The following is a 109,577-nucleotide window of genomic DNA, read 5'->3' as shown; positions in this document are numbered from 1 at the left end:
ACAGGATGGCGCCCGAGGAGCCGACCAGCGCGCCGGTGATGATCAGCGCCATGTTGCCGAGCGTGAAGCCGATCCCGGCCGCGGCCCAGCCCGAATAGGAGTTCAGCATCGAGACGACGACGGGCATGTCGGCGCCGCCGATCGGGATGATCAGCAGGACACCGAGCGCAAAGGAGACCGCGACGATCAGCCAGAAGACGACATGGCTCTCGGTCTTCAGGAAGATCAGCAGCAGCACGACCAGCGCGATGCCGAGGCCGATGTTGATGCCGTGGCGCTGCGGCAGCATGATCGGCTTGCCGCTCATGCGCCCGTCGAGCTTGAGGAAGGCGATGATCGAGCCGGTGAAGGTGATCGCGCCGATGGCGACGCCGAGCCCCATCTCGAACAGGCTGGCGCCGCTGATCTTGCCGACATTGCCGATGCCGAAGGCGCTCGGCGCATACAGCGCAGCCGCCGCCACCAGCACCGCGGCGAGGCCGACCAGCGAGTGGAAGAAGGCGACGAGCTGCGGCATCTGCGTCATCTGGACGCGCTTGGCCATGAACGCGCCGATGCCGCCGCCGATGGCGATGCCGCCGACGACCAGAAGCCAGCCCGAGAACCCGCTCGGCGGGAAGAAGACGATGGTCGTCGCAATCGCGATGCCCATGCCGACCATGCCGTAGAGATTGCCCTGGCGGGAGGTCGTGGGATGCGACAGGCCCCGCAGGGCCATGATGAAGAGGACGCCAGAGACGACGTAGAGCAGGGCGGAGAAATTCGCGGCCATCGGCGCTCAGCCCTTCTTCTTGTACATGGACAGCATCCGCTCGGTGACGAGGAAGCCGCCGAAGATGTTGACCGAGGCCAGGACCAGCGCGAGGAAGCCGAAGATCTTGGCCCAGACCGGCCCATCGCCGAGCGCCGGAACCGCCTCCACGCCCACCGCCAGCAGCGCGCCGACGACGATGACCGAGGAGATCGCGTTGGTGACCGACATCAGCGGGGTGTGCAGCGCCGGGGTCACCGACCAGACGACGTAATAGCCGACGAAGACGGCGAGCACGAAGATCGCGAGGCGAAACACCGTCGGATCGACGACACCGCCGGTCGCGGCGCTGGCGCCGGCCGCGAGGGTCTCGGCATGCTGCGCGGCCAGATCGGCCGCCTGCCGGGCCGCGGTGGCGACGGAGCGGGCCTGTTCGAGCGCCTGTTCGGGTGTCGGATTAGCCATTGGTGACGCTCCCCTCTGCGGCAGGCACGGGCTCGACCGGCGCAGGCGCGGCCTTCGGTGCGAAATTCGGGTGGATCACGGCGCCGTCGCGGGTCAGGGCGGTGGCCTTGACCAGTTCGTCGTCCCAATTCACCGCGAGCGACTTCGTCGTCTTGTCGATCAGCGTCTCGACGAAGGCGAAGAGGTTCTTGGCGTAGAGTTGCGATGCGGTCGCCGCGAGGCGGCCGGGCACGTTGAGATGGCCGACGATCCGGACGCCGTTGGAGGTCACGAAGACCTCGCCCGGCTTGGCCAGTTCGCAATTGCCGCCGCGCTCGACCGCGAGATCGACGATGACGGAGCCGGCCTTCATGCTCTCGACCATGGCGGCCGAGATCAGCTTGGGCGCCGGGCGGCCGGGAATCAGCGCGGTGGTGATGACGATGTCCTGCTTGGCGATGTGGCTCGCCGTCAGCTCGGCCTGCTTGGCCTGGTATTCCTTCGACATTTCCTTGGCGTAGCCGCCGGCCGTCTGCGCCTGCTTGAACTCCTCGTCCTCGACGGCGAGGAACTTGGCGCCGAGCGATTCCACCTGCTCCTTGGTCGCGGGGCGGACGTCGGTGGCGGTCACGATCGCGCCCATGCGGCGCGCGGTTGCGATCGCCTGCAGGCCGGCGACGCCGACGCCCATGATGAAGATGCGCGCGGCCGGCACGGTGCCCGCCGCCGTCATCATCATCGGCAGGGCGCGGCCATATTCGCCGGCGCCATCGACCACGGCGCGGTAGCCGGCGAGGTTGGCCTGGGAGGAGAGCACGTCCATGACCTGCGCGCGGGTGATGCGCGGCATGAACTCCATGGCAAACGCGGAGACACCGGCCTTCGACAGCGCCGCGAGCGCCTTCTCGTTGCCATAGGGATCCATGATGCCGACGACGAGCGCGCCCTTGGGCAGGGCGGCGATCTCCGAATCGGCCGGACGACGCACCTTCAGAACGATCGCGGCGCCCGCGAGCGCCTCGGCCGCGCTGGCGGCGATCGTCGCGCCGGCGGCTTGGTAATCGGCGTCGCTGATGCCCGAAGCCAGGCCGGCGCCGGTCTCGACGACGATCTCGGCCCCCAATCCTGCGAATTTGCGGGCGGTTTCCGGCGTCATGGCGACGCGGGTTTCCGCTCCTTGCGTTTCGGCTGGCACGGCGATGCGCATGACGGCGTAACCTCTCGGGCGCTTGGAAGCGGACTTAGTGGGCTGCGGGCAGGAGCAGCAGTGCGAGCATCAGGAGCACGAAGGGCACCATGGGCGCGCGCCAGCCGATCGACTTCGAGGCGAGGCCGACGCCGGTGCCGACCAGCGTCAGCAGCGTGCCGATGATCGCGATGCCCCAGGCATGCTTGGTGCCGCCGACGGCCAGCGCCGCCACGATGGCGAGGCAGGCGACCGTGCCGACCTCGGAGAAATGCACGAAGCCCTGATAGGTGCGCTCATGCTCGCGATAATCCATCTGCGGGATGTCGGAGGCGGGGTGTCCGTGGTCGGCCATGGTCTGATCCCAAGAAAACACTCGTCGCATGCCTGTAGCGCACCTGTTCGAGGTCGGCAACGGAGGGGCCGCGAGGCGCTTCCGCAACGACAACGGGTCAGCGCCGCGGCCGCGGCTCTACAGGGCGATGCGGGCGATGTAAATCGTTTTAAATCGTCAAAACAGATGCCGGGCGGGCAGGGTGGCGACCAGGACTTCAGGCGATGATGTCAGGCGTCAGGGCGTCTTCGATCTGCGAGATGCGATCCTTGAGGTAGAGCTTGCGCTTCTTGAGGCGCTGCACCTGAATCTGGTTGATCGCGCCGACGCGCTCGAGGGCATCGATCGCGCTGTCGAGGTCGCGGTGCTCTTCGCGCAGACGCGCCAGCTCGGTGGTGAAGGCCTCGACCTCCTCCTGGCTCAACTCGAATGCCATCGTCGTCCCATCATCGCCGCGATTGGGGCCGACTATGATCAGACGCCGGACGCCCCGCAAGAGCGGGAGCGGCCGGCGCCTTCGCAGCCCGTCGCATTCATGACGTTACGGAAAGAAGTTGGTGACGATCACAGAATGTCATGCGGTCCTGCGCGAAACCGTCGCAGACGCGAAGCCGGCTCTATGTCACACTGATTCTGTCAACCGCTCATCAGGAGGATCCAGATGTCGCTGCAGACCCATCTCGTCGAACTCGAACGCAAGCATCGTCAACTCGAGGAAGCCATCGCCAAGGCCGTGGCCCGACCGTCGTCCGACGATCTCACCGTGGTCGAGATGAAGCGAAAGAAGCTGCTGCTGAAGGAAGAGATCGAGCGCGTGCGGCAGACGATGCCGGACCGAACGCTGCATTGAGCGCTGGCGGGCCCTTGGCCCTGCCCGAGGTTGTGTCGTGAGAGTTCAGCCGGCCCCGCAAGGGGCCGGCTTTTTCGTGGGTTCTGCCTGGAAAGGGCGCGCTCGCCGTTGCGCATGCGGAACTTCCGACCGTCGCCCCTGTTGGGCGTGGACAAGCAGGGGCGACACAGCATGCATGATCTCGACGGCGGACGGATGATCGATGGAGAGTCGGGCGGGACGGCGGCCTGGCGGCCATCGCGTCGCGGCGCATTGGCGCTGCTGTTGTCGTCTTCTGCACTCGGCCTGCACCCGGCGCTCGGGCAGGGCCAGCCGACCTCCGCGCGGGCACCGAGCTTCGGCTATGAGGACGTCGTGCGCCAGGCGCAGGCGCTGGGCGAGCGGCCCTTCGACGCGGATGCGGCCACGATCCCGGCCGAACTGTCGAAGCTGAGCTATGACAGCTATCGCGAGATCCGCCTGCGGCGCGACAAGGCGTTCTGGAGCGAGGGCGACTCGGATTACCGCCTGCTGCCGTTCCATCTCGGGTTCCTGCACGACAAGCCGGTGCAGCTGCATGTCATCCGTCACGGTGCCGCCATGCCGATTCCCTTCACCACCGCGTTGTTCGAATACGGCAAGGTGCCGGTGCCGAAGGGCCTCTCGCCGTCGCTGGGCTTTGCCGGCTTCGCCGTCACGACGACGCTCAACGATCCCCGCGTGCAGGACGAGGTCATCTCCTTCCTCGGCGCGAGCTATTTCCGGCTGATCGGGCGCGGCCATCATTACGGGTTGTCAGCCCGCTCGCTGGCGCTCGACATCGGCGGCGCGCAGCCTGAGGAGTTCCCGTTCATGCGGGCGCTGTGGCTGGAGGAGCCCGCGCGGGACGCCACGGAGCTGGTGATTTACGCGCTGCTCGATTCGCCCTCGGTGGCCGGGGCCTACCGTTATGTCGTGCGGCCGGGGCAGGAGACCCATGTCGACGTCACCGCGACGATCATTCCGCGCCAGACGATCGCGCGGCTCGGCATCGCCCCGCTCACCTCGATGTTCCAGGCCGGCGAGGGCGATCTGGCCCAGCGCAGCGACTTTCGACCCGAAATCCATGATTCGGACGGTCTGATGATGCAGGCCGGCAGCGGGGAGTGGATCTGGCGGCCGCTGCGCAATCCCAAGACGCTGCGGATTTCGAGCTTTGGCGATACCAATCCGCGCGGCTTCGGCCTGATGCAGCGCGACCGCGACTACGCCAACTACCATGATCTCGAGGCGCATTATCACGCGCGGCCGGGATACTGGATCGCGCCCCAGGGCGAATGGGGCGAGGGCCGGATCGAGCTGATCGAGATTCCCACCGACAACGAGGCCTTCGACAATATCGGCGCCTGCTGGACGCCTAAGACGCCCCTGCCCGTCGGGGAATCGTCCGAGTTCCGCTACCGCCTGACCGCGCTGTCGGCGACGGACCACCTGCATGCCTATGCCCAGACGCAGCACAGCTTCAACGGCTCCGATCTCGAGGACGCGCATGTCGAGGGCCATGGCACCAAGCGTTTCATCGTCGATTTCGCCGGCGGCGATTTGCGCTACCACCTCGCGGCGCCCGAAGAGGTCGAGATCGAGGCCTCGGCCACGGCGGGCACGATCATGGCCACGATCGTCCAGCCCAATGCAGCGGCCGGCGGCTTCCGCGCGATCGTCGATGCGCGTCTGGCCGACGGCGAGACGGCCGATCTTCGCCTGTTCCTGAAGGCGCGTGGGCGGACGCTGTCCGAAACCTGGACCAGCGCCTGGTCGGTGCCGGCGAAGCCAGTGGCGCCGGCGATGCCGGTCGAAAACTGAGGCGCGGGCCGCCGGCCGCATCGACCGGGCGGCAGCAGCATCCGGCTGGGTGACGGAACCTCGGAGCCCCGGCGGCATTTCCCTCCGACACGGGCGCTGACAACGAGGACAGCATGGGCATCATCGGCACGATCATCATCGGGTTTCTGGCGGGCGTCGTCGCGAAATTCATCACGCCGGGTTCGAACGAGCCGTCGGGCTTCATCCTGACGACGATCCTCGGCATCGTCGGCGCCTTCGTCGCGACCTATCTCGGGCAGGCGATGGGCTGGTACGGCCCCGGTGAAGGCGCCGGCCTGATCGGTGCCGTCGTCGGCGCGGTCATCGTGCTCGTCGTCTGGGCCATGCTGTTCAACCGCCGCAGCGCGGCTTGAACGGATCCCTCTTCCCGATCCAGGAGCGACGGTGATGAACGACAATTCAAACAGCGGGTTTCCGTCGATGACGGCGCTGCTCGGGCTCCTGGCGGTCGCGGGCTATCAGAACCGCGACAAGATCGGCGAGTGGCTGCGCGGCGTGGCGCAGGCCGACGACGCTCCCGGCCAGTCCGCGCCGGGCCAGACAAGGCCGGCCGAGACGGACCGGAGCCAGGGCGGGCTTCTCGGCAATCTCGGCGGCATGGTCGGCGCCGGCGGCATCGGCGGGCTTCTGAGCGGCGGACTGGGCGACCTGATCGACCGGTTCAAGCAGGCCGGACAGGGCGAGAAGGCCGAATCCTGGGTCCGGCAGGGCCCCAATCAGGAGATCGCTGCGCCCGATCTGGCGCAGGCGCTGGGCCCGGAGATGATCGAGACGCTGACGCGCCAGACCGGCCTGTCGCGCGACGATCTGCTCGCGCGGCTGTCGAACGTTCTCCCGCAGGCCGTCGACAGCTCGACGCCGGACGGGACGTTCACGCGGGCGGCGATCTGACGTTCCGGATTGCGGGAGATCGCAGGCTTACAGCGCCTTCGCCATCTCCCGCAGCCTGAACTTTTGGATCTTGCCGGTCGAGGTCTTCGGGACTTCGGTGAAGACCACCGTGCGTGGGCATTTGAAGGCCGCCAGATGCTGCCGGCACCAGGCGACGATCTCGGCCTCGGTCGCCGTCTTGCCGGGCTTGAGTTCGACGAAGGCGCAGGGCGTCTCGCCCCATTTCTCGTCGGGCCGCGCGACCACGGCCGCCGCCTGGATCGCCGGATGCTTGTAGAGCGCGTCCTCGACCTCGATCGAGGAGATGTTCTCGCCGCCGGAGATGATGATGTCCTTCGAGCGATCCTTCAGCTGGATGTAGCCGTCCGGATAGCGCACGCCGAGATCGCCGGTGTGGAACCAGCCGCCCGAAAAGGCGGCTTCGGTCGATTTGGCGTTCTTGAGATAGCCCTTCATCACGACATTGCCGCGCATCATCACCTCGCCCATCGTCGCGCCGTCGCGAGGGACGGGCGCCATCGTCTCGGGGTCGAGCACGTCGAGGGCTTCCAGCGCCGGATAGCGCACGCCCTGGCGCGCCTTCAGCGCCGCCTGCTCAGGGGCGGGGAGGGCGTCCCAGGCGCCGTTCCAGTCATTGACGACGGCCGGGCCATAGCACTCGGTCAGCCCGTAGAGATGCGTCACCTCGAAGCCGGCCTGCTTCATGCCGGCCAGCACGGCCTCCGGCGGCGGGGCGGCGGCGGTGAAGAAGGAGACCGTCTGCGGGAAGTCGCGGCGCTCCTCGGCCGGCGCGTTGAGCAGGGCCGACATCACGATCGGCGCGCCGCAGAGATGGGTCACGCCATGGTCGGCCAGCGCGTCATACATCGCCTTGGCGCGGACCTGGCGCAGGCAGACATGGGTGCCGGCGACGAGCGAGATCGACCAGGGGAAGCACCAGCCGTTGCAATGGAACATCGGCAGCGTCCAGAGATAGACCGGGTGCCGGCCCATCTGCCCTGTGAGGATGTTTGAGGTCGCCAGCAGATTGGCGCCGCGGTGGTGATAGACCACGCCCTTGGGGTCGCCGGTGGTGCCGGAGGTGTAGTTCAGCGCGATCGCGTCCCACTCGTCGGCGGGCATCGCCCAAGCGAAATCGGGATCGCCGCCGGCGATGAATTCCTCGTACTCGACGCTGCCGAGCCGCTCGCCGGGACCGTCATAGACCGGGTCGTCATAGTCGATGACCAGGGGCTTCGCCTTGCACAGCGCCAGCGCCTCCTTCATCGTCTTTGAAAATTCGCGGTCGGTGATCACGACCTTGGCCTCGCCATGATCCAGCGAAAACGCGATGATCGCCGCGTCCAGGCGGGTGTTGAGCGTGTTGAGCACGGCCCCGCACATCGGCACGCCGTAATGGCATTCGAGCATGGCGGGCGTATTGGGCAGCATGGCGGCTACGGTGTCGTTCTTGCCGATGCCGTGGCGGGCGAGCGCCGAGGCGAGCCGGCGCGAGCGGGCATAGAATTCGGCGTAAGAGCGCCGCAGCGGGCCATGGATGATTGCGATGTGGTCGGGGAAGACCGAGGCCGCGCGCTCGAGGAAGGGCAGGGGCGTCAGCGGCTGGTGGTTGGCCGGGTTGCGGTCGAGATCGGTGTCGTAGGCGGATGTCGTCATGCGGTGTCCCCTCCCGTTCGGCTTAGCCTCTGCGGGCCTTCACCGTAATCCATCCCTTTGTCCGATAGGGCGCAAGGGGGCACGGGCGCATCAGGTCAGAGCCAGTGCAGTCCCTTCAGCCCGTCATAGGTCAGCTTCAGCCCGACCAGCAGGAGCAAGCTGTAGATGATCTTGTAGAAGCGCTTCACCGGCACCTTCCGGACCAGCCAGACGCCCGCCATCGTCGAGACGATGGCGACCGGCAGCAGCGCCAGCGAGGCGGTGAGGTTGGCGGTCGTGAACTGGCCGAGCGCGATGTAGGGGAAGACCTTGATGACGTTGATCAGCGCGAAGAACAGCGCCCCCGTCCCGACGAAGACGGCCGGCGGCAGCCGCAACGGCATGGTGTAGATCTGGTAGGGCGGCCCGCCGGCATGGGCGATCATGCTGGTGAAGCCCGAGAGCGCGCCCCAGAACGTGCCCTGCGGATAGTTCGACCGCGTCGGCGGCCGCTCGGCTCCGCCGCCGGCGAGCAGGTTGCGCAGCGCGAAGACGACCGAGATCAGGCCGATCGCCAGCACGACGGCGCCGTCCGCCACCCGCGCGGCCAGGAGATAGCCCGCGAAAATGCCGAGGGCGGCGCCGGGCAGCAGCGTCGCCAGCGCGCGGCGGTCGAAATCGCGACGGTAGGACCAGACGGTCACGACATCCTGCGACATCAGCACGGGCAGCATGATCGCGGCCGCCGTCACCGGCGAGACGACCTGCGCCATCAGCGGCAGCGAAAGCAGGCCCAGCCCCGAGAAGCCGCCCTTCGACAGCCCCATGAGAATGACCGCCGGCACCATGGCGGCGAAGAAGGCGGGGTCGAGCAGCATGTCGGGAGGGGTCCGAAAGGCGAAGGCGGGCAATTGCGCCAGATCAACCGTGGCATTTCCCGAAGCGCGGTAGAAGATCAAGGGTGCAGGGGCGTCATGTGCGAAAGTCGCTCTCGACGGCGGTCGGCGCCTCTGTGAAGGGATGGCGACAACAAAAAAGCGAGGGGAGGGTGCCATGACGGAGCAGGGCCGCTACGGCGAGGTCTATGGGCGCTGGCAGGCTGATCCGGAGGGGTTCTGGGCGGAGGCCGCCCGGACGATCGACTGGATCTCGCCGCCGCAGCGCATCTTCGATGCCGCCCAGGGCGCCTATGGCCGCTGGTTCCCGGACGCGACCTGCAACACCTGCTTCAACGCCCTCGACCGGCATGTGCGCGACGGGCGCGGCGAGCAGCCGGCGCTGATCCATGACAGCCCGGTCACGGGCAGCAAGAGCGTCTTCACCTATGCGCAGATGCTGGACGAGGTCGGGGCGCTCGCGGCGGTGCTGCAGGATCTCGGCGTCGGCAAGGGCGACCGCGTCGTCCTCTACATGCCGATGGTGCCGGAAGCGGCCTTCGCCATGCTCGCCTGCGCCCGCATCGGCGCGGTGCATTCGGTCGTGTTCGGCGGATTTGCGGCCAAGGAACTGGCGACGCGCATCGAGGATGCGACGCCCAAGGTCATCCTGGCCGCGACCTGCGGCATCGAGCCCAGCCGCGTCGTCGAATACAAGCCGCTGCTCGACCAGGCCATCGAGCTCTCCGCGCACAAGCCGCAGACCTGCCTGATCCTGCAGCGGCCTCAGGTCGAGGCGTCGATGCACGCCACCCGCGACAAGAACTGGCGCATGCTGGTCGCGGCCGCCAAGGCGCAGGGGCGACGGGCCGAATGCGTCCCCGTCGCGGCGACCGACCCGCTCTACATCCTCTACACCTCCGGCACGACGGGTAAGCCCAAGGGCGTGGTGCGCGACAATGGCGGCCACATGGTCGCGCTGAAGTGGACGATGGACAATCTCTACGGCGTGAAGCCGGGCGAGGTGATGATCACGGCGTCGGATGTCGGCTGGGTCGTCGGCCACAGCTACATCGTCTACGCGCCGCTGATCCAGGGCGCGACCTCGGTGCTCTACGAGGGCAAGCCGGTCGGCACGCCCGATGCCGGCGCCTTCTGGCGGCTGATCGCCGAGCACAAGGCGGTCGTGCTGTTCACGGCGCCCACCGCCTTCCGCGCCATCCGCAAGGAGGATCCGCAGGCGACGCTGCTGCCGGCCTATGACCTTTCGCGGTTCCGGGCGCTGTTCCTGGCGGGCGAGCGGGCCGACCCCGACACGCTGGTCTGGGCGCAGGACATCCTGAAGGTGCCGGTGATCGACCATTGGTGGCAGACCGAGACCGGCTCGCCAATCGTCGGAAATCCGATCGGGCTGGAACTGCTGCCGGTGAAGCCGGGCTCCCCGACGGTGCCGATGCCGGGCTACGACGTGCAATGCGTCGACGAGGGCGGGCGGCCGGTGCCGGCCGGCACGATGGGCGCGATCGTCATCAAGCTGCCGCTGCCGCCCTGCGCCTTGCCGACGCTGTGGCAGGCCGACGAGCGCTTCGTCGAATCCTACCTCGCGGCCTTCCCGGGCTTCTACAACACCTCGGATGCCGGCTTCATCGACGCCGACGGCTACGTCTTCATCATGGGGCGCACCGACGACATCATCAATGTCGCCGGCCATCGCCTCTCGACGGGCGGCATGGAGGAGGTGCTGGCCTCGCATCCGGCGGTGGCGGAATGCGCCGTCGTCGGCATCCGCGACACGATCAAGGGCGAGCAGCCCTGCGGCTTCGTCGTGCTGAAATCCGGCATCACCCAGAGCCCGGATGCGGTCGAGCGCGAACTGGTGGCGCTGGTGCGCGAGAAGATCGGCCCGGTCGCCGCCTTCCGGCTGGCGCTGACGGTCGGGCGGCTGCCCAAGACGCGCTCCGGCAAGATCCTGCGCGCGACGATGAAGAAGATCGCCGATGGCGAGGATTACGCCATGCCGGCGACGATCGAGGACCCCGCCGTGCTGGACGAGATCGGGCTGGCGCTGAAGGCGAAGGGGCTGGGGTAGGGCGCGGGAGCGGATCGCCGGGCTAGAAGCCGATGGTCGCGCCGTTCCACCGGAGCAGGCGCTGCGGCAACTCCAGCCGCATCAGATCCTCGCCGATGATCAGCGGCCCGGCATAGCCGCTCGCGCGAATTTCCTCGGCAAGCAGTGCGGTATCGGCGCCGGGCGGCACGATGTGCGTGATCGCCAGGGCCCTGGCGGCGCGCGAGCGCGCCAGGTCGCCCACCACCTGCGGCGTCATATGGTAGCTCTTCACGGCTGCGACGGTGGCGGCCGTGCGGATGCCGGCGACGACGGGCATCTGGCTCTCGACATAGACTTCGCTGACGAGCAGATCGCAATTCTCGGCGGCCTGCTCGAGGGTCGGGGTGAGGCGGGTGTCCCCGGAGAAAACGATCCGGCTCGTGCCGTCGCTCAGCGTCAGCCCGAAGGCCGGTTCCACCGGTTTGTGGTCCACCAGGAATGCCGTCACGGAGAGGCCCTCGAGTCCGGCGACCGGCCCCTCCTGCAACCCTTCGAAGACGACATCGAGGCCGCTGGCATCGGGACGCTGCTCGAAGGCGATGCGCAAAGCGCGCTCGCGCGCGAAAGCCTCGTACTGGCCCCGCAGATTGGCGAGCGCGGGGGCCGGCGCCAGCACGCGCCAGGGGCGGTTCCGGCCCTGGTGCCAGGACGAGATGACGAGCTGATAGAAGTCGACCAGATGGTCGGAATGCTCATGGGTGACGATGAGCAGATCGATGTCCGCGCCGCGATGCCCGGCCGCGACAAGCCGCTGGCTGACACCCGAACCGCAATCGATCAGCAGCTTGCAGCCGCCGGCCTCGACGAGATGCGAGGGACCGGCGCGCCGCAGGCTGACGGGCGGTGCGCCGGTTCCCAGAAAGGTGAAGGCGAGGCCGGCGCTCATGCCCGAAGCGTGCCAGAGCGAGATCTCATCGGCAAGAAGCGGCCGCTCAGGCGTCGTCGTCCTCGTCGACCGGACGCTTCATCTGCTTGAGCTTGGCGAAGACCGAATTGACGTCGATCGCGGCCTCTTCCTCGCGCTTGGGCTTGCCCATGTCGGCGAAGGTCTGGTTGAGCGGCGCGGGCTCGGGCGCCGTGGTCTCCTCCGTCGGCAGCAGGGTCGAGCCGATTTCGGCGATGACCGCCGGGCGGTCCTTGGCGGCGCGGCCGACCTCGAAGTCGAGATCGATCTGCGAGCACAGGCCGAGGCTGACCGGGTCGATCGGCGACAGGGTCTGGGCGTTCCAGTGCGTGCGGTCGCGGATCTGCGCGATCGTCGACTTGGTCGTGCCGATCAGGCGGATGACCTGCGCGTCCTTGAGCTCGGGGTGGTTGCGCAGCAGCCAGAGAATGGCGTTGGGGCGGTCCTGGCGCTTGGAGACGGGGGTGTAGCGCGGGCCCTTGGCCTTCTTCATCTCCGGCACCTTCACCTTGCGCTCGGCGAGCTTGAGGTGGTGGGCCGGGTTGGCGGCGGCGCGCTCGAGTTCCTCGCGGGTCAGCTGCCCGGAGTTGATCGGGTCCAGCCCCTTGATGCCGGCGGCGACTTCGCCATCGGCGATGCCGCGCACTTCGAGCGGGTGAAGTTTGCAGAACTCGGCGATCTGCTCGAAGGTCAGGGACGTGTTCTCGACCAGCCAGACCGCGGTGGCCTTCGGCATCAGCGGGGGTAACGACACGGGGATGTCTCCTGAATTTCGAAAGCCGGCGCTCGGCCGGGGCAACGTCGCGGACAATAGCTCTCGGGCGCCGACCGGCCTCTTCGGCCGGCCATCCACATCATCGACGATGAACAGGATGGCGCGGCTTATAGGCGAGGCGGGGCCGGCTGTCCAAGAAAAAGCACAACCGGAGCGCGGCTGGCGGCGCTGGAAGCGGCGGTGGCGCCGGCGCGGCATCGCCTCTAATCTGCGCCGTTTCCGCGCAACCGGAGTTCGCCATGTCGCTGTTTCCCGACGACGACCGCCCGAAGCCGAAGTCGGTCCACGAGATCGGGCAGGATCTGTCGATGCTGTCGCTCGAGGAGATCGACCTGCGGGTGGCGGCGCTGCAGCACGAGATCGAACGGCTCGCCGAGGCGCGGGCGAAAAAAGCCGCCTCGCGCAGCGCGGCGGACGCGTTCTTCCGAAAATCCGACTGAAAAAGCGGCAGCTTCGGCCGTCGTTAACGGCTGCTTAACGATTCCAAAGTATGAATCGTCACATCCAGATTGTCTGGATGTGAGTGGCTCCTGCCCGCTCTGTTTGACGCCTCCCTGTTGACCTTCGAGCCGCCTTCGGGCGGCTCTTTTTTTGATCTGTAGCGGCGTTAAGGTTAACGATACCCTACCGTCGCAGGTCCGGAGCATCGGCGCTATCCTTGCGACAACCACGGCATGAGCCGTGACGCGTGCCAAGCGAGTACGGTGTTGTGCCGATGGGAGACAATGCCATGACCGACCTGTTGATTCGTGAAACCGATGCCGATGATGGCGCGATCTCCTTCGCCCGGGGCTTCGTGAAATCCGACGCCTTCATGGTGCTGTTTCGCGAGGGGATGGGCCTCGTCGAGCAGACCGCCGCCTATCTCGACGGGCCGGGCCGGGCTGAATCGGCGGCTTTGCCGCGCGAGGTGGCGCTGAGCTACGCCACCGAGAGCATGCGCCTGACGACGCGGCTGATGCAGATCGCCTCCTGGCTGCTGGTGCAGCGGGCCGTGGCCGAGGGCGAGATGACGGCCGAGCAGGCGCGCGCCGAAAACGACAAGGTCCGCATTCCCGAGCACATGGTCTCGGCAGTCCAGCTCGAGACCGAGGGGCTGCCGCAGGGCCTTCGCGACCTGATGGAGCACTCCTTCCGGCTGCAGGCACGCATCCGCCATCTCGAAGGCCAGATGTCGGCGCAGGCGCCTATCGAGAAGGCCAATCCGGTTCAGGACCAGCTCGCCAACCTCCACGCCCGTCTCGGCATGGCGCGCTGAGCGCCGCCCGCTTGCGACACGGCGTCACGCCGTCAGCAAAGGTTCAAGCGAAAACGGCCCGGTCGAAAGACCGGGCCGTTTTGATTCAGATCAGGACAGGCGAGGCTGCCCGCTGTCAGGTCACGGCCTGACGTTCACTTCTTGCCGAGCGCGCCGATCGCGGAGAAGCGCGAGTTGAAGCGCGAAACGCGGCCGCCGCGGTCCAGCATGTGCTGGGTGCCGCCGGTCCAGGCCGGGTGCGTCGTCGGGTCGATGTCGAGGTTGAGGGTGTCGCCCTCCTTGCCGAGCGTCGAACGCGTGAAGTATTCCGTGCCATTGGTCATGACGACCTTGATGGTGTGGTAGTCGGGATGGATGCCGGTCTTGGCCATGGCTAAATCCTCAAACGTCGATAAACGGGCGTGGTCGACAAGCAGGCAAGCCTGCCCGGCCCGTCGAATAATTCGTATGAGCCTGTCGTGGAGTGGCTTGCCCATATCGCAGCCGGGCCGACAGTGCAAGCAGGACAGGACAAAGACGCGTGCCCGAGCACCAAAAAGACGACAAGAAGGCCCGGCCCGATTTCCGCTCGCTGGCTTCGTTCTGGCCTTATGCGTTGAAGAACAAGGGGCGGATCGGCCTGGCTCTGCTGGCGCTGGTCATCGCCTCGGCGGCCACGCTGGCCTTGCCGATGGCAGTGCGCCGGGTGATCGATGTCGGGTTCTCGGCCGGTGAGCAGCAACTGGCCAACAGCTATTTCATCCTGCTGATCGTCGTCGTGGCGGTGCTGGCGCTGGCGAGTTCGGCGCGGTTCTATCTGGTGATGACGGTTGGCGAGCGCATCGTTGCCGATCTGCGCGCCGACGTGTTCTCGCATCTGACGCGGCTGGAGCCGGCCTTCTTCGATTCGAGCCGGGCCGGCGATCTGGTGTCGCGGCTGACGGCCGACACAACGCAGATCAAGTCGACCTTCGGCTCGACGGCCTCGATCGCGCTGCGCAATGCGATCATGACGATCGGCGCCCTTTCGCTGATGGTGGCCACCAGCCCGCAGCTCTCGGCGATCGTGATCGGGGCGATCCCGCTGATCGTGCTGCCGCTGGTCTTCTCCGGGCGCTCGGTGCGCAAGCGCGCCCGGGCGGCGCAGGACCGGCTGGCCGACGCTTCGGCGTTCGCTTCGGAGGCGGTCGGCGCGATCCGCACGATGCAGTCCTTCGGCGCCTCGCGGCAGACGGCGGCGCGCTTTGCATCGGCGTCCGATGAGGCCTATGGCGCCTCGCGGGCGGCGACCGCCTCGCGCGCGCTGTTGTCGGGCGTGGCGATCTTCCTGGTCAGCGCGAGCGTCGTCTGGGTGCTCTGGACCGGGGCGACCGAGGTGTTCGAGGGCCGCATGACCGGCGGGCGGCTGTCGCAGTTCCTGCTCTATGCGGTGCTGGCGGCGAGCTCGCTCGGGCAGCTCTCCGAGGTCTATGGCGAGATTTCCGCTGCCGCTGGCGCAGCGGGGCGGCTCGGCGAGATCCTGGCGATGAAGCCCGCCATCGCGGCGCCGCCCAACCCGGTGGCGATGCCGCAGCCGCCGCGCGGCGAACTCGCCTTCGAGAACGTCGCCTTCAGCTATCCCGGCCGCAGCGTCTCGGCGCTGTCGCAGCTCAGCTTCACGGTGCGGCCCGGCGAGCGCGTCGCGCTGGTCGGCCCGTCGGGAGCGGGCAAGAGCACGGTGCTGCAATTGGCGCTGCGCTTCTTCGATCCGGCCTCAGGCCGGGTCGTCGTCGACGGCGTCGCCGCGCCCCAGGCCGACCCCGAGGCCTGGCGCGAGCGCTTCGCGCTGGTGCCGCAGGAGCCGACCGTGTTCGGCGTCTCGGTGCGCGACAACATCGCCTATGGCCGCCCCGAGGCCACGCTGGCGCAGGTCGAGGAGGCGGCGCGGCTTGCGGCTGCCGACGTCTTCATCCGGGCGTTGCCTGATGGCTACGACACCGTCGTCGGCGAGCGCGGCGTGACATTGTCGGGCGGGCAGCGACAGCGGCTGGCGATCGCGCGCGCGGTGCTGAAGGACGCACCGATCCTGCTGCTCGACGAGGCGACGAGCGCGCTCGATTCCGAAAGCGAGCGCGCGGTGCAGGATGCGCTGGACGCGCTGATGAAGGGCCGCACCACGCTGGTCGTGGCGCACCGCCTCGCCACCATCCTCTCGGCCGACCGCATTCTGGTGATGGAGGACGGCCGCGTCGTCGAGGAGGGGACGCACGCCGAGCTCAAGGCGCGCGGCGGGCTCTATGCGCGGCTGGCGGCGCTGCAGTTCGGGCTGGAGGCGGCCTGAGCGCCGCCTCGGGGGCCCGCGCTCAGGAGTTCAGGTTGATGGTGTACTTGCCTGCGTTCGGCACGGTGCCCTTGAAGCCGACATTGCGTTCGCCCGAGGCGCAGGTGCCGCCGACGATCTCGCGGGTGATGGCGCGCGAGGGCACGCAGAAGGTCTTGTCGACGCCGGCCTTGGCCGGCCAGTGGACGGTCCGGCCTTCCTTCTCGGCATAGTAGTAGAACAGCGCGGTGTTCCAGCGGGCGACGCTCTTGCAGCCTCCGGCAGGAATCGTCTGCCAGGCGGTCAGCGTCCATTTCTTGGTCGTCTGAGGGACATGGGCCAGCGCGGTGAAGATCTTGGATCCGGTCTTGTTGCAGAAGACGATCTCGGTCTGCTGTTGCTGGGCTAGGGCCGGCGTACCGACCGACATCACGGCGGCGAAGGCCACCAAGGCTGCTATCCTCATCAAAATCCCCCCGCGGAACCCACTCCGTCCCGACCGATCTGACTTCCGCAAGGGCAGCTTTGTCAAACGCGACGTTTGGGCGTCCGCCGAGGGGCTGCGCGTCGGGTTCTGGCGCCTCAGAGCCCGTGCGTGCGTGGATAGGCGCTGGGCTCCGGCGAGGCCCAGCCCGCCAGCAGCTCCGGCTCGGTGCGGAAGATCTCGACCTTGAGGGGGTAGCAGGCGGCGACGTCGCTGGAATGGGTCGTGCTGCAATCGCCGCCGGGGCAGGCCGAGAGCGCGCCGAGCAGGTCGATCTCGGCGAAGAACTCGATGTAGTCGCCCGGGCGGACCGGGCTCGCCTTCATGAAATACTGGTGCGTGTCGCGGGTGAAGCCGGTGCACATGAAGACGTTGAGCACGTCGTGGACATGCCTCTCGGCCTCCTTCACCGGCAGCCCCTTCGCCTTCGCCAGAGCCCGCGTCAGGTTGGAATGGCAGCAATGATGGTAGTCGCCGCCCGAGAGCAGGCGGTTGGTGTAGGGGTCGCAGCGCGTGCCGATGACGTCGTGGATGCCGCCGCCATCCTCGTCCCAGCCATACCAGGCCAGCGTGTCGTGGGTGATCGTCGCCAGGGGCCGCAAGGACGGCATGCTGCTCCAGAGCCGGTCGCCCGTCGAGACATGGGTGGCGTGGAGCTGGCGCGTCTTGCCGCTGAAGAACCGCTCCGTGAGGTCATGCGCATTCCAGAGGTTGAGATCGCCGACCTGCGGGCCGTTCACGCCGACGATGCGGAAGAAGTGGCCGGCAGGGACGTGGAAGGCCTCTGCGTCGCGGGGCGCGACCAGAACCTCGTCGATCTTCGTCAGCTGCTGCCGGGCCTGCGTCAGCAGCGCCATGTCGGGCTTCGGCAGGCTCTCGACGGGGTAGCAGACCGTCGGGGGCGTTGCGCGGCGTTGCGCGGCGTCGGCGGGCTCGGCTGTGGTCATGTCCTTGTCCCCCGATCGGCCGGTCAGCGCGGCGGCAGCGCCGCGTAATAGGCGGCGAGCGCCGCGATCTCCTCGACGCTCATGTTGCGCGCCATGTAGCGCATCTCCTTATGGGCGCGCTTGCCCGTCCGGAACGCCATCATCTGGTTGAAGAGATAGCGCTCGTTCTGCCCGGCGAGATGGGGCACCTCGGTGTCGCGCGCGATGCCGTCCAGGCCATGGCAGGCGGCGCAGTTCTCGACGGCCGACTGGCGGGGCTCGGCCCGGGCCGAGCCAGCGGCCAGTGTCAGAACACAGGCCAGCGCTAGTCCCGTCGCAAATCGCAGGCGGCGCGCGCGCTGGGCGATGGGCCGCCTCATCGCTCGGTGATCTTGAATTCGATGCGGCGGTTGCGGCGCCAGGCGTCGTCGGTGTTGGCGACGTCGAGCGGCTGGTTGTCGCCGAAGCCGGTGGCGGCGATGCGATCGGCCGGGATGCCCTTGGTCACCAGATATTCGACGACCGCGATGGCGCGGCCGGCCGACAGGTGCCAGTTCGACGGGAACTGGGCCGAGCGGATGGGCCGGTTGTCGGTGTGGCCGTCGACGCGCAGGATCCACGGGATGTCCGGCGGCATTTCGCGGCCGAGATCGGCGATGATGGCGCCGAGCTTGTCGAGCTCGCCGCGTCCTTCCGGCTTCAGGACGGCCTGGCCGGCGTCGAAGAAGACCTCGGACTGGAAGACGAAACGGTCGCCGACGACGCGGATGTCGGGCCTGGTGCCGAGCACCTGGCGCAGGCGGCCGAAGAAGTCCGAGCGGTAGCGCGCCAGTTCCTGGACACGCTGGGCCAGCGCGACGTTGAGGCGCGAGCCGAGCTCGGAGATGCGGGCCTGCGATTCCTTGTCCTTCGCCTCGGAGGCGCCGAGCGCCTCCTCCAGCGCGGCGAGCTGGCGGCGCATCGCGACGATCTGCTGGTTGACCATGTCGACTGTGGCCTGGGCGCGGGCCGAGAGCTGCCTTTCGGACTCCAGCGCCTTCTGCGCCTCGCCGAGCTGGGCGGCCTGGTTGCCGGGCTGGGCGTTCAGCATGTCCTGGATGCGGCCGCGCTCGCTCTGCTCGCGGGTCAGCGACGATTGCAGCAATTGCAGGTTTTCCTGCGCCTGCCGGTTGGAGGAGCGCTCCAGTGCCAGCAGGTCGGTCAGTTCCGAAATCTGGCGGTTGAGCCGGTCGAGCGCCGTGTCCTTGCCGGTGAGCTCCTGCGACAGGAAGAATTGCCCGAGCACGAAGACCGAGAGCAGGAAGACGATACCGATCAGCATCGTCGAGAGCGCATCGACGAAGCCCGGCCAGAAATTGACCTCGTCGCGGCGGTGGGAGCGGGAGAGGGCCATGGTGTTTCCGTGTCCCTTAGATCGACGGCTTGCTTAAACGCGTCGTCATCCCGGGCGACCGAAGGGAGACCCGGGATCCATTCCTGACCCGTTCCGGAATGGATCCCGGGTCTGCGCTACGCTCCGCCCGGGACGACGGGGCGCTTTTGGACAGCGCGCTGATCGCGGTCATGGGGCGAGCACGCCGCATCACGGCTCCATCACATTGTCGGCGGTGAGGCGTTCCAGCAGGCGCTTGAGGTCCTTCTCGCGCGAGGCCTGCGCCTCGACCCAGTCGCGGATGAGCTGCTGCTCGGAGCGCATATGCTGGACGAGGCCCTGGATGCCCTCGGCGAGGCTGGCCAGCGCCTGGGTGGCGGCGCGGTTGTTGGCCCCGCTCTCTGTCATCGCGGCGCCGAGCTTGTCGAGCCTGTCGGCGAGCGGGTCTCCGGTCAGGGGCCGCAGCCCCGCGATGGGCGAGGTCCCGGCCGCGGCGGTGCGGGTGCCGAGCCAGCTCTCGACCTCGTTGCGGAAGCGGCGCTGCGCCTGCGCGACCTGCAGTTCGAGGAAACCGAGGATCAGCGAGCCGGCGATGCCGAAGAGCGAGGACGAGAAGGACAGGCCCATGCCGGCGAGCGGGGCGGCGAGGCCGGCCTTGAGCTCGTCGAACAGCACGCCGGCTTCCGCGCCGGTGCGCAGCGACTTGATGACGTTGCCGACCGAGGAGACGGTGTCGAGCAGGCCCCAGAAGGTGCCGAGCAGGCCGAGGAACACCAGAAGCCCGCCGAGATAGCGCAGCACCTCGCGGCCGTCGTCGAGCCGCACAGCGATCGATTCGAGGACGCTGGCGGCCTGGGACGGGGCGAGGCTGCGGCTTTCCAGCGCCGAGAGAACGGGGCCGAGCGGCGCGATGACCTCGCCGCGCCTGATCTGCGCCTGGGCGGGGGCGGCGGCGAGCCGCGTCGCGGCGCGGGCTTCGCTGTGGATGCGCCAGAGCTCGCGCAGCGCGATCAGCACGCCGACGAAGAGCGCGCCAAGGATCAGGCCGTTCAGGCCCGGATTGGTCATGAAGGCGGTGACCAGCCCGGCCTGCAGGATGAAGCCGAGGAAGCCGATCAGCGCCAGGAACACGACCGCGCGGATGACGTAGCGCAGGGGGCGCGAGAAGCGGCTCTCCTCCCGCGCCGGCGCGGCCGTCTCTGTCCCGGCCGCCAAATCCTCGTTCGCCATGCTTAATCTTCCGTTCGCCATCTTGCGGGGGGACTGTCGCTTCCCCTGCCGCGATGATCAAGCGCGAAAGATCAAAGAGATATGACGGGATGGCGAGCTGCTGCCGCGCCGCGGCGCAATTCAGGCCGCCTTCAGCGCAGCGCGCAGGGCCTGCTCGCCGACCTCGTTGCCGCAGATGATGTCGCGCGCCATCGTCGGCTGCTTGCCGTCGAGCGTGCCGAAGGTGCCGCCAGCCTCGCGGATCATCACGGCGCCCGCCGCGAAGTCCCAGGTGTTGAGGTCGCGCTCCCAATAGCCGTCGAAACGCCCGGCCGCGACATAGGCGATGTCGAGCGCGGCGCAGCCCATGCGGCGGACATTGGAGAAGCGCGTCATCACCGCGCCGAGTTCGCGCAGGAAGAGCGGATGGCCGCCCTTGCCGATATGGGGCACGCCCATGCCGATCAGCATCTCGGTCGGCTCGCGGCGGCCCGAGACGCGCATGCGGCGGTTGTTGACATAGGCGCCCTTGCCCTTCTCGGCGATGAAGAGCTCGTCCTTGGCGGCGTCGTAGATGACGCCGGCGATGAACTGGTTGTCGCGCTCCAGCGCCACCGAGATGTTCCAGTGCGGGACGCCGCGCAGGAAGTTGTGGGTGCCGTCGAGCGGGTCGATGTGCCAGCGGTTGCTCTCGTCGGTGCCGGGGACGGCGCCGGCCTCCTCCATCACGAAGCCATAACCCGGGCGCGCCTTCTCCAGCGCGGCGCGGATGATTTCCTCGGCCTTGGTGTCGGCCTTGGAGACGAAGTCGCCCGGCCCCTTGGCCAGGACCTGCAGGTTCTCGACCTCGCCGAAATCGCGCTTCAGGGAGCGGGACGCCTTCATCACGGCGTCGGTCATCACGGTCATCAAGGGGGAGCGGATCATCGGTAACCTCGTTCGCGCCGCTTCGGCGCAGCAGGCGGATGTCGGCAGGCGAGCATCCGGTTCAGACAGCGAGCCCATGGTCCGAGGCGCGGAGGCACGCTCGGGCGGAGGGCTTGAGAAAACTCGCCCGTCCCTTGCTCGCCTGTCAGGGCGACGTCAAGGCCGCGCCCTCGATCCGGTCGGCGGCGAGGCGGGCGGCGCGGCCCTGCTGCTCGGGGTTGAGGCGGTCGAAGAGCTGGGCCAGCGCGGGGTCGTCGAGGCCGCGTGCGCGGGCGGCCAGGTGCCAGGCCGCCGCCTCGATCGAGTCCGGGGGAATGCCGCGGCCGCTCTGGTAGAGCCGGGCGATGCGGTTTTGGGCGATCGGGTTGCCCTTGCCGGCGGCGCGCAGGAAAAGCTTGGCGGCGGCGGTTTCGTCGGCGGCGACGCCGGTGCCGTTGAACAGCATGATCGCATATTCGATCTCGGCAGGCAGGTAGCCGGCGGTGGCCGCCTGGGCCATCCACTGCGCCGCCTGGATGTCGCTCCTGGGCATGCCACGGCCCTGTTTCGCCAGGGTGGCGAGCGCATGCAGCGCGTCGGGAATGCCGCCCTTGGCGGCGATCTCGAGATTCTTGACGGCGCGGCCGTCATCCTCCGGCTGGCCGGTGGCGAGCAGGGCGAGGGCGAGGTTATAATTGGCGGCGGCGTGGCCGGCCGCCGCGGCCTGGCGCAGGAGGACGCCGGCGCGGGCGGGGTCGCGTCGGCCGCTGGCCTCGTCGAGCAACGCGATCGCCAGCGCATAGGTCGCGTTGACGTCGCCGCGCGCGGCGGCCCGCTCATACCATTCGGTGGCGATCTTCTGGTCGGGGCGCACGCCGAGCCCCTGCCGGTAGAGCTCGCCGAGCAGCGTCATCGCGGCTGCGTCCGTGCTGTCGGCCTCGATTCGCTTCAGCGCCTCGCTCAGGGCGCGGCGGTAATGCCCGGTCTGGTAGGCGGCATAGGCGACATCGCGCTCGGCGGCGGCGGCGGGCGGCGCGAAGGCCGGGGCAGTCAGCAGCAGGCCGCTCATCAGAACGAGGCTGGCGAGGCCGCGGCCAGGCCGCTTCATTTGCCCGCCTTCCGGCTGGCGCAGGCGGAGATGGCCTCGTTGGCCTGCGCGACCAGGGCGCGGATGTCCTGCCCCTCCGCGAAGGCCCAGTCTCCGAGCGCGATGAACTCCGCCCCGGTCTCGACCAGCGCCGGCACCGATTCGGCATCCGGCGCATAGGCGACGCAGGGCGTCTCGAAGATCTCGGCCCACCAGCCGGCCCGCTCGATCACGGCCGCCAGCGGCGGCAGGCTGCCATCGGGACGGGGGTCGCCGAACATCACGTAGTCGACGCCGGCCTCGCCGATATCCATGGCATCGTGCCGGGCGCGCAGCCCGCCGGCGCCGATGATGCGCTCGCCCTTCAGGCTGGAGCGCGCCTCGGCCACGGCTTCAGGGCCACCGGTGAGATGGACGCCGTCGGCGCCGCCGCGCGCGGCGACCAGGGCCGAGCCCTCGACGACCAGCGCGACATTGGCCGCCTGCACGGGACCGGCGAGGCGCTTGACGCGTTCGATGCGGCTGCGCTCGTCGCCATCCGTGAGACGCAGCAGGATGGCGGCGATATCGCCGCCGGCCTGGGCCTGCATCAGCTTGAAGGCCATCGCATCGGCATCCGCGACAGGCGGGGTGACGAGCATCAGGCGGGTGGGGGGAGATTGTCTGGTCATGATCGTGCGCGCAAACGGCCCGCGATGGCGTCCAATGTCAAGACTCCGAGGCCCGCCACCAGGCTCCAGAAGGCCGAACCGACGCCAAACAGCGTCAGGCTGGAGGCGGCGACGGCAAAGGCGACGACCGCGGCGAAGCGATGGCTGTCGGAGGAGGTCGCCTGGGCCAGTGCGCCGGTCAGCGAGCCGACCAGGCCCAACCCCGCCACCGCGACGATCACCGCCTTGGGCATGGCGACGATGAGGGCGAGCAGCAGCCCGGCCGTGGCGGCGATGGCGAGCCAGGCGAGGCCATAGACGATGCCGGCCTTCCAGCGCTGGGCGGGATCGGGATGGGTGTCGGGACCGGTGCAGATCGAGGCTGATATCGCGGCCATGTTGACCATATGGGCGCCGAAGGGCGCGGTCAGGAACGAGGCGAGCCCCGTGGCGAACAGGCAGGACGCGACCGGGGGGCGATAGCCCGCCGCCCGCAGCACGGCGAAGCCCGGCAGGTTCTGCGCCGCCATGGTGACGAGATAGAGGGGTATGCCGATGCCGAGCATCGCCGCGATATCGAGGCGCGGTGTGACGAATTCGAGGCCGGTCAGCGACAGACCGCCTGCCGGCCAGGTCGCGAGCCCGCCGGCGAAGGACAAAGCGAGGCCGGCGCCGAGGGCGGCGATGACGCCGAGCAGAGGGTTGATCAGCCGGGCCACCAGAAACACCGCCAGCAGCGGCAGGACGAGGCCGGGCGAGACCCGCATCTCGTCGAAGACGGCGACGACGAAGCGGAAGATCACCCCGGCCAGCATCGCGGCGGCGATCGGCATCGGGATGCGCTCGACCAGCGCGCCGAGCGGCCGCAGCGCGGCGGTCAGCATCATCAGCACTGCGGCGACCAGGAAGGCACCGACGGCGGCGCCCATGTCCAGCCCGCTGGTTGCGGCGATCAGGGCGGCGCCGGGCGTCGACCAGGCACAGATGATCGGCAGGCGGTGGCGCCAGGACAACCAGAGGCTGGCCGCGCCCTTGGCCAGCGCGAGCCCCGCGACCCAGGACACCGTCTGGCCGGGCGTCGCACCCAGCGCCTGCGCGGCCGCCAGCACGACCGCGACCGAGGCGGCGAAGCCGACGAAGGTCGCGACGAAGGCTGAAAAGACGATCGACATGCAGGACCTGTCGGCGGCCGGGGGCGGCGGGGCGGGGGCCTGTTCAATCAGAAAGCACCGCGAGCCGGAAGGGCTTGCGCGAGCAGCCGTCATGCCCGGTGCGAATTGCGGCTGCAGCCCTCGTCACGTCGGCGTCACCGCAACCGCCTATCGTTCGCATTCCTCCAATGCCAATCTGATCCCTCGCCAGGAATGATCCCATGACCGACGAGACCCCCTACGAATCGACCTTCGGCGCCAGCCTGCTCGAACATGAGGATGCGACGCCGCAGAACCTCAGCGACAATGCGACGATGGGCGAGCTGATCTCGGCCCGGTTCTCCCGCCGCGGGCTGCTGAAGGGGGCGCTGGCGGTGTCCGCGATCTCCGCGACCGTCGGCACGGTGGCGCTGGCGACTGCCGATGCGGCGAGGGCCCAGGCCGGCGGCTCGGCCTTTTCCTTCAAGGAGGTCGAGGCGGGCGTCGATGCCGACCATCACGTCGCCGAGGGCTATGACGCGCAGGTCCTGCTGCGCTGGGGCGACCCGATCACCCCCAGCGCGCCCGCCTTCGACCCGGCGAAACAGACGCCGGAGGCGCAAGGACAGCAGTTCGGCTACAACAACGACTTCGTCGGCTATCTGCCGATGCCGGGCGCGGCCGATCCCTCCGCCCATGGCGTGCTCTTCGTCAATCACGAATACACCAACCCGCATCTGATGTTCCCGGGCGTCGTCGAGATGAAGGACGGCAAGCCGGTCCTGAAGAGCGCGACGCCGGAGCGCTTCAGGATCGAGGCGATGGCGCATGGCGCCACCGTCGCCGAGATCCGCCGCGCCGACGGCAAATGGGCGCTGGTGAAGGACTCGAAGCTCAACCGCCGGATCACGGTCGCCACCGAGATGCAGCTCTCGGGGCCCGTCGCGGGAACGGACCGGGTCAAGACCGGCGTCGATGCCAGCGGCCGCAAGGTTCTCGGCACGCTCAACAACTGCGCCGGCGCGATGACACCCTGGGGCACCTTCGTCTCGGGCGAGGAGAACTTCCACGGCTATTTCTCCGGCAAGCTGCCGGAGGGCCATCGCGAGGAAGTCAACTACAAGCGCCTGGCGATCCCGTCCTCGCCTTACGCCTGGGGCCGCTTCGAGGAGCGCTTCGACCTGGCGAAGGAGCCCAATGAGGCGAACCGCTTCGGCTGGGTGATCGAGGTCGACCCGTTCGATCCGACCTCCGTGCCGAAGAAGCGCACGGCGCTCGGGCGCTTCAAGCATGAGGGCGCGGACATGATCGTGGCGAAGGACGGCCGCGTCGTCGCCTATCTCGGCGACGACGAGCGCTTCGACTACGTCTACAAATTCGTCACGGCGGGCCGCTTCGACGGCGCCAACCGCGCCGCCAACATGGACCTGCTCGACACCGGCACGCTCTATGTCGCGAAATTTGCGGCTGGGGGCACCGTCGAATGGCTGCCGCTCGTGTTCGGGCAGGGCCCGCTCACCGCCGCCAACGGTTTCCAGAGCCAGGCCGACGTGCTGATCGAGGCCCGCCGCGCCGGCGACCTACTCGGCGCGACCAAGATGGACCGACCCGAGGACATCACGCCCAACCCGGTGACGGGCAAGGTCTATGTCATGCTGACCAACAACACGCGCCGCACCGACGCGCAGATCGACGCCGCCAATCCGCGCGCCAAGAACGCCTTCGGGCATATCATCGAGATCATCGAGGAGGGCGGCGACCACACCGCCCCCACTGGCCGCTGGGAAATCCTGCTGAAATGCGGCGACCCGTCCGTGGCCGCGGTCGGAGCGACCTTTTCCACCGACACGACCAAGAGCGGCTGGTTCGGCATGCCCGACAATTCGGTGGTCGATTCCGCCGGGCGCCTCTGGGTCTCGACCGACGGCAACGGCCCCGACGTCACCGGGCGCACCGACGGGCTCTGGGCGGTCGACACGGAGGGCGGCGCGCGCCGGACCTCGAAGCTGTTCTACCGCGTGCCGCATGGCGCCGAGCTCTGCGGCCCCTGCTTTACGCCCGACGACACGACGGCCTTCGTGGCCGTGCAGCACCCCGGCGACGACGGCCCTGATTGGCCGGCCTTCGGCCGCCGCTCCTATTACGAGGATCTCTCGACGCGCTGGCCGGACTTCAAGCCCGACATGCCGGTGCGGCCGTCGGTTGTGGCGATCACCAAGAAGGGCGGCGGCAAGATCGGGGTTTGATGCCTGTCATTCCGGGGGTTCGCGTAGCGAAGAACCCGGAACCCACGACCGGGTCTGCGTGGCCGAAGCGATTGCGACCGGGTTCGCCCGGTCGTGGGTTCCGGGTTCGGCCCTGCGGGCCGCCCCGGAATGACAACGATGGTCTGCGGGGCGTCAAGCGGCCTTGCCGAAGGTGGGATCGAGCTCGCCCTTGGCATAGCGCTTGGCCATTTCGGCGGTGGTCGCGACGCGCTTGATCTTGCTGGCCTGGCCGGCGGTGTTGAACTCCTGCAGGCGCTGCTTGCAGAGCTTGGTCATCGCCTCCATGGCGGGCTTCAGGTATTTGCGCGGGTCGAACTCGCCGGGATGCTCGGAGAGGATCTTCCGGATCTGGCCGGTCATCGCCATGCGGTTGTCGGTGTCGATGTTGATCTTGCGGACGCCGTGCTTGATGCCGCGCTGGATCTCTTCGACCGGCACGCCCCAGGTCTGGGGCATCTTGCCGCCATACTGGTTGATGATGTCCTGGAGATCCTGCGGCACGGAGGACGAGCCGTGCATGACGAGGTGCATGCTCGGCAGCTTCTTGTGGATCTCCTCGATGACGTTCATCGCCAGGATCGCGCCGTCGGGCTTGCGGGTGAATTTGTAGGCGCCGTGCGAGGTGCCCATGGCGATGGCGAGCGCATCGACCTTGGTCTCGGCGACGAACTTCACGGCCTCGTCGGGGTTGGTCAGGAGCTGGTCATGCGAGAGCTTGCCCTCGAAGCCGTGGCCATCCTCCTTCTCGCCCTCGCCGGATTCCAGCGAGCCGAGCACGCCGAGCTCGCCCTCGACGGAGATGCCGCCGAGATGGGCCATCTCGGTGACGGTGCGGGTGACGCCGACATTGTAGTCCCAGTCGCCGGGGGTCTTGCCGTCGGCCTTGAGCGAGCCGTCCATCATCACCGAGGTGAAGCCGGCCTGGATCGCGGTCATGCAGGTCGCCGGCTCGTTGCCGTGGTCGAGATGCACGCAGACGGGGATGTGCGGGTAGATCTCGGTGACCGCGTCCATCATGTGCTTGAGCATGATGTCGTTGGCGTAGCTGCGGGCGCCGCGCGAGGCCTGGATGATGACGGGCGCGTCGGTGGCGTCCGCGGCCGCCATGATCGCCAGCGCCTGCTCCATGTTGTTGATGTTGAAGGCGGGCACGCCGTAGTCGTTCTCGGCGGCATGGTCGAGCAGTTGGCGAAGCGTGATACGGGCCACGTTGGCACTCCCCTTGAGGCAATGGATATGGGGAGCGTTTAAAAGCCAACTGCGACAAAGGTAAAGCGAAAGCGGGAAAAGCCCTTAAAATCAGAGGCCGCGCGCTTCCAGAACGCGTACCCGCTCCTCGACGGCGGCGAGGTCCTCGGCGAACTGTCCGGCGGTCGACTTGGCCATCACCATGAGTCCGGCGGTGTCGCGGCGGTGTTTGCGAATGAGGTCGCCCATTTCGTCGAAGCGCTTCTCGACGGCATCGAAGCGCTGGTCATGCTCGACGAGCTTCGCCTGAATCGACTTCAGGATCTCAAACATCGCTGTCTGGACGTTCTCGCTCATCGCCGCTCTCTCCGAAAAGCGACGAGAACATAGCATAAACAAGCCCTGCTGCAAACGGCAGGGCCGTTCAGCCCTTCCGCAGCGCCTCCACCCCCGGCAGCGGCTTGCCTTCCATCCATTCGAGGAAGGCGCCACCGGCGGTCGAGACGTAGGTCAGGTCGTCTGCCACACCGGCATGGTTCATCGCCGAGACGGTGTCGCCGCCGCCGGCGACCGCGACGAGCTTGCCCGCCTTGACGCGCGCGGCGGCCGCCCTGGCAACAGTGACGGTGGCGGTGTCGAAGGGCGGCAGTTCGAAGGCGCCGAAAGGCCCGTTCCAGACCAGCGTCTTCACATGGTCGAGCTTGAGTACGACCTCGGCGACGCTCATCGGGCCGGCGTCGAGGATCATCTCGTCGGCCGCGACATCGCCGACCGGCACGACGCGATGGCCGGGGTTGGCCTTGAACTCGCGCGCGACCAGCGCATCGACCGGGAGCAGGATCTCGCAGCCGGCAGCTTTCGCCTTGGCCTCGATCTCGCGGGCGGTGGCGACGAGGTCGTGCTCGCAGAGCGACTTGCCGACATCGACGCCGCGCGCGGCGAGGAAGGTGTTGGCCATGCCGCCGCCGATGGCGAGGACGTCGACTTTCCTGACGAGGTTGCCGAGCAGGTCGAGCTTGGTCGAGACCTTGGCGCCGCCGACGATCGCCATGACCGGGCGGGCGGGATTGTCGAGGCCGGCGGAGAGCGCCTCCAGCTCGGCCTGCATGGTGCGGCCGGCAAAGGCCGGCAGGACATGGGCGAGCCCTTCCGTCGAGGCGTGCGCACGGTGGGCGGCCGAGAAGGCGTCGTTGACGAAGAGATCGCCATTGGCGGCCAGCGCCTTGACGAAATCGGGGTCGTTCTTCTCGTCGCCGGCGTGAAAGCGGGTGTTCTCGAGCAGCAGGACATCGCCGTTCTTCGCGGCCGCGGCGGCCTTGGCAACGTCGTCGCCGATGCAGTCGTCCACGAAGGTCACGGGGGACCCGAGCGCATGGGCCAGCGCCGGTACGACCTGCTTCAGGCTGTTCTGGGTGTCGGGGCCCTTGGGGCGGCCGAAATGGGCGAGCAGAATGACCTTGGCGCCCTTCTGCGACATCTCACGGATGGTCGGCAGGATGCGGTCGATGCGGGTGGTGTCGGTGACCTTGCCGTCCTCCATCGGGACGTTGAGATCAACGCGCACCAGCGCGCGCTGGCCGGCGAGGTCGGCGTCGTCGAGGGTCTTGAAGGCGGTCACGGCAACGCTCACGGCAGGAGCCTGGGCATCAGGCCGGGCACGCCGAAGCGCAGCACCAGGATGGTCAGGACGACGGTCAGGACCGCGGTGACGATAGCCGTGGTGAAGAGCGTGGCGGCGCGCGGCGTCGCATCGACACGGTCGCGGAGCGCGGCGATCTCGCCGCGGATGGCGGCGAAATCCATGGTTCCGGCGGCGGCGTCGACCTTCTGGGCGCTGCGCTCCAGCGAGGCCTCGGCGCGGGTCAGCACGGCCTCGTAGCGGGCGAACTTCTCCTCGATGCGGGCCGCCTTCTCCTCGATGCGGGAGAGCTGGTCGAGCTGGCGCGGCTCCGTCATCGGGGCGGCCTCGGTGCCGCCGACGATCGCCGGTGTCCCATAGCCCGCTGCGGCGGTGACGGTCGTCGGCATCGCGGTGTCGGCAGGCGATGCGACGGTCGGCTCGATCTTGGCCATGGTCGTTCCGTTCGATTCGAGACAGGAGCGAGGCCGCGCCGGTGCGGCGCGGCCTCGGAAGGGCGTGCGATCAGAGCAGCTTGCCCATGGCGACGGCGGTGTCGCTCATGCGGTTCGAGAAGCCCCACTCGTTGTCGTACCAGGCGACGATGCTGACGAACTTGTCGTCCATGACCTTGGTCTGGTCGAGCGCGAAGGTCGACGAGGCCGGATCGTGGTTGAAGTCGATCGAGACGTTGGGCTGGTCGGTCACGGCGAGGATGCCCTTGAGCGGGCCGCGCTTGCTCGCCTTGAGGATCGCATCGTTGATCTTCTCGACCGTGGTCTTGCGCTTGGCGATGAACTTGAAGTCCACCATCGAGACGTTGGGGGTCGGCACGCGCACCGAGGAGCCGTCGAGACGCCCCTTCAGCTCGGGGATGACCAGGCCGATCGCCTTGGCGGCGCCGGTCGAGGTCGGGATCATCGAGAGCGCGGCGGCGCGGCCGCGGTAGAGATCCTTGTGCATGGTGTCCAGCGTCGGCTGGTCGCCGGTATAGGCATGGATCGTGGTCATGAAGCCCTTGTCGATGCCGACCGCGTCATGAAGCACGCGCACGACCGGCGCGAGGCAGTTGGTGGTGCAGGACGCGTTCGAGACCACGACATGGTCGCTGGTGAGCTGGCCGTTGTTGACACCGAAGACGACCGTGAGGTCGGCGCCGTCGCAGGGGGCCGAGACCAGAACGCGCTTGGCGCCGGCCGCGAGATGGGCCGAGGCCTTCTCCCTGGTGGTGAAGATGCCGGTGCATTCGAGCGCGATGTCGACGCCGAGCGCCTTGTGCGGCAGATCCTTGGGGTCGCGCACGGCGGTGACCTTGATCGGGCCGCGGCCGACATCGATCGTGTCGCCGGAGACGGTCACCGTGCCGGGGAAGCGGCCATGGACGCTGTCGAAGCGGAAGAGATGGGCGTTGGTCTCGACCGGGCCGAGATCGTTGATCGCGACGACCTCGATGTCCTTGCGCTTCGACTCGATGATCGCGCGCAGAACGTTGCGCCCGATGCGGCCGAAGCCGTTGATCGCCACCTTGACCGTCATCTCAAAGCTCTCCTTCGCCGAAGCCCGGCGTTCGCACGCCATTCACGCGGGCAATTCGGCCAAAGCGTGACCGAACGCAAGTGAAAATCCGTCATTGCAGGCATCAACGATGCAATCCAGGAGCGGTAGGGCGCTACGCCGTCTGGATTGTTTCGCTTCGCTCGCAATGACGACGTGTCAGCCGTTGTGGCGCTTCATCGCGGCGTCGACCACGGCTTCGGCGGTGATGCCGAAATGCTTGTAGACCTCCTTGTAGGGGCCGCTGGCGCCGAAGGAGGACATGCCGACGAAGACGCCGTCATCGCCGATCACCGCATCCCAGCCGAAGCGGACGCCGGCCTCGACTGCGATCTTGATGGGAGCATCGCCGATGATGGCGGCCTGCGAGGCCTCGTCCTGCGCCAGCAGCAGTTCGAGCGAGGGCACGGAGACGACCCGCGCCCGGACGCCCTTTTCGGAGAGCAGCTTGCGGGCGGCGACCGCGAGTTCGACCTCGGAGCCCGAGGCGAAGAGCGAGACCTGGGCCTTGCCGCCCTCGGCCGCCAGAAGCTCGTAGGCGCCCCTGGCCGAACGGTTGGTGGCGGTGGCGTCGGTGCGCAGCTGCGGCAGGTTCTGGCGCGAGAGGGCCAGGACCGTCGGGCCCTTGGTGTTCTCGATCGCGAACTGCCAGGCTTCCGCGGTCTCGATCGCGTCCGCAGGGCGGAAGACATGCATGTTCGGCATGCAGCGCAGCGACGCGATCTGCTCGACCGGCTGGTGCGTCGGCCCGTCCTCGCCCAGCCCGATCGAGTCATGGGTCATGACGTAGACGATCGGCAGCCCCATCAGGGCGGCAAGGCGCATCGAGGGGCGGGCATAGTCGGCGAAGACGAGGAAGGTACCGCCGCCGGTGCGGAAGCCGCCATGCAGGGTGATGCCGTTCATCGCCGCAGCCATGCCGTGCTCGCGGATGCCGTAGCGGACATAGCGGCCCTTCGGCGTCTTGGGCGTGAAGTCCTCGGCGGCCTTGGTGCGGGTGTTGTTGGACGGGGTAAGGTCGGCCGACCCCATGACGAGTTCCGGCATCACCGCGGTGATGGCCTCGAGCGCCAGCTCCGAGGCCTTGCGGGTGGCCACGGCCTGCGGGGCGGCGATCAGGGCCTTCTTGTGGGCGAGGATCGCCTTGTCGAGCTTGGCCGGCACGCCATGGACCTGACGCCGGTCGAACTCGGCGCGCTTACGCTCGGAGAGCAGGCCGAAGCGGCTGCGCCAGCTGGCATGCTCGTTGGCGCCCGCCTTCCCGGCCTCTCGCCAGGCCTTCAGCACGTCGGACGCGATCTCGAAGGCGCCGCCGGTGATGCCGAGCGCCTTCTTGGCGGCGGCGAGTTCCTCGGCACCGAGCGGCTCGCCATGGGCCTTGGAGGTGCCCGCCTTCTTGGGCGCGCCGAAGCCGATCACCGTCTTGCAGGCGATCATGGTCGGCTTGCCGGACTTCTGGGCGCGGCGGATCGCGGCCTCGATCGCGTCGGGGTCATGGCCGTCGACACGCTCTGCGCGCCAGCCGCAGGCCTTGAAGCGGGCGATCTGGTCGACATTGTCGGAGATCGAGAGCGGCCCATCGATCGAGATGCCGTTGTCGTCCCACAGCACGATCAGCTTGTTGAGCTTCTGGTGGCCGGCGAGCGCGATCGCCTCGTGGCTGATGCCTTCCATCAGATCGCCGTCGGAGGCCAGCACATAGGTGTGGTGATCGACGACCTTCCTGCCGAACTCGGCTGCGAGCATGCGCTCCGCCATCGCCATGCCGACGGCGGTGGCGAGGCCCTGGCCGAGCGGGCCGGTCGTCGTCTCGACGCCGAGCGTCATGAAGTTCTCGGGGTGGCCGGGCGTCTTCGACTCCAGCTGCCGGAACTTCTTCAGGTCCGCCAGTTCCATCCCCGGTACGCCGGTCAGATAGAGCAGGGCGTAGAGCAGCATCGAGCCGTGGCCTGCCGAGAGCACGAAGCGGTCGCGGTCGGGCCAGCGCGGATCGGTGGCGTCATACTTCATGACGCGGGTGAACAGCACGGTCGCGACGTCGGCTGCGCCCATCGGCAGGCCGGGATGGCCGGACTTGGCCTGCTCGACGCCGTCCATCGCGAGACCGCGGATGGCGTTGGCGAGCTTGTCGTGCTGGGCACGGTCGGTCGTGGTCATGATGGTCTCAGGCTCCGGCTGGCGGGAGGAGGACGTCGAGGCCAAATCCTGCGCGTGCGGCAGGCCGGCCACGGTCCGATGTTGGATTGCGCTTTATCGCTTCGAATGGTGGCCCGGATTAGGCCGCTGGCTCGGTGCGAGTCAATTCGCCGGGGGCCGGCGCAGGCCCGTTTTCGCTGCGCCGCAATGGGGCCTGCTGCAAGTGCTAACGCAACAGCTTCGCCCAAGTGCCTGTGATCGGCTGGCATCTTTTTGGGCAGGATTCCCGTTTTCGGGCGAGTTGGTCTAGGGTCGCACGAATCGTGTGAGCCGGCTTCGATCTGAAGGAGAGCGACGGTGGCGAGCCTGATGCTGGAGAATGCCCTGGCCCGCCTCGACGGTGCGTTGGGCCAATTGGAGGCCGCGGCGCGGCGGCGTGTCGAGGCCGAGCGGGGCAGGGCCAACCTGGAGACCGAACTGGCGCTGATGCAGGACGACAGGGCGAGGCTGGCGGCCGAACTCGATGGCGCAACGGCGAAGCTCGGCGATGTCGAGACGGCGGCCGCCGATGTCGATCAGCGGCTGGAGCGCGCCATGACCGTCATCGGTGCCGTGATCGCGCGGGCGCAGACCGGCGCAGAGGCCGAGCCGCAGGACGCGGTCGGGGCGGATGGCGACCGCGAACACGCCTATCCGGAGACAGCGCTGGCCGGCTCCGGCAACCGCGAGCACTGAGCGGAGAGCGCCATGCCGCAAGTCAACGTCACCATCGCCGGCAAGGCCTACCGCATGGCGTGCGGGGAGGGCGAGGAGCCGCATCTGGAAGGGCTTGCCCGCGTCTATGACGGCAAGATCCAGGAGATGCGCCAGGCCTTCGGCGAGATCGGCGACATGCGCCTGCATGTCATGGCGGCGCTGATGGTGGCCGACGAGGCCTCCGAACTGCAGCGGCGCGTGGCCCGGCTGGAGGCCGACCTCGCGCTGCTCAAGGGTGACGCCGGCGCGGCCGACCAGCGCCTGGGCGAGATCGAGGAGCGGGCGGCCGAAGCGCTCGTCGGCGCGGCCGAGCGGATCGAGGGGATTGCCAGAAGCCTGCTTCCGGGCGCGGTGGGGTGAAAGCGGCACTGGCGCTTTGCCGGCGCATTCCCTACATTGATCTGGCTGGGCTGCCTGGTGCGTGCGAGAACTGTATTCCCGGGCCCATACGACTCCCTAGGGAGCTGTCCCTGACCGGGTCCCTGGACCCGGACACACGGCGCCCACCTACTTTAGTAGGTGTCCCGGGATCGAAATCTCCACGGCCGAGGTGGCTCAGCACTGTCTTGCGATGACAAAGACGCTTTCTTCCGACGAGACCGCCCTTCGCAAAGCCGCCCTGCGCGAGTCGGCGCTGGCGCAGCGCGACGCGCTCGAAATCGACGACCGGCTGATCTGGGACGAGGCGATCGCCGAACGCGTGCTGGCGCTCAAGGTCTTCGGCGACACTCCCGGTCCGGTTTCCGCCTATTGGCCGATGCGATCGGAAGCCGATCCGCGCCCGATCCTGGAAGTCCTGCACCAACGCGGCCGGCCGCTGTGCCTGCCGGCGATCGTCGCCAGGCGCATGCTGTTTCGGCGCTGGGCGCCCTATGAGCCGATCATGCCCGGCGGCTTCGGAACGCTGGTCCCGGACCCGGCCCAGCCCGAGGTCGTACCTGCCATCCTGATCGTGCCGCTCGCGGCCTTCGACCGGCGCGGCTACCGCATCGGCTATGGCAAGGGCCATTACGACGCCAAGCTCAGCGAGATCGCGCCGGTCATCAGTATCGGCATCGCCTATGCCGCGCAGGAGATCGACGCCGTGCCCGAGGAGCCGCACGACCAGCGGCTGGACTGGATCGTGACCGAGCGCGAGACGATTGCCTGCCGGTGAGTACGTATCCGTTCCTTGGGCACCGAAAAAACAAAACCGTCATCCTGGACAAGCCGCGAAGCGGTGCAGGCCGGGATCCATCAAAGGCCACGGTGCCTGCCCTATGATGGATCCCGGGACGAAGCTGCGCTTCGCCCAGGATGACGGCCCGGGTGCGGGCAAGCGTCGTGCGCGTAACCGCCGGTTGATTCCCGGGCGCATTCGCGCGACGGAGGGGCCCGATCTTGTCCGGACCCTTTCCCATGCGTTTTCTCTTTCTCGGTGACATCGTCGGCCGCCCCGGGCGGATCGCGGTGCAGGAGCGCCTGCCGCGTCTGCGCGACCAGTGGAAGCTCGACTGCGTCGTGATCAACGGCGAGAACGCCGCCGGGGGCTTCGGCATCACCGAGGCGATCTGCGACGAGGTGCTGGCGGCGGGCGCCGATGCGGTGACGCTCGGCAACCATTCCTGGGACCAGCGCGAGGCGCTGGTCTTCATCGAGCGGCAGGACCGGCTGGTGCGGCCGGCGAATTATCCCAAGGGCACGCCCGGGCGCGGCGCGACGATCGTCGAGGCGCGCAACGGCGCCCGCGTGCTCGTGGTCAATGTGATGGGCCGCATCTTCATGGATGCGCTCGACGATCCGTTCGCGGCGATCGAGCGCGAATTGTCGGCCTGCCCACTCGGCGAGGTGGCCGACGCCGTGATCATCGATTTCCACGCCGAGGCGACCAGCGAAAAGCAGGCGGCCGGGCATTTCCTCGACGGCCGCGCCAGCCTCGTCGTCGGCACGCATACGCATGTGCCGACGTCGGACACGCGCATCCTGCCGGGCGGGACGGCCTACCAGTCCGACGCCGGGATGTGCGGCGACTATGATTCCGTGCTGGGCATGCAGAAGGAGGAGCCGATCCGGCGATTCCTGCAGAAGACGCCGGGCGCGCGGCTCGAACCCGCCACCGGCCAGGGCACGCTGTCGGGCGTCGCGGTCGAGATCGACGATTCGACAGGGCTGGCGAAAGCGGTCTGGCCGGTGCGGCTGGGCCCGCATCTGGCGGAGGCCGTGCCGCCCTGGGCGCGAGGCTGAGGCGGCGCGCCCCGGCGGGTTGGCGGGGGCGCCTCAGGCGGCGTTGCTGCGCTGCATCAGGCCTTCGAAGGCGGTCGCCAGCGAGGCGGCTTCGCGCGCCAGGGTGCCGGCGAGGTTGAGCACCTCGCTGACGCTGGTGCCGGCCGTGGCGGCGAGATCGCTGACGCCGCAGACGGTCTGCGCCACCTCCTGCGTGCCCACCGCGGCGAGATCGACGCTGCGGGCGATCTCCTGCGTGGCGCAGCGTTGCTGCTCGAGCGCGCTGGCAACCGTCGCCGTGGTGTTGTGCATCTGGCCGACGAAGGCGACGATGCTCTCGATCGCCTCGACCGCCTCGCGCGTCGCCGACTGCATGGCGGGCACCTGGGCGGCGATCTCGTCGGTCGCCTGGGCGGTGCGGGACGACAATTGCTTGACCTCGGTCGCGACCACCGCGAAGCCGCGGCCGGCCTCCCCGGCGCGCGCGGCCTCGATCGTCGCATTGAGCGCGAGCAGGTTGGTCTGGGCCGCGATGTCGCGGATCATCTCGACGATCGAGCCGATCGTCTGGGCCGAGGTCGCCAGGCTCTTGACGATGACGTCGGTCTTGGTCGCCGCGGCATTGGCGCTGTGGGCCATGCTGGCGGCGCGCGTCACCTCGATGGCGACATGGTCGAGCGAGGACGACAACTGGCCCGCCGCGCTGGCGACGCTCTGGACGTTGACCGAGGCCTCGTCGGAGGCGCGGGCGGCCAGAAGGGCCTGAGCTCCCGTGTCCTGAACGACATTGTTCATGGTCTCGGCCAGCGCCTGCACCAGGCCGGCGCCGGTCTTCACCGCGCCGACGACCTGCCGAACGGTGACCTCGAAGGCGGCGATCTCGGTGCGCGTGTGCTCGCGGCTCTGCTGCTGCACCTGCGCATAGGTTTCCAGCAGCAGTTCGAGATCGAGCGCGGCGCATTTGTTCAGGGCCGAGCGCGCGGCGATACGCCGGTTGCGCTCCTTGCTCTTCCACCAGCCGCCGAGCTTCTGGAGCGTCAGCCGGTCCATCCCGAGCTCGATGCCGATCTGGTTGGTGACCAGAGCGTGGTCGATTGCGATGCCGTAGGCGGGGACGCCGTGGTGATGAAAAGCGGTGGCCAGACGATGCGCCGAATCGAGAAAGCCTTCGCCCAACTCGCCCGCGGCGAGCTTGGCCCAGTGGGCCAGTCGCAGGGCATGGACCTCGGGGATGCGGAAGGCCCGGGCCGTCTCCGGCCAGGGGGCCAGGCTGTCATGCATCTCGCGCAGCAGATCCGGCAGCCGGGTGCGGACAAAATCGGCATGGGGGTGCAGGGCCGAAAGATCGTCCTCACCGATCTGGAACGCACGAAAGCGCAGTTCCTGCCCGGCGATGGGTATGCTGGGGGTCGTGATCATGCAGGTCCGCAGGGTCGGTCGGCGGCTGGGCCGCCGCAGTCGCATCGAGCAGCCTCCTTCATCGCAAAGAAGGGCTTAACGCCGGGTTGCCGCGATGCCCGCGAACCGCGGCTTTCCTCCGCACCGGACCGCACACCCGACCGGCATCGCTTGCATGGCGACGAACGCGCCGCCTATAAGGCGCGTCTGCCCGCCCCGGACGCTCGACGCCCTCCCGGCGGCGCTCAGATTCATGAAGGCAGCAGAGGCTGAGGGTTCCATGGCCGGTCATTCCCAGTTCAAGAACATCATGCACCGCAAGGGCAAGCAGGACGCCGTGCGCGCCAAGCTGTTCTCGAAACTCGGGCGCGAAATCACCGTCGCCGCCAAGATGGGCATGCCCGACCCCGCGATGAATCCGCGCCTGCGCATGGCGGTTCTGGCCGCGCGCGCCGAGAACATGCCCAAGGACAACATCCAGCGCGCCATCAACAAGGCCGCCGGCGGCGAAGGCGACAACTATGACGAGGTTCGCTACGAGGGCTACGGGCCCGGCGGCGCTGCCGTCATCGTCGAGGCGCTGACCGACAACCGCAACCGCACCGCATCGGCCGTGCGCTCCTACTTCACCAAGGCGGGCGGGGCGATGGGCGAGAGCAACTCGGTCTCGTTCATGTTCAACCGCGTCGGCGAGATCGCCTATCCGCTGGAAGCCGGCGATGCCGACAAGCTGATGGAAGCCGCGATCGAGGCCGGGGCCGACGACGTCATTTCCGACGAGAACGGCCACACCATCCTGTGCGCCTTCGATGCGCTGAACGAGGTCTCGAAGGCGCTGGAAACGGCGCTCGGTGCGCCGGCCTCGGCCAAGCCGGTCTGGCGGCCGACGACCTCGGCCCCGCTCGACGAGGAGAAGGCGGCCTCAATGATGCGGCTGATGGAAGCGCTCGACAATGACGACGACGTCCAGAACGTCTTCGCCAATTACGAGATCTCCGACGAGGTGATGGCGAAGCTGGGGTGAGGCGGCGTCATTCTCGGGCGGAGCGAAGCGCAGACCCGAGAATCTCTCGCAGGACGAGGTTCCCAAGCCCTCTCGTCACGAGATGCTCGGGGCAAGCCCGAGCATGACGCGCCCGATCTTTAGCGTCCCACGAACCCATCCCACAGCGGCAGGCTGACCAGCGCGCTCAGGAAGATCATCGCATAGGCGATGCGGCGGAAGGTGGCCTCGTTTGCGAGGCGGAAGCCGTGGGTGCCGGCCCACATGCCGGCGCCATAGGCGGCAAAGAGCGGCAGCGCCATCAGCAGCGCCGACACGGTCAGGATGCCGTTCCACCACAGCACCGTGCCTGAGATCAGGGTCGAGCAGCCGAAGAAGGTCTGCAGATTGGCGCGGGTCTTGTGGCGGTCGTTGCGCTGGGCGCCGAGCCAGAACACGGCGAGCGGCATGCCGCCGATCGAGGCCATGCCGTTGAACAGCCCCGACAGCACGCCGACCCCCAGCGAAAGCGGGATTCCCGGACGGCCGTGATAGCGCCAGCCCGAGGCCATCAGTGCCACGGCCGCGAAGATCAGCCCTGCGAGGATCCAGCGCATCGTCTCGCGGTCGAGCCAGATCAGGAGCCAGATGCCGGCGGGCAGCGCCAGCGTCGCGGTCAGCAGCAGCGGCGCCACCTCGCGCCATTCGGCCTGCCTGGCGTTGCGCAGTGCGATCGGCAGGGCAAAGGGCGCGTCGATGCACCAGATCAGCCCGAGCGCCGCGACCGGGCCGATCACCATCGAGGCCAGCGGCATGAACACCATCGCAAAGCCGAAGCCGGTGAAGCCGCGCACGAGGCCGCCGAGCAGCGTCGCCAGCAGCAGGACGGCAAGCCCGCTCGGTGAGACCGCGGGAAACAGGAAGGCCATCAGTTCGGTCATGCCGTCCGGGAGGGTGAAGCAGGGGGGCTGGGAAGGGGTCGTCCTGCACCAACAGGCAAGCGGGCGCCGGGACAACCCCCGTCGCTGTGATGCGACCGATGCGCGCCGTTCATCGACGTGTGGAGGAGGAAGGAATCCTTAGGACGCCGCATGGAACAAAGCGTGTCCAAGGTTTAGGCTATCAGCGACATGAACCCACCGATTCGCATTCTCGGCATCGACCCCGGCCTCCGCAAGACGGGCTGGGGCGTCATCGTCTCGGAGGGGAGCAAGATCGGCTTCGTCGCCTGCGGCTGCGTCGAGAGCGAGGCCGGGCTGTCGCTGGCGGAGCGGCTGCGCCAGCTCCATGACGGGCTGACGCGGATCGTGTCCTCCCATGCGCCCGACGAGGTCGCGGTCGAGGAGACTTTCGTCAACCGCGACCCGCAATCGGCGCTGAAGCTCGGCCAGGCGCGCGGCGTCGCGCTGGTGGTGCCGGCGCTGGCGGGGCTCGATGTGGCGGAATATGCCGCCAACCTCGTCAAGAAGACGGTGGTCGGCGTCGGCCATGCCGACAAGAAACAGGTCCAGATGATGATCCGCGTGCTCCTGCCCAAGGCGGAGACGCGCTCGACCGATGCGGCGGACGCGCTGGCGGTTGCGATCTGCCACGCCCAGCATCGCGGCATGCGCGCGCTGGTCGCGCAGATGCGGGTGGGGTGAGGGCGTGCTCATGGCGCACTGGCAGATGGCGACACCCTCGGCGTCATCCTGGACAAGCGGCGAAGCCGCGCAGATCCGGGATCCATCGAAGGGCTTCTGCGCTCTAGGATGGATCCCGGGACTTCGCTGCGCGAACCTCAGGATGACGGGCAGAGGTGTGTCGCGATGATCGGGAAGCTCAAGGGGATCGTCGATTCCTATGGCGAGGATCATGTCATCCTCGACGTGCAGGGCGTCGGCTATGTCGTGCAATGCTCGGCCCGCACGCTGCAGCGGCTGGCGAAGCCGGGTGAGGCGGCGGTGCTCTCGATCGAGACGCATGTGCGCGAGGACGCGATCCGGCTTTACGGCTTCATGTCCGACAATGAGCGGGACTGGTTCCGGCTGATGCAGATGGTGCAGGGCGTCGGCGCCAAGGTCGCGCTCGCCATTCTCTCGACCTTCGAGCCCGGCGCGCTGGCGACCGCCATCGCCACCGGCGACAAGGCGGCCGTGGCGCGCGCGCCCGGCGTCGGGCCCAAGCTGGCCCAGCGGATCTGCGCCGAGCTGAAGGACAAGGCGCCGGCCTTCGGCCATGTCGATCCCGGCGTGGCGGAACTCGCCGGCGCGCTCCAGGACAGGAAGCTGCCGCAGCCGGTGGCGGACGCGGTCTCGGCGCTCGCCAATCTCGGCTATCCGCAGGCGCAGGCCGTGGCGGCGATCGCGGCCGCCGCGCGTGAGGCGGGCGAGGGGGCCGGCACGGCGCAGCTGATCAAGCTCGGCCTGCGGGAGCTGGCGAAGTGAGCGACCCCAAACGCCCCGGCCTGCTCTCCGCCGAGAAGCGTGACGACGACGCCGAATCTTCGCTGCGGCCGCTGTCGCTGTCGGATTTCACTGGCCAGGCGGCGGCGCGTGCGAATCTCCAGGTCTTCATCGAGGCGGCCAAGAGCCGTGGCGATGCGCTCGACCATGTGCTCTTCGTCGGCCCGCCGGGCCTGGGCAAGACGACGCTGGCGCAGATCGTGGCGCGCGAGCTCGGCGTCAATTTCCGCTCGACCTCCGGGCCGGTCATCGCCAAGGCCGGCGATCTCGCGGCGCAGCTCACCAATCTCGAAGAGCGCGATGTGCTCTTCATCGACGAGATCCACCGGCTCAACCCGGCGGTGGAGGAAATCCTCTATCCGGCGATGGAGGACTACCAGCTCGATCTGATCATCGGCGAGGGGCCGGCGGCGCGCTCGGTCAAGATCGACCTGCCGAAATTTACGCTGGTGGGCGCCACCACCCGCGCCGGCCTGCTGACGACGCCGCTGCGGGACCGTTTCGGCATCCCGATCCGCTTGCAGTTCTACACCGTCGAGGAGCTGCAGGGCATCGTCGCGCGCGGTGCGCGGGTGCTCGGCGTGCCGATGTCGGATGACGGCGCCAACGAGATCGCCAAGCGCTCGCGCGGCACGCCGCGCATTGCCGGGCGGCTGCTGCGGCGGGTGCGCGACTTCGCCATCGTCGACGGCGACGCGATCGTGACGCGCAGCGTTGCCGACAAGGCGCTGAAGCTGCTCGATGTCGACCCGATCGGTCTCGACCAGATGGACCGGCGCTATCTCACGACGGTGGCGATCAATTTCAGTGGCGGGCCGGTCGGGATCGAGACGATCGCCGCTTCGCTCTCGGAGCCGCGCGACGCAATCGAGGAGATCATCGAGCCTTTCCTGCTGCAGCAGGGCTTCATCCAGCGCACGCCGCGCGGCCGCATCCTGACGCCGCACGCCTTTCGGCATCTGGGGATGCCCGAGCCTAGTCGCGAGGCCGCGCAGTTCGGGCTGTTCGGGGACGGGGAGGCGTGAGTTGGCGGACGATCTTCTCGATCGAATGCGGAGCAACCCCGCCGGCGACTGGACGATCGGCGACATCGAGCGGTTGTGCCGAGCGCATGGAATCGATTGCAAACCACCTTCCGGTGGCGGGTCGCATTACAAGATCGCCCATAATGCCATTGCCGACATCCTGACGATCCCGGCTCGTCGGCCGATCAAGCCGAAATACATCCGCCTGCTCGTCAGCTTCGTGAGGCTCGTGATAATGTTGGGCGTCAGGAGGCAGACATGAGCCCACTCGCCTATCGTGTCGTCATCGAGCCGCTCTCTCCCGCCGATGGCGGCGGGTATTTCGCGACGGTGCCCGATCTGCCGGGCTGCATGTCGGATGGCGAGACCGCGGAGGAGGCGCTTCTCAACGTGCAGGACGCAATCGTGTGCTGGATCGAGGCCGCCAACGAGATGGGGCGCATCGTTCCACAACCGACCCGCACCCTGACGGCCGCCGAGTGACTCCGCTGACGAGACGTGGTCTCGCGGCGCTGGTGCCAGCGCTCGCGATCGCCGCCTGCGGTGCAGCCCTTGCCGCCCCCGCCGGTCCCGAGACGCCGGTGCGCGAGGCCTATGCCATCACCACCCGCCAGGCCGCCGGCTCCGGCGGCAAGCCCGTCGCGGCGCCCTGGCAGAAGCCGCATCGCGACCGGCTGATGAGCCGCGAACTCGCGGGCCTGTTCGCGCGCGACGAGCTCTACCAGGAGGAAGCCGGCGAGATGGGCCATCTCGGGGCCGATCCTTTCTTGAGCGGTCAGGACGGCGAGGTGAAGAGCCTCAAGGTCACGGTCACCGCGGCTCCCGCCGGAGGAAAGGCGCTCGTCACCGCCTCGTTCCGCAGCTTCCGGCAGCCTGTCAGCGTGCGCTTCCGCATGGTCGAAGAGGGCGGGGCCTGGAAGATCGACGACATCGTCAACCGCGTCGATGGCCAGGATTATGCGGTGCGCGATCTGCTGTCGCAGCCCTATGAGTGCGGATCCTTCATGAAGAAGCCCTGCAAGCGGTAGAGCTTGCAGGGCTTGGGGTTCGGATCCCGCGCGATCAGCGCGCGAATTTGGACCGGTGCATGGCCGAGCGCTGTCCGGCATGGTCGAGCGCGCCGGACTTCGCCGATTTGCGATTGACGATCGGCTGCATGCCCTCGTCGCCGGTGCGGCTGAGCGGGCGTTGCAGCGCTTCCTTGCGCATCTTCATCGCCAGTGCCTTGCGGGCCAGCGAGCGCTGGCTCGGCTGACGCAGCTTCTCGGCCCGGCGGGTCTGCTCGGCGCCGACGCGCTTGAGCGCAACCGTGAGGGCGTCCGCCTTGGCCTTGGTGCCCGTGTTGTCCGAGGAAGCGGCGGCGCCCTGCGGCGCGACCTTGCCGCGGAACTCGCGGCGCTGGCGACGGGCGACATCGCGGGCCTTGTCGCGGCGATCCCGCAAATTCTTCGCGAGATCGCGAAGGTCCGTGTCGGGCACGTCTCCGATCGCGCGGCTGCGGGTGCGGGCGACGAGGTCCCATTCGTCCTTGTCGAGAACGCGTTCGAGTTGCTTGGTCGAGAGCGACATGCGGAATTCCCTTTTCTTGTGGTTGCGGTCTCCCTGGATCAACATTCCCCGCGCGGGTGTGTTCCCCGGCGCGGCGGTCGGTCCCAGGCCACTATGCCGCCGCTTGCGCGCGGTTTAAAGCTCTGCGCTCCCGCCGCTTTTCCCTGTCCGAAGCCATGACCGCCTCACACAGCCTCTCCGTCCGCGTCTATTACGAGGACACGGATTTCTCCGGCGTCGTCTACCACGCCTCCTATCTGCGCTTCATGGAGCGCGGGCGCACGGAGCTGATCCGGTCGCTGGGCATCGCGCAGCGGGAACTGTTCGACGGCGAAACCGCGCTGGGCTTTGCGGTCCGCCGCATGACGATCGATTTCCTCAGGCCCGCGGTGATGGACGATCTTCTGACGATCGAGACGGTGTCGGTCGCGGCGCGGGGCGCGACGATGGATGTCGAGCAGCGCGTGCTGCGCGGCGAGGAGGTCCTGGTCACGGCGCAGGTCAAGGTCGCCTGCGTCGGCGGCGGCCGGGCGCGACGGATTCCCGATGGCCTGCGGCAGCGGCTGGGGATCGCCGACTGACTGTGATCGACGGCCGGGCGGGGCCATGTTAGCGCTCGTCACATGAGCTGGAAACGCGACAAGCCGGACGCGCCGCGCGGCTACCATCACGGCAACCTCAAGGAAGAGCTGGTGCGCGCCGCGCTCGGGCTGATTGGCGAGAAGGGGCCTAACGGCTTCACCTTCGCCGAGGCCGCGCGCGTCGCCGGCGTGAGCCCGGCTGCGCCCTACCGGCATTTCCGCGACCGCGACGACCTGTTGGCCGATGTCGCGGCGCGCGGCTTCGTCGTGTTCGAGGCGGCGCTGGCGCGGGCCTGGGACCAGGGCCGGCCCGATCCCGAAGCCGCCTTCCACCGGCTCGGCCGCGCCTATCTCGCCTTCGCGCATGACGAGCCGGCCTACTACTCGGCGATGTTCGAGGCGGGCGTCTCGCTCGATGCCAGCCCCGAACTGCGGATGGCGGCCGACCGCGCCTTCCAGAACCTGCGCTCCGCCTCCGAGGCGCTGATCGCGCTGCTGCCGGTGGGCAAGCGCCCGCCGGCGTTGATGATGGCGCTGCATGTCTGGTCGATGTCGCATGGCGTCGCCGCGCTGTTCGGCCGGGCCGATGGCGGGCGCCGGCCGCTGCCGATGTCGGCGGCCGAGCTGCTCGAGGCCGGCATGCTGATCTATCTGCAGGGGCTTGGGCTGAATGCCGGCAAGGACGCGAGCCCGTGAACGATGTCGAGCCCCGCGTCACGGCGTAGTCGCCGCCACGCCAGGTCTCAGTGGCAGATTATTCTGATTTTGCCGTTCCGCCCCGTCTCGCTTTCGCAAAGCCCCTGATCGGCATTGGTTCGCGGCGTGACGCAGCCGGACAGGGTCAGGAGGCCCAGGATGACGGTCAGCATGCGGGTCATGACGGGGTTGTAGCTGAGCAGACCCCGCGCCGCCACGGCGGATTCGCGCCTGGGCGGACGCTCACCCCTTGTCGCAAACTGATCTTCGCGCGGTTCTGGCGCGTGGTTCTTGACAAACCGCCAGCCTGCATCCATTTATGTAAATGTGATTTACATTCACGCTCTGTCATGGTGAGGGACCAATGCCGATCGTCGAGAAGCTCGATGAATATGGGAAGGGAGCCTGGATCGCCTTCGCGGTTCTCGGCTTCGTCGTGTTCTGGCCGCTGGGTCTGGCGACTCTGGCCTTTCTGTTCTGGAGTGGACGCATGGGTTGCGGAATGGGCGGTGCCAACCGCTACGAACATCGGATGAACCGTCTTCAAAGCAAGATGGAGCGCCTCAAGGAGCGCATGGGCGGCGCGGGCCAGGGCGGCTTCGGCGGCGGCTGGAGCCGCGGCCCGTCGAGCGGCAACCACGCCTTCGACGAGTATCGTCAGGAGACGCTGCGCCGTCTCGAGGACGAGCAGAAGGAGTTCCAGGACTTTCTGGGCCGTCTGCGGATGGCGCGCGACAAGGCCGAGTTCGACCAGTTCATGGCCGACCGGCGCGGCAACGGCAACGGCGCCGAGCCGCAGGCCAGCGCCGGCTGAACTCTGCCGGATCGACACGCCAGCCTGAACCAAGCGCCCGTCCCGGGAAACCGGGGCGGGCGTTTTCGCACATGCGGAAGCGCGCGCTTCCTTTCAGCCGCAGTTTCCCTCAAGCACGGGCGATCCAACCGCGCCAGGTGAAAGCGGCGTAAAAGGTCGCCACCTCGGAAAATCCGGCGTCGCACAAAATGCGTTCGTCCTCACTCGGCTCGAGCGTGTCGAGATGTGTCGCGACCGCGTCCTGCGCACGGGCCGCGAGATGCGGATCGGCGCCCGATGCGACGGCATAGGCGGCGTATCGCGCGAGCCAGTTCGCTCGCGACGACGGGGCCTGCGGGAAACTGAGGTGCGCGGCCACAAACGGCGCGCGCGGTTTCAGCCGGGCATGGATGGCCTGCACGGTGCGAAGGCGCTCTCGCGCGCCGAGGAAATGCAGCGTCAGCAGGCAGGCCGCCGCATCGAACGGACCGGGCGGCGCATCATCGATGTAACCGTGAACCAGTTCGACGCGCTCCATCAGCGGCCCCAGCCTGCGGCTCGCCATATCGAGCATCGGCTGCGCCGGATCGACGCCGACGAAGCTCCAGTTCGGATGGGCGAGCGCGAGGGCCTCCAGTTCGAGCCCGCCGCCGGCCCCCAGCACCAGAACGCGTGCCGTGGCCGGAGCATTCTCCGCGAGCAGGATGGCCGTCATGCTGTGCAGCGCCTCGAAACCCGGGACGAACCGGGGCGGACCCTCAGCATAGCCGGCGATGGCGTCATGGTTCTGGAAACTGTCGAGGACAGGGCGAGCGCCCTGCGTCGGTCCGGTCGTCATGGGCATGAGCTTTCTGGGCTGGTTCGCCGCGCAAGGCGCGCATGGAAATCGGCGCTCAGCATCTGCAGCGTGATCGCGCCGAGACGCGCGAGCAGAAACGCCTCTGCCTCGCGGAAGCTGTCGGCAAGTGCAGCATTGACCGCCTGCTCGACCAGACAACCGGGCTCGTCGCTCCGGTGGCCGATCGCGAGCAGGGTCGGATCGCCGAGCGCTTCATGCACGTCTCTCAGGCTGATCTCGGCGAGATCCCGCGCAAGGGTCCAGCCGCCGCCATGCCCCTTCCCGGAGCGGACGTAGCCGCGCTCGCGCAGGCCGGCCATGACCCGTCGGACGACGACCGGGTTGGTCCGCATGGCGCGAGCCAGCGTCTCGGATGTGACCGGACCGGACGATTGCGCCATATGCAGAAGGACATGGAGGACGCCCGACAGGCGGCTGTCGCTTTTCATGTAACTTTTATAGTTGCGTGATGGGAGGAAGGCAATCCCGGCCCTTCACGACGGGCGGGGCGCCCCGTCCGTTGCAGGCAAGGCTCGCCTCAGGCGCGCGCGTATACCCGGCATTAACCTTGCCGGAGGCTTAACTCGATCGCGCGCATGCGTTTCGCAGGAAACCCTGTTTTGCGCCCATCTTTCGCCGGATTCAAAGGCGATTGAGGGCCACGGCATTTCCCCGGATCGCGGATCGGGCGGCGTCGCGGGGTCACCTGCGGGGCGTGTGGCGGGGCGTGGCCGGGAGACCGGCGCGGGCCGCCTGGCAAAAGGATGACATTGATGAACCCCGCCGACGTCGCGCAAGCTGCGCCGCAGATCGACATGTCGTTCTGGAGCCTGTTCTGGCACGCCCATATCGTCGTGAAGCTGGTGATGATGGGCCTGCTGGCGGCGTCCGTCTGGTCCTGGGCGATCATCGTCGACAAGACCATGCTCTACCGCCGCACCCGCAAGGAGATGGACGCCTTCGAGGAGGTGTTCTGGTCCGGCCGCTCGCTGGAAGAGCTCTATCGCGAACTCGCCGCCAAGCCGGTCTCCGACATGTCGGCCGTGTTCGTCGCGGCGATGCGCGAGTGGAAGCGCTCCTTCGAGAATGGCGGGCGCTCCGTCGCCAGCCTGTCGCAGCGCATCGACAAGGTGCTCGACGTCACCATCCAGCGCGAGACCGAAAGGCTGGAATCCAAGCTGCTGGTGTTGTCGACGATCGCGTCGGCAGCGCCGTTCATCGGTCTGTTCGGCACGGTCTGGGGCATCATGAACTCCTTCACCGCCATCGCCGTCTCCAAGAACTCCTCGCTCGCCGTCGTGGCGCCCGGCATTGCCGAGGCGCTGTTTGCCACGGCCATTGGCCTGTTTGCCGCGATTCCCGCGCTGATGGCCTACAACAAGCTGCAGGCCGAGGTCGCCAAGGCCTCGAGCCGGCTGGAAGCCTTCGCCGACGAGTTCTCCGCGATCCTGTCGCGGCAGATCGACGAGCGGCTGGCGGCGTGAGGGGCTGAGCGATGGGCATGTCCGCAGCATCCGGGGCGAAGTCCGGCGGTCGGCGCGGCCGGCGAAACCGGCGTCACGCGGCCATCGCCGAAATCAACATGACGCCGTTCATCGACGTGATGCTGGTGCTGCTGATCATCTTCATGGTCGCGGCGCCGCTGATCGCGACCGGCGTGCCGCTCGACCTGCCGCAGACCGGCGCCAAGCCGATCAATGTCGACCAGAAGCCGATCACCATCGCCATCGACGGCAAGGGCCAGATCTTCCTGCAGGACCAGCCGACGCTGGAGCCTGATCTGGTCGCAAAGTTGCAGGGCCTGGCGAAGCAGGGCTTCGACGAGCGCATCTATGTGCGGGGCGATCGCATGGTCGATTACGGCCGGGTCGCCTCGGTGATGTCGACGATCACCTCGGCGGGGTTCAAGCGGGTCGCGCTCGTCACCGAGCCGTCGCGCTGAGCATGATGAGAGCGAGGATCCGCGCGCTGTGAAGCTTTCCTCCGAACCGGGCATGGTGGTGTCGGCGCTCGGCCACGCGACGTTTCTCGTCGCGGGGCTGCTGGCGTTCTCGTCGCCCGTGCCGCTGCCGGACAATCAGGAGGCGATCGCCGTCGAGATGATCGACGCCAGCGAGCTGAACCAGATTACGCGCGGCGAGCGCAAGGCCGAGAAGGTGCAGGAGCAGCCTCTGCAGCGCGCCGAGCGCAAGGCCGAGATCGTCGAGCGCAAGGAGGCGGGCGAGGCCAAGCAGGACGCGCCCGCCCCGCCCAGCCGCCCGGCCGAACTCAAGACCGCCGACGACAATGCCTCGGCGCCGCTGCCGCCGTCGCGCGCCGCAAACCTGCCGAAGCCCGAGCAGAAGCCGCCCGAGCCGGTCAAGGCGCCCGAGAAGGCCGGCCCCAGCGCGGCCGAGATCGCCGAGCAGAAGCGCGAGGAACAGGCCAAGCTCGCCGAGCAGGCCGAACTCGCCTCCCGCGCGAAGCAGGCCGAGGAGGCTGCCCGGGCCGCCGCGAAGGCGAAGGCCGAGGCGGATGCCAACGCCCGCGCCGAAGCCGCGGCCAAGGCCAAGGCGGAAGCCCAGGCCAAGGCCGAAGCGGCCGAGGCCGCCCGGGAGAAGGCTGAACTCGCCGCCAAGGCGAAGGCCGAGGCCGAGGCCAAGGCCAAGGTCGCCGCCGCCGCCAAGGCGAAGCAGGAGGCCGAAGCCAAGGCGAAACGCGAGGCCGAGATCGCCAAGAACTTCAATCCCAGCGACATCGCCCGGCTGCTGCAGTCGAAGGAGCAGGCCCAGTCCACCGGGTCCGCCGCGCCGCAGGTCAACCGCACCGCCTCGCTGGGGACGGAGCGGGGCTCGTCGCAAAAGCTCAGCCCGTCGCTGCGCGGCCAGCTGGTCGGCATCATCCAGGACCAGCTGATGAAATGCTGGAACGTCCCGATCGCGCTCGCCAATGCGCGCGTCGCGGTGGTGCCGCAGGTGCGCATGAAGCTGAACACGGATGGTTCGCTGATCGGGCAGCCCGGCGTCGTGAACGCTTCGTCTGACCCGCTTTTCGCCGTCGCGGCCAACTCGGCCCTGACGGCCACCCGCCGCTGCGCGCCTTTGCGCATCCCGGCTCAATTCACCGCCTATTACGACGACTGGCGCGATGTCGTCGTCAATTTCGACGCAAGGGACGTGCTGTGACCCTGATCGACCGCAATCCTCTTCCGCTCCTGCCGGCCGCGCCTTCGCGCCGCCGCTTGCTGGCGCTCGCCGGCGCCTCGTTGCTCGTGCCCGCTGCGGTGGCTTTCAGGCCTGCGGCGGCCCGGGCCGAACTCGTCATCGATCTGCGCGGCGGCTCGTTCCAGCCGCTGCCGATCGCGATCGCCGATTTCGCCGGGGAGGGGGGCGTGCTGGTTTCCGGCGTCGTCGCCAACAACCTCAAGCGATGCGGCTATTTCGCGCCGATCGACAAGGCGCGCCACCCTGACAAGAATCCGCCCTTCGATGCGGCCCCCGAGTTCACCTCCTGGAAGGCCGCGGGCGTCCAGGCGCTGGTGACGGGGCGCGTCTCGCGCGACGGCTCGGGCCGGATCAAGGCCGAGTTCCGGCTCTGGGACGTGACCACGGGCACACAGACCGACGGCCAGCAGTATTTCACCGACCCCAACAACGCCCGGCGTGTCGGCCACATCATCTCGGATGCGATCTTCACCAAGATCACCGGCGTCGGCGGCTTCTTCGACACCCGCGTCGTCTTCGTCGACGAGTCCGGCCCGAAGGAGAACCGCCGCAAGCGGCTCGCCATCATGGATCAGGACGGCGCCAATGTGCGCTATCTCACAGACGGCTCGGTCTCGGTGGTGACGCCGCGCTATTCGCCGGTGTCGCAGGAGGTGACCTACATGTCGCAGCGGCTCGGCGAGCAGCCGCGCGTGCATGTGCTCAACATCGAGACCGGACAGCGCCAGATCGTCGGCAACTTCCCCGACATGACCTCGAGCCCGCGCTTTGCGCCCAACGGCGCGCGGATCGCGCTCAGCCTGCAGCAGGGCGGCAACGCCAATCTCTACGCCATCGACATCGGCTCGCGCACGACGATGCGGCTGACCTCGACCGGGGCGATCGACACCTCGCCATCCTATTCGCCCGATGGCACGCAGATCGTCTTCGAGAGCGACCGCGGCGGCTCGCAGCAGCTCTATCTGATGGGCGCCGGCGGCGGGGAGGGCAAGCGCCTGTCCTTCGGCCAGGGCTCCTATTCGCAGCCCTCCTGGTCGCCGCGCGGCGACCTGATCGCCTTCACCAAGCGCACCGGCGGCGGCTTCGCCATCGGCGTGATGCGCTCCGACGGCTCGGGCGAGCGGCTGCTGACCGAGGGCTTCCACAACGAGGCGCCCAACTGGGCGCCCAACGGCCAGTACATCATGTTCTTCCGCGATCCGGGCGGGCAGTCCGGCGGCAAGCTCTACATGGTCGACATCACCGGCCGCGTCGAAGTGCCGGTGCCGACGCCCGCCTTCGCCTCCGACCCGACCTGGTCGCCACTCCTGACCGCGGCGCGCTGAGGCGCGAAGCCCAATCGTCACCGCCCGCCGGGGGCGGTGACGCGACGAGGCTCAGTCCGCCGCTGCGCCGGACACCACGGCGAAGCCCTCGTCGATCCAGCCGGTGATGCCGCCGGCCATGATCTTGACGGGACGCCCCAGCTCCGCCAGCCGCAAGGCGGCCTTGGCGGCGCCGTTGCAGTGCGGACCGGCACAATAGGTCACGAAGACCGTGTCCTGCGCCCAGTCCTCGAGCTTCGAGCGCACGATCTTGCCCACCGGCAGGTTGATCGCGCCGGCCACATGGCCGCGGGCGAAGAGCGCGGGACTACGGACGTCCAGCAGCACGAAGTCGGGCTGCTTCGACAGCGCGTCGTGAACATCCCAGCAATCGGTCTCGAAGGTGAATTCGGCGGCGAAATGCGCGCGGGCGAGATCGCTGGGGGCGGCGGGGACGGCAGTCACGGCCGTGGTGGTCGCGGCAGTAGTCATGGCAGTGGTCATGGCGGGCTCCTGTTCGACCCGCTCATCTCGCAAACCGCGCGGCCCGCTTGCAATTGGCGTGAATGACAGAGTACGGGCATATCATGCCAAACACGACCGGCCCTCTCGTCGTCGCGCTGCTCTATGACGGACTCTGCACCTTCGAGTTCGGCATCGTCGCGGAGATCTTCGGACTCCCGCGCCCGGAGATGGGCGAGGGGTGGTACCGTTTCGCCAGCTGCGCGATCGAGGACGGGCCGCTGCGGGCGCATGGCGGTTTCGTACTGACGCCGCAGCACGGCCCGGAGCTGATCGACGAGGCCGATCTCATCGTCGTGCCCGGCTGGAAGGTCACCAGTGAGCCGGTGCCGGAAGCCCTGTGCCAGCGCCTGCGGCAGGCCCACGCCCGCGGCGCCCGGCTCGCCTCGATCTGCTCGGGCGCCTTCGTGCTCGCGGCGACGGGTCTTCTGGACGGCGGGGTCGCGACGACGCATTGGCGTTATGCCGAGGCCCTGCGCGCCGGGCATCCGGAGATCGAGGTCGACCATGCCTCGCTCTACCGCGCGCAGGGGCGCATCTTCACCTCGGCCGGGAGCGCCGCCGGCATCGATCTCCTGATCGAGATCGTCAGGCGGGATTTCGGAGTCGAGGCGGCCAATTCGGTGGCGCGCCGCCTCGTGATGCCCGCCCATCGCACCGGCGGGCAGGCGCAGTTCCTGGAGCGGCCCGTGCCCCGGCACCGCCACGCCGAGGTGGCGCCCCTGCTCGACAGGTTGCGCGCGCAGCTGCACCTGTCCTGGACGGTCGAGGACATGGCCCTCGAGTGCCGCATGAGCCTGCGCACCTTCCTGCGCCGCTTCAGGGACGCCACCGGCTCGGCGCCGGGCGACTGGCTGACCGGCGAGCGCGTCGAGGCGGCGAAACATCTGCTGGTCGCGGGCGAACTCGGCATCGACGGCATCGCGCTGGCTGTCGGCCTCGGCTCGCCCGACACGCTGCGTCATCATTTCCGCAGGCGCATCGGAATCAGCCCGCGCGAATACCGGGCGCGTTTCGCCGGCAGTGCGCCCGCCAGCGTGTGACAGGCTCCTCGCCGGCGGCTCGCTGCTTTGTCACCGCTCGGCGCCCGCGCGAACACCCATCATGACGCCGACGCAGCGTAGCAAGGCGCCGGCACTGCACGTTTTTCGATATATGCCATGGACCCGCGCCGGCGTTGCTGTAACCTCTGCAGGGTTCATCGGGGGGTGACACCATGCGAACGAGACTCGTTGCGGCTTTGGCCGCGCTCTGGACAGTTGGCCTTGTGACCGCGGCCGCGGCGCAAGGGGTCCATCCGCAGGGCCGCACGGCCAGGGACAGCCGCGCCTGCACCTGTGCGGTCACCAATGGCGGCAGCGTTTCGGAAGATCCGCATCGTCCGGGCCGCCTGAAGTGGCGCTCGCCACGGCTCGGCACGGGCGCGCATATGGCGTTCATGAACTGCACTGGCGCCAGGCGCGGCTATTGAGCCGCGAAAAATGGCGGGGCGATGCCGGTGCAAATGCGCCACATCCGGCCGAAACCGGCGGCCGGTCGCATTTGATTAACCATACGCCGCAATGCCGCCACTTCGCCTTGATCTGGCAAGGTCTCGTTTAGGTTGACGCTTCATTGATGCCGTTACGTGCATCGCAGCCTTGTCCCTTCAACGTCGTCCGTCAAACGCGCCTCGCAGGCAACGAACGTCCCGGAGTTCCTCATGTTCGCCACTCTCTTCGCCGGCGGCCGCGCCGTCCGCTTCGCCGCCGCCATCGCCGCTTCGCTGGCGCTCGGCGCCTGCGCCAACAACCAGAATGCCGACGCCAACGGCTTCGGCGCCGGCGGGGCCGCCACGCCCGGCAGCGCACAGGACTTCGTCGTCAATGTCGGCGACCGCGTCTTCTTCGAGACCGACTCGACCGATCTGACCCCGACGGCGGTCGCCACGCTCGACAAGCAGTCGGCCTGGCTGCAGCGTTTCCCGCGCTACACCTTCGTCGTCGAGGGCCATGCCGACGAGCGCGGCACCCGCGAATACAACTTCTCGCTCTCGGCGCGCCGGGCCCAGACGGTGCGCGACTATCTCGCCTCGCGCGGCATCCAGGGCAACCGCATGCGCATCGTCTCCTACGGCAAGGAGCGGCCGGTCGCGGTCTGCAACGACATCTCCTGCTGGTCGCAGAACCGCCGCTCGGTCACGGTGCTGGACGGCGCCGGCGGCGGCGTCTGACGCCGCCAGGCTTTCCCGATCCGACAGGGGCCGGCGTCTTCCCGAGAGGAAGGCCGCCGGCCCTTTCATATTTTGGCCGTGGTCATGGCGTGTTATAGGCCAATCCCGTCGCAGCTCTCCGGTTGTTCATGATGCTCCTCGCCGCTCGTCCCGCTCGCAGGCTTCTGGCCGTTCTCGCGCTCAGCGTCGCGGTGTCGGCCGTGAGCCTGCCCGTGCGGGCCCAGGACGCCGCCGATCTCGTGGTGCGGACCGCGCGGATGGAGAACCAGCTTCGCCAGCTCTCGGGCCAGATCGAGCAGTTGCAGTTCGAGAACCGGCGCCTGACCGAGCAGCTCCGCAAGTTCCAGGAGGATGTCGAGTTCCGGCTGAACGAGCGCGGTGGCCGTCCGTCGGGCGCAGCCGCGCCGGCCGCGACGCCGCGCCAGCAGCCGCAGCCGCAGCGCCGCAGCGACGCCTTCGATCCGGCCACGCAGCAGGCGGCGGCCGGGGCGCCGCGCGCGCTCAATGGTGGCATCGGCGGCATCATCGAGGATGATGCGGCGGAGGGTGCGGGCGGGCAGGGGCCTCTCGACCTCCAGGGCGTCGGACGCGGGGTGCCGCAGGGCGCGTTGCCGTCGGCAGGCCCGCGCGGGCCCAGCGTCGCCGCCGCGAGCGGTCCGGCCACGGCAAAGGACGCGTATGAGCTGGCCTATGCCGCGATCCTGCGCAAGGAGTACGAGCAGGCCGAGATGGGCTTCCGCCAGTTCCTGCAGAGCTACCCGCGCGATCGCCTCGCCATCGACGCGACCTATTGGCTCGGCGAGAGTTATCTCCAGCGCAAGCGCTTCCGCGAGGCGGCCGAGCAGTTCCTCAAGGTCAGCAACGATGCGCCGAAATCGGCCAAGGCGCCCGACAGCCTGCTGCGGCTGGGCATCGCGCTGAACGGGCTCGGCGCCCGGGACCAGGCCTGCGCCACCTATGCCAAGGTCGGTGTCGATTATCCCTCCGCGCCCAGTTCGGTGCGGCAGGGCGTCGAGCGCGAACGGCGGCGTTCGGGCTGCGCTTGAGCGCCGTCCCACAGATCGCCTGCGCTCCACAGCCCGTCGGCGGGCACGAGGCCGCCGCCCTGTTCGCCGGACTGGCGAACGAACCGGCCCTGCTCGTGGCCGTCTCCGGCGGGCCCGATTCCGTGGCTCTCCTGGCGCTCCTGACAGAATGGGCGCGCGAGCCCGGGCGACCGCCGCTCCACGCCGCCACCGTCGATCATGGTCTTCGCGCCGCTTCGGGTGAGGAGGCGCACCGCGTCGCCACGCTTTGCGGACAGCTGGGCGTGCCTCATCGCATCCTGCACTGGCAGGGCGCCAAGCCCCGCACGGCGTTGCAGGAACAGGCGCGGGCGGCCCGCTACGCCCTTCTGGTGACGGAAGCTGAGCGGCTCGGCGGCGCGACACTGGTCACCGCGCATACGCAGGACGACCAGGCCGAGACGCTGCTGATGCGGATGGCGCGCGGCTCCGGGCCTGCCGGGCTGGCCGGAATGCGGCCGCGCAGCCGCAAGGGCGGGATCACGCTGGTGCGCCCGCTGCTTGGCCTGCCCAAGGTGCGCCTGGTCGCAACAGCGCAGGCGCGCGACCTGCCTTTCGTGAGCGACCCCAGCAACGAGGACCCCCGCTTCGGGCGGGTGCGCTGGCGCGGGCTGATGCCGGTGCTGGCCGCCGAGGGCCTGGATGCGGAGCGGCTGGCGCTGCTGGCACAGCGCATCGCGCGGCTGGACGCGGCGGCTGCGGCGCGGGCTCAGGCGCTGCTGCCCGGCCTGCTGCTGCCCGGCCTGCTCCTGCCCACCGGCGAGGCGCCGGTGGTGCGGCTGCGGTTTTCCGCGCTGCTGGGCGAACCCGACGAGATCGTGCTGCGCGTCGTCGCGCTGGCGCTGGAGGCGATGCCGGTCGCAAACGCCCTGCCGGCGCGGCTGGAGCGGCTCGAGGCCTGCGTCGAGGCCCTGGCGCGCGCCGCGCGGGACGGGGCGCGGACGACGCGCACTCTGGCGGGTTGCGTGCTGGTCCTGCAGGCCGACGGCACCTTGCTGCTGCGGCCGGAGGGACCGCGCCGGCGCGGCGTTCACCCTGCGGCATCATAGGCTGGAGGCGATTTTCTGTTTCCCTTGGCAAGGGCCCCGGTCGCACCTAGATTAGTCCTGCAAACTCTTGGCCTCTTCCGGTTGGTCCGGCAGGCCCGATCGGACAGATGATGAATCCGAACTTTCGCAATTTCGCCCTCTGGGTGGTGATCTTCCTGCTTGTCCTGGCGCTCGTCACGCTGTTTCAAAGCCCAAGCCAACGCGCCAGCACCAACGAAATTCCCTACAGCCAGCTGATCAACGAGTCGGAGGCCGGGCGGATCACCAATGTCGTGGTGGCCGGACAGGAGATCACCGGGACGTTCTCGGATGGTCGCACCTTCGTGACCTATGCGCCCTATGGCGACCCGGCCCTGCTCAAGACGCTGGCCCAGAAGGGCGTCCAGGTTTCGGCCCGCGCGCCGTCCGAAGGCACGCCCTGGTTCATGGCCCTGCTGGTCAATTCGCTGCCTTTCGTCATCTTCATCGGCCTGTGGATCTTCATGTCCCGCCAGATGCAGAACGGCGCCGGCCGCGCGATGGGCTTCGGCAAGTCGAAGGCCAAGCTCCTTACCGAGGCGCATGGCCGCGTCACCTTCGAGGATGTCGCCGGCATCGACGAGGCCAAGGAGGACCTGCAGGAGATCGTCGAGTTCCTGCGCGATCCGCAGAAGTTCCAGCGCCTGGGCGGGCGCATTCCGCGCGGCGTGCTGCTGGTCGGCCCTCCCGGCACGGGCAAGACCCTGACGGCGCGTGCCGTCGCGGGTGAAGCCAATGTGCCGTTCTTCACGATCTCGGGTTCGGATTTCGTCGAGATGTTCGTCGGCGTCGGCGCCAGCCGCGTGCGCGACATGTTCGAGCAGGCCAAGAAGAACTCGCCCTGCATCATCTTCATCGACGAAATCGACGCGGTCGGTCGTCATCGCGGAGCCGGTCTCGGCGGTGGCAATGACGAGCGCGAGCAGACGCTGAACCAACTCCTCGTCGAGATGGACGGCTTCGAGCCGAACGAGGGCGTGATCATCATCGCCGCCACCAACCGGCCCGACGTCCTCGACCCGGCGCTGCTGCGTCCGGGCCGTTTCGACCGCCAGATCGTGGTGCCGAACCCCGACGTCGCCGGTCGCGAGAAGATCCTCAAGGTCCATGTCCGCAAGGTCCCGGTGGCGCCGGATGTCGATCTGCGCATTCTCGCCCGCGGCACGCCGGGCTTCTCGGGCGCCGATCTGATGAACCTCGTCAACGAGGCGGCGCTGCTGGCGGCGCGGCGCGGCAAGCGCATGGTCACCCATGCCGAGTTCGAGGACGCCAAGGACAAGGTCATGATGGGCGCCGAGCGCAAATCCATGGCAATGTCCGAGGAAGAGAAGAAGCTGACCGCCTATCACGAGGCCGGACACGCCATCGTCGGCCTCTATGTCCCCGCCGGCATCCCGGTCCACAAGGCGACGATCATTCCGCGCGGTCGTGCGCTCGGCATGGTCAAGTTCCTGCCGGAGGGCGACCGCTACTCGATGAAGTACAAGGAGTTCACCTCCCAGCTCGCGGTCGCCATGGGTGGTCGCGTCGCGGAGGAAATGACCTTCGGCCGCGAGAACGTGACCTCGGGCGCGACCGGCGACATCCAGCAGGCGACCAAGATGGCCAAGGCCATGGTCACCCAGATGGGTTACTCCGACGAACTCGGCATGGTCGCCTATGGCGACAACCAGGAAGAGGTTTTCCTGGGCATGTCGATGGGCCGCAGCCAGAGCATCTCGGAGTCGACGGCACAGAAGATCGACGCCGAGGTCAAGAAGCTGGTCGATACCGGCTATCAGGACGCCAAGAAGATCCTCACCGACCATCACGAACAGTTTGTGGCGGTGGCTGAGGCGCTACTCGAGTTCGAGACGCTGACCGGCGAGGAAATCCGCGACCTGATCGCCGGCAAGCGTCCGTCGCGCGATCTCGACGACACCCCGTCGGCGCCGCGCGGCTCGGCCGTGCCGAGCGCCGGCAAGGGCCGCAAGCGCGACGAGCCCGATGCCGGGCTGGAGCCGCAGCCTCAGGTGTGACCTGAGGTCCGGTTCATCGGATTGATTTAGGAAAGGGCGCCTCGCAAGGGCGCCCTTTTGTCATGCGGCCAGTGGGGTCATCGGCGTCAGCCTCGTGGCTGCGCGGGGTCCGGTTCGCCACGGCTCGCCGCTTCATCGAGGACGAAGGTGTCGCGGTTGCCCTGCTTGGCGGCATACAGCGCCTTGTCGGCCCGGCTGGCCGCATCGACAAGGCTCTGCCCCTCCGTCACGATGCTGGCGCCGATGCTGACCGTCACCGGCAGCGAGAGGCCATCGGCCAATACGACCGGCTGCGCCCGCATGGCCGCGCCGATCTTGGCCGCGATCGCCGACAGCGAGGCCGGGCTGGCCTGGTCGACCAGGACAATGAACTCGTCTCCGCCCCAACGGGCGCAGACATCGTAGCTGCGCAGCAGCCCGGTCAGTCGCTCGACCACGGCGACGATGACGGAATCGCCGTGGTGATGGCCGTGGATGTCATTGATCGGCTTGAGCCGGTCGATGTCGAACAGCAGCAGGCCCGTGGCGTGTCCGGCGCGCCGGGCGCGGTTCTGGCCGGCCTCGAACGCGCGCTCGAAGCCGCGGCGGTTGAAGATCCCGGTCAGCGGGTCGAGATGGGCGAGGCGCTCCAGATCGCGCGTGCGGTCGCGCACCATCTCCTCAAGGCGATCGGTGTTGTCGCCGACGGCGCTGGCCATCTCGCGGAAGGCGCGCGAGAGCCGGCCGATCTCGTCGTCGGCGCCATCGCTCGCGACCTCGTCGAAGCGACCGGCCCGGACCTTCTGGACGTCTCCTTCCACGCGCGCCAGCCGGTCAAGGACGCGGCGCTGGAACGCAAGGGTCATCAATGCGGCGGCCGCCAGCAGCATCGCCGCCAGGAGCAGAGCGATCGGCAGGAACAGACGCCGATCGATAATCTCATCGACGTCCATGAGGGTGACATTGAACCAGCCGAGCCGGTCGAGATAGCCGACTCCGACCAGCACCATTTGGCCGTCGATCTGCATGAAGCGGGAGCGGACAAGCGCGCCGCCGGCTGCAACCTGCTGCATCATCTGCGCCAAAGCGCTCCGGTCGCGCTCATGGTCCAGCTGCAGGAAGATCGTCTTCTTGGCCTTGCTGTCCTTGGTCAGGCTGTGGAAATCGACGAGCTTGGGATCGCGATGGGCCTGCACGGCGCCGTTGCGATCGACGAACATGCTCTGCACCCCGGTCTGCGGGATGTCGACGACCTCACGGATGAACTGGCTGAGATCGACGCCGGTGCCGATGACGCCAAGCGCGCGCTCGCCGCTGCGGATGATGCAGTTGATCCAGACCTTGGTGACCTTGATGTTGTCGTCGTGGTCGACGTTGAGATGGCAGCCCGAGCCCAGCGCGATGGTCTGAAAATACCAGCCGTCGCGGGGGTTGTCCCGCGCGAGCGTGTAACGCCGGCGATCGTTCCGGTAGGTGTCGGCCTTGTCGTTGAAATAGTAGTTCCCGGAACCGTCGAGCACCACGAAATAGCTCTGGTCCTTGAAGGACAGGCGGTAGTGCTCGAGTTCCGCCAGGCCGCGCTGCGCCTTGGCGGGATCGGCTTCGTCCTTAGCCCAATCGAGGATCGCCGGCGACCGGGCCACCGTCTCCGCCAGTGAGACCTCCCGCATCAGCGATTCCAGGCCGCGATAGCGGTCGAACAGGATCTGCTTCTCGGCAAACAGCGTGCCGAGCTTCACCACCGTGTTGTCCACCAGCCAGATGAAGACCCCGGCGGCGGGAAGCGCGATCGCCACCAGGATGGCGAGCGTTGCGATCATCACCCGGCCGCGCAGGCCCCGGGGCAACAGCCTGGCGGCGGCAGCTGATCTCATCGGCAAGACGTCTCCTCAGGCCGGCCACGACGCCCGCACGCCCGTCCGCCGCGCCGCGATCCTGTCGGGAGGCCTTTAACAATCCGCCAATGGCCGGCCCGTCCCCCTGCGAAAAGCCGATCAGAACAGCCCTTCGATCCGTCCCTGCGCATCGATGTGGATCTTCTCGGCCGCGGGCATGCGGGGCAGGCCGGGCATCGTCATGATGTCACCGCAGATCGCCACGACAAAGCCGGCGCCGGCCGAGAGGCGGACCTCCCGCACCGGAACGGTGTGGCCGCTGGGGGCGCCGCGCAGGGTCGGGTCGGCGGAGAAGGAATACTGCGTCTTGGCCACGCAGACGGGCAGATGGCCGTAGCCGTCGGCCTCCAGTTCGGCGAAGCGGGCCTTCACCTTGGCATCGCCGGCAATGCCGGCGGCGCCATAGATCTCGCGGGCGATCGTCTCCAGCTTGTCCCAGAGCGGCAGGGCGTCGGGATAGAGCGGAGCGAAATCGGCCTCGCCGCTTTCGGCCAGGGCGACAACCTTGTGCGCCAGTTCCTCGGTGCCCGCGCCGCCTTGCGCCCAGTGGCGACAGATCACCGCCTCGACGCCGAGATGGTTGCGGCAATAGCTGACGATCAGCGCGTGTTCGGCCGCGGTGTCGCTGACGAAATGGTTGATCGCGACGATCGGCGGTACGCCGAACTTTCTGATATTGCCGACATGGCGGGCGAGGTTGGCGAGGCCGGCCTGCAGCGCGGCGAGATCCTCGCTGCCGAGCGCCTCCTTCGCGGCCCCGCCATGCATCTTGAGCGCGCGCACGGTGGCGACGATGACGGCCGCGGCCGGCTTCAGCCCGGTCTTGCGGCATTTGATGTCGAAGAATTTCTCGGCGCCGAGATCGGCCCCGAAACCGGCCTCGGTGACGGTGTAGTCCGCCAGCTTCAGGGCGGCGCGGGTGGCGATGGCGGAGTTGCAGCCATGGGCGATGTTGGCGAAGGGCCCGCCATGGACGAAGGCGGGCGTGCCCTCCAGCGTCTGCACCAGATTGGGCATCAGCGCGTCCTTGAGCAGGACGCTCATCGCGCCGGTGGCCTTGAGGTCGGCGGCGGTGACGGGGCGTTTGTCGCGGGTGCGGCCGATGACGATGCGGCCGAGCCTGGCCTCGAGATCGGCCATGTCGGTCGCGAGGCAGAAGATCGCCATGATCTCCGAGGCGACGGTGATGTCGAAGCCGTCCTCGCGGGGGAAGCCGTTGCTGGCGCCGCCGAGCGAGGAGACGGTCTGGCGCAGGGCGCGGTCGTTCATGTCCATGACGCGACGCCAGGCGATGTGGCGCGTGTCGAGGCCGAGCGCGTTGCCCCAGTAGACATGGTTGTCGATCATCGCCGCGAGCAGGTTGTGCGCGCTGGTGATGGCGTGGAAGTCGCCGGTGAAGTGCAGGTTGATCTGCTCCATCGGCACGATCTGGGCATGGCCGCCGCCGGCCGCGCCGCCCTTGACGCCGAAGCAGGGGCCCAGCGAGGGCTCGCGCAGCGCGATCATGCAGCGTTTGCCGATTCGGCTGAGGCCGTCGCCGAGACCGACGGTGGTCGTCGTCTTGCCCTCGCCGGCCGGGGTCGGATTGATGGCGGTGACGAGGATCAGCTTGCCGTCGGGCTTGCCTGCAAAATCGGGGATGGCCTGCGTGTCGACCTTGGCGATGAACTTGCCGTGGGGCTCGAGGGCGGATTCGGGAATGCCGGCACGTGCGGCGATGTCCGCGATCGGCCGAAGTTTGGCCGCGCGCGCGATCTCGATGTCAGTCGGCATCCCTGGCCCTCTGCTAGGCGTGGCGTCCGCGGCAATCGTCGCCCCGGAATCGATCGCGCGACACTGCCGCGAAACCTCGCGCCCTGCCACTGCTTTCGTGGATTGCGGTGCACCGAGCCCAGGCGCCGGTTTGCTGTGTCATTTGACGTGTCTGATCGCTGAAACGCCTGCTAGGCCTGCGCTCGCGCATTCAGGCAGGCTTGAAGCGTCCGATCGGGAATGCCAACACTAGCGCCGTAATGTCGGATATGCGGAACGCCTGTCGTTCGGCTCGGGGGAAACCGCATGGCGGGGGGATCGTGGCCGGTCGGCGGCGGTGAAGTGGGGGCGCTGCTTCGCGGCTGGACCGGCGCGGACACCGCTCTCGGTCCCGTCGCGGGCTGGCCCGAGCGGCTGAGGTCCGCCCTGCAGATGGTTCTGACCTCGCCGACTCCCATGGTGATCCTGTGGGGGGCGGAGGGCCGGCTGCTCTACAACGACGCCTATCTGGGCATCGCCGGCGTCAAGCATCCCGACATATTGGGGCGTAGCCTGCTCGATGCGTGGCCGGAGGTCGCCGACTTCCACAACGAGGTCATGGCGACCGTCTTCGTCGGCGGCGCGCCCTTGTCCTATCGCGACCTGCCGCTCGTCCTGCATCGCAGCGGCGTCGCCGAGGATGTCTGGCTGAATGTCGATTACAGCCCGCTCTTCGACGATGGCGGCGCGGTGCTGGGTGTGCTGGCGGTCGTTACCGAGACGACGACGCTGGTGCGGGCGCAGCGCGAACGCGATGCCGCCGCGCAGGCGCTGCGGCGTCGCGAGCAGGAACTGGCCCAGGTCCAGAAGATCGGCAAGGTCGGCGGGCTCGAGGTCGACCTCCGGGACGGTTTCCGCAACACGCGCTCGCCGGAATACCTGCTCGTCCACGGGCTGCCGCCCGATGCGGTGCATGAGAGCCATGAAGACTGGGTGCGCCGCATCCACCCGCAGGAGCGGGCCGTGGTCGAAAGCCATTTCCGCGAGACGGTCGCGGGCACGGCCACCGACTACCAGATGGAGTACCGCATCATTCGCCCCTCCGACGGCGCGGAGCGGTGGATTTCGGCCGTCGCCCAGATCGAGCGCGATGCCGATGGCCGGCCGCTGCGGCTCGTCGGCGCACATATCGACATCACCGAACGCAAGGAGACCGAGGCGCAGCTACGCCTGCTGATGCAGGAACTGGCGCATCGCGTGAAGAACACCCTGGCGATGATCCAGGCGATCGCCTCGCAGACGCTGCGGGGGGCGACCTCGCTGGAGGCCGCCAACGAGACCTTCAGCGCGAGGCTGGCGGCGCTGGCGCGGGCGCATGATCTCCTGCTCGGCGGGCATCAGGCGCATGCCGCGATGGCCGACATCGCCGACAGCATCATCGGCATCCAGGGCGACCCGTCGCGTTTCGTGATCAGGGGGCCGGAGGTCGTGCTGGGCCCGCGGGCGGCCCTGGCGCTGACGCTGGTGCTGCACGAGCTGGCGACGAACGCGGTCAAATACGGCTCGCTCTCCAACCAGACGGGCCGCGTCGCGCTGAGCTGGCGGATCGACGAGATCGACGGCATGCCGCAGTTCCGCCTGCGCTGGCAGGAAAGCGGCGGGCCACCGGTCACGCCGCCCTCGCGCCGGGGTTTCGGCTCACGCCTGATCGAGCGGACGATGCCGGCCAGCCAGGGGCGGGCCGACAGCGCCTTCCTGCCCACCGGCCTCGTCTTCACCCTCGACGCGCAACTCGCCGCGCTGAAGGATGGCGAGGGCGAGGAGGCCGGGCGGAGCTGAGCGCCCGCCCGGCGCGACGCCCCCGGCGTCAGGCGAGATGGGCGTTCTGCGGGAACAGGATCCTGCGGGCCTCGTCGTCGAACTCGGTCTTGAAGGCGAAGGCGTCCTTGAGCGCAACGGCGCGCTGCGCGGCGGGACGTGCCGAGATCAGATCGAGATGGCGCTTCACATTGGGGAACATCCGGGCCCAGTCGTCGCCGATGGCGAAGCCGAGCCGTGTCGCCCAGCCCCAGACCGACATGTCGATCAGCGTGTAGGTCTCGCCCAGCATGTAGGGCGCCTTGGCGAGCTGTGCGTCGATGATGCCCCAATGGCGCTCGGCCTCGCGGGCGTAGCGGTTGATCGCGTAGGGCAGCTTCTCTGGCGCGAAGCGGCTGAAATGCACCGCCTGGCCGCAGTAGGGGCCGATGCCGGTGGCGACGAACATCAGCCAGGAGAGCATCTCGCCGCGCGCCTTGGGCGTGTTCTCGGGGAGGAACTGCCCGGTCTTCTCGGCGAGATAGAGCAGGATCGCGTTGCTGTCGAAGATCGTGGCGTCGCCATCGGTGAGCGCCGGGGTCTTGGCGTTGGGGTTGATCGCCAGGAACTCCGGCTTGAACTGATCGCCCTTGCGGGTGTCGACCGGGACCAGCTCATAGGGAAGCCCCGCCTCCTCGAGGAAGAGCGCAATCTTCGCCGGGTTGGGCGAGGGGTGGTAGTAGAACTTGATCATCGGCGGTCTCCGGCTGTCGGGGTTTCTGCTTAGCGGTCCGCGGCGGCGGCGGCCACGGCGTCAACGCGGGGCGGGATCACGTCCCGGTGAGGGGCGGCTTGTCGGTCGGCGCGGCGCTCGCCACCTCTGGAACGCGCAATCCCCGTTTCTGTCGGGCCAGCAGAGGATCCCACACGATGACGCCACCGTCCAGCCTGGTCACCCGTCGCCGTCTGACGGCCAATCTGTCGGCGTTCGGCCTGGCCAGCCTCGCCTTGCCGGGCCTCGCTGAGGCGCAGGCGCTGCCGGCGACGCCGGCTTGCGAGGCGCCGGCCTCCGGGACCCGGCGCCAGACGGAAGGGCCCTATTTCACGCCGTCCTCCCCGCTGAAGCGCGATCTGCGCGGCGATGGTCCCGGCGATGCGCTGGTGCTTTCGGGCTTCGTGCTGACGCGGCAATGCCAGCCGCTCTCGGGCGCGCTGATCGACCTCTGGCACGCCGATACGGGCGGGCAGTACGACAATGCCGGTTTCCGCTTCCGAGGCCACCAGTACACCGACGCGCAGGGGCGCTACCAGTTCATCACCCGCATTCCCGGCTTCTACCCCGGGCGCACCCGCCATTTCCACGTGAAGGTGCAGGCCGGCAGCCGGCCCGTGCTGACGACGCAGCTGTATTTTCCCGAGGAGCGGGCGGCCAACCAGCGCGACCGCATCTTCGATGCCAGCCTGCTGATGACGGTCACGGGTGCGACAGGGGGGCAGCTCGGCCGCTTCGACTTCGTTCTCGCGGATTGAGGGAGCCCGCGGGACCGACGGCGTCAGCGACCCCAGGCGTCCTCGCCCTGCGCCACGAGCGCGACGAGGTCGGTCAGGGCGGCGATGGTGACGTCGGCGTCGAAGCCGAGACGCTCGGGGCGCAGCCGCAGCGCCTTGAACATCAGGGCCGGGCCGATCGTGGCGGCGCCGGCGAGTTCGCGGCGCAGCGCATCCGCCGGCAGGCGGGCGATCCGTGCGACGCGGAACCCATGCGCCCTGGCGCCGGCGATGTCGAAGCCGTTGGAGGAGACGAAGAGGATCTCGTCGCGCCCCAGCCCCAGCCGCGCCTCGACATGGCGGTAGCCGCGCGGGTCGGGCTTGTAGACGCCGATCTCGTCGACGCTGATCACGGTTTCGAGCCGGCTCTCGATGCCGGCCTGGGCGACCAAGCGCCCGAGCATGGCCGGGCTGCCATTGGAAAAGATCGCGAGCCGCAGCGGCGCCAACGCGTCCAGCGCCTCAAGCGCTTCGGGGTAGAGCGCCAGCGCGTCATAGGCCTCGGCGATCTGCGCGACGAGTTCCGGGGTGGCGACGAGCCCGAGCGTGTCGAGCGTATAGGCGAGCGAATCCTGCGTCACGGTCCAGAAGTCGGCATATTGGCCCATCAGGGCCCGCAGCCAGGTGTATTCGAGCTGTTTCAGCCGCCAGATCTGGGTGATGACCTCGCCATGGCCGGGAAAGGCGGCGTCGGTGACCCGCGCCACGGACTGCACGTCGAACAGCGTGCCATAGGCATCGAAGACCACGGCCTTGATCGTCATGCCCGTTCTCCCGAGACGTTGGGTCCGTCTTCTTAGCACTCGCAATCGCAGCGTGTGGCGTGGTATCCGCACAGCGGCCTTCACAAATGCTCACAGGTTGCCATGTCTGCGCCGCGCCCCGTCATGCTGATGATCCTCGATGGCTGGGGCTGGCGGCAGGAGAGCGAAAACAACGCGGTGCGCCTCGCCCAGACGCCGAACTTCGACAGGCTCTGGGCGAGCTCTCCGCACGCCTTCCTGAAGACCTCCGGGCTCGATGTCGGCCTGCCGCCGGGCCAGATGGGCAATTCCGAGGTCGGCCATCTCAATCTCGGGGCCGGCCGCGTCGTGATGCAGGATCTGCCGCGGATCAATCTGGCGATCGAGGACGGTTCGATCGCCCAGGCGCTCGCGTCCTCCGGGCTGGTCGAGGCTCTCAAGGCGAGCGGTGGCGCCTGCCATCTGCTGGGCCTGGTCTCGCCGGGCGGCGTGCATGCCCATCAGGACCATGCCGTGGCGCTGGCGCGGATCCTGGTCGCGCAGGGCATCCCGGTGCAAGTGCACATCTTCACCGACGGGCGCGATACCCCGCCGCAATCGGCCGCCGGCTTCGTGGGCGACTTCATCGCGGCCCTGCCGGCGCAGGCGGTCATCGCCAGCGTGAGTGGCCGCTATTTCGCGATGGACCGCGACCATCGCTGGGAGCGCGTCGAGAAGGCCTGGCGGGCGATGGTGCTCGGGGAGGGGCGAGCATTCGCCGATGCCCCTGCCGCGATCGCGGCCGCCTATGCCGAGGGTGTGCATGACGAATTCATCGCGCCCGCGGTGATCGGCGGCTTTGCCGGCATGTGCGACGGCGACGGGCTGTTGAGCTTCAACTTCCGTTCCGACCGGATCCGCGAGATCCTGGATGCGGTGCTGATGCCCGATTTCACCGGGTTCAAGCGGCCGCGCCGGCCCGTGCTGGCGAAGGCCGTGAGCATGACCTCCTACAGCGCGGGGCTCGATGCGGTGATGCCGGCGCTGTTTGCGCCGCAGACGCTCGCCGAAGGTCTGGGCGAGACGGTCGCCAAGGCGGGGCTCGCGCAGGTGCATATGGCCGAGACGGAGAAGTATCCGCACGTCACCTATTTCTTCAATGGCGGCGAGGAGACGCCCTATCCGCGCGAGGACCGCATCATGGTGCCCTCGCCGAAGGTCGCGACCTATGACCTCCAACCCGAGATGTCGGCGCCGGAACTGACCGACCGGGCGGTCGAGGCGATCGAGTCCGGGCGCTACGATCTCGTCGTGCTGAACTTCGCCAACCCCGACATGGTCGGCCATACCGGCGTGCTGAGGGCGGCGATCAAGGCCGTCGAGACCGTCGATACCGGGCTCGGGCGCATCGCGGCTGCGATCGAGACACGCGGCGGGGCGATGCTGATCACGGCCGATCACGGCAATTGCGAATTGATGGTCGATCCCGTGACGGGCGCGCCGCATACCGCCCACACCACCTTCCCGGTGCCGGTAATGGTCGTCGGCAGCGACGCCAAGAACCTGGCCGACGGGCGGCTGGCCGACGTCGCGCCGACGCTGCTGGCGCTGCTGCGCGTCGCGCAGCCGGCCGAGATGACCGGCCGATCGCTCCTGCGCTGAGCCGGCTGGCCCAAGCAAAACGGCGCGGACCGGGGTCCGCGCCGTTCTTGTTGATCCATGGCGTCGCGTGCTGGCGTCGCGCTCAGTATTTGCGGACGGTCGGCGCGTAGGCGATCGGCTTCTCGACCGGGCCGCAGCAGCTCGGATCGCTGAAGTTCCAGCGCATGCCGATGCGGATGTCGTGGCTGTCGATGCCCTTGAAGCGCACCGAGGAGCTCGGATTGGCGAGCAGGCCGTTGGCGCCTCGCAGGCCGATCGTCGGACCGTCGCCCATGTTCAGGTAGCGATAGCCGATGTCGAGCTTGAGGTTGGAGGTGACGTCGTAGGAGACGCCGGCCATCAGGGCCCAGGCGAAGTTGGTCTTGTCGGCCGAGTCGCCATAGGCATAGGAGGTGTTGGCGAAGGCGGCGCCCACCGCCTGGTTGATGCCCTGGTCGGACAGGCCGCTGACCGAATGGTTGGCCATGCCGATGCCGAAGCCGAGATAAGGCGTCAGGCAGTTCCAGGTGCCGAGGTCGATATAGGCGTTGGCGAGCGCGACGAAGGTCGCGACGTCGGCGCGATAGACATTGGTCTGGTTGGTCGGGACGCCGAAATTGTAGGAGATCTGGTCGCGGCCGTTGAACGAGCCGCCGCGGTATTCGCCGGTCAGGTCGAAGCGCAGATAGCTGTTGAACTGATAGCCGATGCCGACGCCGGCGAAGGCGGCGAAGCCGCGATCCGGCTTGATGGTGGTGAAGGAGGTGACGCCCGCGGCCGCGATGACCGGGCCGTTGTTCAGCTTCACGTCCAGCTCGTCATAGGACTGCGAGCCGACGCCGATGTCGCCGCGCAGATAGAAGCCGCTGCTGATCGTGCCCTTGAGGCCGAGCGGCTCGTGGGGCGGCGGGGCCGGTGCGTAAGCCAGATCGGCGGCAGCGGCAGCGGATGCTCCGAGCGCCATGGCGCCCGCCAGCGCAAAAGTTTTCAGGCTGCCCATGGCAGTGTCCCTCGAGTTTGCGCGGCGCCAAGAACGCAGCCCGCGCGAGTTACCGACAGGCAGACCATGCCGGCAAAATCTTAAACGAGGCTTAACCTTAGGAATTAACCTCAAAAAAGTCTGAACGCGGCCCGAATACTTGCCGGGAGGTTAATGGGCGGGGAGGGGTGCGTTGCGCTGGCGCGCAGGGCATTGGGAGAAGGCGGCGAGCTTTATAGGCCGACCCTCAGGAACGGCGCCGTCATCCCGGAGCGAAGCCAAGCTTCGTCCCGGGATCCATCATCGGGCGACGACGGAGCCCTATGATGGATCCCGGCCTGCGCGGCTTCGCCGCTTGTCCAGGATGACGCGGTGGCTTCCGAGATTGCCTGATGGGCTTAAGCCGCCGCCTTCGTCACGGCCTCGACGATGTCGTCGACGGCGCGCATGACGAGGTCGCGGTCGTCGCCTTCGGCCATCACGCGGATCACCGGCTCGGTCCCGGAGGGGCGGATGACGAGGCGACCGCTCTCGCCCAGCATCTGCCGCGCCGCCTCGATGGCGCTGACGACGGGCTTCTTCTCGAGCGGCTTGCCATTGGCGTAGCGGACGTTCTTGAGGATCTGGGGCAGCGGCTCGAAGGCGTGGCAGATTTCGGAGACCGGCTTGTCCTGCCGCTTGACCGCCGCCAGCAATTGCAGCGCCGCGACCAGGCCGTCGCCGGTGGTGCCGAAATCCGACAGGATGATGTGGCCGGACTGCTCGCCGCCGAGGTTGAAGCCGTGGCTGCGCATATGCTCCAGCACATAGCGGTCGCCGACCGCCGTGCGCGCCAGGCTGAGGCCCAGCCCCGCCAGATAGCGCTCGAGCCCGAGATTGGACATCACGGTCGCGACCACGCCGGGCTGCGACAGGCGGCCATCCTCCTGCCAGGTGCGGGCGATGACGGCCATGAGCTGATCGCCGTCGACGACCTGGCCGAGCTCGTCGACGATCAGGACGCGATCGGCGTCGCCATCGAGGGCGATGCCGATATCGGCGCGCAGCTCCCGGACCTTGGCGATCAGCGCGTCGGGGGCGGTCGAGCCGACATCCTTGTTGATGTTGAAGCCGTCCGGGTCGACGCCGATCGCAATGACTTCGGCGCCGAGTTCCCAGAGCGCTTCCGGCGCGACCTTGTAGCCGGCGCCGTTGGCGCAATCGATGACGATGCGCAGCCCTTCCAGGTCCATGTTGCGGGGCAAGGTGCGCTTGGCGAATTCGATATAGCGCGCATGGGCGCTCTCGATGCGCTTGGCGCGGCCGAGCGTCGGCGAGGTCGAAAGCCGCGGCGAGAGGTCTGAATCGATCAGCGCCGAGATCTCGCGCTCGACCTCGTCGCTGAGCTTGTAGCCGTCCGGGCCGAACAGCTTGATGCCGTTGTCCTCATAGGGATTGTGCGAGGCGGAGATCATCACGCCGAGATCGGCGCGCATCGAGCGCGTCAGCATGGCGACAGCCGGCGTCGGCATCGGCCCGAGCAGCATCACGTCCATGCCGACCGAGGTGAAGCCGGCGACCATGGCGTATTCGATCATGTAGCCGGAGAGGCGGGTGTCCTTGCCGATCACGACGCGGTGGCGGTGGTCGCCGCGATGAAAGGCGAGGCCGGTGGCCTGCCCGACCTTCAGGGCGAGGTCCGGCGTGATGACGCCATTGGCGCGTCCGCGAATGCCGTCGGTGCCGAAATATTTGCGTGTCATGTCGTGTCCGTCCAGTCGGGCGAGGAGCCCGCTCGGTTGCGTTTTATAGCGGGAATTGGTTTCCGCCTTCTCACGATTTGTGACGGATCGTAGACGGGGGGCGGACGAGACGGAGCGCTCGTTGCCGTGAGTGAAACGAACCGTCGTCCCGGGCGGAGCGCAGCGCAGACCCGGGACCCATTCCGGAACGGTTCAGGCATGGATCCCGGGTCGACCTGCGGTCGCCCGGGATGACGGCGCGCTAGGGGAGGGACCAGGCTCGACGCGCTGTTCACCTCACCCGAAGGCGAGCTGGACTTTCATCGCCCTCGACTTGTCGGCGGCGAGGTCGAAGGCCTCGATCGCGCGTTCGACGGGAAGCGTCGCGGTGAGCAGCGGCGAGAGGTCGATCGTCTTCGAGCCGATCATCGCCACTGCCCAGTCGAACTCCTCGTGGAAACGGAAGGAGCCGCGCAGGTCGAATTCCTTGGCGACGACGACGTTCATCGGCAGGGTGAAGTTCCCGCCGACGCCGATCTGCACGATCACGCCGCCAGAGCGCACCACGTCGAAGGCACCGGTCAGCGCATGCTGGTTGCCCGAGGCCTCGAACATCACGTCGAAGGCGCCCTTCTCGGCGCCGTATTCGGCCTTCAGGCGGTCGGGCTCGACCATGACGTTGATGGCCCGGCTGGCGCCCATCTTCAGCGCCGTCGGCAGGGGGCCGTCGACCACGTCGGTGGCGACGATCTCGGCCGCGCCGGCCGCCTTGGCGGCGATGATGGTGAGGATGCCGATCGGCCCCGAGCCGGTGACGAGGACGCGCTTGCCGAGCAGCGGGCCGGCCCGCTTGACGGCGTGGAGGCAGACCGCCAGTGGCTCGGCGAAGGCGGCCTCGGCCGCGCTGACATGGTCGGCGACCTTCACCGCCTGGCGTTCCTCGATGACGAGCATCTCGCGGAAGCCGCCCTGGACATGGGGGAAGCGCATGGCGCTGCCATAGAACAGCATGTCGGTGCAGTGCTGCTGCTGGCCCATCTGGCAGTAGCGGCAATGGCCGCAGGCGCGGCTGGGATTGACGGCGACGCGATCGCCGACCTTGACGCGGGTGACCTCGGCGCCGACGCATTCGATGCGCCCGGCGATCTCATGGCCGAGGATCAGCGGCTCGCGCACGCGGATCGTGCCGAAGCCGCCATGAAGGTAGTAATGCAGGTCCGAGCCGCAGATGCCGCCGGCCTCGATCTTGACGCGGACCTGCCGCGGACCGGGTTCAGCCGTGGCGACCTCGTCGATGCGGAGGTCCTTTTCGGCATGGATGACGACGGCGCGCATGGCTTCTTCCCTGATGTTGGCGGTCTTCTCAGCCCTCATCCTGAGGAGCGCTCCGTAGGAGCGGGGCTCCTCAGGATGAGGGCTGAGGGAGGCCTGACAGCCTCGCCGATATTGTCTAATCGATTGAAAGCTGCTTACCCACTTTCGCCGAGCCGGCGCAATTCGAAAGATGCCGGCGATCCCGTTCGCGAGGTTCCGCCATGTCTCTGTCGCTGTTCAGTCTGGAGGGCAAGATCGCCCTCGTCACCGGGTCGGGGCAGGGGATCGGGCTGGCGCTGGCGGAAGGGCTGTCTGAAGCCGGCGCACATGTCGTGCTGAACGGGCGCGACAGGGCCAAGCTGGAGCGCGCCGCGCAGGCGATCTCGGCCGCCGGCCGCAAGGTCTCGGTCGCGCCCTTCGACGTCACCGACCAGGCGGCCGTCGAGGCCGGCGTCGCGGGAATCGAGGCTGAGATCGGGCCCATCGACATCCTCATCAACAATGCCGGCATGCAGAAGCGCGCGCCGATCCACGAGTTCCCGGTCGAGGGCTGGCACGAGGTGATGGCGACCAACCTGCACTCGGTGTTCTACGTCACCCAGGCCGTGACCAAGCGGATGCTGCCGCGCAAGCGCGGCAAGATCATCAGCATCGGCTCGGTGATGAGCGAGCTCGGACGGGCGACGATCATCCCCTACACGGCCTCGAAGGGCGCGGTGAAGATGATGACGCGCGGGCTCGCCGCCGAGCTCGGCAAGCACAACATCCAGGCCAATGCGATCGGCCCGGGCTATTTCACCACCGAGATCAACAAGGCGCTGATCGCCGACGAGGCCTTCACCGCCTGGGTCTGCAACCGGACGCCGGCCGGGCGCTGGGGCGAGACCAAGGAACTGGTCGGCGCGGCGATCTTCCTCTCCTCGGCGGCGGCCGACTACGTCAACGGCCATCTGCTGATGGTCGATGGCGGGCTGACCGCGGTGGTGTGAGGGCCGCCGCCCGCTTCTCGAAAGCCCAGGCTCAGTCCGGCGGGCGCCGAGACGCCTGCATCAGGAAATCGCGCACGGCCGGGTCGCTGCTGAGGCCGATGGCGCGGTCATAAGCGTCGCGGGCGGCCTCGCCCTGTCCGGACCGGCGCAGCAGATGGGCCCTGAGGGCCCAGTAGGGCTGATAGGACAGGACGTCGCCGGGGGGCAGTTCGGCCAGGGCCGAAAGCCCGGCCTGCGGGTCGGATGCCTCCGCCAGTGCCGCGGCCCGGCTGACGAGCACGCCGGTCGTCGGTGCGAGCCGGGCCAGCCCTTCATAGAGGCGGGCCAGGGCTGTGGCGTCGGTGCGCCCCGTCACCGCCCGGGCGGCATGGACGGACTGGATCGCCGCCTCCAGCTGGAACGGCCCCAAACTCGCATGCCGGGCGGCCTGCGCCAGTTCGGCTTCCGCCTCCTTGATCAGCGGAGCCGACCAGCGCGCCGTGTCCTGCTCGGCGAGCGGCACGAAGGCGCCGTCGGCCGCCCTGCGGGCCTCGCGCCTGGCCTCGCCATGCAGCATCAGCGCGAGCAGGCCCCGCGCCTCCGGCTCCCCGGGCAGGAGCTGGATCACCAGCCGCGCCAGCCAAGTCGCCTCCTCCGCGAGGCCGCGGCGCCGGGGATCGGCACCGGCGATATCGTCCCAGCCGCTGCCATAGGCGGCGTAGATCGCCTGCAGCACGGCATCGAGCCGCCCGGGCAGCTCGGCCTGTTCGGGAATGGCGAAGGCGATGCGGGCATCGCGGATCTTGGCCTTGGCGCGCACCAGGCGCTGGCCGAGTGCCGCGGGCGAGGTCAGGAAGGCCTGGGCGATGCGGGCGGCATCGAGGCCCAGCACAGCCTGCAGCATCAGCGGTGCGCGGGCGGTGGCGTCGATCGCCGGATGGGCACAGACGAAGAGCAGCTTGAGTCGCTCATCGGGAAAGGCGGCGCCGTCGGTGCGCGCATCCTGCTCCGCCAGCAGGGTCAGGGTCGGCTCGGCGGCGGCGCGGTTGGTCTGGCGGCGCCGCCCGTCGATCAGCTGGCGACGCGCGGTCGTCAGCAGCCAGGCCTCCGGACGGGCCGGGACGCCGTCCGAGGGCCAATGGTCGAGCGCCAGCCGAAAGGCTTCCGCGAGCGCATCCTCGGCGGCCGCCAGATCGCGCCAGTCGCGCGCCAGCAGCGAGAGCAGGCGGCCATAGGAGGCGCGGGCGGCGAGATCGGCCGCCATCCGCGCCTCGTCGGCGGCGCCGGCCTCCGCTGTCATCAGGCGGAGGGCTGCGGCGGGGGCGGCAACACCGGGCGCACCTCGGTCGAGCCATAGGACGAGGCCGGGCTGCGCGCCGCCCAGTCGAGCGCGGCGTCGAGGTCGGGCACGTCGATGACGAAATAGCCGCCGAGCTGCTCCTTGGTGTCGGGATGCGGGCCGTCCTGTACCTGGCGCTGGCCGTCGCGCACCCGCACCATCGTGGCGCTGTGGGGCGGCTGCAGGCCCGCGCCGCTGACCACGATTCCGGCCTGGTTGAGCGCGCCGACATAGGCCATCCAGGAGGCCCAGTAGGCCGGCCCCTTGGCGGGGTCGTCACGCAGGCCGAATTCGGTGTCCGTCTCGCGGAAGATGAGCATGTACTGCATGGGGCGAACTCCTCGTCACCTGACGCCGGAGAACCATCCCCCGGCTGCCATGATGACGTCCAGCCCCGGCGGGTTTCGACAGGCGGTTGAAAAAAAATCCGCCGCCGCCTCTCAGGCCTTTGCCAGCCGCTGCGCATGCCAGGCGATGTGCTGGGCCATGAAGGTCGAGATGAAGTTGTAGGAGTGGTCGTAGCCCTCCCGCATCTGCAGCTCGAGCGGGATACCGGCCGCGGCGCAGGCGACCTCGAGCAGCTGCGGCCGCAGGCCCTCGTCGAGAAAGCCGTCTGCGGTGCCCTGATCGACGAGCAGGTCCCTGACTCGGTGGCCGTCGGCGATCAGCAGCGTCGCGTCGTAGGCACGCCAGCTGCGCTCGTCGGTGCCGAGATATTTCTCGAAGGCCGGCCGCGACCAGCCGGCGGTCGAGGGCTGGGCGATCGGCGCGAAGGCGGAGACGGAGGCGTAGCGCTCGGGATTCTTCAGCGCGAGCGTGATGGCACCATGGCCGCCCATGGAATGGCCGAAGATGCCCTGGCGGGTCATGTCGGCCGGGAAATGCTGGGAGACGAGTTCCGGCAGTTCATCGCGGATGTAGGTCTCCATGCGGTAGTTCTTCGCGTAGGGCTCCTGCGTGGCGTCGAGATAGAAGCCGGCGCCGGAGCCGAACTGCCAGTTGCCGGGCTCGTCGGGCACGCTCTCGCCGCGCGGTGAGGTATCGGGGCAGATGATGGCGATGCCGTTGGCGGCGGCGGCGGCCCGGTACTCGCCCTTGTCCATGACGTTCTGATGCGAGCAGGTCAGGCCCGAGAGATACCAGAGCAGCGGAACCGGCCCCTCCTCGATCTGCGGCGGCAGGAAGATCGCGAAAGTCATCGGGCAGGCGCAGGCAGTGCTGTCATGGCGATAGACACGCTGCGAGCCGCCGAAGGCCTTCGAGGACGAGAGGAGTTCCATGGGGTGTTCCTTATGCTCTGGTCGTGGCCGTCATGGTCGGGCTTGACCCGACCATCTCGGAAACCAGTGCCTTTTATGGGGCAGGCGTGCTCTGCGGAGAGGCGCTCCTCCTCCGGCCAGAGATTCTCGGGTCTGCGCTGCGCTTCGCCCGAGAATGACGAATGGCCTCAGTAAACCACCACGCTGCGGATCGACTTGCCCTCATGCATCAGGTCGAAGCCGACATTGATCTCGTCGAGGCTGAGCTTGTGGGTGATCAGGTCGTCGATGTTGATCTTGCCCTCCATGTACCAGTCGACGATCTTGGGCACGTCGGTGCGGCCGCGCGCGCCGCCGAAAGCCGTACCCTTCCAGACGCGGCCGGTGACGAGCTGGAACGGACGCGTCGCGATTTCCTTGCCGGCCTCGGCAACGCCGATGACGATCGACTCGCCCCAGCCGCGATGGCAGCATTCCAGCGCCTGACGCATCACGTCGGTGTTGCCGGTGGCGTCGAAGGAGAAGTCTGCGCCGCCGCCGGTGAGATCGACGATCGCTTGGACGACCTTGTCGTTGCCGACCTCCTTCGGGTTGATGAAGTGGGTCATGCCGAACTTGCGCGCCATCTCCTGGCGGGCCGGGTTGATGTCGACGCCGATGATCTTGTCGGCGCCGACCATGCGCGCCGCCTGCAGCACGTTGAGGCCGATGCCGCCGAGCCCGAAGACCACGACATTCGCGCCGGGCCAGACCTTGGCGGTGTAGATCACCGCGCCGATGCCGGTGGTGACGCCGCAGCCGATATAGCAGATCTTGTCGAAGGGCGCGTCCTCGCGGACCTTCGCCAGCGCGATCTCGGGCAGGATGGTGAAGTTCGCGAAGGTCGAGCAGCCCATATAGTGGAACACCTCGCCGCCGTCGCAGGAGAAGCGGCTCGTGCCGTCGGGCATCACGCCCTGACCCTGCGTCGAGCGGATCGAGGTGCAGAGATTGGTCCGGCGCGAGAGGCAGGACTTACAGCTGCGGCATTCGGGCGTGTAGAGCGGAATGACGTGGTCGCCGGGCCTCAGCGAGGTCACGCCGGCGCCGACCTCGCGGACGATGCCCGCGCCCTCATGGCCGAGGATCGCCGGGAATTTTCCTTCCGAATCCATCCCCGACAGGGTGTAGGCGTCGGTGTGGCAGATGCCGGTCGCCATCACCTCGACCAGCACCTCGCCGGCCCTCGGGCCGCCGATCTCGATGGTCTCGATGGTGAGCGGCTTGCCGGCTTCCCAGGCGACGGCGGCGCGGGTCTTCATCGGGCGGTTCCTTCCTCGGTTTTGCGGGTCATTTCAGATAGGGGCGGATCACGCGCATGATCTCGCCGATCTCGGCCGGCTCGCTTGCCGGTGTATGGTCGTGGGCGTTCTGATCTCCGCAGGCCTGGCCCATCAGCGTCTCGCGCAGATGGCTTTCCAGGACCTCCGCCATCAGCCCGGTGGCGGCGCCGCGCAGCGCCGAGAGCTGCTGCAGCAGGGCGCCGCAGGGCTCGCCGCGCTCGACGGCGGCGATCAGCGCATCGGCCTGGCCGCGGATGCGCTTGAGCCGCGTCACCGCGCGCTTCTTCTCTTCCGGCGTGTGCGGCATCGGCTCCCCGATACTGGGGGGGTGTATCGTTCCGCCGTTCTAGGATGCCGGGCCGGAGCCGTCAACGCGGCTGCGATGCCGCAGCCCTCACCCCGGCGGCGTCAGGCTGCGGATCCGTGCGAGGCCCAGCGGGGCGATGTCGGCGAGTTCGGTGAGAGGCTTCCAGGCGGCGGCGTGGACCTCCTCGATCTGGGCGACGAGCGGTGCGCCCGGATCGGCCAGGAAGAGATATTGCAGGTCGTGATGGACATGGGCGGGCTCGCCGCGGGACGGCTTGCCGGGGACGTCATGGCTGTCGATGACGAAGGGCGCGTCGCTGCCCTCGTGCCAGGGATGCAGGCGCAGCCCCTGCACGCCGGTCTCCTCCAGCGCCTCGCGCGCGGCCGAGGCGTGGAAGCTCTCCGCCTCCTCCCAGTGCCCGCCGGGCTGGAGCCAGCGGCCGATCACGACATGGTCGATCAGCAGAATGCGGCTGTGATCGGGCGAGAGCACATAGGCGCTGGTGGTGACATGGCCGGGAAAGGTGTCGCGCGAGTCGAGCGCATGGCCCTGGTCGATCTGCCAGCGCAGCAGCGAGAGATGCTCGCGCGGGCCGGCGATCTCGGCGCGGTAGCGCGCGACGGCTGCGGTGAGGCGGGCGGGGAAGGGCTGGATCATGGGGCGGGTCTAGCCGATTCGAAGGCGGGTTGGCAGGGCTGCATGGACGGTCGCCGCCCGGTTCAGGCGCGGTGCGTCTTGTTCGCGCGCATGCGGCGCTGTCTCATGTATTACGACAGTCGATCGCATCGCTGATGCGCAGGTGCGAGCGCTTCATGATACCAGCTGGGTTGTCAAAAGGCGCTTTTATCCCCATTTGATCGCGATAGTCGCAGAAGATTCTGTGGCGCTGACGAATTCTTGTTGAAGGACACAATGTTAACCCTCCTTGTCGCTTTCGCGGTTCTCTCCATTGCGCTGTCCTTCGTTTGTTCGCTGTGGGAAGCCGTCCTGCTCAGCATCTCGCCCTCCTACATGCAAATCGAGCTGAACAAGGGCAGCAAGTCCGGGCTGATCCTGCGCGACTTCAAGAACAACATCGACCGGCCGCTGGCGGGCATCCTGACGCTGAACACGATCGCGCATACCGTCGGCGCGATCGGCGTCGGTGCGCAGGCGACCCTGATCTGGGCCGACAGCAACCCGCTGATCACGGGCCTCGCCGTGCCCGTGCTGATGACGGCCGCGATCCTGATCCTTTCCGAGATCATCCCCAAGACCATCGGCGCGACCAACTGGCGGGCGCTCGCCCCCTTCACGATCAGGTCGCTCGATCTCGTCCTGAAGGTCCTGGCGCCGGTCATCTGGCTCTGCCAGTCGATCACCGGGATCTTCAACTCCAACAAGGAGAAGCAGATCTTCAGCCGGACCGATTTCCTGGCGATGGCGCAGATCGGCTCGCAGGAGGGCCATCTCGACGACACCGAGATCCAGTTCATCCAGAACCTGCTGCAGTTCAAGACGCGGCATGTGCGGGGTATCATGACGCCGCGCACCGTGGTGGTGACGGCGCCGCAGACGATGACGGCGCGGGAGTTCTACGACCATCAGGAGGAACTGACCTATTCCCGCATTCCCCTGCGCGAGGATGCTTCGTCCGAGACCATCATCGGCTACGTCCTCAAGGACGAGGTGCTCGAGCATCTCATCGACGACGAAGGCACCAAGCCGCTCAGCGCCTTCATGCGCGAGATCCCGGTCGTGCCCGAGAGCTACAGCCTCTTTCAGCTATTCAACGATTTCGTCGCCAAGCACGAGCACATCGCGCTCGTGGTCGACAGTTTTGGCGGGACCGCCGGCATCGTCACGATGGAAGACGCGATCGAGACGCTGCTCGGCGCCGAGATCGTCGACGAGACCGACACGACGGTGGACATGCAGGACAAGGCCCGCCAGCAGCACAAGCTGCGCGTCGGCCGGTCCGCCTGATGCCGGCCGGGGCCGCGATGCGTCGCCGCTTCGCACCTCAGGCCGGTGAGAGCGGCCGCGCGTGATGATCCCGGGCGACCTGTTCTTTCTGCTGCCATCGCCCGAGATCGACCGCCTGCCGCTGCTCGTCGCGACCGTGCTCGGCACGGGGCTGCTCGAACCGCTGCGCGCCGGCCTGGCGCTGGCGGTGTCGTTCCCGCTGATCCTCGCCGCCAACCGGGCCGGGCCGCGCTGGGCGAGGGCGGTCGGCGTGGCCGGCCTCGTCATGCTCGGCTGGTGGGCGGCCGAGTCCTGGGGCAGCGTCACCGGCACCTCGGATGACCGGCGCATCGTCGTCGACGAGGTCGCCGGCGCGCTCGCGATGGCGCTCGCCGCGCCCCGCCTGGGCGCGATCCCGCTCGGCGGTCTCGCGCTCGCCTTCCTCGCCCTCGACCGGCTCAAGCCCTGGCCCTTCTCCGCGCTGGAGCAGTTGTCCGGCGGCATCGGTGTGATGGCCGACGATCTGGCCGTGGGGCTGGCGATCGGCATCGCCGCGACCGCTCTCGATCGGATGATGCGGCTGCGAGGCTGAGCGATCGTCCCGCCCTGGTCGTCTGCGTGCGGAGCGGCAGGGACGGGAAGCGGCGGGGATAAACAACCGCGACGCCTCTTCCCTTCTCCCGGATGGGAGAAGGTGGCGCGGAGCGCCGGATGAGGGCCTGCCGCGGCAGCAAGAAGTTGCCACGGCTCCGTCGAGCCCCGGACATCAAGGGCAGGCCCTCACCCCTGCCCCTCTCCCATCCGGGAGAGGGGTTCCCAGCGTCTCCGCCTGTACGGCTCACAGCTTCCCATAAGCCGGCAGGGTGAGGAAATCCTCGAACTGCGGTGCGAGCGAGAGCTCCGAGAACAGCGCGATCGCCTCGGGGAAGCGGCCCTTGTCATAAGTTTCCGCGCCGAGTTCGGTCTTCACGCGGGCCATCTCCTCGGTGAGGCAGCGCCTGAACAGGTCGGGGGTCACCTTGGTGGTGCCGTCGACCTCGACGCCGTAGCTGACAAACTGCCAGATCTGGGCGCGGCTGATCTCGGCCGTCGCGGCGTCTTCCATCATGTTGTAGATCGGCACGGCGCCGCGGCCGCGCAGCCAGGCTTCGAGATACTGCACGCCGACGCGGATGTTCTCGCGGAAGCCCTCTTCGGTGCGCGTGCCCTGATGGACCTCGAGAAGGTCCTTCGCCGTGACCTGCACATCGTCGCGCTTCTTGTCGAGCTGGTTGGCCTGCGGCATCAGCCGGTCGAAGACCTCCATGGCGACGGGGACGAGGTCGGGATGGGCGACCCAGGTGCCGTCATGGCCGTTGCCGGCCTCGCGCTCCTTGTCGGCCTTGACCTTGGCGAAGGCGGCGGCGTTGGCCTCGGGGTTGTTCTTGACCGGGATCTGCGCGGCCATGCCGCCCATGGCGAAGGCGCCGCGGCGGTGGCAGGTCTTGATCAGCAGCAGCGAATAGGCGTTCAGGAAGGCCTTGGTCATCACGACCTGCGAGCGGTCGGGCAGGACGAAAGCCGGGTTGCGGGCGAGCTTCTTGATGAAGGAGAAGATGTAGTCCCAGCGGCCGCAGTTGAGGCCGGCCATATGGTCGCGCAGCTCATAGAGGATCTCGTCCATCTCGAAGGCGGCCGGCAGCGTCTCGATCAGGACGGTGGCCTTGATCGTGCCGGTCTTCAGACCGAGCGCGGCTTGCGCCGCGACGAAGACGTCGTTCCAGAGGCGCGCCTCGAGATGGCTCTCGAGCTTGGGCAGGTAGAAATAGGGGCCCGAGCCGGCGGCGAGTGCAGCCTTGGCGTTGTGGAAGAGATAGAGCCCGAAATCGACCAGCGAGCCCGAGGCGATCTCGCCGTCGATCTCGATATGGGCTTCCGGCAGGTGCCAGCCGCGCGGGCGGATGATCAGGACGGCGGGGTTGGCTTTAAGCTTGTAGGCCTTGCCGGTGGTCGGATCGGTGAAGTCGATCGCGTTGGCCCAGCGGTCTTTCAAGTTGATCTGGCCCTCGACCATGTTGGCCCAGACCGGCGAGGAAGCGTCCTCGAAATCGGCCATGAAGACCTTGGCGCCGCAGTTCAGCGCGTTGACGATCATCTTGCGGTCGACCGGGCCGGTGATCTCGACGCGGCGGTCGAGCAGGTCGGCGGGGATCTGCGCGACCGTCCAGTCGCCCTCGCGGATATGGCGGGTCTCGGCCAGGAAGTCGGGCGTCTCGCCGGCATCGAAGCGCTTCTGGCGCTCGGCGCGCAGCGCCAGCAGGCGCTTGCGCGTCTCGTTGAAGCGGCGGTGCAGGTCGGCGACGAAGGCGAGCGCGTCATGGCTCAGCACCTCGTCATAGCGCGCGGCGAGCGCGCCCTTGACGACGACGCCCTTGGGCAAAGTGAGGGAGGCTTGGGTCATGGCGGGCTCCGGCTGACGGTCTCGTTGGCAGGCCTTATGACGCCTTTGTCGCTTTCTCGAAATCGCGATAAAAGTGAGAGCACCTGTTCCAGAGTCGAAACAATCAACTGCAGCGCGAGTGGTTTCCGTTGCGGCAATCGAAGCGGGTATGCCGCAAAATCCGGTCAAATGCGGCGAAAACCCGTGAATGCCGGGGATTTGGACAATCGGATTCAGGAGTCTGCAAGATTCCCGGGCGCTTTCTTGAGCATGTTGATTGTCGGGGGATAGTCCATGAGCATCCGGAACGTCTTGCAGCGGCTGCGCCGTTTCCGCGATCACGAGCGCGGAAACGTGCTCACGATCTTCGGTTTCGCGCTGGTCCCGGTCGTCGCGGTGACGGGCGCCACCATCGATTACTCGCGCGCGACCGACGCCCGCGAGCGGCTCAACGCGGCCATCGACTCGGCGGCGCTGATGGCGGCGCGGGACGCCAGCAAGCTCGGCGACAGCGAGTTGCGCGACCGAATCAACAAATGGATCGCGGCCAATCTCGCCGGCGACGCCGCCAAGGCTTTCACCGGCGCCAACATCGCCATCGATCGGACGGCGCGCACGATCACGGTCGGGGCGCAGATCGCCATCGACACCAGCCTGACGCGGCTGATCGGCCAGAACAGCATGCTGATCGCCAGCGACGCGCAATCGACCTGGGGCACCAACACGATCGAGCTGGCGCTGGCGCTCGACAACACCGGCTCGATGGCCTCCTCGAGCAAGATGGACGCGCTCAAGGCCGCCTCGCTGGATCTGATCAAGATCATGAAGGACGCGACCATGGAGCCCGACCAGATCCGGATCTCGGTCGTGCCCTTCGCCACGCAGGTCAAGGTCGCGACCGCGCTGAAGGACGAGAGCTGGCTGCGCTACGACCAGACGCAGACGACCTACACCCGGGACCGCTGGGGCAACTGGGTGCCGAACACGGTGAAAATCACCAAATCGAGCTGGACCGGCTGCATCAGCGACCGCGACCAGCCCAACGACGTCAAGGACAACGAGACGGTTTCGGCCTATGCGACGCTGTATCCGGCCGATTTCTGCGCGCAGTCGACGCTGGCGCCGATCCTGCCGCTGACCTCGGACTGGACGGCGCTGAACTCCGCGATCAACGGCATGACGCCGGTCGGCAACACCAACGTCGCGATCGGCGCGAACTGGGGCATGGCGACGCTGACGCCGGGCGTGCCTTTCAGCGGGGCGAAGCCGTTCGCGACGCCGCGGCTGTCGAAGTACATGATCCTGCTGACCGACGGCGAAAACACACAGAACCGCTTCACCACCAGCGCCAGCGCGATCGACGACCGCACCAGGCTCGCCTGCCAGAGCGCCAAGGATGCCGGGATCAGGATCTATACCGTGCGGGTGATCAACGGCAATCGCACGCTGCTGCAGAACTGCGCGACGAATGCGAGCATGTATTACGAGGTCAGCAGCGCGGCGCAGTTGACGCCGGTGTTCCAGCAGATCGCGCGTGAGATCAGCCAGGTGCGCCTGACGCAGTGAGCGCTGCAAAACGGGCGAGAAAGAGCTCCTGCGCGGCTTGCGTGTCGAGCGGTTCCAGCAGCGCCGTGACCGCCCGCGGCAGCGCCTGCGGCCGGCCGAAATAGCGCAGCGCCTCCTCGCGGGAAAAGCCGGCGAGCTGCGTCGCCTCCATGAAGGCGGCGATGGTGTCGGCCTCCTTGGTCTTGCGCTTGAGCAGGGCGGGAGGGGCCGCCGGCAGGCCGAAGCGCAGATGGATGGCGCCGAGCAGCCGCGTCTCCACCGCCTTGTAGGCGTCGCCCATCACCAGCTTGAACGGCGAGATCATGTCGCCGATGACGTATTCGGGCGCGTCGTGCAGCAGCGCCATCAGCCGCCAGGATTGCGACCAGCCGGGGTTGAGGTGATCGGCGATGGCCTCGACCAGCAGGCTGTGCTGGGCGACCGAAAAGGAATGGGGCCCCTGCGTCTGGCCGTTCCAGCGGGCGACGCGGGCGAGCCCATGGGCGATGTCCTCGATCTCGACATCGAGCGGGGAGGGGTCGAGCAGGTCGAGCCGGCGGCCCGACAGCATGCGCTGCCAGGCGCGCGGCGGTGCGGGGGCGCGGGCCATGGTCAGGCGGCTTTCGTCATGGCGAGGAGCGCTCGCGACGAAGCCATCCAGGGGGACGTCGAACGAGCCCTCCTGGATTGCTTCGCTGCGCTCGCAATGACGGCGGAGGCGCTCATGCCGGCCTGATGTCGCGCGCCAGCGCGGCGCATTCCTGCCAGCGGAAGCAGCCGGTGAGGTGGTCGTTGACCAACCCGCAGGCCTGCATGAAGGCGTAGACGATGGTCGGGCCGCAGAAGGTGAAGCCGGCCTTCTTCAACTCCTTCGCCATCGCCTCGGAGATCGCCGTCTGCGTCGGCACCTCGCCCTGCGTGCGGAAGCTGTTCTGCAGGACGCGGCCGTCGAGATGCTTCCAGAGGAAATCGGCGAAGGGCTCGCGCTCGCTGATCGCGAGATAGGCGCGCGCGCTCTTGATCGTGCCTTCGATCTTGCCGCGATGGCGGATGATGCCGGGGTCGGCGAGCAGGCGCGCGACATCGGCCTCGCCGAAGCGTGCAACCAGTTCCGGATCGAAATTCGCAAAGCCGGCGCGGAAGGCGTCGCGCTTCCGCAGGATGGTGATCCAGGACAGCCCGGCCTGGAAGCCGTCGAGGATCAGCTTCTCCCAGAGCGCGCGGGAGTCATATTCGGGCACGCCCCATTCGGTGTCGTGATAGGCGAGATAGAGCGGGTCGGTGCCCGGCCAGCGGCAGCGGAACTTGCCGTCGGGCCCGGCGATGGCGATGCGCTCTTCGCCCGCGGTGATCGTGTCGCTCATGCCGCGGCTCCAAAGCCCGCCTCGCCGGGGAAGGGGAAGCGGATGAAATCCGGCTTCGCCAGTGTAAAGGCCATGCCGCCGCCGAGCAGAGGCTCGCCCGCGGCCTGCGCATCGGCGACGCGGTCGAGCCGCAGCAATGCCAGCGCACGGCCGTTGGCGGCCGAGCCGATTTTGCCCAGCGGCTTGCCGCCGGCCACGGCTTCCGCGCCGGTCTCGGCCGCGATGCCGCCGTCGAAGACGACCGGCACGACGCGGGTGCGGGCGGTGCCGCGATGCTGCATGCGGGAGACGACCTCCTGGCCGATATAGCAGCCCTTTTTGAAGGAGACGCCGCCGGTCTGGTCGAGCAGCGCCTCATGCGGGAAGGCGTCGCCATAGGCGAAGTCGCGGCCGCCCTCGGGGATGCCGAGCGCGACGCGGCGGGCATGCCAGTCGTCGGCGGGGGCGGTCGCGATCTCCGCTGCGCCGTCTCGGTCGATCAGGGCGCGCTGTCCCAGCCCCGGCAGGCGCGGATCGGCATAGACGAGGCCTGAATCGGCTGGCAGCGCGCCGCCATCGGTCGCGGCGATCACGGCGGTCGCCTCGGAGAGGTCTTCGAGGGTCACCTTGGCGCGCAGCTTGTAGAGCTTGAGGCGTTTCATCAGGTCGGCGGTCTGGAGCAGGGGCGTGTCGAGCAGGAAGCCGCCGCCCTCGGCATCGGGGAGCGCGACGACGAGAAAATCGCAGATGATCTTGCCCTGCGGTGTCAGCAGCGCGCCATAGCCGGCCTGTACCGGCGTCACCGCCTCCAGGTCGTTGGTGACGAGGTTCTGCAGGAAGGGGCGGGCGTCCTCGCCGGCGACGCGGATGACGCCGCGGTCGATCAGATGGGTGGCGGGCATGGCTTCGGCTCCTGCGGATAAAGGCGATAGGTAGGCGGCTTCGCGCGCGTTCTCAACTCGCCAGCGCGCGCCGTTTCGGCTAACTCGTTTTCGTCTGCCTCGTGAACCACACCGTCATCCCGGACGCAGCGAAGCGGAGCTCCGGGATCCATCATAGGGCACCACGGAACCCTATGATGGATCCCGGATCTGCGCCGCTTCGCGGCTTGTCCGGGATGACGGTGTGGTTCGCGCGGCATCATTCAAAGGCCTTGAGGAGCCCAGCCATGCCGCAGATGTTCGACGTGATCCTCAAGGGCGGCACGGTGGTGAACCATGACGGGCGCGTGCAGCGCGACCTCGGCATCACCGGCGGCAAGATCATGGCGCTCGGCGATCTCTCTCGCGCCTCGGCCGGGGAGGTGGTGGATTGCACGGGGCTGCACATCCTCCCCGGCGTGATCGACAGCCAAGTGCATTTCCGCGAGCCAGGGCTCGACCACAAGGAGGATCTGGAGAGCGGCTCGCGCGCGGCGGTGCTGGGCGGCGTCACCTGCGTGTTCGAGATGCCCAACACCAACCCGCTGACGACCAGCGAAGCGGCGCTGGCCGACAAGATTGCGCGCGGGCGGCACCGCATGCATTGCGACTTCGCCTTCTGGGTTGGCGGGACGCATGAGAACGTGAAGGATATCCCCGAGCTGGAGCGCCTGCCGGGCGCGGCCGGCATCAAGGTCTTCATGGGGTCGTCCACCGGCAACCTGCTGGTCGAGGACGATGAAGGCGTCGCCGCCATCCTGCGCCAGACGCGCCGGCGCGCCGCCTTCCATTCCGAGGATGAGGGCATGCTGCGAGAGCGGATGGGCCTGCGCGTCACGGGCGACCCGGCGAGCCACCCGGTCTGGCGTTCGCCGGAGGTCGCGCTGACCTGCACGCAGCGGCTGGTGCGGATCGCGCATGAGACGGGGGCAAGGGTGCATGTCCTGCACATCTCGACCGGCGAGGAGATGGAATTCCTCCGGGATCACAAGGATGTCGCGACCGTGGAGGTGCTGCCGAACCATCTCACGCTGGTCGCGCCGGACTGCTACGAGCGGCTCGGCACCTATGCCCAGATGAACCCGCCGATCCGCGACGACAGCCACCGCCAGCGCATCTGGTGGGGCGTCGAACAGGGCATCGTCGACGTGCTCGGCTCCGACCATGCGCCCCACACGCATGAGGAGAAGCACCACGCCTATCCCGCCAGCCATTCCGGCATGCCGGGCGTGCAGACGCTGGTGCCGATCATGCTCGACCATGTGAATGCCGGGCGGCTCACGCTCGAGCGTTTCGTCGACCTCTCCAGCCACGGGCCGCAGCGCATCTTCGGGATGGAGGGCAAGGGCCGCATCGCCGCCGGCTACGACGCCGACCTCACCATCGTCGACCTGAAGCGGCGCGAGACGATCACCAACGCCTGGGGCGCCTCGAAATGCGGCTGGACGCCCTATGACGGCGTTACCGTGACCGGCTGGCCGGTGGGCACCTATGTCCGTGGCCAGAAGGTGATGTGGGGAGCGCAGATCGTCACGCCGTCGCAGGGCGAGCCGGCGCGGTTCCTGGAGGCGCTGCCGAGGGGCTGAGGGTTCGCGATTGGACCACCCAGTCATTCCGGGGCGGCCAAAGGCCGAACCCGGAACCCACGACGGGGTGAGCGCCAGGCAACCTCCATGACGCGGGCTCACCCGGTCGTGGGTTCCGGGTTCTTCGCTGCGCGAAGCCCCGGAATGACGGTGGCGCTTGATCGTCGTCAGCCCAGCATCACCGTCTCGACAATCCGCCAGTCGGCGATCGGGACGTCCTGGCCGGAGGTGACGACGCAGAGTCGGTCGAAGCGGATCGGGCGGCCGGTCAGCGCGGCCGAGACCTGGGCTGCGGCCTCCGCCTTCGGCCTGGCCGCGACCGGTCCGTAGAGCAGCGAGACATGCGGCAGGAAGGGCTCGCGCGCCAGCGGGTCGAGCCGCTGCTTGAGCGCCGCCAGCGGCGCCGACACGGCGAAACGGGCATAAAAGGAGCGAAAGAAGGTCTCGCTCGTCTCGATCCCCAACACAGCCTCGGAGAAGGCCGCGACCTCGGCTGCGGCCGCCACGATCTCTGTCGCAAGCTGCGTCACCGGCCTGTCGGTATCGCCTGCGATGGTCAGATGCGGCGTGAAGAGCGGCGTGCCGAAGCGGCCGGAGAGATCGGCGAGGATGCCCGCGAGAAGGGCGCCGTCGGCGGCCGAGGGCATCAGCCAGAGGGAGTGGATCGGGCCTGTCATCAGAGCTTCATAAACCTATTGCACACGGTCCGACACAGACGTTATGTTTGCTCCAAGCGTATCGGAAATGGAAGATCCATTCCATTCCAGCCGAGCAAAATGCGCGTTCTAGGGAGATGGCACCGTGCCAACCGATATGCCCAACGGGCCGCGCAGCGGCGCGTCGATCGCCGTGCGCGACCTCAAGGTCGCCTATGGTGGCACGCGCGTGCTGCATGGCGTCAGCCTGGATTTCGAGCCGGGCAGCTTCACTGCGCTGCTGGGCTCCTCGGGCTGCGGCAAGACCACGCTTCTGCGCGCGCTGTCGGGGTTCGTCCCGGTTGAAGGCGGCTCGATCATCGTCGGTGGGCGGGATGTCGCCTCCCTGCCGCCGGAGAAGCGCGGCATGGCGATGGTGTTCCAGTCCTATGCGCTGTGGCCGCATATGAGCGTGCTGCAGAACATCGGCTACGGGCTGAAGCTGCGTGGCGTGCCCAAGCCGCAGATCGCGGCCAAGGTCGGCGCGCTGCTCTCCATGCTCGGCCTCTCCGGCTATGAGGACCGCAAGGTCACCGCTCGCTCGGGCGGGCAGCGCCAGCGCGTCGCGCTCGGCCGGGCGCTCGCCATCGACCCCGGCATCCTCCTGCTCGACGAGCCGCTCTCCAATCTCGACGCCAAGATCCGCATGGTGATGCGCCACGAGATCCGCGCCATCCAGCAGCGGCTCGGGCTCACCGCGGTGCATGTCACGCATGACCGCGAGGAGGCCATGACCATGGCCGACCGGCTGGTGATCATGCAGGCGGGCCGCGTCGCGCAGGTCGGCACGCCCGAGGAGGTCTATGACCGCCCGGCCAGCGCCTTCGTCGCGAATTTCATGGGCGCGGAGAACGTGCTGCCGCTGCATGTCGCCCGCGCCGAGGGCGGCGCTTCCGTCACCGCCGGCACGGCGATGGCGCGGCTGGCGCCGGAGGCGGCGCAGGCGCTGCCGGCCGGCGAGGCGATCGCCTATTTCCGCGACGACGTCGCAAGGCTCGACGCCAGCGATGCGGCGGCGGGCGGGGATCTGCTGGTGCCCGGCACCATCGCCGCGCGCGCCTATCCGGGCGGGGTCTACCGCTACCGGATCGAGGCCGCCGGCCGCCAGATCACGGTCGACGACGCCGACCGCCACGAACTCGGAACCACGATCGGCCTGCGCATCCCGCTGCAGCGCCTGCACATCTTCCCGGCATCCGAGGCCGGGATCGCCGCCTGACGTCCCAACCCTGGAGTCTCCCATGCGCATCCTCACGATTGCCTGCTCGCTCGCGGCGCTGATGGCGGCATCCCCGCTTTCGGCCCAGACCCTCAACGTCGCCTCCGCCGGCGACCAGAACATGGTCGACTACGTCAAGGATTTCCTCGGGCCGATGTTCGAGAAGGCCAATCCGGGCGTGAAGGTCGTCTCGGTCGGGACCGGGGCCGGCGATTCCGGTTCGCAGAAGATCTTCGAGAAGCTCGACGCCCAGAAGGGCTCGGCGACGACCGATTTCGACGTCGTCGTGATCCACCAGAAGGCCGCCGGCCAGATGGTCAAGGACGGGCTGCTCGACAAGTACACGGCCAATGTCCCGACCGCCAAGCTCGCCACCGGCGAGGCGGCCCGCAACGCGCTCGGCACCGACGTCTCGGGCTATGTCATCCCGATGTTCCAGTCGCAGACGGCGCTCGCCTACAACGCCGCCATGGTCAAGACGCCGCCTTCCACCTTCGCCGAACTGGCGGAGTGGGCGAAGAAGAACCCCAAGCAGTTCGGCTATAACGGCATCAAGGGCGGCATGTCCGGCGTCTCCTTCGTCGCCGGCTGGGTCTATGCCTTCGGCGGCGACGCCGAGAAGCTGATGAAGGGCCCCTATGACGCGGCCACCAAGACGACCTGGGACAAGGCCTTCGCCGACCTGAAGGAGTTCAACAAGAACGCCACGATCACGCCCGGCAATGCCGGCACGCTCGACATGCTCAACCGCGGCGAGATCGCGATCGGCCCGGTCTGGGTCGACATGTTCTATTCCTGGCAGGCCGATGGCAAGCTGCCGCCGAACATGAAGCTGAAGCTGATCTCGCCCGGCATGCCCGGCCAGCCGATGTACTACGCCGTGCCCGCCAAGGCAGGCCAGAAGAAGCTGGCCGAGGCCTTCATCGCGCTCGCCACCTCGCCGCAGGTGCAGGCCGACGGCATCGTCAAGAAGTTCAACTGGTATCCGGGCATCGACGCCGCCAACCTCGAGGGCAAGCTCGACAAGGCCGCCTGGGACAAGCTCTTCGTCGACGTCACCCCGGCCGACCTGGCCAAGAACGGCAAGGCCTTCCCGATCGCGCCCTACTTCAACGACATCCTCGAGGGCTACGAGAAGAAGGTCGCGAACTGAGATCGAAGACTGACAACCGGGATGACGGAATACGCCGTCATCCCGGACCAGCGGCGAAGCCGCGCCGATCCGGGATCCATGCCTGAACCGTTCCGGAATGGATCCCGGATCTCCGCTTCGCTCCGTCCGGGATGACCCCGGAGCCTTTTGAAGAAGCGCGTTCGAATGAGCCTCTCCCAACGCCATCTGGCGCTGATCCTGATCGCTCCCGGCCTCGTGCTGGTCGCGGCGCTGTTTCTGTATCCGCTGTGCTTCTCGCTGATCTCCGCCTTCAGCAAGGACGGGAGATTCACGCTGGAGTGGTTCGCCAAGGCGTTCGAGCTCTACTCGACCGACATGGTCTTCACGGTGGTGATCGTGGTGACCTCCTGCGCGCTGACGGCACTCGCCGCCATCGTCATCGCCGGCACGCTGACGCTCGGCGAGAACCGCTACATCGTCGGCACGTTGAAGGCGCTCTATCGCTGGCCGCTGTTCATCCCCTTCATCGTCGCGGCGCAGTGCATGCGCACCTTCCTCGCCAAGAACGGCCTGATGAACAACAGCTTCGTCTCGCTGGGGCTGATGGAGCCGCTGCAGGCGGTGAGCTATCTCGACTGGCGCGGCATCATCGCCACCTTCGTCTGGAAGCAGACGCCGTTCGTGGCGCTGCTGCTGGCGGGCGCGCTCGCCTCGATCGACCGGGCGACGCTGGAGGCCGGCCGCAATCTCGGAGCCTCGCGGCTGCGGGTGCTGATCGAGCTGGCGCTGCCGCAGGTCATGCAGACGCTGCTGGTGGCGCTCGTGCTCTCCTTCGTGACGATGCTCTCGGTGCTGTCGGTGCCGCTGATGGTGTCGGGCTCGCAGCCGACCATGCTGACCGTCGACATGGCCTTCCGCATCAACGCCTATGGCGACTACGCCACGGCCAATGCGCTCGGCGTCATCACCTATCTGATCAGCGCCGGCGCCGCGATCCTCTATCTCAAGCGCGGCCTGTCGCAGGAGGCCCCGCGATGATCCGGCTCGCCGCTTCCGCCCGGATGGTGCTGGCCGCGAGCCTGCTCGCCGCCTTCGCGTTCGTCCTGATCGGGCCGATCCTGAACCTCGCGCTCTGGTCCGTCGCCGAGCGCTGGTACACGCCCTACAAGCTGCCCGTGACCTATGGCACGCGCTACTGGGAGCAGGTCTTCCGGCCGACCGGCGACGCCATGGCCTCGCTGGGCACCAGCGTCTGGATCGCGGTGCTGACGGTGCTGTTTGCGCTCGCTTTGTCGATTCCCGCCGGCTACGCGCTGGCGCGCTTGAAGCTGCCGATGCGGGCGCTGTTCATGCTGATGTTCCTGCTGCCGCAGGCGTTTCCGTCGGTCGCGATCTACATCAACGTCGCCCGGATATTCTACCAGCTCGGCATCAACGGCACGGTGCTGGCGGTGGTGCTGGTCCACACCGCGCATGGGCTGGTGTTCTCGGTCTGGATCGCGGCTGCGGCCTTTGCCGCGGTCGACAAGGATCTCGAACTGGCGGCGCGCAACATGGGCGCCTCGCCGCTGCGGGCCTTCTTCACCGTGACGCTGCCGCTGGCGGCGCCGGGCATCATCGCCAGCGGCATCTTCGTCTTCCTCGAATCGCTCGACGAGTTCACCGGCACCTTCTTCGTCGGCGTGCCGCAGGTCACGACCCTGCCGCTGCTGCTCTACAACGCGGCGATGGGCGGCAACTACCAGGTCGCTTCGATCACGGCGCTGATCCTGCTCGTGCCCTCGGTGCTGTTCATGCTGTTCATCGAGCGCTTCCTGCGAGCCGACGTGCTGGCCAAGGTCGGCGCGTAGGGGGGGCTCCAGGCAACCGCGGACCTCGTGCCCCCCAAACCATCAAACAAAAACCCCCTCGCCGTGGCGGCGAGGGGGCTTGCTCGGATGCGGCGGCGGACGGGCGCCGGGTCGTCGCCTTTCTGGCTTACTTCTTCTTCCCGTCCGGCCCGAACTGCTTGAGATAGGCGATCAGGTCGGTGATGCGGGCATCGTCCTTGAGACCCGGATAGACCATCTTGGTCCCTGGCGTGACGCCGCGCGGATCCTTGATGTAGACGCGGAAATTGTCCTCGCTCCACACCTTGTCGAGCGATTTGTAGGCCGCCGAATAGGTATAGCCCGGCTGCGTGCCGGCCTTGCGACCGTCGAACATGCCGTTCAGCGCGGGGCCGACGGCGTTCTTGGCGGTTTCGCCGACCTGGTGGCAGGTCCGGCATTGCAGGAAGACCTTTTCGCCCGCGGCGGCATCCTGAGCCTGGGCCAAGGCGGGCGCGAAAACGATGAAGCCGGCGGCGACTGCGTAGGCGAATTGTCTCATGGCGATGACCTCTCCAGACTTATTCCACATATAATGTGAGCAGAAGACACAACGGGCAAGCCCGCTGCATCGTTCCCCCGGGCGGATTCCCTGTTTCGCAGTTTTCGGGCCCCGGGCCTCTTTGCGGGCTGTCGCCGACCGATCGTGAGAAAGCGCGACCAAAGCGATTGCATGTCGTGCGACTCCTTCGTAGTGTATCGACAGCCTTACAGCAATATGTAAATCAAAGCTGACATATTGGCGAATGCGAGCGAAGGGGACCTGAATGCCCGATACCCCGCTTCTGGACGGTGTCACCGTTCCCGCCGATCTTCGCCATTTCTCGGTGAAGCAGCTCAGGCAGCTCGCGGACGAGCTGCGCGCCGAGACGATCGACGCGGTTTCGGTGACCGGCGGCCATCTCGGCGCGGGTCTCGGCGTCGTCGAGCTCACGGTGGCGCTGCATCATCTGTTCGACACGCCCCGCGACACGTTGATCTGGGATGTCGGGCACCAGGCCTACCCCCACAAGATCCTGACCGGGCGGCGCGACCGGATCCGCACCTTGCGCCAGGGCGGCGGGCTCTCGGGCTTCACCAAGCGCGACGAGAGCGAGTACGACCCCTTCGGCGCCGCGCACACCTCGACCTCGATCTCGGCGGCGCTGGGCTTTGCCGTCGCCCGCGACCTGAAGGCGCAGGACGGAAATGTCGTGGCCGTGATCGGCGACGGGGCGATGTCGGCGGGCATGGCCTATGAGGCGATGAACAATGCGGGTGCGCTGGGCAAGCGGCTGATCGTCATCCTCAACGACAACGACATGTCGATCGCGCCGCCGGTCGGGGCGCTCTCGGCGCATCTGGCCAAGCTGCTCTCGGGCAAGGCCTATCTCTCGCTGCGCGACCAGGGTCGCCAGTTGACGCGCCGGCTCGGCCGGGGGCTCGATTCGAAGATCACCCGGGCGGTCGAGCATGCGCGCGGCTATCTGACGGGCGGGACCCTGTTCGACCAGCTCGGCTTCTACTATGTCGGCCCGATCGACGGCCATAATCTCGACCATCTGATTCCTGTCCTGCGCAATGTCCGCGACGCGCCCAACGGGCCGATCCTCGTCCATGTCGTGACGCAGAAGGGCAAGGGCTATGCCCCGGCCGAGGCGACGACCGACAAGTATCATGCGGTGGTCAAGTTCGACGTCGCGAGTGGCGTGCAGGAGAAGGCGGTCTCGGCCGCCCCGTCCTACACCAAGGTGTTTTCCCAGGCGCTGCTGCAGGAGGCGGCCCGCGACGAAAAGCTCGTCGCGATCACCGCCGCCATGCCCTCGGGGACCGGGCTCGACGCGTTCGCCAAGGCGCATCCCAAGCGCTTCTTCGATGTCGGCATCGCCGAGCAGCATGCGGTGACCTTCGCGGCGGGGCTCGCCTGCGAGGGGCTGAAGCCCGTCTGCGCGATCTACTCGACCTTTCTGCAGCGCGCCTACGACCAGATCGTCCATGACGTCGCCCTGCAGAAGCTGCCCGTGCGCTTCGCCATCGACCGTGCCGGGCTCGTCGGGGCGGATGGCGCGACCCATGCGGGCGCGTTCGACACCGCCTATCTCGGCTGCCTGCCAGGCTTCGTGCTGATGGCGCCGGGCGACGAGGCCGATCTCGTCGATATGGTGGCCACCGCCTGCGCCTATGACGAGGGGCCGATCGCGCTGCGCTATCCGCGCGGCGACGGCGTCGGAGTCAGGTTGCCGGCCGCCGGCGTGCCGCTCGAGATCGGGCGCGGGCGCGTGCTGCGCGAGGGGACGCGCATCGCCCTCCTGTCCTATGGCACGCGTCTGGCCGAATGCCTGCAGGCGGCCGAGTTGCTCGAGGCGATGGGGCTCTCGACCACCGTCGCAGATGCGCGCTTCGCCAAGCCGCTCGACCGGGCGCTGGTCGCAAGGCTGGCGCGCCACCACGAGGCGCTGATCACGGTGGAGGAGGGCTCGGTCGGCGGGTTCGGCTCGTTCGTGCTGCATGCGCTGGCCGATGACGGGCTGTTCGAGGCCGGCCTGAAAATCAAGACGCTGACCCTGCCGGACCGCTTCCAGGAGCATGACACGCAAGCCCGCATGTATGCGCAGGCGGGTCTCGACGCCGCCGCGATCGTCGCGACCGCAACCGGCCTGTGCCGTCCGCCGTCCGCCTGGCGCCATGCCGTCGCGGGAGCGGGCGGCCTGCGGCTGGCCAGCGCCTATCCGCCCGATCCCCGGTCGCTGCACGAGGCCTCGACATGAACGCGGTCATGCCCTTCAAGCGTCCGCTGGCGGTCCTGCTGGCGAAACCGCGCGGCTTCTGCGCGGGCGTGGTCAGGGCGGTCGAGATCGTCGAGCGCGCGCTCGCGCAGGCGGGCGCGCCGGTCTATGTGCGCCATGAGATCGTCCACAATACCCATGTCGTCGAGGGGCTGCGGGCGCAAGGAGCCGTCTTCGTCGGCGAGGTCGACCAGATCCCGCCCGGTGCGACCACGATCTTCTCCGCCCATGGCGTGTCGCGCACGGTCGAGGCGGCCGCCGCGGCCCGCGGGCTGGATGTGATCGACGCGACCTGCCCGCTGGTCCAGAAGGTCCACAACCAGGGCCGCCGCTATGCGCAGCTCGGCTATGACGTCGTGCTGATCGGCCATGAGGGCCATGCCGAGGTCGAGGGCACGCGCGGGCAGATTCCCGGACGCCTGCATGTCATCGCCACCGCCGCCGAGGTCGCCGACCTCGTCGTGATCGACGAAAGCAAGGTCGCCTATGTCAGCCAGACCACGCTCAGCGTGCAGGACACGCGCGAGGTCATCGCGGCGCTGACGGCGCGGTTCCCGGCGATCGTCGGCCCCGACATCCGCAACATCTGCTACGCCACGCAGAACCGCCAGGCGGCGGTGCAGGCGATGGCGCCCCATTGCGACCTGATCCTCGTCATCGGCTCGCGTTCGTCCTCGAATTCGAGCCGGCTGCGCGAGGTTGGTGCGATCGCGGGTGTCGAGAGCCATCTGATCGAGGGGCCCGACGCGATCGATCCCGCCTGGTTCGACGCGGTCGACACGGTCGGCTTCACGGCCGGCGCCTCGGCGCCGGAGCAGCTGATCCAGGACACGATCGACCGGCTGCGCGCGTTCCGCTCGGTCAGCGTGCGCGAACTCGACGGCACGGAGGAGGACATCGTCTTCCGCCTGCCGCAGCGGCTGGTCGAGGCGATGGCGTCCTGAACCCGGAGCGACAGATCATGGACGGCCTGATGGATCCTTCCGACATGCTCTCCGACACGCGGCCCAACGCTGGCGATCCGGGGATCGTCGCCGGGCAAATGGGTGGCCTTGCGCGCGAAAGCGACAAGGCTTTGTTCGCGCCGGCAAAGGGCGCGCGGCGGGCTCGCGCCACGGCGCAGGTCGCTTTCCCGCAGGATGCCGCGACCGGCCGGCCGCCGCCGTTCCCGTTCTCGGCGATCGTCGCGCAGGAGGAGATGAAGCGGGCGCTGCTTCTGGCGGCGATCGACCCGACGATCGGCGGCGTGCTGATCTTCGGCGATCGCGGCACCGGCAAATCGACCGCGATCCGCGCGCTGGCGGCGCTGCTGCCGCCGATGCGCGCCGTGGTCGGCGACCCCTACAACGCCGCGCCCAACCCCGGCCTGCGCGGGCAGAAGACGCATCTCGTGCCGGTGCCCGTGGTCGACCTTCCGCTGGGGGCGACCGAGGACCGTGTCGTCGGCGCGCTCGATCTCGAGAAGGCACTGGCGAGCGGCGAGAAGGCGTTCCAGCCCGGCCTGCTGGCGCGGGCCAATCGCGGGTTCCTGTATATCGACGAGGCCAATCTGCTGGAGGACCATCTCGTCGATGTGCTGCTCGATGTCGCGGCCTCCGGCGAGAACGTGGTCGAGCGCGAGGGGCTGAGCATCCGCCACCCCGCCCGCTTCGTGCTGGTCGGCAGCGGCAACCCGGAAGAGGGCGAACTGCGCCCGCAGCTGCTCGACCGGTTCGGCCTTTCGGTCGACGTCACCACGCCGACCGACCTGCCGACACGCATCGAGGTGGTCAAGCGCCGCGACGCGTTCGATCGCGACCCGCACGGCTTCAGCGGGCAGTGGCGGGCAGCTGACGAGGCGATCGGCCGCAAGCTGATCGCGGGGCGCAAGCGGTTGGCGCAGATCGAGACCTCCGATGCCGCGCTGACGCGCGTGGCGCAGCTCTGCCTGCATCTGGGCACCGACGGCCTGCGCGGCGAACTCACCCTGATGCGGTCGGCGCGCGCGCTGGCCGCGCTCGAAGGCGCGCAGGAGATCCTCGACAGCCATATCCGGACGGTCGCGCCGATGGCGCTGCGCCACCGGCTGCGCCGCAATCCGCTGGACGAGGCCGGCTCGACCGTGCGGGTCGAGCGGGCGCTGGCCGAGGTTTTCGGCCCGTGAGCGCGCCCGGCGCCAGCGCGACCGAGGTTCCGGCGCTGACGCCCTGGCGGCTGGCCGAGATCGCGGCCGCGCTGATCGCACTCGACGGCGCCGCGTTCGGCGGGGTGTCCCTGCGCGGTCCGGCGGGGCCGGTTCGGGAGGCCTGGCTTGCCCGGCTCTCGGCCTTGCGCGGGGGCGAGCGCTCCCTGCGCATGCCGGCCGGCATCGGCGATGCGCGCCTGCTCGGCGGGCTCGATCTCACCGCGACGCTGGCGATGGGCCGCCCGGTCGCCGAGCGCGGCCTGCTCGCCGAGGCGGATGGCGGTGTCCTGCTCGTCGCCATGGCCGAGCGCGTCGAGGCTGCGACGGCGGCGAAGCTCTGCGCCGTGCTCGATGCCGGGGCGGTCACGGTCGAGCGCGACGGCATTGCGCTGACCGTGCCCAGCCGGTTCTCCATCGTCGCCCTAGACGAGGGCATTGCCGCCGACGAACGCCCCGCGGCGGCAATGACCGACCGGCTGGCGCTGCGGCTCGACCTGACGGCGCTGTCGCATCGCGAGATCGAGGCTCCCGTTTTCGACGCGCAGACCATCGCCGCTGCGCGCGACCGTGTCGCCGCGACGATTGACGACGAAACCATCGCCTGCCTGTGCACGGCGGCGCTGGCGCTCGGCATCGGCTCGACGCGCACCGCGCTGCAAGCGGTCAAGGTGGCGCGGCTAGCCGCAGCGCTGTCTGGCCGCGACGTGGTCTCGCCCGAGGATGCGGCGCTCGCCGCGGCGCTCGTGCTGGCGCCGCGCGCGACGCAGTTGCCGGCGCCCAGCGAAGAGGCCGACGACCAGGAACAAGAGCCCGAGCCGGAGCAGCAGGCGCAGCCGGATTCACCGCCCTCCGACAGCGAGGATCAGGCGGCGGAGCCACCGCGCGATCTCGACGACATGGTGCTCGAGGCCGCGAAGGCGGCGATCCCCGCCGGCCTGCTGGCACAGTTGCTGGCAGCGAGCGGCCGGACACAGGCACGCGCCGCCGGCCGCGCCGGGCAGTTCCAGAAGGCCGCACGGCGCGGCCGGATCGTCGGCTCGAAGGCCGGCGACCTGCGCGGCGGCGCGCGGCTCGATGTGGTCGAGACGCTACGCGCAGCGGCGCCCTGGCAGCGGCTGCGGCGCAGCGAGGCCGCGATGGCGGGCCGCTCCGGTCTGATCGTGCGCCGCGAGGATTTCCGGATCGCGCGCTACAAGCAGCGCAGCGAGACCGCGACGCTGTTCGTCGTCGACGCCTCCGGCTCCTCGGCGCTGGAGCGCCTGGCCGAGGCCAAGGGCGCGGTCCGGCTGTTGCTGGCGGAGTGCTATGTCCGCCGCGACGAGGTCGCGCTGATCGCCTTTCGCAAGGCGCAGGCCGATCTCGTGCTGCCGCCGACGCGCTCGCTGGTCGCGGCCGAGCGCGCGCTGGCGGCCCTGCCGGGTGGCGGCGCAACGCCGCTCGCCATCGCGATCCAGGCCGCCTCGGCGCTGGCCGATGCGGTACGCCGCAAGGGGCGCACGCCCGCGCTGGTGTTCATGACCGACGGCCGCGCCAATATCGATGCGGAGGGCAAGCCGGGTCGTGGCAAGGCGCAGGCCGACGCGCTGATGGCGGCGCGGGGACTGCGCGGCGCGGGTCTCACCGCCATCCTGATCGACACCTCGCCCCAGCCGCAGCCGCAGGCGGCCGAACTGGCGGCCGCAATGGGCGGGCGCTATCTGCCGCTGCCCCAGGCCGATGCCGCCGGCGTCAGCCGGGCGGTCGGTGCCGCCCTGTCGGTGGCGCTATGAGCGCCGCCTTGTCCTGGGCGATCGAGGGCCGGGACTGGCCGAATCGCGCCGCGAGCCGCTTCGTCACGGCGGCCGGGTTGTCCTGGCATGTCCAGTCGATGGGGCAGGGGCCGTCGCTCCTGCTGCTGCACGGGACGGGCGCCTCGACCCATTCCTGGCGCGATCTGATGCCGCTGCTGGCGCGGGATTTCCACGTCGTCGCGGTCGATCTGCCGGGCCATGGCTTCACCCAGGCGCCCGACCGCGACCTGCTGTCACTGCCGGCGATGGCGCGGGGGCTGGCGGCGCTGCTGCGCACGCTCGGCGTTTCGCCCGATGGCGTCGTCGGCCATTCCGCCGGCGCGGCGATTGCGCTGCGCATGGTCCTGACCAAGACGATCGCGCCCGATTGCCTGATCAGCCTGAACGGGGCGCTGCTGCCGTTCAAGGGCGTGGCGTCGCAGCTGTTTCCCTCGGTCGCCCGGCTGCTCGTGCTGAACCCGCTGGTGCCGCGCTTCTTTGCATGGCGGGCGGGCAGCGCCGACGCGGTGACGCAATTGCTCGAAGGCACCGGCTCGCGGCTCGATGCGCGCGGGCAGGAGCTGTACCGGCGGCTGTTCTCCAACCGCGTCCATGTCGCCTCGACGCTGGGGATGATGGCGAACTGGGATCTGGAGGGGCTGGGTCGCAGCTTCGGCAAGATCGACGTGCCGGTGCTGCTCGTCGTCGGCACGGGCGACAAGGCCGTCTCGCCCGACGAGGCGCACGAGGTCGCGCGACGCCTGCCCGATGCGCGGATCGAGACGCTGCCGGGGGCCGGCCATCTCGCCCATGAGGAGCAGCCTGAGGCGGTCGCGCGGCTGATCGGGCTGGAAATGCTGCGCCACCGGGAGTTGATCGCATGCTGACCGAGCTGCACCCGCCGAGCCTGGGTTCGGGCACGCGCAGCCCCGAGCCCGACCGCCGGCCGCATGCGGTGGTGATCGGCTCGGGCTTCGGCGGGCTTGCCGCCGCGATCCGGCTCGGTGCGCGCGGCTATCGCGTCACCGTGCTGGAGACGCTCGACCAACCCGGCGGGCGGGCGCGCGTCTTCCGACAGGACGGCTTCACCTTCGATGCCGGGCCGACGATCGTCACCGCGCCGTTCCTGTTCGAGGAGCTCTGGGCGCTGTGCGGGCGGCGGATGGAAGACGATGTCAGGCTGACCGCACTCGATCCGTTCTATCGGCTGATGTTCGATGACGGCTCCAGCCTCGATTGCAGCGGCGACGTCGAAACGATGCGCGAGCGGATCGCAGCCTTCGCGCCCGGGGACGTGGCGGGCTATGGCGGTTTTCTGAAAGACGCCGAGGCGATCTACAAGGTCGGTTTCGAGCAGCTCGCGGATGTGCCGTTCAGCACGCTCGTCGACATGTTCAAGGCGCTGCCGGCGATGGCGCGGCTGCGGGCCGATCGCAGCGTCTACGGGCTCGCGGCGCATCATGTCCGCGACGAGCGGCTGCGCACGGCGCTGAGCTTCCACCCGCTCTTCATCGGCGGCAGCCCGTTCTCGGCAACCGCGATCTATGCGCTCGTCCTGCATCTGGAGCGCAAATTCGGGGTGCATTTCGCCCATGGCGGCACGGGCGCGCTGGTGCAGGGCCTCGTGCGCCTGCTCGAAGGGCAGGGCGCGACGCTGCGCTACGGCGCGAAGGTCGCGGAGATCACCGTGGCGAACGGCGCTGCCACCGGCGTCCGGCTTTCGGATGGCGAGGCGATTACCGCCGATGTCGTCGTCTCCAATGCCGATGCCGCCTACACCTATGGCACCTTGCTGAAGGCGCAGCCGCGCAAACGCTGGAGCGACGCGAAGCTCGAGCGGGCGCGCTATTCGATGTCGGTCGTGGTCTGGTATTTCGGCACGCGGCGCCGCTACGAGGATGTGCCGCATCACACGATCCTGTTTGGGCCGCGCTATCGCGGGCTCGTCGATGACATCTTCGAGCGGAAGGTGCTGGCGGAGGATTTCAGCCTCTACCTGCATCGCCCCACCGCGACCGACCCGACGCTCGCTCCGGAGGGCTGCGACGCCTTCTATGCGCTGGTGCCGGTGCCCAACCTGCAAGGCGATGTCGACTGGGCCCGCGAGGCCGAGCCGTTCCGGGCCCGCATCCAGCAGCGGCTGGAGGCGACGCTGCTGCCGGGCCTCGGCGACTGCCTCGCCACCTCGCGGCTGATGACGCCGCCGGCGTTCCGCGACGACCTGCTCTCTGTCCATGGCGCCGCCTTCGGGCTGGAGCCGCGGCTGATGCAGAGCGCCTGGTTCCGACCGCACAACGTCAGCGAAGAGGTCGACGGGCTTTATCTGGTCGGCGCCGGGACGCATCCCGGAGCCGGCCTGCCCGGTGTTCTCTCCTCGGCCAAGATCCTCGATTCAGTGGTGCCTCATGCGACACACCGGGTCTGACCCGCGATACCCTGGGCCGTCCGTGGCGGACCTCGCGGCCTGCGACGCGATCCTGCGCGTCGGCTCCAAATCCTTCCGGGCCGCGGCGCTGCTGCTGCCGCGCCATATCCGCGGGCCTGCCACCGCGCTTTATGCCTTCTGCCGGCTCGCCGACGATGCGATCGACGAGGGCCCGGGCGATGCCGCGACGATCGCGCTGCTCGAGCGGCGCGTTACGGCCGCTCATGCCGGCCGCCCGCATGAGAATCCGGTCGATCGCGCCTTTTCCGAGACGGTACGGGGTTTCGGCCTGCCGCCGGCCGTGACGCTGGCGCTGATCGAGGGGCTGGCCTGGGATGCGCAGGGGCGGCGCTACGAGAGCTTCGATGAGCTCTGCGACTATGCCGCGCGCGTGGCGGGCTCCGTCGGCGTGATGATGGCGACGCTGATGGACCGGCGCGCGCCGGAGGTGCTGGCGCGGGCGGCCGATCTCGGCGTGGCGATGCAGCTCAGCAACATCGCCAGGGATGTCGGGGCCGATGCGGCGATGGGACGGGTCTACCTGCCGCTGTCCTGGCTGCGCGAAGCCGGCATCGACCCCGACGCGTTTCTCGCCGATCCCCGGTTCTCTCCTGCGCTGGGCGGCGTCGTGGCGCGGCTCCTGGCCGAGGCGGACAGGCTGTATGCCCGGGCCGATGCCGGGATTGCGGCGCTGCCGGCCTCCTGCCGGTCCGGGATTCGGGCGGCGCGGTCGATCTATGCCGAGATCGGCCGGGAGGTCGCGCGCCGCGGGCATGACAGCGTCTCGCAGCGGGCCGTTGTGCCGGCCTGGCGCAAGCTCGGGCTGCTCGCTCGCGCGCTGGCGACGGGAAGGGCTGAGCCGGCGCTCTTCGGACTGCCGGCCCTGCCTGCCAATGCCTATCTGGTGACGGCGGTGGCCGTGATGCCGCAGGGGGGGCGGCCGCCGTTGCACGCGACCGACCTGCCATGGTGGGATCTGGTCGGACGCACCACGGCGGTGATCGAGATGTTCGAGCGCCTCGGCCGGGTCGAGCGTTCCGCTGTCAGGGGGCCGTAACGCCGGAGAGGCCGCGATGTCGTCGAGCACGCTGATCATCGCGGAGATGGTGCTGACGCTGGGATTGTGCCTCGGCTTCGGTTTCCATCAGCTCTGGGACCTGCGCCGCGAGAAGGCCAAGGACGCGGCGAAGGCGGCCGAGAAAGCGGCCTTGAAGGCTGCGGCAGACGCAGATCCCGAGCGCGCGAGCGCGTGATGATCTCACAAGGACCCATGGCGTCGTCCCGGGCTTGACCCGGGACCCATTCCGGAATGCGTCCGATCAAGGTTCAGGAATGGATCCCGGATCTCCGCTTCGCTGCGTCCGGGATGACCCGCGTTTCCATGGAAGAGCAGCGCGTCTCACCCCCGCCGCGGCATCTTGAAGGGCAGCATCGCCTGGACGACCGGGCTGGCGAAGCGGTCGAGCGACAGGCTCTCATGCATGGCCGTGACGCTCTCGCCCGCGAGCGAGGCCCGCACCACAGAGCGCGCATAGAAGGGCGTGTCCTCCAGCGTCTCGACCAGCGCGGCCGGCCGACCGCGATCGCTGCGGGTCTCGCGCGCGAGGCGCCAGCCGCTCTTCGGCAGGGCGGCGGGCGGTCCCGGTTCGAGCGCGGTCGCCTGGCCGCTGCCGTCGAAGCGCCAGCCTAGATCGAAGGTCGAGCCGTCGCGGCGCGTGCCGCCATAGAGCACGGCCGCGCCGTCGGGCGTCGACGCGCGCGACCAGTGCCAGGAGCGGAATCCGTCGGCGAGCGGCGTGTCGCCCTGGTTCATGTCGAAATAGCCCGAGCCGCTCCAGCACAGATCGGGCTCGCTCAAGTTCACCTCGACCCGCGACAACGGCGCGATCGGCCACCAGCGATGGTCGCCATCCCGATTCAGCGTCACGACATGGTCGGTGATCGCCTGCGGCGTGACGCGAACCGACCCGCGCACGCGGCGCGGCAGGGGCGTGCCGATCTCGTCGATCGCGATCGTCAGGGTTGTCCCGTCCCAATGCAGCGCGCTGGGCCCGATCGTGAAATGATCCGGCGCAACCGAGACATGCCGCCGCCCGCGCTCCGTCATCGTCCAGCGCCGCGCGCCTTGGCCGTAGAGGCCGACGTTCAGCGCGCAATGGTCGAGCGGGTCGGCCGCGCCGCGCCGCCGCGCCCAGGCGTAATAGGGCGAGAAGACGCTACCGATGAAGGCGATGATGCTCAGCCCGTAGCGGCCATCGTCGCTCAGCGCGTCGACATACCACCAGACATAGCCGCCGGGCGCGACCGCGACGTCGAAGCGAGGTCGGCGACCACGCTCTGCGTCGCCAGCAGTCCCGAGAGCGCCACCATCGGGACGCCGGGCCCCGGATGGACGCTGCCCCCGGTCAGGTAAAGCCCCGGCAGCCGGCTGCGCGAGCCCGGCCGGTTGAAGCTCGCCATCGCGCCATGGGTCGAGCGGCCGTAAAGGCCCCCGCCCGTCGCCGGAAACAGCGCCTCCCAGTCGCTGGCTTGCGTCGTCAGCATCGCGTCGCTTTGCAGTTCGATCTGCAACCCGCATTGCGCCATCCGGGCGAGGCTCCTGCGCAGGCATGTCTCGATCTCCTCGGGCGGAAAGGCGGGGCGGTCGCCGCAGGGTGGGGCGTTGACCAGGATGAGCAGGCGCTCGGGACCGGCGGGCGCGGCGCCTGTGTCGTCGCGATCCTGCGCGCAGACATAGATCGTCGGCTCCTCGGGGAGGCGGCCCTGCCGGCAGATCGCCTCGAACTCGGCGGCATAGTCGCGCGAGAAGAAGACATTGTGCCGGTGCAGCGGAAAGCCGCTGGTCTGCGCGACCGCGGTTAAGGTCAGGGCCGAGAGCGAGCGCTCGGCGGGCTTGGTCGGCGTCGCGAAGCGGGCGGCGGCCTGGCCGAAACGGCCGGTGGCGATGGCGTTGACGTCGGCATTGCTGACGACCGCGTCGGCGCGCAGCGTCTCGCCGCCGGCCAGGCGCACGCCGGCCGCGCGACCGCCCTCGATCAGGATCTCGCTGATGGCCTCGCCGTAGCGCAGCCGCGCGCCCTTCGCCGTGGCGAGGTCGGCCAGGGTTCGGGCGAGTCGGTGCATGCCGCCCTCGACCAGCCAGACCCCCTCCTGCTCGACATGGGCGACCAGCATCAGCGTCGCGGGCGCGGCGAAGGGCGACGAGCCGCAATAGGTGGCGTAGCGGCCGAAGAGCTGGCGCAGGCGCTGGTCCTGGAAGGACTGGCCGAGCGCATCCCACAGCGTTCCGAACGGGCTCGCGCCCCAGAGCTGGCGCAGGCCGCCGAGCCCCGTGTGCTGCACCAGCCCCAGCAGGCTCGGCCGCTCGCGGGCCATGAAGCTGTCCTTCAGCGCGTCGTGAATGCCGCGCGCCTGATCGCAGAAGGCGAGGTAGTTGCGGCCCTCGGCGGGCCCGGCGAAGGCTGAGATCGCATCCGCCGAGGCCGCGCGATCGGCGAAGAGGTCGAGCCGCTGCGTCTCGCTCCAGGCGTGGCGGGCGAGGACGGAAGCGGGAGTCAGGGCGAGGTGATCGTCGAGGCTCGCGCCGACCTCCTCAAAGACGCGGTCGAAGACCCATCGCATCGTCATCACGGTCGGGCCGGCATCCAGCCTGCGGCCGCCGACCGCGACCTCGCGCATCTTGCCGCCGGGGGCGTCCGCCTTCTCGACCAGGGTGACGTCGCAGCCCCGCCCGGCCAGCAAAAGGGCGGGGACCAGGCCGCCGATGCCGGCGCCGATGACGAGGATGCGGGGAGTGCCCAAGCGGCGGCCTCGTGCGGGTTGACTTCACACTCACAACTGTCCAGTCTTATTGACACATAAGATGTCAGTTTGAAAGAACGCTCATTCGCAAGGGGGATCGTGATGGATACCGGGACACGGATCGAACAGACCCTCGACGCCGCCATCGTGGCTTCCCATCTGCAGAATTGCCCGCCGCTGCTTGCCCAGGCGATGCGTCATGCGGTGTTTCCTGGCGGCGCGCGGATCAGGCCGCGCCTGACGCTGGCCGTCGCCAGAGCCTGCGGCGATCCCGAGCCGATTATCGCGAACGCCGCCGCTGCAGCGATCGAATTCCTGCACTGCGCCTCGCTCGTGCATGACGATCTGCCCTGCTTCGACGATGCCGCGATGCGGCGCGGCAAGGCCTCGGTCCACAAGGCCTATGGCGAGCCGCTGGCGGTGCTGGCCGGCGATGCGCTGATCGTGCTCGCCTTCGAGACGCTGGCCGAGGCCGCCGCCCGCCAGCCGCAGAATCTGGCGACGCTGGTGCGGGTCGTCAGCGCCGCTGTCGGCAGCCGTGGCGGCATCGTCGCCGGGCAGGCCTGGGAATCGGAAGCGGCCATCGACTGCGCGCTCTACCACCAGGCCAAGACCGGGGCGCTGTTTGCCGGCGCGACCATGGCGGGCGCCGCGGCTGCCGGTGTCGCGCATCAGGACTGGCGCTGGCTTGGGGAAAAGCTCGGCGAGGCCTTCCAGGTCGCCGACGACATCCGCGACGTCGCTGCGACGCCCCAGGAACTCGGCAAGCCCTGTGGCCAGGACGCGGCGCATCTGCGCCCCAACTACGCCTCGGCCTATGGGCTCGGCCCGGCGATTGCCCATCTCGACGCGCTGGTGCTGGAGGCGATCGCTGCGATCCCGGCCTGCCCCGGCCGCCAGGATCTGGGGACGCTGATCGGCCTCACGGCCAAGAGCTTCCTGCCGGAAAGCCTGCAGCGTCGCGCGGCCTGACCGTGCCTCCGGCGTCGGTCCCAGCCGCCGGGCCTGTCGCGGAACCGGTCCGGCCGGTCTCGCTGGCCGACCGGCTGGCGGGATGGCGCAACCGGCTGGTGGCGAGCCCGCGCTTCCAGCGCTTCGCCGCCTCCTTCCCCCTGACCAAGCCGATCGCGCAGCGGCAGTCGCAGGCGCTGTTCGATCTCTGCGCCGGCTTCGTCTATGCGCAGGTGCTGCAGGCCTGCGTCCAGCTCGACCTGTTCCGCATCCTCGAAGCGGGGCCGCGCAGCGTGGCCGGACTGGCGCCGCGCCTCGCGATGACCGAGAGCGCGACCGAGCGTCTGCTCGGGGCCGCGGCCGCGCTCGACCTGGTCGAGCGTCGCAGCGGCGGACGCTACGGGCTCGCCATGCTGGGAGCGGCGTTGCTCGGCAATCCCGGCGTCGGGGCGATGATCGCCCATCACGATCTGCTCTATGGCGATCTCGCCGATCCGGTGGCGCTGCTGCGCGGCGGGACGGGGCCGACCGCGCTGTCGGGCTACTGGGCCTATGCGACCGCCGAGCAACCGGCTGCGGCGCCCGCAGCCGAGGTTGCCGCCTACAGCACCCTGATGGCGCAGTCCCAGCATTTCGTCGCCGACGACATTCTCGCGGCCTACGACTTCTCGGGCCATCGCCGTATTCTCGATGTCGGCGGCGGGGAGGGGGCTTTCCTGATCCGCGTGGCGCGGCACGCGGCCGGCCCGGCGCTGACGCTGTTCGACCTGCCGGCGGTGGCCGAGCGGGCGCAGGACCGGTTCGCGGCGGAAGGGCTGGGCGCGCGCGCCAGCACGCTCGGCGGCGACATGCACCGCGACTCGCTTCCCGAGGGCGCCGATCTCGTGACGCTGGTCCGGGTGCTGCACGACCATGACGACGACGCGGTGCGGGGATTGCTGGCGCGGGTTCGCGCCTGCCTGCCGCCGGGCGGGACGCTGCTCATCGCCGAGCCGATGGCGGGCTCGCCCGAGACGCAGCGGATGGCGGAGGCCTATTTCGCCTTCTACCTGCTCGCCATGGGCAGCGGCCGGGCGCGTAGCCCCGCCGAATTGACGCAATTCCTGCTCGATGCGGGGTTTTCCGATGTTCGCCGGCTGAAGACGCGGCGCCCTTTGCTGACCGGCGGACTGACTGCACGTGTCGCTTGACACAATAAGTGTAAATTCAATTTGACACCTTAGAATGTTCCGATAACCTGACAGTCAGGCGATCAAGCGGGCCAGTGCGGCCGGCTCCCGACCTCGAAAGTGCTCCGATGCATGCGCTGGCAGTCCTCGTCGAAAGGCCCGAGCATCTGGTTCTGAGCCAGCTCGAGCTCGTCGCCGCCGGCCCTGAGGACGTCGTCGTCGCCACCCAATGGAGCGGGATTTCGACAGGCACCGAGCGCCTGCTCTGGTCGGGCCGGATGCCGGCCTTCCCGGGCATGGGCTATCCGCTGGTGCCGGGTTACGAATCGGTCGGCCGGGTCATCCAGGCCGGTGACGCCTCGGGGCGCAGCGTCGGCGATCTCGTCTTCGTGCCCGGCTCCCGCGGCTTCAAGGAGGCGCGCGGGCTGTTCGGCGGCGCCTCGTCCCATCTCGTCGTGCCCGGCGCCAAGGCCGTGGCCATCTCCGAGGAACTCGGCCAGGCCGGCGTCCTGCTGGCGCTTGCGGGCACCGCCCAGCATGCCCTGGCCGGCGCAGCGCTGCCGGATCTGATCATCGGCCATGGCGTGCTCGGCCGCCTGCTCGCCCGCATCGCGGTCGCCCATGGCGGCGCACCCGTCGTCTGGGAGACCAACCCGCTGCGCGCCACGGGGGCCCAGGGCTACGCCGTCGTCGCGCCCGGGGATGACAGCCGCAAGGATTACCGCGCGATCTACGACGTCAGCGGCGACTCCGCTTTGGTCGACACGCTGATCGGCCGGCTCGCCCCGCAGGGCGAGATCGTGCTCGCCGGCTTCTACGACCAGCCGATCTCGTTTGCCTTTCCGCCCGCCTTCATGCGCGAGGCGCGGCTGCGCGTCGCCGCCGAATGGCGCCAGGCCGATCTCGACGTCGTCCTGGCCCTCCTTTCCGACGGAAGGCTCTCGCTGGACGGGCTCATCACCCACAGCGCCCCGGCCAATGACGCGCCGGCTGCCTATCGCACCGCTTTCAGCGATCCGTCCTGCCTCAAGATGATCCTGGATTGGAGTGCCGCCTCGTGAACATCCAGATTCGAAACCCCGTCCCGTCTCCGGCTGCCGCCATGGCCGCTCGCCTGCGCGACGAGGCCGCCCAGCCGCAGGACGCGGTCGTCACGACCGCCCCGACCAAGGAAACGCAGATCATCGCGATCTACGGCAAGGGCGGCATCGGCAAATCCTTCACGCTCGCCAATCTCAGCTACATGATGGCCCAGCAGGGCAAGAAGGTCCTGCTGATCGGCTGCGATCCGAAATCCGACACCACCTCGCTGCTGTTCGGCGGCAGGGCCTGCCCGACGATCATCGAGACCTCGTCGCGGAAGAAGGCGGCGGGCGAAGAGGTCCAGATCGGCGATGTCTGCTTCAAGCGCGACGGCGTCTACGCGATGGAGCTCGGCGGGCCGGAGGTCGGCCGCGGCTGCGGCGGGCGCGGCATCATTCATGGCTTCGAGCTGCTGGAGAAGCTCGGCTTCCACGACTGGGGCTTCGACTTCGTCCTGCTCGACTTCCTCGGCGACGTGGTCTGCGGCGGCTTCGGCCTGCCGATCGCCCGCGACATGTGCCAGAAGGTCATCGTTGTCGGCTCCAACGACCTGCAGTCGCTCTACGTCGCCAACAATGTCTGCTCGGCGGTGGAGTATTTCCGCAGGCTCGGCGGCAATGTCGGCGTCGCCGGGATGGTCATCAACAAGGATGACGGTACCGGCGAGGCGCAGGCCTTCTGCGACAAGGTCGGGATCCCGGTTCTCGCCGCCATTCCCGCCAATGACGACATCCGCAAGAAGAGCGCCAATTACGAGATCATCGGGCGGCCTGGCGATGTCTGGGCGCCGCTGTTCGAGGAGCTGGGCCTCAACGTCTCCGAGGCGCCGCCGGTGCGGCCGACGCCGCTGACGCAGGATGCGCTGCTCGGCCTGTTCTCGAGCGAAAGCACCGGCCGCGACGTCGTGCTGGTGCCCGCCACGCTCGAAGACATGTGCGGCCCCTCCGCCCTCAAGAAGACGACCCTCGAAGTCGTCTACGACCAGGTCTGAGGCGCATCATGACCGTCCATCAGCCTCTTCCCGACGCCGCCTCCGCCCCCGCGATCAACGCGGCGGCGACTGAAGGTGATGGGCTGGGCTGCCATTCCGGCAAGGAGGCGCTGCGCAGCGCGGCCACCGCGGCGGGCAACGCCGAGATGCTGGAGCGCTTCGCCAAGGACTATCCCGTCGGGCCCCACGACAAGCCGCAGAGCATGTGCCCGGCCTTCGGCTCATTGCGCGTCGGGCTGCGGATGCGGCGCACCGCGACGGTGCTGTCGGGCTCGGCCTGCTGCGTCTACGGGCTGACCTTTACCTCGCATTTCTACGGCGCGCGGCGCTCGGTCGGCTATGTGCCGTTCAATTCCGAGACGCTGGTCACGGGCAAGCTGTTCGAGGACATCCGCGAGGCGGTGTTCCAACTCGCCGACCCCGCGCTCTACGACACCATCGTCGTCACCAATCTCTGCGTGCCCTCGGCCTCGGGCGTGCCGCTGCGGCTCCTGCCCAAGGAGATCAACGGCGTCCGCATCATCGGGATCGACGTGCCGGGCTTCGGTGTGCCGACCCATGCCGAGGCCAAGGACGTGCTGGCAGGCGCCATGCTGGCTTATGCCCGCAAGGAGGCCGAGGCCGGCCCGGTCCAGGCGCCGCGCGCCGGCCGCGAGGAGCGCCCGACGGTCACCCTGCTCGGCGAGATGTTCCCGGCCGACCCCGTCGGCATCGGCATGATGCTCGAGCCCCTGGGCCTGGCGGCCGGCCCGGTCGTGCCGACGCGGGAATGGCGCGAGCTCTATGCCGCGCTCGACTGCGCCGTCGTGGCGGCGATCCACCCCTTCTACACCGCCTCCATCCGCGAGTTCGAAGCGGCGGGGCGCAGCATCGTCGGCTCCGGCCCGGTCGGCGTCGAGGGCACGGTCGCCTGGCTGTCGGCGATCGGTGAGGCTTGCGGCGTCGCCAGGCCGCTGGTCGAAGCGGCGCAGAACCGGCTGGTCCCGGCGATCCGCGGCGCGCTCTCGGCGATGCCGATCAACGGCCGGATCACGCTGTCAGGCTATGAAGGCTCGGAGCTTCTGGTGGCGCGGCTGCTCGTCGAGAGCGGCGCCGATCTGCGCTATGTCGGCACCGCCTGCCCGCGCACGCCCTGGTCGGAGCCCGACCGCGAGTGGCTGGCGGCACGCGGCGTGATGGTCAATTTCCGCGCCACGCTCGAGCAGGATCTGGCGGCGATGGCCGAATTCCAGCCCGATCTCGCGATCGGCACCACGCCGGTGGTGCAGAAGGCCAAGCAGCTCGGTATTCCCGGCCTCTACTTCACTAACCTGATCTCGGCGCGGCCGCTCTTCGGGCCCGCCGGTGCCGGTTCGCTCGCCCAGGTCGTCAACGCCGCCATCGGCAACAAGGGCCGCATGGACGCGATGAAGGCGTTCTTCGCCGGCGTCGGCGAGGGCGACACCGCCGGCACCTGGCAGGACACGCCGCAACTGCATCCCGATTTCCGCGAGAAGTTCGCCCGCCGCGCCGCCAAGGCGAAGGCGGCGGCCGAGGAGATTCCGTGATGCTGATCCAGGATCACGATCGGGCCGGCGGCTATTGGGGGGCGGTCTACGTCTTCTGCGCCATCAAGGGCCTGCAGGTCGTCATCGACGGCCCGGTCGGCTGCGAGAACCTGCCGGTGACCTCGGTGCTGCATTACACCGACGCGCTGCCGCCCCATGAGCTGCCGATCGTCGTCACCGGTCTCGGCGAAGAGGAACTCGGCCAGCACGGCACGGAAGGCGCGATGAAGCGCGCCAATGCCGTGCTCGATCCGCATCTGCCGAGCGTGGTCGTCACCGGCTCGATCGCCGAAATGATCGGCGGCGGCGTGACGCCCGAAGGCACCAACATCCAGCGTTTCCTGCCGCGCACGATCGACGAGGACCAGTGGCAATGCGCCGACCGGGCGCTGTTCTGGCTCTGGGGCGAGTACGGCGCCAAGCG

General features: G+C 68.6%; 112 protein-coding genes and 1 other RNA gene (2 of these 113 cut by a window edge). 60 read left to right on the top strand and 53 right to left on the bottom strand.

What is annotated here, in order from left to right; genetic code table 11:
* The 5 genes from Q8S38_RS16945 to Q8S38_RS16925 form a co-directional block, all read right to left on the bottom strand.
* Positions 1-772: the 5' portion of an NAD(P)(+) transhydrogenase (Re/Si-specific) subunit beta gene (locus Q8S38_RS16945; RefSeq protein WP_305681544.1), read on the bottom strand. Its footprint begins 635 nt before the window's first position; 772 of the gene's 1,407 nt are visible here — the first part of the coding sequence; its start codon is at positions 770-772; its stop codon lies off the left edge, out of view.
* A 6-nt stretch (positions 773-778) separates the two neighbouring features.
* Positions 779-1,216, bottom strand: coding sequence for an NAD(P) transhydrogenase subunit alpha part 2 (locus Q8S38_RS16940; protein ID WP_305681543.1), 438 nt, complete (start codon positions 1,214-1,216; stop codon positions 779-781).
* Positions 1,209-2,402, bottom strand: coding sequence for a Re/Si-specific NAD(P)(+) transhydrogenase subunit alpha (locus Q8S38_RS16935; RefSeq protein WP_305681542.1), 1,194 nt, complete (start codon positions 2,400-2,402; stop codon positions 1,209-1,211). The genes Q8S38_RS16940 and Q8S38_RS16935 overlap by 8 nt, the downstream gene beginning before the upstream one ends.
* A gap of 34 nt (positions 2,403-2,436) precedes the next feature.
* Positions 2,437-2,736 carry an aa3-type cytochrome c oxidase subunit IV gene (locus Q8S38_RS16930; RefSeq protein ID WP_305681541.1) on the bottom strand — a complete coding sequence of 100 codons (300 nt, stop codon included), beginning with the start codon at positions 2,734-2,736 and terminating at the stop codon, positions 2,437-2,439.
* Positions 2,737-2,932: 196 nt separating this feature from the next.
* Entirely contained in the window at positions 2,933-3,151 is a 219-nt protein-coding gene (locus tag Q8S38_RS16925) for a YdcH family protein (RefSeq protein WP_305681540.1), read from the bottom strand.
* 225 nt (positions 3,152-3,376) lie between these two features.
* Between Q8S38_RS16925 and Q8S38_RS16920 the strand changes: the two genes are divergently transcribed.
* From Q8S38_RS16920 to Q8S38_RS16905, 4 genes are all read left to right on the top strand, one after another.
* A complete protein-coding gene (locus Q8S38_RS16920; RefSeq protein ID WP_305681539.1) occupies positions 3,377-3,565 on the top strand; it encodes a YdcH family protein in 189 nt (62 codons plus the stop codon).
* A gap of 171 nt (positions 3,566-3,736) precedes the next feature.
* Positions 3,737-5,386 (top strand): OpgD/OpgG family glucan biosynthesis protein, encoded by a 1,650-nt coding sequence (locus Q8S38_RS16915; RefSeq protein WP_305681538.1) that lies wholly within the window; start codon positions 3,737-3,739, stop codon positions 5,384-5,386.
* 113 nt (positions 5,387-5,499) lie between these two features.
* Complete coding sequence (locus Q8S38_RS16910; RefSeq protein ID WP_305681537.1) at positions 5,500-5,760, top strand: GlsB/YeaQ/YmgE family stress response membrane protein; 261 nt, start codon at positions 5,500-5,502, stop codon at positions 5,758-5,760.
* A gap of 34 nt (positions 5,761-5,794) precedes the next feature.
* Positions 5,795-6,298, top strand: a complete 504-nt coding sequence (locus Q8S38_RS16905; protein ID WP_305681536.1) for a YidB family protein — start codon at positions 5,795-5,797, stop codon at positions 6,296-6,298.
* A gap of 27 nt (positions 6,299-6,325) precedes the next feature.
* Here Q8S38_RS16905 and Q8S38_RS16900 read toward each other — a convergent pair whose 3' ends face one another.
* Both Q8S38_RS16900 and Q8S38_RS16895 read right to left on the bottom strand, forming a co-directional pair.
* The gene (locus tag Q8S38_RS16900) at positions 6,326-7,954 is read right to left on the bottom strand and encodes an acyl-CoA synthetase (protein WP_305681535.1); all 1,629 of its coding nucleotides are present in this window, start codon (positions 7,952-7,954) and stop codon (positions 6,326-6,328) included.
* A 95-nt stretch (positions 7,955-8,049) separates the two neighbouring features.
* A complete protein-coding gene (locus Q8S38_RS16895) occupies positions 8,050-8,811 on the bottom strand; it encodes a sulfite exporter TauE/SafE family protein (RefSeq protein WP_305681534.1) in 762 nt (253 codons plus the stop codon).
* A gap of 175 nt (positions 8,812-8,986) precedes the next feature.
* On the opposite strand from Q8S38_RS16895, the gene Q8S38_RS16890 reads away from it, so the two are divergent.
* Positions 8,987-10,897 (top strand): propionyl-CoA synthetase, encoded by a 1,911-nt coding sequence (locus Q8S38_RS16890; RefSeq protein WP_305681533.1) that lies wholly within the window; start codon positions 8,987-8,989, stop codon positions 10,895-10,897.
* A 22-nt stretch (positions 10,898-10,919) separates the two neighbouring features.
* Here Q8S38_RS16890 and Q8S38_RS16885 read toward each other — a convergent pair whose 3' ends face one another.
* Both Q8S38_RS16885 and Q8S38_RS16880 read right to left on the bottom strand, forming a co-directional pair.
* Positions 10,920-11,804: an MBL fold metallo-hydrolase gene (locus tag Q8S38_RS16885; RefSeq protein ID WP_305681532.1), complete on the bottom strand. Its 885-nt coding sequence runs from the start codon at positions 11,802-11,804 to the stop codon at positions 10,920-10,922.
* Positions 11,805-11,850: 46 nt separating this feature from the next.
* On the bottom strand, positions 11,851-12,576 hold the full coding sequence (locus tag Q8S38_RS16880) for a DUF1013 domain-containing protein (RefSeq protein WP_305681531.1): 726 nt from the start codon (positions 12,574-12,576) through the stop codon (positions 11,851-11,853).
* Between the two features lie 260 nt (positions 12,577-12,836).
* Here Q8S38_RS16880 and Q8S38_RS16875 point away from each other — a divergent pair, with 260 nt between their 5' ends.
* Together Q8S38_RS16875 and rcdA are read left to right on the top strand one after the other, a co-directional pair.
* Complete coding sequence (locus Q8S38_RS16875; protein ID WP_305681530.1) at positions 12,837-13,037, top strand: DUF1192 domain-containing protein; 201 nt, start codon at positions 12,837-12,839, stop codon at positions 13,035-13,037.
* Between the two features lie 290 nt (positions 13,038-13,327).
* Entirely contained in the window at positions 13,328-13,855 is a 528-nt protein-coding gene (gene rcdA / locus Q8S38_RS16870) for a protease adaptor protein RcdA (protein ID WP_305681529.1), read from the top strand.
* A gap of 134 nt (positions 13,856-13,989) precedes the next feature.
* On the opposite strand, the gene rpmE is transcribed toward rcdA, so the two are convergent.
* Positions 13,990-14,226, bottom strand: coding sequence for a 50S ribosomal protein L31 (gene rpmE / locus Q8S38_RS16865; protein ID WP_305681528.1), 237 nt, complete (start codon positions 14,224-14,226; stop codon positions 13,990-13,992).
* A 149-nt stretch (positions 14,227-14,375) separates the two neighbouring features.
* Between rpmE and Q8S38_RS16860 the strand changes: the two genes are divergently transcribed.
* Entirely contained in the window at positions 14,376-16,154 is a 1,779-nt protein-coding gene (locus Q8S38_RS16860; RefSeq protein WP_371125905.1) for an ABC transporter transmembrane domain-containing protein, read from the top strand.
* A gap of 22 nt (positions 16,155-16,176) precedes the next feature.
* Here Q8S38_RS16860 and Q8S38_RS16855 read toward each other — a convergent pair whose 3' ends face one another.
* From Q8S38_RS16855 to Q8S38_RS16815, 9 genes are all read right to left on the bottom strand, one after another.
* Positions 16,177-16,581, bottom strand: a complete 405-nt coding sequence (locus Q8S38_RS16855) for a DUF1036 domain-containing protein (protein ID WP_305681567.1) — start codon at positions 16,579-16,581, stop codon at positions 16,177-16,179.
* 134 nt (positions 16,582-16,715) lie between these two features.
* The gene (locus Q8S38_RS16850; protein WP_305681527.1) at positions 16,716-17,564 is read right to left on the bottom strand and encodes an urea carboxylase-associated family protein; all 849 of its coding nucleotides are present in this window, start codon (positions 17,562-17,564) and stop codon (positions 16,716-16,718) included.
* Positions 17,565-17,587: 23 nt separating this feature from the next.
* Entirely contained in the window at positions 17,588-17,923 is a 336-nt protein-coding gene (locus Q8S38_RS16845) for a c-type cytochrome (RefSeq protein WP_305681526.1), read from the bottom strand.
* Positions 17,920-18,936 carry a peptidoglycan -binding protein gene (locus Q8S38_RS16840; RefSeq protein ID WP_305681525.1) on the bottom strand — a complete coding sequence of 339 codons (1,017 nt, stop codon included), beginning with the start codon at positions 18,934-18,936 and terminating at the stop codon, positions 17,920-17,922. Before Q8S38_RS16840 ends, Q8S38_RS16845 begins: the two co-directional genes overlap by 4 nt.
* 189 nt (positions 18,937-19,125) lie before the next feature.
* Positions 19,126-20,145: a flagellar motor protein MotA gene (locus Q8S38_RS16835; protein ID WP_305681524.1), complete on the bottom strand. Its 1,020-nt coding sequence runs from the start codon at positions 20,143-20,145 to the stop codon at positions 19,126-19,128.
* A 120-nt stretch (positions 20,146-20,265) separates the two neighbouring features.
* Positions 20,266-21,051 (bottom strand): inositol monophosphatase family protein, encoded by a 786-nt coding sequence (locus Q8S38_RS16830; RefSeq protein WP_305681523.1) that lies wholly within the window; start codon positions 21,049-21,051, stop codon positions 20,266-20,268.
* 145 nt (positions 21,052-21,196) lie between these two features.
* Entirely contained in the window at positions 21,197-22,138 is a 942-nt protein-coding gene (locus tag Q8S38_RS16825) for a tetratricopeptide repeat protein (protein ID WP_305681522.1), read from the bottom strand.
* The gene (locus Q8S38_RS16820) at positions 22,135-22,788 is read right to left on the bottom strand and encodes a thiamine phosphate synthase (protein ID WP_305681521.1); all 654 of its coding nucleotides are present in this window, start codon (positions 22,786-22,788) and stop codon (positions 22,135-22,137) included. Before Q8S38_RS16820 ends, Q8S38_RS16825 begins: the two co-directional genes overlap by 4 nt.
* A complete protein-coding gene (locus tag Q8S38_RS16815) occupies positions 22,785-23,939 on the bottom strand; it encodes a benzoate/H(+) symporter BenE family transporter (RefSeq protein WP_305681520.1) in 1,155 nt (384 codons plus the stop codon). The genes Q8S38_RS16820 and Q8S38_RS16815 overlap by 4 nt, the downstream gene beginning before the upstream one ends.
* 200 nt (positions 23,940-24,139) lie before the next feature.
* On the opposite strand from Q8S38_RS16815, the gene Q8S38_RS16810 reads away from it, so the two are divergent.
* Entirely contained in the window at positions 24,140-26,143 is a 2,004-nt protein-coding gene (locus tag Q8S38_RS16810) for a PhoX family protein (RefSeq protein ID WP_305681519.1), read from the top strand.
* A gap of 153 nt (positions 26,144-26,296) precedes the next feature.
* Here Q8S38_RS16810 and fba read toward each other — a convergent pair whose 3' ends face one another.
* From fba to tkt, 6 genes are all read right to left on the bottom strand, one after another.
* Positions 26,297-27,373: a class II fructose-bisphosphate aldolase gene (fba, locus tag Q8S38_RS16805; protein WP_305681518.1), complete on the bottom strand. Its 1,077-nt coding sequence runs from the start codon at positions 27,371-27,373 to the stop codon at positions 26,297-26,299.
* Positions 27,374-27,463: 90 nt separating this feature from the next.
* A complete protein-coding gene (locus Q8S38_RS16800) occupies positions 27,464-27,709 on the bottom strand; it encodes a hypothetical protein (RefSeq protein ID WP_291826362.1) in 246 nt (81 codons plus the stop codon).
* Positions 27,710-27,776: 67 nt separating this feature from the next.
* Positions 27,777-28,970 carry a phosphoglycerate kinase gene (locus Q8S38_RS16795; RefSeq protein ID WP_305681566.1) on the bottom strand — a complete coding sequence of 398 codons (1,194 nt, stop codon included), beginning with the start codon at positions 28,968-28,970 and terminating at the stop codon, positions 27,777-27,779.
* 8 nt (positions 28,971-28,978) lie between these two features.
* Entirely contained in the window at positions 28,979-29,425 is a 447-nt protein-coding gene (locus tag Q8S38_RS16790; RefSeq protein ID WP_305681517.1) for a hypothetical protein, read from the bottom strand.
* 70 nt (positions 29,426-29,495) lie between these two features.
* Positions 29,496-30,506, bottom strand: coding sequence for a type I glyceraldehyde-3-phosphate dehydrogenase (gene gap, locus Q8S38_RS16785; RefSeq protein ID WP_305681516.1), 1,011 nt, complete (start codon positions 30,504-30,506; stop codon positions 29,496-29,498).
* A gap of 177 nt (positions 30,507-30,683) precedes the next feature.
* Complete coding sequence (gene tkt / locus Q8S38_RS16780; RefSeq protein WP_305681515.1) at positions 30,684-32,681, bottom strand: transketolase; 1,998 nt, start codon at positions 32,679-32,681, stop codon at positions 30,684-30,686.
* Positions 32,682-33,017: 336 nt separating this feature from the next.
* Here tkt and Q8S38_RS16775 point away from each other — a divergent pair, with 336 nt between their 5' ends.
* The 5 genes from Q8S38_RS16775 (at position 33,018) to Q8S38_RS16755 (ending at position 35,639) form a co-directional block, all read left to right on the top strand.
* Complete coding sequence (locus tag Q8S38_RS16775) at positions 33,018-33,395, top strand: DUF4164 domain-containing protein (protein ID WP_371125904.1); 378 nt, start codon at positions 33,018-33,020, stop codon at positions 33,393-33,395.
* Between the two features lie 12 nt (positions 33,396-33,407).
* A complete protein-coding gene (locus tag Q8S38_RS16770) occupies positions 33,408-33,776 on the top strand; it encodes a cell division protein ZapA (protein WP_305681514.1) in 369 nt (122 codons plus the stop codon).
* 44 nt (positions 33,777-33,820) lie between these two features.
* A non-coding RNA gene (ssrS, locus tag Q8S38_RS16765) (6S RNA) lies at positions 33,821-33,977 on the top strand.
* A 10-nt stretch (positions 33,978-33,987) separates the two neighbouring features.
* Positions 33,988-34,572 (top strand): 5-formyltetrahydrofolate cyclo-ligase, encoded by a 585-nt coding sequence (locus tag Q8S38_RS16760; RefSeq protein WP_305681513.1) that lies wholly within the window; start codon positions 33,988-33,990, stop codon positions 34,570-34,572.
* 242 nt (positions 34,573-34,814) lie between these two features.
* Positions 34,815-35,639 (top strand): TIGR00282 family metallophosphoesterase, encoded by an 825-nt coding sequence (locus Q8S38_RS16755; protein WP_305681512.1) that lies wholly within the window; start codon positions 34,815-34,817, stop codon positions 35,637-35,639.
* Positions 35,640-35,672: 33 nt separating this feature from the next.
* Here Q8S38_RS16755 and Q8S38_RS16750 read toward each other — a convergent pair whose 3' ends face one another.
* A complete protein-coding gene (locus Q8S38_RS16750; RefSeq protein WP_305681511.1) occupies positions 35,673-37,037 on the bottom strand; it encodes a globin-coupled sensor protein in 1,365 nt (454 codons plus the stop codon).
* 259 nt (positions 37,038-37,296) lie between these two features.
* Between Q8S38_RS16750 and Q8S38_RS16745 the strand changes: the two genes are divergently transcribed.
* Positions 37,297-38,040: a YebC/PmpR family DNA-binding transcriptional regulator gene (locus Q8S38_RS16745; protein WP_305681510.1), complete on the top strand. Its 744-nt coding sequence runs from the start codon at positions 37,297-37,299 to the stop codon at positions 38,038-38,040.
* A gap of 119 nt (positions 38,041-38,159) precedes the next feature.
* Here the strand turns inward: Q8S38_RS16745 and Q8S38_RS16740 are convergent, their stop codons facing one another.
* Complete coding sequence (locus tag Q8S38_RS16740) at positions 38,160-38,939, bottom strand: sulfite exporter TauE/SafE family protein (RefSeq protein WP_305681509.1); 780 nt, start codon at positions 38,937-38,939, stop codon at positions 38,160-38,162.
* Positions 38,940-39,128: 189 nt separating this feature from the next.
* Between Q8S38_RS16740 and ruvC the strand changes: the two genes are divergently transcribed.
* The 6 genes from ruvC (at position 39,129) to Q8S38_RS16710 (ending at position 42,495) form a co-directional block, all read left to right on the top strand.
* The gene (ruvC, locus tag Q8S38_RS16735; RefSeq protein WP_305681508.1) at positions 39,129-39,641 is read left to right on the top strand and encodes a crossover junction endodeoxyribonuclease RuvC; all 513 of its coding nucleotides are present in this window, start codon (positions 39,129-39,131) and stop codon (positions 39,639-39,641) included.
* A 165-nt stretch (positions 39,642-39,806) separates the two neighbouring features.
* The gene (ruvA, locus tag Q8S38_RS16730; protein ID WP_305681507.1) at positions 39,807-40,424 is read left to right on the top strand and encodes a Holliday junction branch migration protein RuvA; all 618 of its coding nucleotides are present in this window, start codon (positions 39,807-39,809) and stop codon (positions 40,422-40,424) included.
* Complete coding sequence (ruvB, locus tag Q8S38_RS16725) at positions 40,421-41,467, top strand: Holliday junction branch migration DNA helicase RuvB (RefSeq protein WP_305681506.1); 1,047 nt, start codon at positions 40,421-40,423, stop codon at positions 41,465-41,467. Before ruvA ends, ruvB begins: the two co-directional genes overlap by 4 nt.
* 1 nt (position 41,468) lies before the next feature.
* A complete protein-coding gene (locus tag Q8S38_RS16720) occupies positions 41,469-41,729 on the top strand; it encodes a type II toxin-antitoxin system HicA family toxin (protein ID WP_305681505.1) in 261 nt (86 codons plus the stop codon).
* Positions 41,726-41,950 carry a type II toxin-antitoxin system HicB family antitoxin gene (locus tag Q8S38_RS16715; RefSeq protein WP_305681504.1) on the top strand — a complete coding sequence of 75 codons (225 nt, stop codon included), beginning with the start codon at positions 41,726-41,728 and terminating at the stop codon, positions 41,948-41,950. The genes Q8S38_RS16720 and Q8S38_RS16715 overlap by 4 nt, the downstream gene beginning before the upstream one ends.
* Positions 41,947-42,495 carry a DUF3828 domain-containing protein gene (locus tag Q8S38_RS16710; protein WP_305681503.1) on the top strand — a complete coding sequence of 183 codons (549 nt, stop codon included), beginning with the start codon at positions 41,947-41,949 and terminating at the stop codon, positions 42,493-42,495. Before Q8S38_RS16715 ends, Q8S38_RS16710 begins: the two co-directional genes overlap by 4 nt.
* Before the next feature lie 34 nt (positions 42,496-42,529).
* On the opposite strand, the gene Q8S38_RS16705 is transcribed toward Q8S38_RS16710, so the two are convergent.
* Positions 42,530-43,036 (bottom strand): hypothetical protein, encoded by a 507-nt coding sequence (locus tag Q8S38_RS16705; RefSeq protein ID WP_305681502.1) that lies wholly within the window; start codon positions 43,034-43,036, stop codon positions 42,530-42,532.
* 155 nt (positions 43,037-43,191) lie between these two features.
* On the opposite strand from Q8S38_RS16705, the gene ybgC reads away from it, so the two are divergent.
* Both ybgC and Q8S38_RS16695 read left to right on the top strand, forming a co-directional pair.
* On the top strand, positions 43,192-43,596 hold the full coding sequence (ybgC, locus tag Q8S38_RS16700; protein WP_305681501.1) for a tol-pal system-associated acyl-CoA thioesterase: 405 nt from the start codon (positions 43,192-43,194) through the stop codon (positions 43,594-43,596).
* Between the two features lie 42 nt (positions 43,597-43,638).
* A complete protein-coding gene (locus Q8S38_RS16695; protein WP_305681500.1) occupies positions 43,639-44,292 on the top strand; it encodes a TetR/AcrR family transcriptional regulator in 654 nt (217 codons plus the stop codon).
* 47 nt (positions 44,293-44,339) lie between these two features.
* Here the strand turns inward: Q8S38_RS16695 and Q8S38_RS16690 are convergent, their stop codons facing one another.
* Complete coding sequence (locus tag Q8S38_RS16690) at positions 44,340-44,609, bottom strand: hypothetical protein (RefSeq protein ID WP_305681499.1); 270 nt, start codon at positions 44,607-44,609, stop codon at positions 44,340-44,342.
* Positions 44,610-44,656: 47 nt separating this feature from the next.
* Between Q8S38_RS16690 and Q8S38_RS16685 the strand changes: the two genes are divergently transcribed.
* Entirely contained in the window at positions 44,657-45,106 is a 450-nt protein-coding gene (locus Q8S38_RS16685; RefSeq protein WP_305681498.1) for a DUF2852 domain-containing protein, read from the top strand.
* Between the two features lie 109 nt (positions 45,107-45,215).
* Here the strand turns inward: Q8S38_RS16685 and Q8S38_RS16680 are convergent, their stop codons facing one another.
* Positions 45,216-45,923, bottom strand: a complete 708-nt coding sequence (locus tag Q8S38_RS16680; RefSeq protein ID WP_305681497.1) for a class I SAM-dependent methyltransferase — start codon at positions 45,921-45,923, stop codon at positions 45,216-45,218.
* A complete protein-coding gene (locus Q8S38_RS16675; protein ID WP_305681496.1) occupies positions 45,920-46,372 on the bottom strand; it encodes an Rrf2 family transcriptional regulator in 453 nt (150 codons plus the stop codon). Before Q8S38_RS16675 ends, Q8S38_RS16680 begins: the two co-directional genes overlap by 4 nt.
* A 324-nt stretch (positions 46,373-46,696) precedes the next feature.
* On the opposite strand from Q8S38_RS16675, the gene tolQ reads away from it, so the two are divergent.
* The 4 genes from tolQ to tolB are packed head-to-tail and all read left to right on the top strand — an operon-like array spanning position 46,697 to position 50,451.
* Positions 46,697-47,407, top strand: a complete 711-nt coding sequence (tolQ, locus tag Q8S38_RS16670; protein WP_305681495.1) for a protein TolQ — start codon at positions 46,697-46,699, stop codon at positions 47,405-47,407.
* Positions 47,408-47,418: 11 nt separating this feature from the next.
* Positions 47,419-47,865 carry an ExbD/TolR family protein gene (locus Q8S38_RS16665; protein WP_305681494.1) on the top strand — a complete coding sequence of 149 codons (447 nt, stop codon included), beginning with the start codon at positions 47,419-47,421 and terminating at the stop codon, positions 47,863-47,865.
* Positions 47,866-47,893: 28 nt separating this feature from the next.
* Positions 47,894-49,087 carry a cell envelope integrity protein TolA gene (gene tolA / locus Q8S38_RS16660; protein ID WP_305681493.1) on the top strand — a complete coding sequence of 398 codons (1,194 nt, stop codon included), beginning with the start codon at positions 47,894-47,896 and terminating at the stop codon, positions 49,085-49,087.
* A 2-nt stretch (positions 49,088-49,089) separates the two neighbouring features.
* Complete coding sequence (tolB, locus tag Q8S38_RS16655) at positions 49,090-50,451, top strand: Tol-Pal system beta propeller repeat protein TolB (RefSeq protein ID WP_371125908.1); 1,362 nt, start codon at positions 49,090-49,092, stop codon at positions 50,449-50,451.
* 51 nt (positions 50,452-50,502) lie between these two features.
* Here the strand turns inward: tolB and Q8S38_RS16650 are convergent, their stop codons facing one another.
* Positions 50,503-50,934 (bottom strand): rhodanese-like domain-containing protein, encoded by a 432-nt coding sequence (locus Q8S38_RS16650; protein ID WP_305681492.1) that lies wholly within the window; start codon positions 50,932-50,934, stop codon positions 50,503-50,505.
* Between the two features lie 83 nt (positions 50,935-51,017).
* Here Q8S38_RS16650 and ftrA point away from each other — a divergent pair, with 83 nt between their 5' ends.
* The 6 genes from ftrA to ftsH all read left to right on the top strand — a co-directional run bounded on the left by ftrA (position 51,018) and on the right by ftsH (position 57,313).
* Positions 51,018-51,995 carry a transcriptional regulator FtrA gene (gene ftrA, locus Q8S38_RS16645; protein ID WP_305681491.1) on the top strand — a complete coding sequence of 326 codons (978 nt, stop codon included), beginning with the start codon at positions 51,018-51,020 and terminating at the stop codon, positions 51,993-51,995.
* Between the two features lie 173 nt (positions 51,996-52,168).
* Positions 52,169-52,423: a hypothetical protein gene (locus Q8S38_RS16640; RefSeq protein WP_305681490.1), complete on the top strand. Its 255-nt coding sequence runs from the start codon at positions 52,169-52,171 to the stop codon at positions 52,421-52,423.
* A gap of 231 nt (positions 52,424-52,654) precedes the next feature.
* Positions 52,655-53,164 (top strand): peptidoglycan-associated lipoprotein Pal, encoded by a 510-nt coding sequence (gene pal, locus Q8S38_RS16635; protein WP_305681489.1) that lies wholly within the window; start codon positions 52,655-52,657, stop codon positions 53,162-53,164.
* 128 nt (positions 53,165-53,292) lie between these two features.
* On the top strand, positions 53,293-54,210 hold the full coding sequence (gene ybgF, locus Q8S38_RS16630; protein ID WP_371125903.1) for a tol-pal system protein YbgF: 918 nt from the start codon (positions 53,293-53,295) through the stop codon (positions 54,208-54,210).
* Positions 54,207-55,277, top strand: coding sequence for a tRNA lysidine(34) synthetase TilS (tilS, locus tag Q8S38_RS16625; protein ID WP_305681488.1), 1,071 nt, complete (start codon positions 54,207-54,209; stop codon positions 55,275-55,277). The genes ybgF and tilS overlap by 4 nt, the downstream gene beginning before the upstream one ends.
* Before the next feature lie 110 nt (positions 55,278-55,387).
* On the top strand, positions 55,388-57,313 hold the full coding sequence (ftsH, locus tag Q8S38_RS16620) for an ATP-dependent zinc metalloprotease FtsH (RefSeq protein ID WP_305681563.1): 1,926 nt from the start codon (positions 55,388-55,390) through the stop codon (positions 57,311-57,313).
* Positions 57,314-57,399: 86 nt separating this feature from the next.
* Here the strand turns inward: ftsH and Q8S38_RS16615 are convergent, their stop codons facing one another.
* Positions 57,400-59,166 (bottom strand): sensor domain-containing diguanylate cyclase, encoded by a 1,767-nt coding sequence (locus Q8S38_RS16615; protein WP_305681487.1) that lies wholly within the window; start codon positions 59,164-59,166, stop codon positions 57,400-57,402.
* A 120-nt stretch (positions 59,167-59,286) separates the two neighbouring features.
* Complete coding sequence (locus Q8S38_RS16610; RefSeq protein WP_305681486.1) at positions 59,287-60,960, bottom strand: formate--tetrahydrofolate ligase; 1,674 nt, start codon at positions 60,958-60,960, stop codon at positions 59,287-59,289.
* Positions 60,961-61,245: 285 nt separating this feature from the next.
* Here Q8S38_RS16610 and Q8S38_RS16605 point away from each other — a divergent pair, with 285 nt between their 5' ends.
* Positions 61,246-62,757 (top strand): HWE histidine kinase domain-containing protein, encoded by a 1,512-nt coding sequence (locus Q8S38_RS16605; protein ID WP_305681485.1) that lies wholly within the window; start codon positions 61,246-61,248, stop codon positions 62,755-62,757.
* A 28-nt stretch (positions 62,758-62,785) separates the two neighbouring features.
* On the opposite strand, the gene Q8S38_RS16600 is transcribed toward Q8S38_RS16605, so the two are convergent.
* On the bottom strand, positions 62,786-63,469 hold the full coding sequence (locus tag Q8S38_RS16600) for a glutathione S-transferase family protein (protein WP_305681484.1): 684 nt from the start codon (positions 63,467-63,469) through the stop codon (positions 62,786-62,788).
* Between the two features lie 176 nt (positions 63,470-63,645).
* On the opposite strand from Q8S38_RS16600, the gene Q8S38_RS16595 reads away from it, so the two are divergent.
* A complete protein-coding gene (locus tag Q8S38_RS16595) occupies positions 63,646-64,245 on the top strand; it encodes a dioxygenase family protein (RefSeq protein WP_305681483.1) in 600 nt (199 codons plus the stop codon).
* Between the two features lie 23 nt (positions 64,246-64,268).
* On the opposite strand, the gene Q8S38_RS16590 is transcribed toward Q8S38_RS16595, so the two are convergent.
* Complete coding sequence (locus tag Q8S38_RS16590) at positions 64,269-65,027, bottom strand: haloacid dehalogenase type II (protein WP_305681482.1); 759 nt, start codon at positions 65,025-65,027, stop codon at positions 64,269-64,271.
* Positions 65,028-65,129: 102 nt separating this feature from the next.
* Between Q8S38_RS16590 and gpmI the strand changes: the two genes are divergently transcribed.
* Complete coding sequence (gene gpmI / locus Q8S38_RS16585) at positions 65,130-66,647, top strand: 2,3-bisphosphoglycerate-independent phosphoglycerate mutase (RefSeq protein WP_305681481.1); 1,518 nt, start codon at positions 65,130-65,132, stop codon at positions 66,645-66,647.
* 82 nt (positions 66,648-66,729) lie between these two features.
* Here the strand turns inward: gpmI and Q8S38_RS16580 are convergent, their stop codons facing one another.
* The 3 genes from Q8S38_RS16580 to Q8S38_RS16570 form a co-directional block, all read right to left on the bottom strand.
* Positions 66,730-67,626: an outer membrane protein gene (locus Q8S38_RS16580; RefSeq protein ID WP_305681480.1), complete on the bottom strand. Its 897-nt coding sequence runs from the start codon at positions 67,624-67,626 to the stop codon at positions 66,730-66,732.
* Between the two features lie 377 nt (positions 67,627-68,003).
* Positions 68,004-69,347, bottom strand: coding sequence for a phosphoglucosamine mutase (gene glmM / locus Q8S38_RS16575; protein WP_305681479.1), 1,344 nt, complete (start codon positions 69,345-69,347; stop codon positions 68,004-68,006).
* A 276-nt stretch (positions 69,348-69,623) separates the two neighbouring features.
* Positions 69,624-70,661: an L-idonate 5-dehydrogenase gene (locus Q8S38_RS16570; RefSeq protein WP_305681478.1), complete on the bottom strand. Its 1,038-nt coding sequence runs from the start codon at positions 70,659-70,661 to the stop codon at positions 69,624-69,626.
* A 200-nt stretch (positions 70,662-70,861) separates the two neighbouring features.
* On the opposite strand from Q8S38_RS16570, the gene Q8S38_RS16565 reads away from it, so the two are divergent.
* Entirely contained in the window at positions 70,862-71,629 is a 768-nt protein-coding gene (locus tag Q8S38_RS16565; RefSeq protein WP_305681477.1) for an SDR family NAD(P)-dependent oxidoreductase, read from the top strand.
* Positions 71,630-71,660: 31 nt separating this feature from the next.
* Here Q8S38_RS16565 and Q8S38_RS16560 read toward each other — a convergent pair whose 3' ends face one another.
* The 6 genes from Q8S38_RS16560 to Q8S38_RS16535 all read right to left on the bottom strand — a co-directional run bounded on the left by Q8S38_RS16560 (position 71,661) and on the right by Q8S38_RS16535 (position 76,492).
* Complete coding sequence (locus tag Q8S38_RS16560; protein WP_305681476.1) at positions 71,661-72,908, bottom strand: RNA polymerase sigma factor; 1,248 nt, start codon at positions 72,906-72,908, stop codon at positions 71,661-71,663.
* Positions 72,908-73,276: a YciI family protein gene (locus Q8S38_RS16555; protein WP_305681475.1), complete on the bottom strand. Its 369-nt coding sequence runs from the start codon at positions 73,274-73,276 to the stop codon at positions 72,908-72,910. Before Q8S38_RS16555 ends, Q8S38_RS16560 begins: the two co-directional genes overlap by 1 nt.
* 111 nt (positions 73,277-73,387) lie before the next feature.
* Positions 73,388-74,227, bottom strand: coding sequence for an S-formylglutathione hydrolase (gene fghA / locus Q8S38_RS16550; RefSeq protein WP_305681474.1), 840 nt, complete (start codon positions 74,225-74,227; stop codon positions 73,388-73,390).
* A gap of 167 nt (positions 74,228-74,394) precedes the next feature.
* Complete coding sequence (locus Q8S38_RS16545) at positions 74,395-75,507, bottom strand: S-(hydroxymethyl)glutathione dehydrogenase/class III alcohol dehydrogenase (protein WP_305681473.1); 1,113 nt, start codon at positions 75,505-75,507, stop codon at positions 74,395-74,397.
* 28 nt (positions 75,508-75,535) lie between these two features.
* A complete protein-coding gene (locus Q8S38_RS16540) occupies positions 75,536-75,835 on the bottom strand; it encodes a metal/formaldehyde-sensitive transcriptional repressor (protein WP_305681472.1) in 300 nt (99 codons plus the stop codon).
* Positions 75,836-75,922: 87 nt separating this feature from the next.
* Entirely contained in the window at positions 75,923-76,492 is a 570-nt protein-coding gene (locus tag Q8S38_RS16535) for an NUDIX hydrolase (RefSeq protein ID WP_305681471.1), read from the bottom strand.
* Positions 76,493-76,747: 255 nt separating this feature from the next.
* On the opposite strand from Q8S38_RS16535, the gene Q8S38_RS16530 reads away from it, so the two are divergent.
* Both Q8S38_RS16530 and Q8S38_RS16525 read left to right on the top strand, forming a co-directional pair.
* Positions 76,748-77,800 carry a CNNM domain-containing protein gene (locus Q8S38_RS16530; protein ID WP_305681470.1) on the top strand — a complete coding sequence of 351 codons (1,053 nt, stop codon included), beginning with the start codon at positions 76,748-76,750 and terminating at the stop codon, positions 77,798-77,800.
* A 64-nt stretch (positions 77,801-77,864) separates the two neighbouring features.
* Positions 77,865-78,371 carry a phosphatidylglycerophosphatase A family protein gene (locus tag Q8S38_RS16525; RefSeq protein ID WP_305681562.1) on the top strand — a complete coding sequence of 169 codons (507 nt, stop codon included), beginning with the start codon at positions 77,865-77,867 and terminating at the stop codon, positions 78,369-78,371.
* Positions 78,372-78,617: 246 nt separating this feature from the next.
* Here Q8S38_RS16525 and aceB read toward each other — a convergent pair whose 3' ends face one another.
* Positions 78,618-80,219, bottom strand: a complete 1,602-nt coding sequence (aceB, locus tag Q8S38_RS16520) for a malate synthase A (RefSeq protein WP_305681469.1) — start codon at positions 80,217-80,219, stop codon at positions 78,618-78,620.
* Between the two features lie 273 nt (positions 80,220-80,492).
* Here aceB and Q8S38_RS16515 point away from each other — a divergent pair, with 273 nt between their 5' ends.
* Complete coding sequence (locus Q8S38_RS16515) at positions 80,493-81,764, top strand: TadE/TadG family type IV pilus assembly protein (protein ID WP_305681468.1); 1,272 nt, start codon at positions 80,493-80,495, stop codon at positions 81,762-81,764.
* Here Q8S38_RS16515 and Q8S38_RS16510 read toward each other — a convergent pair.
* From Q8S38_RS16510 to ygfZ, 3 genes are all read right to left on the bottom strand, one after another.
* Positions 81,739-82,353, bottom strand: a complete 615-nt coding sequence (locus tag Q8S38_RS16510; RefSeq protein ID WP_305681467.1) for an HD family hydrolase — start codon at positions 82,351-82,353, stop codon at positions 81,739-81,741. The genes Q8S38_RS16515 and Q8S38_RS16510 overlap by 26 nt on opposite strands.
* A gap of 112 nt (positions 82,354-82,465) precedes the next feature.
* On the bottom strand, positions 82,466-83,107 hold the full coding sequence (locus Q8S38_RS16505; protein ID WP_305681466.1) for a DNA-3-methyladenine glycosylase I: 642 nt from the start codon (positions 83,105-83,107) through the stop codon (positions 82,466-82,468).
* Positions 83,104-83,988 (bottom strand): CAF17-like 4Fe-4S cluster assembly/insertion protein YgfZ, encoded by an 885-nt coding sequence (gene ygfZ / locus Q8S38_RS16500; RefSeq protein ID WP_305681465.1) that lies wholly within the window; start codon positions 83,986-83,988, stop codon positions 83,104-83,106. The genes Q8S38_RS16505 and ygfZ overlap by 4 nt, the downstream gene beginning before the upstream one ends.
* A gap of 266 nt (positions 83,989-84,254) precedes the next feature.
* Between ygfZ and Q8S38_RS16495 the strand changes: the two genes are divergently transcribed.
* Positions 84,255-85,592, top strand: a complete 1,338-nt coding sequence (locus tag Q8S38_RS16495) for a dihydroorotase (RefSeq protein ID WP_305681464.1) — start codon at positions 84,255-84,257, stop codon at positions 85,590-85,592.
* Positions 85,593-85,759: 167 nt separating this feature from the next.
* Here Q8S38_RS16495 and Q8S38_RS16490 read toward each other — a convergent pair whose 3' ends face one another.
* Positions 85,760-86,269, bottom strand: coding sequence for a hypothetical protein (locus tag Q8S38_RS16490; protein ID WP_305681463.1), 510 nt, complete (start codon positions 86,267-86,269; stop codon positions 85,760-85,762).
* A 124-nt stretch (positions 86,270-86,393) separates the two neighbouring features.
* Here Q8S38_RS16490 and Q8S38_RS16485 point away from each other — a divergent pair, with 124 nt between their 5' ends.
* The 4 genes from Q8S38_RS16485 (at position 86,394) to Q8S38_RS16470 (ending at position 90,470) form a co-directional block, all read left to right on the top strand.
* Positions 86,394-87,506, top strand: coding sequence for an ABC transporter ATP-binding protein (locus Q8S38_RS16485; protein ID WP_305681462.1), 1,113 nt, complete (start codon positions 86,394-86,396; stop codon positions 87,504-87,506).
* Between the two features lie 22 nt (positions 87,507-87,528).
* Complete coding sequence (locus tag Q8S38_RS16480) at positions 87,529-88,659, top strand: ABC transporter substrate-binding protein (protein ID WP_291824726.1); 1,131 nt, start codon at positions 87,529-87,531, stop codon at positions 88,657-88,659.
* Positions 88,660-88,824: 165 nt separating this feature from the next.
* The gene (locus Q8S38_RS16475; protein ID WP_305681461.1) at positions 88,825-89,658 is read left to right on the top strand and encodes an ABC transporter permease; all 834 of its coding nucleotides are present in this window, start codon (positions 88,825-88,827) and stop codon (positions 89,656-89,658) included.
* Positions 89,655-90,470, top strand: a complete 816-nt coding sequence (locus Q8S38_RS16470) for an ABC transporter permease (protein WP_305681460.1) — start codon at positions 89,655-89,657, stop codon at positions 90,468-90,470. Before Q8S38_RS16475 ends, Q8S38_RS16470 begins: the two co-directional genes overlap by 4 nt.
* A gap of 127 nt (positions 90,471-90,597) precedes the next feature.
* Here the strand turns inward: Q8S38_RS16470 and Q8S38_RS16465 are convergent, their stop codons facing one another.
* Positions 90,598-90,990 (bottom strand): c-type cytochrome, encoded by a 393-nt coding sequence (locus Q8S38_RS16465; RefSeq protein ID WP_305681459.1) that lies wholly within the window; start codon positions 90,988-90,990, stop codon positions 90,598-90,600.
* A 265-nt stretch (positions 90,991-91,255) separates the two neighbouring features.
* On the opposite strand from Q8S38_RS16465, the gene dxs reads away from it, so the two are divergent.
* From dxs to Q8S38_RS16425, 8 genes are all read left to right on the top strand, one after another.
* A complete protein-coding gene (dxs, locus tag Q8S38_RS16460) occupies positions 91,256-93,235 on the top strand; it encodes a 1-deoxy-D-xylulose-5-phosphate synthase (RefSeq protein ID WP_305681458.1) in 1,980 nt (659 codons plus the stop codon).
* The gene (gene ispH / locus Q8S38_RS16455; RefSeq protein ID WP_371125902.1) at positions 93,232-94,197 is read left to right on the top strand and encodes a 4-hydroxy-3-methylbut-2-enyl diphosphate reductase; all 966 of its coding nucleotides are present in this window, start codon (positions 93,232-93,234) and stop codon (positions 94,195-94,197) included. Before dxs ends, ispH begins: the two co-directional genes overlap by 4 nt.
* Before the next feature lie 254 nt (positions 94,198-94,451).
* Complete coding sequence (bchI, locus tag Q8S38_RS16450) at positions 94,452-95,396, top strand: magnesium chelatase ATPase subunit I (protein WP_371125907.1); 945 nt, start codon at positions 94,452-94,454, stop codon at positions 95,394-95,396.
* The gene (locus Q8S38_RS16445) at positions 95,393-97,186 is read left to right on the top strand and encodes a magnesium chelatase subunit D (protein ID WP_305681456.1); all 1,794 of its coding nucleotides are present in this window, start codon (positions 95,393-95,395) and stop codon (positions 97,184-97,186) included. Before bchI ends, Q8S38_RS16445 begins: the two co-directional genes overlap by 4 nt.
* Entirely contained in the window at positions 97,183-98,073 is an 891-nt protein-coding gene (bchO, locus tag Q8S38_RS16440; RefSeq protein ID WP_305681455.1) for an alpha/beta fold hydrolase BchO, read from the top strand. Before Q8S38_RS16445 ends, bchO begins: the two co-directional genes overlap by 4 nt.
* Positions 98,067-99,611 carry a phytoene desaturase gene (locus Q8S38_RS16435; RefSeq protein ID WP_305681454.1) on the top strand — a complete coding sequence of 515 codons (1,545 nt, stop codon included), beginning with the start codon at positions 98,067-98,069 and terminating at the stop codon, positions 99,609-99,611. The genes bchO and Q8S38_RS16435 overlap by 7 nt, the downstream gene beginning before the upstream one ends.
* Positions 99,592-100,668 carry a phytoene/squalene synthase family protein gene (locus Q8S38_RS16430; RefSeq protein WP_305681453.1) on the top strand — a complete coding sequence of 359 codons (1,077 nt, stop codon included), beginning with the start codon at positions 99,592-99,594 and terminating at the stop codon, positions 100,666-100,668. The genes Q8S38_RS16435 and Q8S38_RS16430 overlap by 20 nt, the downstream gene beginning before the upstream one ends.
* 16 nt (positions 100,669-100,684) lie before the next feature.
* On the top strand, positions 100,685-100,864 hold the full coding sequence (locus Q8S38_RS16425; protein WP_305681452.1) for a hypothetical protein: 180 nt from the start codon (positions 100,685-100,687) through the stop codon (positions 100,862-100,864).
* Positions 100,865-101,010: 146 nt separating this feature from the next.
* Here the strand turns inward: Q8S38_RS16425 and Q8S38_RS16420 are convergent, their stop codons facing one another.
* Entirely contained in the window at positions 101,011-101,718 is a 708-nt protein-coding gene (locus Q8S38_RS16420; RefSeq protein WP_305681451.1) for a hydratase, read from the bottom strand.
* Positions 101,719-101,873: 155 nt separating this feature from the next.
* The gene (gene crtD, locus Q8S38_RS16415) at positions 101,874-103,412 is read right to left on the bottom strand and encodes a 1-hydroxycarotenoid 3,4-desaturase CrtD (RefSeq protein ID WP_305681450.1); all 1,539 of its coding nucleotides are present in this window, start codon (positions 103,410-103,412) and stop codon (positions 101,874-101,876) included.
* A 102-nt stretch (positions 103,413-103,514) separates the two neighbouring features.
* Here crtD and Q8S38_RS16410 point away from each other — a divergent pair, with 102 nt between their 5' ends.
* The 6 genes from Q8S38_RS16410 to bchZ form a co-directional block, all read left to right on the top strand.
* A complete protein-coding gene (locus Q8S38_RS16410) occupies positions 103,515-104,384 on the top strand; it encodes a polyprenyl synthetase family protein (RefSeq protein WP_305681449.1) in 870 nt (289 codons plus the stop codon).
* Between the two features lie 2 nt (positions 104,385-104,386).
* Positions 104,387-105,553 carry a methyltransferase gene (locus tag Q8S38_RS16405; RefSeq protein ID WP_371125901.1) on the top strand — a complete coding sequence of 389 codons (1,167 nt, stop codon included), beginning with the start codon at positions 104,387-104,389 and terminating at the stop codon, positions 105,551-105,553.
* 107 nt (positions 105,554-105,660) lie between these two features.
* On the top strand, positions 105,661-106,593 hold the full coding sequence (gene bchC / locus Q8S38_RS16400; RefSeq protein WP_305681448.1) for a chlorophyll synthesis pathway protein BchC: 933 nt from the start codon (positions 105,661-105,663) through the stop codon (positions 106,591-106,593).
* Between the two features lie 41 nt (positions 106,594-106,634).
* The gene (locus Q8S38_RS16395) at positions 106,635-107,606 is read left to right on the top strand and encodes a chlorophyllide a reductase iron protein subunit X (RefSeq protein WP_305681559.1); all 972 of its coding nucleotides are present in this window, start codon (positions 106,635-106,637) and stop codon (positions 107,604-107,606) included.
* Between the two features lie 8 nt (positions 107,607-107,614).
* A complete protein-coding gene (bchY, locus tag Q8S38_RS16390; RefSeq protein ID WP_305681447.1) occupies positions 107,615-109,153 on the top strand; it encodes a chlorophyllide a reductase subunit Y in 1,539 nt (512 codons plus the stop codon).
* Positions 109,153-109,577: the start of a chlorophyllide a reductase subunit Z gene (gene bchZ, locus Q8S38_RS16385; RefSeq protein WP_305681446.1), read on the top strand. 1,027 nt of this gene lie beyond the right edge of the window; 425 of the gene's 1,452 nt are visible here — the first part of the coding sequence; the start codon lies at positions 109,153-109,155; the stop codon falls past the right edge of the window. Before bchY ends, bchZ begins: the two co-directional genes overlap by 1 nt.

Source organism: Allobosea sp. (assembly GCF_030695125.1).
GTDB lineage: Bacteria > Pseudomonadota > Alphaproteobacteria > Rhizobiales > Beijerinckiaceae > Allobosea.
Note: the sequence above shows the minus strand (reverse complement) of the source record. Positions and strands in the feature narration are given on the sequence as shown.

Bases quoted from the DNA above. Each gene is read 5' to 3' on its own strand.
- Q8S38_RS16940 (WP_305681543.1), bottom strand. From the start codon at position 1,216: ATGGCTAATCCGACACCCGAACAGGCGCTCGAACAGGCCCGCTCCGTC.
- Q8S38_RS16935 (WP_305681542.1), bottom strand. From the start codon at position 2,402: ATGCGCATCGCCGTGCCAGCCGAAACGCAAGGAGCGGAAACCCGCGTC.
- Q8S38_RS16930 (WP_305681541.1), bottom strand. From the start codon at position 2,736: ATGGCCGACCACGGACACCCCGCCTCCGACATCCCGCAGATGGATTAT.
- Q8S38_RS16925 (WP_305681540.1), bottom strand. From the start codon at position 3,151: ATGGCATTCGAGTTGAGCCAGGAGGAGGTCGAGGCCTTCACCACCGAG.
- Q8S38_RS16920 (WP_305681539.1), top strand. From the start codon at position 3,377: ATGTCGCTGCAGACCCATCTCGTCGAACTCGAACGCAAGCATCGTCAA.
- Q8S38_RS16915 (WP_305681538.1), top strand. From the start codon at position 3,737: ATGCATGATCTCGACGGCGGACGGATGATCGATGGAGAGTCGGGCGGG.
- Q8S38_RS16910 (WP_305681537.1), top strand. From the start codon at position 5,500: ATGGGCATCATCGGCACGATCATCATCGGGTTTCTGGCGGGCGTCGTC.
- Q8S38_RS16905 (WP_305681536.1), top strand. From the start codon at position 5,795: ATGAACGACAATTCAAACAGCGGGTTTCCGTCGATGACGGCGCTGCTC.
- Q8S38_RS16900 (WP_305681535.1), bottom strand. From the start codon at position 7,954: ATGACGACATCCGCCTACGACACCGATCTCGACCGCAACCCGGCCAAC.
- Q8S38_RS16895 (WP_305681534.1), bottom strand. From the start codon at position 8,811: ATGCTGCTCGACCCCGCCTTCTTCGCCGCCATGGTGCCGGCGGTCATT.
- Q8S38_RS16890 (WP_305681533.1), top strand. From the start codon at position 8,987: ATGACGGAGCAGGGCCGCTACGGCGAGGTCTATGGGCGCTGGCAGGCT.
- Q8S38_RS16885 (WP_305681532.1), bottom strand. From the start codon at position 11,804: ATGAGCGCCGGCCTCGCCTTCACCTTTCTGGGAACCGGCGCACCGCCC.
- Q8S38_RS16875 (WP_305681530.1), top strand. From the start codon at position 12,837: ATGTCGCTGTTTCCCGACGACGACCGCCCGAAGCCGAAGTCGGTCCAC.
- rcdA (WP_305681529.1), top strand. From the start codon at position 13,328: ATGACCGACCTGTTGATTCGTGAAACCGATGCCGATGATGGCGCGATC.
- rpmE (WP_305681528.1), bottom strand. From the start codon at position 14,226: ATGGCCAAGACCGGCATCCATCCCGACTACCACACCATCAAGGTCGTC.
- Q8S38_RS16850 (WP_305681527.1), bottom strand. From the start codon at position 17,564: ATGACCACAGCCGAGCCCGCCGACGCCGCGCAACGCCGCGCAACGCCC.
- Q8S38_RS16845 (WP_305681526.1), bottom strand. From the start codon at position 17,923: ATGAGGCGGCCCATCGCCCAGCGCGCGCGCCGCCTGCGATTTGCGACG.
- Q8S38_RS16840 (WP_305681525.1), bottom strand. From the start codon at position 18,936: ATGGCCCTCTCCCGCTCCCACCGCCGCGACGAGGTCAATTTCTGGCCG.
- Q8S38_RS16835 (WP_305681524.1), bottom strand. From the start codon at position 20,145: ATGGCGAACGAGGATTTGGCGGCCGGGACAGAGACGGCCGCGCCGGCG.
- Q8S38_RS16830 (WP_305681523.1), bottom strand. From the start codon at position 21,051: ATGATCCGCTCCCCCTTGATGACCGTGATGACCGACGCCGTGATGAAG.
- Q8S38_RS16825 (WP_305681522.1), bottom strand. From the start codon at position 22,138: ATGAAGCGGCCTGGCCGCGGCCTCGCCAGCCTCGTTCTGATGAGCGGC.
- Q8S38_RS16820 (WP_305681521.1), bottom strand. From the start codon at position 22,788: ATGACCAGACAATCTCCCCCCACCCGCCTGATGCTCGTCACCCCGCCT.
- Q8S38_RS16815 (WP_305681520.1), bottom strand. From the start codon at position 23,939: ATGTCGATCGTCTTTTCAGCCTTCGTCGCGACCTTCGTCGGCTTCGCC.
- Q8S38_RS16810 (WP_305681519.1), top strand. From the start codon at position 24,140: ATGACCGACGAGACCCCCTACGAATCGACCTTCGGCGCCAGCCTGCTC.
- Q8S38_RS16800 (WP_291826362.1), bottom strand. From the start codon at position 27,709: ATGAGCGAGAACGTCCAGACAGCGATGTTTGAGATCCTGAAGTCGATT.
- Q8S38_RS16790 (WP_305681517.1), bottom strand. From the start codon at position 29,425: ATGGCCAAGATCGAGCCGACCGTCGCATCGCCTGCCGACACCGCGATG.
- gap (WP_305681516.1), bottom strand. From the start codon at position 30,506: ATGACGGTCAAGGTGGCGATCAACGGCTTCGGCCGCATCGGGCGCAAC.
- tkt (WP_305681515.1), bottom strand. From the start codon at position 32,681: ATGACCACGACCGACCGTGCCCAGCACGACAAGCTCGCCAACGCCATC.
- Q8S38_RS16770 (WP_305681514.1), top strand. From the start codon at position 33,408: ATGCCGCAAGTCAACGTCACCATCGCCGGCAAGGCCTACCGCATGGCG.
- Q8S38_RS16760 (WP_305681513.1), top strand. From the start codon at position 33,988: ATGACAAAGACGCTTTCTTCCGACGAGACCGCCCTTCGCAAAGCCGCC.
- Q8S38_RS16755 (WP_305681512.1), top strand. From the start codon at position 34,815: ATGCGTTTTCTCTTTCTCGGTGACATCGTCGGCCGCCCCGGGCGGATC.
- Q8S38_RS16750 (WP_305681511.1), bottom strand. From the start codon at position 37,037: ATGATCACGACCCCCAGCATACCCATCGCCGGGCAGGAACTGCGCTTT.
- Q8S38_RS16745 (WP_305681510.1), top strand. From the start codon at position 37,297: ATGGCCGGTCATTCCCAGTTCAAGAACATCATGCACCGCAAGGGCAAG.
- Q8S38_RS16740 (WP_305681509.1), bottom strand. From the start codon at position 38,939: ATGACCGAACTGATGGCCTTCCTGTTTCCCGCGGTCTCACCGAGCGGG.
- ruvC (WP_305681508.1), top strand. From the start codon at position 39,129: ATGAACCCACCGATTCGCATTCTCGGCATCGACCCCGGCCTCCGCAAG.
- ruvA (WP_305681507.1), top strand. From the start codon at position 39,807: ATGATCGGGAAGCTCAAGGGGATCGTCGATTCCTATGGCGAGGATCAT.
- Q8S38_RS16715 (WP_305681504.1), top strand. From the start codon at position 41,726: ATGAGCCCACTCGCCTATCGTGTCGTCATCGAGCCGCTCTCTCCCGCC.
- Q8S38_RS16705 (WP_305681502.1), bottom strand. From the start codon at position 43,036: ATGTCGCTCTCGACCAAGCAACTCGAACGCGTTCTCGACAAGGACGAA.
- ybgC (WP_305681501.1), top strand. From the start codon at position 43,192: ATGACCGCCTCACACAGCCTCTCCGTCCGCGTCTATTACGAGGACACG.
- Q8S38_RS16695 (WP_305681500.1), top strand. From the start codon at position 43,639: ATGAGCTGGAAACGCGACAAGCCGGACGCGCCGCGCGGCTACCATCAC.
- Q8S38_RS16690 (WP_305681499.1), bottom strand. From the start codon at position 44,609: ATGGATGCAGGCTGGCGGTTTGTCAAGAACCACGCGCCAGAACCGCGC.
- Q8S38_RS16685 (WP_305681498.1), top strand. From the start codon at position 44,657: ATGCCGATCGTCGAGAAGCTCGATGAATATGGGAAGGGAGCCTGGATC.
- Q8S38_RS16680 (WP_305681497.1), bottom strand. From the start codon at position 45,923: ATGACGACCGGACCGACGCAGGGCGCTCGCCCTGTCCTCGACAGTTTC.
- Q8S38_RS16675 (WP_305681496.1), bottom strand. From the start codon at position 46,372: ATGAAAAGCGACAGCCGCCTGTCGGGCGTCCTCCATGTCCTTCTGCAT.
- tolQ (WP_305681495.1), top strand. From the start codon at position 46,697: ATGAACCCCGCCGACGTCGCGCAAGCTGCGCCGCAGATCGACATGTCG.
- Q8S38_RS16665 (WP_305681494.1), top strand. From the start codon at position 47,419: ATGGGCATGTCCGCAGCATCCGGGGCGAAGTCCGGCGGTCGGCGCGGC.
- Q8S38_RS16650 (WP_305681492.1), bottom strand. From the start codon at position 50,934: ATGACCACTGCCATGACTACTGCCGCGACCACCACGGCCGTGACTGCC.
- ftrA (WP_305681491.1), top strand. From the start codon at position 51,018: ATGCCAAACACGACCGGCCCTCTCGTCGTCGCGCTGCTCTATGACGGA.
- Q8S38_RS16640 (WP_305681490.1), top strand. From the start codon at position 52,169: ATGCGAACGAGACTCGTTGCGGCTTTGGCCGCGCTCTGGACAGTTGGC.
- pal (WP_305681489.1), top strand. From the start codon at position 52,655: ATGTTCGCCACTCTCTTCGCCGGCGGCCGCGCCGTCCGCTTCGCCGCC.
- ybgF (WP_371125903.1), top strand. From the start codon at position 53,293: ATGATGCTCCTCGCCGCTCGTCCCGCTCGCAGGCTTCTGGCCGTTCTC.
- ftsH (WP_305681563.1), top strand. From the start codon at position 55,388: ATGAATCCGAACTTTCGCAATTTCGCCCTCTGGGTGGTGATCTTCCTG.
- Q8S38_RS16615 (WP_305681487.1), bottom strand. From the start codon at position 59,166: ATGAGATCAGCTGCCGCCGCCAGGCTGTTGCCCCGGGGCCTGCGCGGC.
- Q8S38_RS16610 (WP_305681486.1), bottom strand. From the start codon at position 60,960: ATGCCGACTGACATCGAGATCGCGCGCGCGGCCAAACTTCGGCCGATC.
- Q8S38_RS16605 (WP_305681485.1), top strand. From the start codon at position 61,246: ATGGCGGGGGGATCGTGGCCGGTCGGCGGCGGTGAAGTGGGGGCGCTG.
- Q8S38_RS16600 (WP_305681484.1), bottom strand. From the start codon at position 63,469: ATGATCAAGTTCTACTACCACCCCTCGCCCAACCCGGCGAAGATTGCG.
- Q8S38_RS16595 (WP_305681483.1), top strand. From the start codon at position 63,646: ATGACGCCACCGTCCAGCCTGGTCACCCGTCGCCGTCTGACGGCCAAT.
- Q8S38_RS16590 (WP_305681482.1), bottom strand. From the start codon at position 65,027: ATGACGATCAAGGCCGTGGTCTTCGATGCCTATGGCACGCTGTTCGAC.
- gpmI (WP_305681481.1), top strand. From the start codon at position 65,130: ATGTCTGCGCCGCGCCCCGTCATGCTGATGATCCTCGATGGCTGGGGC.
- Q8S38_RS16580 (WP_305681480.1), bottom strand. From the start codon at position 67,626: ATGGGCAGCCTGAAAACTTTTGCGCTGGCGGGCGCCATGGCGCTCGGA.
- glmM (WP_305681479.1), bottom strand. From the start codon at position 69,347: ATGACACGCAAATATTTCGGCACCGACGGCATTCGCGGACGCGCCAAT.
- Q8S38_RS16570 (WP_305681478.1), bottom strand. From the start codon at position 70,661: ATGCGCGCCGTCGTCATCCATGCCGAAAAGGACCTCCGCATCGACGAG.
- Q8S38_RS16565 (WP_305681477.1), top strand. From the start codon at position 70,862: ATGTCTCTGTCGCTGTTCAGTCTGGAGGGCAAGATCGCCCTCGTCACC.
- Q8S38_RS16560 (WP_305681476.1), bottom strand. From the start codon at position 72,908: ATGACAGCGGAGGCCGGCGCCGCCGACGAGGCGCGGATGGCGGCCGAT.
- Q8S38_RS16555 (WP_305681475.1), bottom strand. From the start codon at position 73,276: ATGCAGTACATGCTCATCTTCCGCGAGACGGACACCGAATTCGGCCTG.
- fghA (WP_305681474.1), bottom strand. From the start codon at position 74,227: ATGGAACTCCTCTCGTCCTCGAAGGCCTTCGGCGGCTCGCAGCGTGTC.
- Q8S38_RS16545 (WP_305681473.1), bottom strand. From the start codon at position 75,507: ATGAAGACCCGCGCCGCCGTCGCCTGGGAAGCCGGCAAGCCGCTCACC.
- Q8S38_RS16540 (WP_305681472.1), bottom strand. From the start codon at position 75,835: ATGCCGCACACGCCGGAAGAGAAGAAGCGCGCGGTGACGCGGCTCAAG.
- Q8S38_RS16535 (WP_305681471.1), bottom strand. From the start codon at position 76,492: ATGATCCAGCCCTTCCCCGCCCGCCTCACCGCAGCCGTCGCGCGCTAC.
- Q8S38_RS16530 (WP_305681470.1), top strand. From the start codon at position 76,748: ATGTTAACCCTCCTTGTCGCTTTCGCGGTTCTCTCCATTGCGCTGTCC.
- Q8S38_RS16525 (WP_305681562.1), top strand. From the start codon at position 77,865: ATGATCCCGGGCGACCTGTTCTTTCTGCTGCCATCGCCCGAGATCGAC.
- aceB (WP_305681469.1), bottom strand. From the start codon at position 80,219: ATGACCCAAGCCTCCCTCACTTTGCCCAAGGGCGTCGTCGTCAAGGGC.
- Q8S38_RS16515 (WP_305681468.1), top strand. From the start codon at position 80,493: ATGAGCATCCGGAACGTCTTGCAGCGGCTGCGCCGTTTCCGCGATCAC.
- Q8S38_RS16510 (WP_305681467.1), bottom strand. From the start codon at position 82,353: ATGGCCCGCGCCCCCGCACCGCCGCGCGCCTGGCAGCGCATGCTGTCG.
- Q8S38_RS16505 (WP_305681466.1), bottom strand. From the start codon at position 83,107: ATGAGCGACACGATCACCGCGGGCGAAGAGCGCATCGCCATCGCCGGG.
- ygfZ (WP_305681465.1), bottom strand. From the start codon at position 83,988: ATGCCCGCCACCCATCTGATCGACCGCGGCGTCATCCGCGTCGCCGGC.
- Q8S38_RS16495 (WP_305681464.1), top strand. From the start codon at position 84,255: ATGCCGCAGATGTTCGACGTGATCCTCAAGGGCGGCACGGTGGTGAAC.
- Q8S38_RS16490 (WP_305681463.1), bottom strand. From the start codon at position 86,269: ATGACAGGCCCGATCCACTCCCTCTGGCTGATGCCCTCGGCCGCCGAC.
- Q8S38_RS16480 (WP_291824726.1), top strand. From the start codon at position 87,529: ATGCGCATCCTCACGATTGCCTGCTCGCTCGCGGCGCTGATGGCGGCA.
- Q8S38_RS16475 (WP_305681461.1), top strand. From the start codon at position 88,825: ATGAGCCTCTCCCAACGCCATCTGGCGCTGATCCTGATCGCTCCCGGC.
- Q8S38_RS16470 (WP_305681460.1), top strand. From the start codon at position 89,655: ATGATCCGGCTCGCCGCTTCCGCCCGGATGGTGCTGGCCGCGAGCCTG.
- Q8S38_RS16465 (WP_305681459.1), bottom strand. From the start codon at position 90,990: ATGAGACAATTCGCCTACGCAGTCGCCGCCGGCTTCATCGTTTTCGCG.
- dxs (WP_305681458.1), top strand. From the start codon at position 91,256: ATGCCCGATACCCCGCTTCTGGACGGTGTCACCGTTCCCGCCGATCTT.
- ispH (WP_371125902.1), top strand. From the start codon at position 93,232: ATGAACGCGGTCATGCCCTTCAAGCGTCCGCTGGCGGTCCTGCTGGCG.
- bchI (WP_371125907.1), top strand. From the start codon at position 94,452: ATGAAGCGGGCGCTGCTTCTGGCGGCGATCGACCCGACGATCGGCGGC.
- bchO (WP_305681455.1), top strand. From the start codon at position 97,183: ATGAGCGCCGCCTTGTCCTGGGCGATCGAGGGCCGGGACTGGCCGAAT.
- Q8S38_RS16435 (WP_305681454.1), top strand. From the start codon at position 98,067: ATGCTGACCGAGCTGCACCCGCCGAGCCTGGGTTCGGGCACGCGCAGC.
- Q8S38_RS16430 (WP_305681453.1), top strand. From the start codon at position 99,592: ATGCGACACACCGGGTCTGACCCGCGATACCCTGGGCCGTCCGTGGCG.
- Q8S38_RS16425 (WP_305681452.1), top strand. From the start codon at position 100,685: ATGTCGTCGAGCACGCTGATCATCGCGGAGATGGTGCTGACGCTGGGA.
- Q8S38_RS16420 (WP_305681451.1), bottom strand. From the start codon at position 101,718: ATGACGGAGCGCGGGCGGCGGCATGTCTCGGTTGCGCCGGATCATTTC.
- Q8S38_RS16410 (WP_305681449.1), top strand. From the start codon at position 103,515: ATGGATACCGGGACACGGATCGAACAGACCCTCGACGCCGCCATCGTG.
- bchC (WP_305681448.1), top strand. From the start codon at position 105,661: ATGCATGCGCTGGCAGTCCTCGTCGAAAGGCCCGAGCATCTGGTTCTG.
- Q8S38_RS16395 (WP_305681559.1), top strand. From the start codon at position 106,635: ATGGCCGCTCGCCTGCGCGACGAGGCCGCCCAGCCGCAGGACGCGGTC.
- bchY (WP_305681447.1), top strand. From the start codon at position 107,615: ATGACCGTCCATCAGCCTCTTCCCGACGCCGCCTCCGCCCCCGCGATC.